Consider the following 114,127-nt stretch of genomic DNA (forward strand, 5'->3'; position numbering starts at 1 on the left):
GGCGTCCACCGGGTCGTCATCCGCGACGGCGAGAGCATCAGCGCGATGCTCACCCTGATGGGCGCGACCGCGACCGTCGCGAGCTGGGAGGAGCTGCGCCAGCGCCGCGAGGTGCGGGCGACCGCGAACCGCCTCGTCAACTTCGACGACGCGAACCTCCGCCGCTCGGCCCAGGCCGCCGTCGCGGCATGTGCCCGCGTCGAGCGCGCGATGGAGATCCTGGGCGACGACATCCCCGAGCACCTCCGCTACGCCGGGCGCCTGCGCCTCGCGCACCGCGACGCGAGCCTCGACGAGCTCGGCCACCACGCCGATCCGCCGATGACGAAGGACGCCGTCGCCGGCCGCATCCGCCGCCTCCTCGCGATGGCCGACAAGCGCGCGTCCGACCTCGACATCCCGGGCACCGACGCGAACCTCCCGGCAGAGCTGCAGGACCTGTAGGCCCGGCCGCACGGCGCGCCCCGCCCGGCGAACGCTGAGTGTCTCCTGGTCGAACAACGCAAGCCCTCCGAACGCGGAGGGCCCCCCTCGCTAGACTGATCGGGTCGCTCAGGACACTCCCGGCCCTCCTCCTCCGCCTCGCGGAGGACGCCGAGACGCCGGCGGGTCGCACGGGAGCGACGACCACGAACAGGAGATCGCACATGGCTGACTACACGCTCGCCGAACTGCCCTACGACTACTCGGCCCTCGAGCCGAACATCAGTGGGCGGATCATGGAGCTCCACCACGACAAGCACCACGCGACGTACGTGGCCGGGGCGAACACCGCCCTCGCCTCGCTGCAGGAGGCTCGCGACAGCGAGAACCTCGCGAACGTGAACAAGCTCCAGAAGGACCTCGCCTTCAACCTCGCCGGTCACGTGAACCACACCGTGTTCTGGAACAACCTCTCGCCGGACGGCGGCGACAAGCCCGTCGGCGAGCTCGCCGCGGCCATCGACGACAACTTCGGGTCGTTCGACAAGTTCCGCGCCCACTTCACCGCCTCGGCCCTCGGCATCCAGGGCTCCGGCTGGTCGATCCTCGCCTGGGACTCGCTCGGCGAGAAGCTCATCATCGAGCAGCTCTACGACCACCAGGGCAACCTCGCCGCGGCGACCGTCCCGGTCCTCCTCCTCGACATGTGGGAGCACGCCTTCTACCTCGACTACGTCAACGTGAAGGCCGACTACGTCAAGGCGTTCTGGAACATCGTGAACTGGGCCGACGTGTCCGCGCGCTTCGAGAAGGCCCGCGAGAAGACTTCGGGCCTGCTGCTACTGTCGTAGCGATCTCGGCGTCCCGGGCCCCGCGTCCGGGACGCCCTGTCGTCGGCTTCCACCCCTCCACTGCACCGTCGAGGTGCCTTTCCTCACCAGGAGATATCTGTGTCCGTCAAGATCGGCATCAACGGCTTCGGCCGTATCGGCCGTAACTTCTTCCGTGCAGCCCTCGCCAAGGGCAGCGACCTCGAGATCGTCGCGGTCAACGACCTCACCGACAACAAGGCCCTCGCGCACCTCCTGAAGTACGACTCCATCACGGGCCGCCTCGACGCGACCGTCGAGCTCGACGGCGACCGCATCGTCGTCAACGGCAAGCCGATCATCGTCCTCGAGGAGCGCGACCCCGCGAACCTCCCCTGGGGCGAGCTGGGAGTCGACGTCGTCATCGAGTCGACCGGCCGCTTCACCAAGTCGGAGGACGCGCGCAAGCACATCACCGCGGGTGCCAAGAAGGTCATCGTCTCCGCTCCCGCCACCGGCAGCGACGTCGCGACCCTGGTCCTCGGCGTGAACGAGAACACCTACGACCCCGCGACGCACGACATCATCTCGAACGCGTCCTGCACCACGAACTGCCTCGCGCCGCTCGCCAAGGTGCTGCTCGACAACTTCGGCATCGAGCGCGGCCTGATGACCACGGTCCACGCGTACACCGCCGACCAGAACCTCCAGGACGGCCCGCACAGCGACCTGCGTCGCGCCCGCGCCGCCGCCGTCAACATCATCCCGACCTCGACCGGTGCCGCCAAGGCGCTCGGCCTGGTCATCCCGGAGCTCGTCGGCAAGCTCGACGGCTACGCCCTCCGCGTCCCGGTCCCGACCGGCTCGATCACCGACCTCACCGTCGAGCTGACCAAGCCCGCCACCGTCGAGGAGATCAACGCGGCGTACAAGGCCGCCTCCGAGGGAGACCTCAAGGGCATCCTCAAGTACACCGAGGACCCGATCGTCTCGAGCGACATCGTGACCGACCCGCACTCGTCGATCTTCGACGCGGGCCTCACGAAGGTCATCGGCAGCCAGGTCAAGGTCGCCTCCTGGTACGACAACGAGTGGGGCTACTCCAACCGCCTCGTCGACGTCACCGAGTTCGTCGCCGGCAAGCTCTAAGGGCTGCGCGCAGTGACGCTCCGCACTCTGGACTCACTGGGCTCCCTCGCAGGCAAGCGCGTCGTCGTCCGCTGCGATCTGAACGTCCCCCTGAAGGACGGAACGATCACGGACGACGGCCGCGTGCGCGCGTCGGTGCCCACGCTCCAGCGTCTGGTCTCCGAGGGCGCCCGAGTCGTGGTCGTAAGCCACCTCGGGCGCCCCGAGGGGAAGCCCGAGGCGAAGTACAGCCTCGCTCCCGTCGCCGCCCGCCTCGGCGAGCTGCTCGACGCTCCGGTGGCCTTCGCTGAGGACACCGTCGGGGAGGCGGCCTCGGCCGCCGTCGACGCCCTCGAGGACGGCCAGGTCGTCGTCCTCGAGAACCTCCGGTTCAACGCCGGCGAGACGAGCAAGGACGAGGCCGAGCGCCGCACCTTCGCCGAGAAGCTGGCCGCCTACGGCGACGCCTTCGTCTCCGACGGGTTCGGCGTCGTGCACCGCAAGCAGGCGAGCGTCTATGAGCTCGCCGAGCTTCTTCCCAGCGCGGCCGGCACGCTGATCGCGGCCGAGCTCGAGGTGCTGGAGCGGCTCACCGAGAAGCCCGAGCGCCCCTACGCGGTCGTCCTCGGCGGCTCGAAGGTCTCGGACAAGCTCGGCGTGATCGAGCACCTGCTGCCGAAGGTCGACTCGATCCTCATCGGCGGCGGAATGCTCTTCACCTTCCTCAAGGCCCAGGGCCACGAGGTCGGCGCCAGCCTGCTGGAGGCCGACCAGGTCGACACCGTGCTCGGCTACCTCGCGAAGGCGAAGGAGCTGGGTGTGGAGATCGTCCTGCCGACGGACGTCGTCGTGGCGTCGGAGTTCGGCCCCGACGCCGAGCACCAGGTCGCCTCGGCCGACGCGATCGAGGGCACGCCCTTCGGTGAGAAGGGCCTCGGCCTGGACATCGGACCGGACACCGCCGCGCACTTCGCCGAGATCATCGCGGCGTCCAAGACGGTGTTCTGGAACGGCCCCATGGGCGTCTTCGAGCTCGAGCCGTTCGCGGCGGGCACCAAGACCGTCGCGCAAGCGCTCACCGAGGTCGACGGTCTCAGCGTCGTCGGCGGAGGCGACTCCGCCGCGGCCGTCCGCGCCCTCGGGTTCCGCGACGACCAGTTCGGCCACATCTCGACGGGAGGCGGAGCGAGCCTCGAATTCCTCGAGGGCAAGCGCCTCCCCGGACTGGAGGTCCTCGGATGGTAGACACCGCCGCCCGCACCCCGCTCATCGCCGGCAACTGGAAGATGAACCTGGACCACCTCCAGGCCATCGCCTTCGTGCAGAAGCTGGCGTGGAGCCTCAAGGACGCCGATCATGACTTCGACGGCGTCGAGGTCGCGGTGTTCCCGCCCTTCACGGACCTCCGGCCCGTGCAGATCCTCGTCGACTCGGACAAGCTGCCGCTCAAGTACGGCGCGCAGGACGTCTCGAAGTTCGACAGCGGCGCCTACACCGGTGAGATCTCGGGCCAGTTCCTGAAGCAGCTCGACTGCGACTATGTGATCGTCGGCCACTCGGAGCGTCGCACGCTCCACGGCGAGACGGACGCGGATATCGCCGCCAAGTCGGCTGCGGCCCTCCAGCACGGCGTCGCTCCGATCATCTGCGTCGGCGAGACCGCGGAGGACCTCGAGAAGCACGGCCCGTCGGCCGTGCCGGTCGCCCAGCTGAAGGAGGCCCTCACCGGCCTCCCCGCGGACGCCGACCTCGTCGTCGCCTACGAGCCGGTCTGGGCCATCGGCTCCGGACAGGCCGCGACGCCCGAGCAGGCCCAGCAGGTCTGCAAGGCGCTCCGCGGAGTCGTCGCCGACGTCCTCGGCGCCGACACCGCCGCGAAGACCCGCATCCTCTACGGCGGCTCCGTGAAGTCCGGCAACATCGCGGGCTTCATGCGCGAGCCCGACGTCGACGGAGCACTCGTCGGAGGCGCCAGCCTCCAGGTCGACGAGTTCGCGGCGATCGCACGATTCCGGAACCACGTCGGGGTCTGAGTTGCTGCGACGAGAGGGCGGGCCCATCGGGCCCGCCCTTTCGTCGTCCACGCCGCTCCCCGCGCGGCGTGGCGCGGTCGGCTTCGCGACGGGGCGCGGTTCCGAGAGCGGGGTGCGTCCGGCTGCGGCGATCCGCCGGGACGCGGATCGCCGGTTCGCCTCGCTTTCGCCTCGGAGATCCCACACCGGCATCACGCGTCGGCCGGTCCGGTGCCGTCGGCTCGTCGCGGGGTGCCCTCCGAGAGCGTGGCGCGTTCGGCTCGATCGATCCGAAAGTACGTGGATCACAGGCTCGCGGTCCGGCGACTGGAGAGGTTGTCGAGGGCACCACGACGAGCCACCCGCTCCGCCCCTCGACGGACTCTCGTATACATCGCCCCGAACACGGGACGACGCATTCCTCGCGGATTCGCAGGCGCCGTTATACTCGTCGGGGCGCGCAACGCGCCAGAACTTCGAAAGGTACCGCGTGGACATCCTCCAGGTCGTGCTCCAGGTCATCCTGGGCATCACGAGCCTCCTGCTCACCATGCTGATCCTGCTCCACAAGGGGCGCGGCGGCGGTCTGTCCGACATGTTCGGGGGCGGAGTCACCTCCAACCTCGGCGCGTCGGGCGTCGCCGAGCGCAACCTCAACCGCATCACCGTGATCCTGGGCGTCGTGTGGCTGGCCTGCATCGTGGTGCTCGGACTCATCACCAAGTTCACCACCGGAGCATAGGGGTACTCGCAATGGCATCAGGCGGCAGTGCAATCCGCGGTTCGCGCGTCGGCGCAGGACCCATGGGCGAGCAGGACCGGGGTTTCCACGCGGAGCGCGTCGCGGTCTCCTACTGGGACGCTCTCGGCAACGAGACGGTGCGCCACTTCTCGGCGGCCCTCCCCGAGGACGAGATCCCCGAGGTGATCGACTCCCCGCAGTCCGGTCTCCCCGCGGGCCGCGACCGGGCGAACCCGCCCCAGGTCGCGAAGACCGAGCCCTACAAGACGCACCTCGCCTACGTGAAGGAGCGCCGCACCGAGGCCGAGGCGGCTCAGCTCCTCGAGGAGGCGCTGCAGCAGCTGCGCGCCCGACGAGGCACCGCGACCCCGTCCTGATCCTCACCGGACGACGAACGACGGAAGGCCCGCCCCCCCTCGGGGGACGGGCCTTCCGTCGTTTCCGGACCGGGCTCAGTAGCTCGGAGCGATGAGCGACTCGGGGACCTCGGCCGCAGCCTCCTGGTCGACGAAGAACACCGTGCGCTTGCGACCGAACGCGCCCGACGCGGGCACCTCGTTCGTGCTGGCACCCGCGAGCGCGAGGCCCAGGGCCGAGGCCTTGTCGGCGCCGGCGAGCACCATCCAGATGCGGTCCGACTGGTTGATCAGCGGCAGGGTGAGGGTGAGGCGCTCCGGCGGCGGCTTCGGCGAGTTGCGGACGGCGAGGACGCCGGGAGTCGTGGAGCGGATCGCGGAGCGCTCGGGGAACAGCGACGCGATGTGCCCGTCCGGCCCGACACCGAGGAAGGTGATGTCGAAGCGCGGGTAGTCGCGCCCCTCGGAGGCGTGCTCGCGCAGTACCGCGTCGTAGGCAGCGGCGGCGCCGTCGAGGTCCAGACCCTCGTCCGAGGCCGGGTAGGAGTGCACGTTCGCCGCCGGCACGTCGAGGACGCTGAAGAGGTCCCCCGCCTGGACGTCGTTGCGGTCCTCGTGGCCGCGGGGCACCCAGCGCTCGTCGCCCCACCAGAAGTGCACGCGCGACCAGTCCACGTTGCCAGCGGCGGAGGAGGAGCCGATCTCCTTGAGCGTGGCGGCTCCCATCGTCCCTCCGGTGAGCACGACGTTCGCCGAACCCAGGTCGTCGAGGACGTCGATCGTCTTGGTGAGGAACCGGGCGGCGACCGAGCCGGCGAGGGTCTGCTTGTCGCGGTGGACCAGCACGCGGCGTTCGGTGGTCATCTCAGGGGACTCCTTCGGGTTCGGGTGCCGATCGGCGGGGTTCGGCTCCGTGTCGGGAAGCTCTGAGGCGTGGGCGCCCTGGACGGGCGCCCACGCCTCAGGAGGCGCTGCGGGCCTCGGCCTTCTCAGTGAGCATGTCGACCCCGCGCGAGATCACTTCACCGTACAGGTCATCCGGGTCGAGCCGGCGCAGCTCCTCCGCCAGGCAGTCCCGAAGGCTGCGGCGGGGGAGCGAGATGTCGTGGACCGGCTGATCGGGCTGCGTGAGCGTCGCGACGTTGGGCACCGAGCGCTCGAGCTCGATCACTCCGGAGTCGCGGATGAGCCGCACGCCGTGGATCCCGCTGGACCCGGTGGCGCTGATCGTGAGCTCGTGGTCGACGGGGATGTCGAGCTCGAGCTGCAGCCAGGCGGCGAGCAGGATCGTCGAGGGGGAGTCGGGCGCGCCCGAGACCTCGACGGCCGTGATCGGCTCGTAGGGCGGCTGGTCGAGCACGGCGGCGAGCTGCGCGCGCCAGAGGGTGAGGCGGGTCCAGGCGAAGTCGGTGTCGCCGGGGGCGTAGGTGGAGGCGAGGTGGTGCAGCGCCTCCGCCGGGTTCGACTGGGCCGACGCGTCGGTGATCCGCCGGGTGGCGATCCGGCCGATCGGGGACGCCGAGGCGTTGTCCGGAGCGCTGTTCGGCCACCAGGCCACGACGGGGGCGTCGGGGAGGAGCAGGCCCGTGACCAGGCTCTCCTCGTCCTCGGCCGCGTCCCCGTAGGGACGGAGCACGACGACCTCGCTCGCGCCGGCGTCGCCTCCGACCCGGATCTGCGCGTCGACGCGCGCCGTCGCGTCGACCGGGACCGTGGTGGTGCCGTCGTCCTTCGAGACCACGATGACGCGCATCGGGTGCTCGCGGGACGCGTCGTTCGCGGCCTCGATGGCCTCCTCCTCGTGACCCCGCGAGGTCGCGATGATGAGGGTGAGGACGCGGCCGAGGGCGACGGCGCCGCCCTCCTCGCGGATCTTGACGAGGGTCTTCGAGACCTCGCTCGTCGTGGTGTCGGGCAGATCGACGATCATGGACGCCTCCAGGTGCGGCCGTCGCGGGCGAGGAGCTCGTCGGCGGAATCGGGGCCCCAGGTTCCGGGGCGGTACTGCTCGGGCTGGCCCTGCGTGGCCCAGAACTCCTCGATCGGGTCGAGGATCTTCCAGGACAGCTCGACCTCCTCGTGCCGTGGGAAGAGCGGCGGCTCGCCCAGGAGGACGTCGAGGATGAGGCGCTCGTAGGCCTCGGGACTCGCTTCGGTGAACGCGTGGCCGTAGCCGAAGTCCATCGTCACGTCGCGCACCTGCATGCCGGCGCCGGGCACCTTCGAGCCGAAGCGCATGGTGACGCCCTCGTCGGGCTGGACCCGGATGACGAGCGCGTTCTGGCCCAGCGACGTGGTCTGGCTCTCGGCGAAGAGCTGCTTCGGTGCCCGCTTGAACACGACCGCGATCTCGGTGACGCGGCGGCCGAGGCGCTTGCCGGCCCGCAGGTAGAACGGCACGCCGGCCCAGCGTCGGGTGCCGATGTCCAGGCGCATGGCGGCGTAGGTCTCGGTGGTCGAGGTGGGGCTCATGCCGTCCTCCTCGAGGAAGCCGAGCACCTTCTCGCCGCCCTGCCAGCCGCCGGCGTACTGTCCGCGGGCAGTAGACGTGGAGAGGTCGGCGGGGAGGCGGACGGCCGCGAGGACCTTCTCCTTCTCCGCACGGAGGTCGGCCGCGTCGAACGAGATCGGCTCCTCCATGGCGGTCAGGGCGAGCAACTGCAGCAGGTGGTTCTGGATGACGTCGCGCGCCGCTCCGATGCCGTCGTAGTAGCCCGCGCGCCCGCCCACGCCGATGTCCTCGGCCATGGTGATCTGCACGTGGTCGACGTAGTTCGAGTTCCAGAGCGGCTCGTACATCATGTTGGCGAAGCGGAGGGCCAGGATGTTCTGGACCGTCTCCTTGCCGAGGTAGTGGTCGATCCGGAAGACGGAGTCGGGCGGGAAGACCGACTCGACGACGTCGTTCAGCTCGCGGGCCGTCTTCAGGTCGCTGCCGAACGGCTTCTCGATGACGACGCGGCGCCACTGGCCGTCCTTCTGCTCGGCGAGGCCGGAGCTGCGCAGCTGCTCGGTGACCTGCGGGAAGGACTTCGGGGGGATCGAGAGGTAGAAGGCGAAGTTGCCGTTCGTGCCGCGCTCGCGGTCGAGGTCGTCGACGGTCGTCTTCAGGCGGGCGAACGCCTCGGGGTCGTCGAACTCGCCCTGCACGAACCGGATGCCCTGCGCGAGCTGCGCCCAGACCTCCTCGTGGAACTCGGTGCGGGCGTGCTTCTTCACGGAGTCGTGGACGACCTGCTCGAAGTCCTGGTCGTCCCAGTCGCGCCGGGCGAACCCGACGAGGGCGAAGCCGGGAGGCAGGAGGCCGCGGTTGGCGAGATCGTAGACCGCGGGCATGAGCTTCTTGCGGGAGAGGTCGCCGGTCACGCCGAAGATGACGAGGCCGCTGGGCCCGGCGATCCGGTTCAACCGGCGGTCGAAGCTCAACCTCAGCGGGTTGAACTCGGGGGTGATGTCCACAGACATGTGCAGTGTCCTTCTGTGTGCCGGTGGGACCGGCGCACTGCTATCGGTGAGGGAGGGGGAGGAGCGGGCGGGCCCGGCTGCTGCCCCGGGAAGTGGTCGCGGGACGACCGCGGGCACGCCGCCGCGCGCTCGAGAGCGCAGCGGCGGCGTGCCCGTCGGATCAGGTGTTGAGGGCCTCGAAGAGCGCCTCGAGGTCGGCCTCGGGGTCGGTCAGCGTGAGGGTCAGCACCGGCCGGCCGTGCTCGGCGAGCACGCTCGCGTCACCGGCGGCCTGGGCCAGGATGAGCTGGCCGAAGGTGAACGGGCTGTCCGGGATCTCGAGGTCCACGTCGGAGCGCTCGGTGATCTGGAGGAACACGCCGGTCGGCGCCCCGCCCTTGTGGTACTGCCCGGTCGAGTGCAGGAAGCGCGGGCCCCACCCGAAGGTGACGGGGCGCTGGGCCTGCGCCGCGAGGAGGTCGCGCACGCCCTCGAGCTGCGGGAGCGCGAGGCGGTCGACGTACGCCTGGATCGAGACGTAGCCGCCGTCGCCCAGCTGGGCGAGGAGGCGGTCGACAGCGGCGGCGACGGTCGAGACGCCCTCGGTGACGCTGCTGCTGCCGGTGACCTCGATGCCCGCGTCGGTGAACGCGGGCGCCTCGGGCTCGGGGCGCTTCTCGAGCAGGGCCCGGGTCGCGACCTTCGCCGACTCGACGTCGGGCTGGTCGAACGGGTTGATGCCCAGGAGGCGACCCGCGACGGCGACGGCGTACTCCCACGTCAGCATCTGAGCGCCGAGCGAGCCGGAGAGGAGGATCTCGCCCTCATGGCGGTCGCGCGGGAACAGGTGCAGCGCCGTAGCGTCCTCGACCAGGCGGACGACCTGCACGTCGGGCAGGTCCTCCGAGAGCTCGGGGGCCAGCGTGCCGAGGACGACGGGGAGGATGCCCGTGCCGTCCTTGCCGGTGGACTCGGCGATGAGCTGCTCCGCCCAGTCGGCGAAGCCGACGATGTCGGTCCCGTCGGCGACGATCGCGAGCTTGTCGCGGCGCGGGCTGGTCGCGGCGATCGCCGCTCCGAGGATCAGGCCCGGGTTCTCGGGAGAGTCCACGGCGAGCCCGAGGGAGGCCTCGGCCGCCTCGTCGAGGAGGGCCTCGATGTCGGCTCCGGCGAGCCCGGACGGCACGAGGCCGAACGCGGAGAGCGCCGAGAAGCGCCCGCCGATGTTCGGGTCGGCGTTGAACACGCGGTAGCCGGCCTCGCGGGAGGAGGTGTCCAGGGGCGAGCCCGGGTCGGTCACGATGACGATGCGGTCGAGCGGATCGATGCCCGCCTCCGTGAACGCCTTCTCGTAGGCCTTCTTCTGGCTCGCGGTCTCGACGGTCGAACCGGACTTCGAGGAGATGACGACCGCGGTCGACGCGAGCCGGTCGTTCAGGGCGGCGAGCACCTGACCGGGCGCCGTCGAGTCGAGCACGGTGAGCTCGACGCCGGCGGTGCGGGTGATGACCTCGGGCGCGAGCGAGGAGCCGCCCATGCCGCCGAGGACGATGTGGTCGACGCCCTTGGCCTGGAACTCCTCGCGCAGGGCGAGGATCTGGGGGATCAGGGGGCGGGAGACGGTGGTCGACTCGGTCCACCCGAGGCGCTTGGCCGCCTCCTCCTCCGCCGCGGCGCCCCACAGGGTGGGGACCTGGGCGGTGATGCCGGACGCGACCTCGTCGGCGACGAGCTCCGGGACGACGCGGTCGACGGCCTTCTCGGCGTCTCCGCTGACGTGGATCTGGATGGCCATGATCAGGCCTGCGCCTTCGCGCCCTCGAGCGCCGCGGTGACGGTGTCGAGGAGCTCGTTCCAGGAGACGATGAACTTCTCCACGCCCTCCTTCTCGAGCAGCTCGGTGACGTCGGCGTACGAGACGCCCTGCGCCGCGACGGCGTCGAGGACGGCGTTCGCGTCGGCGTACGAGCCGGTGACGGTGTCGCCGGTGATGACGCCGTGGTCGAAGGTCGCCTCGAGGGTCTTCTCGGGCATCGTGTTGACCACGCCGGCCGCGACGAGCTCGGTCACGTAGAGGGTGTCGGGGAGGTCGGTCGACTTGACGCCGGTCGAGGCCCAGAGGGGGCGCTGGCGGTTGGCGCCGGACTCCTGGAGCAGCAGCGCGCGCTCGGTGGCGAACGCCTCGACGAAGACCTCGTAGGCCAGCTGCGCGTTGGCGACGCCGGACTTGCTCTTGAGGGCGCGGGCCTCGTCGGTGCCGACCGCCTCGAGGCGCTTGTCGATCTCGGTGTCGACGCGCGAGACGAAGAACGAGGCGACGGAGTGGATGGTCGACAGGTCGATGCCGGCGTCCTTGGCCTTCTCGAGGCCGGCCAGGTACGCGTTGATGACGGCGCGGTAGCGGGCGAGCGAGAAGATCAGGGTGACGTTCACCGAGATGCCGGAGCCGATGACCTCCGTGATGGCCTCGAGGCCCTCGACGGTCGCGGGGATCTTGATCATCGCGTTGGGGCGGTCGACCTTGGCCCAGAGGGCCTTGGCCTGCTCGATGGTGCCCTGGGCGTCGTGCGCCAGGCCGGGCTCGACCTCGATCGACACGCGGCCGTCGTAGCCGTTCGTCGCGTCGTAGATCGGGCGGAAGATGTCGGACGCCGCGGCCACGTCGTCGGTGGTGATCTCGAAGACGGCGTCGGTCACCGAGGTGCCGGCGGAGGCGAGCTCGCGCACCTGGGCGTCGTAGGACTCGCCGTTGGTCAGGGCCGCGGCGAAGATCGTGGGGTTCGTGGTGACTCCGACGACGTTCTTCTCCTCGATGAGCTTCTGCAGCCCTCCGGTGGAGATGCGCGAGCGGGAGAGGTCGTCGAGCCAGATGCTGACGCCGGCGGCGGAGAGCTCTGCGGTGGGGGTGTTCTCGGTCATGTCTCTTCTTCTTCTGCGTAGGTGGTGCGTGGTGTGAGGGGGAGCCGCTGCTCCGACGGCGAAGGCCGCGTCCGTGGTGGACGCGGCCTTCGGGTCAGGAGGCTGCGAGCGACTCCTTGGCGGCGGACAGTGCCGCCTCGGTGGTGATCCCGAACTCGCGGAACAGGGTCTTGTAGTCGGCCGAGGCGCCGAAGTGCTCGATCGAGACGGAGCGGCCGGCGTCGCCGACGTACTTCTGCCAGCCCAGGCTCAGGCCGGCCTCGATCGAGACGCGCGCCTTCACCGAGGAGGGCAGGACCTTCTCGCGGTACTCGGCGTCCTGCTCCTCGAACCACTCGAGGGACGGAGCCGAGACGACGCGGGCGTTGACGCCCTCGCTCCTCAGGGCCTCGCGCGCCTCGACGGCGATCTGGACCTCGGAGCCGGTCGCGATGAAGATCACGTCCGGGGTGCCGCCCGGCGCCTCGGCCAGGATGTAGGCACCACGGGCGACGTTCGCGGCGGAGGCGAAGGTGTCGCCCTCCGCGTCGCCCTCGCCGCGCTCGAACACCGGGATGTTCTGACGGGTGAGCGCGAGGCCGGCGGGGCCCTCGCGGCGCTCGAGGATGGTCTTCCAGGCGTAGGCGACCTCGTTCGCGTCACCGGGGCGGACGATGTCCAGGCCCGGGATCGCGCGGAGGGTCGACAGCTGCTCGACCGGCTGATGCGTCGGGCCGTCCTCGCCGAGCGCCACGGAGTCGTGGGTCCAGACGTAGATGGCCGGCGCCTTCATGAGCGCGGCGAGACGGACCGCCGGGCGCATGTAGTCGGAGAAGATCAGGAAGGTGCCGCCGAAGGGGCGGGTGTTGCCGTGCAGGACGATCCCGTTGAGGATCGCGCCCATGGCGTGCTCGCGGATGCCGAAGTGCAGCACGCGGCCGCCCTTCTTCCCGGTCCACTCGTGGGTCGAGAACTCCGTCGGGACGAAGGAGCCGGCTCCCTCGATCGTCGTGTTGTTCGACTCGGCGAGGTCGGCGGAGCCGCCCCACAGCTCGGGGATCACGCCGGCGAGGGCGTTGATGACCTTGCCGGACGCGGCGCGGGTCGAGACGTCCTTGCCGGGCTCGAAGACGGGGAGCGCCTCCTGGACGCCCTCGGGCAGCTCGCCCGAGAGGACCCGGTCGAGCAGCTCCTTCTTCTCCGGGTTCGCGGACGCCCAGGCGGCGAGCTGCTCGTCCCACTCGGCGTGCTGGGCCTGGCCGCGCTCGACGGCCTTGCGGGTGTGCTCGATGACCTCGTCGGCGACGTCGAAGGTCTTCTCGGGGTCGAAGCCGAGCACCTCCTTGAGTCCGCGGAGCTCGTCGGCGCCCAGGGCGGAGCCGTGGATCTTGCCGGTGTTCTGCTTCTTCGGCGACGGCCAGCCGATGATGGTGCGCAGGATGATGAGCGACGGCTTGTCGGTCTCGTCCTTCGCGGCCTCGATCGCGGCGTGCAGCTCGGCGACGTCCTCGTGGTACTCGCCGGTTTTCTTCCAGTCGACGACCTGGACCTGCCAGTCGTAGGCCTCGTAGCGCGCCTTGACGTCCTCGGTGAAGGCGATGTTGGTGTCGTCCTCGATCGAGATCTGGTTGGAGTCGTAGATGACGACCAGGTTGCCGAGCTTCTGGTGGCCGGCCAGCGAGGAGGCCTCGCTGGTGACGCCCTCCTGCAGGTCGCCGTCGCCGGCGATCACGTAGACGAAGTGGTCGAACGGGGAGGTGCCCGCGGCGGCCTCCGGGTCGAACAGGTCGCGCTCGAAGCGCGAGGCGTAGGCGAAGCCCACGGCGGAGGCGAGGCCCTGGCCGAGCGGCCCGGTGGTGATCTCGACGCCGTCGGTGTGGCCGTACTCCGGGTGGCCCGGAGTCTTCGAGCCCCAGGTGCGCAGCGCCTTGAGGTCGTCGAGCTCGAGTCCGTAGCCGCCCAGGTAGAACTGGACGTACTGCGTCAGCGAGGAGTGGCCGACCGACAGGATGAACCGGTCGCGGCCGATCCAGGTCGCGTCGGACGGATCGCGGCGCATGACCTTCTGGAACAGGAGGTAGGCGGCGGGCGCGAGGCTCATGGCGGTTCCGGGATGGCCGTTGCCGACCTTCTCGACCGCATCCGCGGCGAGAACCCTCGCCGTGTCGACTGCCTTCTCGTCAATGGATTCCCATTGCAGTTCTGACACTTGGTACTGACCCTTCTCGAGACGTGGGGCAGACGGGGACCGTCCGCCCTCTCGCATGGTGGAGCACGCCGCATGACGACTTCGACACGATGCTCCGGCGACGGCCCTCTCGGCCCCGTGCCGACGATCGTCGGGCGGGCTCGGGTGCGTGCCGGGCGCTCTGGCGAGCAGTCCCGAGTATACGGAGGGGGGTGCGCCGCCGACCGGGGGTTGCGTGGTCGCATATGTCTGCGTCCGATTGGACAAGCGTGCACGCCGGGCCCGGCTCCCGGACGGGCGCATTACACTCGTTCGGGATCATCGAATCGTTAGAGGAGCAATGGACGCAGTCGTGGAGACCACCGCCGTCGAGCGGGACGGGGCGTCGCCGACGACCCTCTCGCGCAAGGTGAAGGCCTTCGTCGCTCTGACGAAGCCGCGCGTGATCGAGCTGCTCCTCGTGGTGACCGCTCCGACGATGATCCTGGCGCAGGGCGGGATCCCGAACCTGCTGCTGGTCCTCAACGTCCTGATCGGCGGCGCCCTGAGCGCCGGGTCCGCGGGCGCGTTCAACTGCTACTTCGACCGCGACATCGACCGGATCATGAACCGGACGAAGAACCGGCCGCTCGTGACCGGGGAGATCTCGGACCGGTCCGCGCTCGTCTTCGCGACCACGATCGGCGTCCTGTCGATCGTCTGGCTCGGCCTCACGGCCAACTGGCTCTCCGCGGGGCTCTCGCTCGCCGCGATCCTGATCTACGTCGTGTTCTACACGCTCTTCCTCAAGCGCCGGACGCCGCAGAACATCGTGTGGGGCGGCATCGCGGGCTGCATGCCGGTGCTGATCGGCTGGGCGGCGGTCACCGGCTCGCTCGACTGGGCCCCCGTCATCCTCTTCTCCGTCATCTTCCTCTGGACGCCGCCGCACTACTGGCCGCTGTCGATGAAGTACCGGGACGACTATCAGGCCGCCGGCGTGCCGATGCTGGCCGTCGTGCGCGGACGCACGATCGTCGGGCTCCAGGTCATCCTCTACGCCTGGGCCACCGTCGCCTGCTCGCTCCTGTTGATCCCCGTCGCCGGCATGGGGGTGCTGTACACGGTGGTCGCGCTCGGCAGCGGAGTCTGGTTCATCGCCGAGACGCACCGCCTCTACAGCCTCGCCATTCGTCACGAGCACGTCTCGCCGATGCGGGTGTTCCACGGGTCCATCGGATACCTCACCCTGCTCTTCCTCGCCGTCGGCATCGACCCGCTGCTGCCCTTCTGATGGTGACGCCGTTCTCCCTGCTCGCCGAGCGGGTGACCCTGGGTCCGCGCGCACTGCGCTGGGGGACCACCGCGGCGCTCGTCGCGAGCATCCTGATCATCTTCTTCGGCGGCGTCGTCCGGCTGACCGGCTCGGGCCTCGGCTGCCCCACCTGGCCGGCGTGCGAGCCGGGCTCGCTCACCTCGACCCCCGAGCTCGGGATCCACGGCTTCATCGAGTTCACGAACCGCGCGTTCACCGGTGTCCTCGTGGTCGCGGTGGGCTGGGCCATCACGGCCGCGCGCCTGCAGAAGCCGCGCGACCGCACCATGACCCGGCTCGCCTGGTCGCAGTTCTGGCTCGTCGTCGCGAACGCCCTCGCGGGCGGCGCGACCGTGCACTCGGGCCTCAACCCGTACATCGTGGCCGGGCACTTCGTTCTCGCCATCGCCCTCCTCACCACCACCGCGCTGACGTGGCACCGCGCCCACCGCTCGCAGTCCGTGGCCTTCGAGCCCGACCGCGCGACGCGGGCGCTCAGCATCGGGCTCGTCGGCCTGACGCTCCTCGTGATCCTCGTGGGGACCCTCGTGACGGGGACCGGCCCGCACGCCGGCGACTCCGCGGAGGTGCCCCGCATGCAGTTCCACTGGGAGAGCGTGACCGTCGTGCACGGCGTGCTCGGCACAGCGGTGCTCGTCGTGGGCGCCGCGCTGCTCCTGCGCCTGTCGCGGGCGGCGGGCTCGGAGCTCGCCCGGCGGCGCGTGATCGCCTTCCTCGTGGTCGTCGTGCTGCAGGCGCTGGTCGGGGTCGCGCAGTCGCTCACCGCGCTGCCCGAGACGCTCGTCGCGGTGCACCTCCTCGGCTCGGCGCTCATCTGGGTCGGCGCGGTCCGCGTGCTGCTCGACGTGAACCCGAGGATGTTCACCGTGCGCGCCCAGCGCCGGGACGCCGCCCAGGAGCTCCAGCCCGCCGCCTGACCGCGGGCTCCGGCTCGGCGGAGAGCAGGTGCCGCCGGAGGCGCAGGAGCACGCGGGGGAGCGCCCGCAGCGGGAGGTCGGCCGCGATCGCGCGGGCGAGGGGGCCGAACGCCCGTGCGGGTCCGGCCGGCAGGCCGGCGCCCACCAGTGCGGTCACGAGTCGGGCGGGGATCGGGGTCGATGCGTCGCTGGTCATGGCGGAACCGAATCACGGACCACCGACACCGGTATGGCCATGCGCGTCTGGAGGTGAGCCACCGGCGCCCGGCCGACACCCAGGTGCGGAGGTTCCGCTGAACGGCGGACGCCGGTAGAATGAGAAGCTGGTCACGGTTCGACGCACCCTGCGCACGTGATCCGCACACGGCCCGATGGAGCGCCGACGCACACCTCCGGAATCCAGGGACGCACATCACCTGCTCCGCGCATCAGATCGATCGCGCGACCGGCCGGAGAGAACCCGCGGGCCACCCCCGGGGGAATGACTCCGGGACCCGACCGGTTAGCAGTGGGTAGGAAACGAGGTACACATGTCAGACATCCTGATCGACCGCCCCGAGCTCGAGAGCCTGGGCGTCTACGAGTTCGGCTGGTCCGACTCGGACTCCGCCGGAGCCTCCGCACGACGCGGCATCTCGCCCGAGGTCGTCTCCGACATCTCCGCGCTCAAGAACGAGCCCGCCTGGATGCGCGACCGCCGCATGAAGGCCCTGAAGCTCTTCGAGCGCAAGCCCATGCCGACGTGGGGCGCCGACCTGTCGGACATCGACTTCGACAACATCAAGTACTTCGTCCGCTCCACCGAGAAGCAGGCGCAGACCTGGGACGACCTCCCGGACGACATCAAGAACACGTACGAGAAGCTCGGCATCCCGGAGGCGGAGCGCCAGCGCCTCGTCGGCGGCGTCGCCGCCCAGTACGAGTCCGAGGTCGTCTACCACCAGATCCGCGAGGACCTGGAGGAGCAGGGCGTCATCTTCATGGACACCGACACGGCGCTGCGCGAGCACCCCGAGATCTTCGAGGAGTACTTCGGCACCGTCATCCCCGCGGGCGACAACAAGTTCGCGGCGCTGAACACCGCGGTCTGGTCCGGCGGCTCCTTCGTGTACGTCCCCAAGGGCGTCCACGTCGACATCCCGCTGCAGGCCTACTTCCGGATCAACACCGAGAACATGGGCCAGTTCGAGCGGACCCTGATCATTGCGGACGAGGACAGCTACGTCCACTACATCGAGGGCTGCACGGCTCCGATCTACAAGTCGGACTCGCTGCACTCGGCCGTGGTCGAGATCATCGTGAAGAAGAACGCCCGCGTGCGCTACACGACGATCCAGAACTGGTCGAACAACGTCTACAACCTCGTCACCAAGCGCGCGATCGCGCACGAGGGCGCGACGATGGAGTGGATCGACGGCAACATCGGCTCCAAGGTCACGATGAAGTACCCGTCGATCTTCCTGGTCGGCGAGCACGCCAAGGGCGAGACCCTCTCCGTCGCGTTCGCGGGCCCCGGCCAGCACCAGGACGCCGGCGCGAAGATGGTCCACATGGCGCCGTACACGCAGTCGTCGATCGTCTCGAAGTCGATCGCCCGCGGCGGCGGTCGCGCCGGATACCGCGGCGAGGTCCGAGTGGACGCGAACGCGCACCACTCGGCGAACACCGTGCGCTGCGACGCCCTCCTGGTCGACACCATCTCGCGCTCCGACACCTACCCGGCGATCGACATCCGCGTCGACGACGTGCAGCTCGGCCACGAGGCGACGGTGTCGAAGGTCAGCGAGGAGCAGCTCTTCTACCTGATGTCGCGCGGCCTGCCGGAGGACGAGGCCATGGCCATGATCGTCCGCGGCTTCATCGAGCCGATCGCGCGCGAGCTGCCCATGGAGTACGCCCTCGAGCTGAACAAGCTCATCGAGATGGGGATGGAGGGCAGCGTCGGTTGACGCCCGCCTCCCCCCTCGAAGGGGCGCCCGGACGGGGCGCCCCGCACCCATCGAAAGGAACCACCGCCAGATGACGGTCCCCACGAGCGCCGCGACCCCCGAGATCGACGGCGCGGCCGCCGCTGAGCGCCTGGGCATCAGCGCCCACTCCGACGGGGCGTTCACGCCCGTGCAGACGCGCTCCGAGCGCTTCGCGTCGGCCGACGTCGAGGCCTTCGAGGCCGTCACCGGCCGCGAGATCGCCTGGAAGCTGACGCCCGTCGCCCGCCTGGGCGATCTCATCGACGGCGTGCTCGACGGCTCGCCCGCCCCGGTCGAGCACACGGCGGTGGACGGTGTCGACGTCTCGTGGGTCGGCCGCGACGACCAGCGGATCGGCACCGCCGGCCTCCCCGAGGACCGCGCCGCCGCGAACGCCTGGTCGAGCTTCGAGAAGGCCCTCGCCGTCCGCGTGACGGGAGAGGACGAGAAGGTCGCCACCCTCGTCCGCTCGGGCCTCGGCTCCGCACCCCGCGCCGCGCACACGATCATCGAGGCGGCGCCCTACGCCCGCGCCGTCGTCGTGCTGCAGAACGAGGGGGAGGCCTCCCTCGCGGAGAACGTGGAGGTCCTCGTCGGCGAGGGCGCGCAGCTCACCGTCGTCACCGTGCAGGAGTGGGCGGACGACGCCCGGCACCTGGCCAACCACCTCGTGCGTGTCGGACGCGACGCGAAGGTGAAGCACATCGTGGTCACCCTCGGCGGCTCCATCGTCCGGGTGAACCCCTCGGCGCACCTCGTCGAGCGCGGAGCGGACGGCGAGCTCTTCGGCCTGTACTTCGCCGACGGCGGTCAGCACCTCGAGCAGCAGGTGTACGTCGACCACGACGCCCCCGACACCCGCAGCCGCGTGACCTACAAGGGCGCGCTGCAGGGCGAGGGCGCGCGCACCGTCTGGATCGGCGACGTCCTGATCCGCAACAGCGCCACCGGCACCGACAGCTACGAGCAGAACCGCAACCTCGTCCTCTCGGACGGCACGCGCGCCGACTCCATCCCGAACCTCGAGATCGAGACCGGTGACATCGCCGGAGCGGGGCACGCCTCGGCCACCGGCCGCTTCGACGACGAGCAGCTCTTCTACCTGCAGTCCCGCGGCATCCGCGAGGACGAGGCGCGACGCCTGGTCGTGCGCGGGTTCCTCAGCGAGATCGTGCAGCAGATCAAGGTCGCCGAGCTCGAGGACCGCCTGCAGCTCGCGATAGAGGCGGAGCTCGCCGGCAGCGCCGGCCAGACCGGCTCCTCCCGCGGAGCGGCGGTCACCGCATGAGCAACGCCGCGATGATCTGCTCGGTCTCCGAGCTGATCCCCAACCAGGCCATGCGGGTCGAGGTCGACGGAGTCGCGATCGCGGTCGTGCAGGACTCCGCCGGCGAGATCCACGCCATCGGCGACACCTGCACCCACGGCGAGATCTCGCTCTCCGAGGGCTTCGTCGAGGGCGACAGTCTCGAGTGCTGGGCGCACGGCTCCCAGTTCTCCCTCCGCACCGGCACCCCGCTGAACCTCCCGGCCTACGAGCCGGTCCCCGTCTTCGTCGTCGAGATCATCGACGGCGACGTCTACATCGACCCGACCGTCACGAAGGAAGTCTGAATGTCCGTTCTCCAGATCAGCGATCTCCACGTCAGTGTCGAGACCGAGCAGGGGACCAAGCAGATCCTCCGCGGTGTCGATCTCACCATCAACCAGGGTGAGATCCACGCGATCATGGGCCCCAACGGGTCCGGCAAGTCCACCCTCGCGTACACGATCGCGGGACACCCCAAGTACCACGTCGACGGCGGCTCGATCACCCTCGACGGCGTCGAGGTCCTCGACATGTCCGTCGACGAGCGCGCCCGCGCGGGCCTCTTCCTCGCCATGCAGTACCCGGTCGAGATCCCCGGTGTGACCAACACCAACTTCCTCCGCACCGCCAAGACCGCGATCGCCGGCGAGGCGCCCGCCATCCGCACGTGGACGAAGGACGTCAAGTCGGCGATGGCGAACCTCCGCATGGACCCGTCCTTCGCGGCGCGCAACGTCAACGAGGGCTTCTCGGGCGGCGAGAAGAAGCGCAACGAGATCCTCCAGCTCGAGCTCCTCGCCCCGCAGTTCGCCGTCCTCGACGAGACCGACTCCGGCCTCGACGTCGACGCGCTCAAGATCGTGTCGGAGGGAGTCAACCGCGCCCACCAGAGCACCGGTCTCGGCGTGCTGCTGATCACGCACTACACGCGGATCCTCCGCTACATCCAGCCCGACTTCGTCCACGTCTTCGTCGCCGGCCGCGTCGCCGAGCAGGGCGGCAAGGAGCTCGCCACCCGGCTCGAGGACGAGGGCTACGACCGCTTCCTGACCTCGGCGACGGTCTGATCATGGCGGTCACCACTCTCGAGCCGAAGCTCTTCGACCAGGTCGAGGAGGCCCTCAAGGACGTCATGGACCCCGAGCTCGGGGTCAACGTGGTCGACCTGGGACTCATCTACGACCTGGGCTGGGACGACGAGAACGACGCCCTCGTCATCCACATGACCCTCACCTCGGCGGGCTGCCCGCTGACCGACGTGCTCGAGGAGCAGACCGCCGAGTCGCTCGACGGCATCGTCGAGGCGTTCCGGATCAACTGGGTCTGGATGCCGCCGTGGGGTCCCGACCGGATCACCGAGGACGGGCGCGACATGATGCGCGCACTCGGCTTCTCGATCTAGCCGCTGCACACCGACGCCGAAGGGCCGGGAGGAGTCGTCCTCCCGGCCCTTCGGCGTTCCAGTCGTCTCCAGCCTGTCGCAGTCCGTCGCGGAGTCGGAACGGCCGGGCGGGCCGGCTCCGGCGTCGAGGGCCGTCGTCGCCCCTGCCGGTCGAGTCGGTGGAGGTGCCCACCGAGGTCGAGCAGGAGGACCGGGCGGACCGACCGCTGCTGAACGCCGAAGGGCCGGGAGGAATCGCCCTCCCGGCCCTTCGGCGTCCGCGCGACCGCTCAGCGCGAGCGGCGCGAGAGCATCGCCCAGGTGGTGGGGAGCAGCGCGGCGGCGACCAGCGCCTTGAGCGCGTCGCCGACCAGGAAGGGCACGAGTCCCGCGGAGAGGACGGAGCCGAGGTCGGCGGGCAGCCCAAGCGAGGCGAGGGCGGCGGCCAGCCAGGGCAGGCCGACGAGGTAGATGGTGGCGGTGCCGGCGAGGAAGGTCACCAGCGTGCCGAGGACGCGACGGTCCCACTGCCGCTGAGCGAGCCACCCGGTGACGATCGACGCGAGGACGAAGCCGACGATGTAGCCGCCGGTGGGACCCGCGAGGACCGCCCAGCCGTGCGAGCCCTCGGTGAAGACCGGGGCGCCGAGAGCGCCGACGAGCGCGTACACGAGCATGGACAGCGCGCCGCGGAGCGCGCCGAGCGTCGTGCCGACCAGGAGGACCGCGAAGGTCTGGCCCGTGAAGGGGACCGGCCACATCGGGATGAACAGCTGCGCCATCGCCGCGGTGAGGCCCGCACCCGCGAGCACCAGCAGGGCGTCGGTCGCGACGGAGCGGGTGACGAGCCGGTCGGCGAGGACCGGGCGCGGGAGGGCGGAAGAGGAAGGGGACATGGGTGATCTCCGAGAGTCCTGGTCGCCCGAGAGCGAGGAGCGAGCGCGTCCGCGGTGAGCGGACGTGGATCCGCCCCGCGGCTCAGGAAATATACTAGGGGGCTGCCGCATCGCGGCCCCTTGCCCCACTCCTCCCGAACCGAACGCCATTTCTTGGCGGGAACGGACAGCACTGTGCTCAGCGTGCACGACCTCGAACTCCGAGTCGGCGCCCGACTCCTGATGGAGAACGTCTCCTTCCGGGTGGGCGACGGCGACAAGGTCGGCCTCGTCGGCCGCAACGGGGCGGGGAAGACGACGCTGACCAAGGTCCTCGCGGGCGACCTCATCGCCTCGAAGGGCACGGTCGACCGCGGCGGCGAGATCGGCTACCTCCCCCAGGACCCGCGCTCCGGCGACCCGGAGGAGCTGGCGCGCACCCGCATCCTCGACGCCCGCGGGCTGGGGCAGCTGGTGCTCGGCATGCAGGAGGCGACGGTCGCGATGTCGAGCAGCGACACCTCCGTGAGCGAGGCCGGCATGAAGAAGTACGGCAACCTCACGGACCGCTTCCTCTCCCTGGGCGGATACGCGGCTGAGGCGGAGGCCGCCTCGATCGCGAGCAACCTCAACCTCCCCGACCGGATCCTCGACCAGCCGCTCAAGACGCTCTCCGGTGGCCAGCGGCGCCGCATCGAGCTCGCGCGCATCCTCTTCTCCGACGCGAGCACGCTGATCCTCGACGAGCCGACGAACCACCTCGACGCCGACTCCGTCGTCTGGCTCCGCGAGTTCCTCAAGAACTACCGCGGCGGCTTCATCGTGATCAGCCACGACATCGAGCTGGTCGGCGAGACCGTGAACCGCGTGTTCTACCTCGACGCCAACCGCCAGGTCATCGACGTCTACAACATGAACTGGAAGAACTACCAGCGCCAGCGCGCCGCCGACGAGGAGCGCCGCAAGAAGGAGCGGGTCAACGTCGAGAAGAAGGCCGGTGCCCTCCAGCTGCAGGCCGCCAAGTTCGGCGCGAAGGCCTCGAAGGCCGCAGCGGCGCACCAGATGGTCGCGCGTGCCGAGCGCATGCTCAGCGGGCTCGAGGAGGTCCGCGCGGTCGACCGCGTCGCGAAGCTCCGGTTCCCGACCCCGTCCGCCTGCGGTCGCACCCCTCTGCAGGCTCAGAACCTGTCGAAGAGCTACGGCTCGCTCGAGATCTTCACCGCCGTCGACCTCGCGATCGACCGCGGCTCCAAGGTCGTCATCCTGGGGCTCAACGGAGCGGGCAAGACGACGCTCCTGCGCATCCTGGGCGGCGTCGACCAGCCCGACACCGGAGTGATCGAGGCCGGGCACGGCCTCCGGATCGGCTACTACGCGCAGGAGCACGAGACGATCGACGTCAAGCGCTCGGTGCTCGAGAACATGGTCTCCTCCAGCCCGAACCTCACCGAGACCGAGGCGCGCCGGGTCCTGGGCTCGTTCCTGTTCACCGGGGACGACTCGCACAAGCCGGCGGGGGTCCTCTCCGGCGGGGAGAAGACCCGTCTCGCCCTGGCGATGATCGTGGTCTCGGGCGCGAACGTGCTCCTGCTCGACGAGCCCACCAACAACCTCGACCCCGCGAGCCGCGAGGAGATCCTCGACGCGCTCGCGCACTACGAGGGCGCGGTCGTCCTGGTCAGCCACGACGAGGGAGCCGTCGAGGCGCTGAACCCCGAGCGCGTCCTGATCATGCCGGAGGGCACCGAGGACCACTGGGCGGCCGACTACCTCGACCTGATCACGCTCGCCTAGCGGGCGTCGAGCAGCTCGTCCTCGACCTCGGAGTCGCTGCGGCCGCGGCGTCGACGGCGCTCCTCGCGCCGCTCCTCGGCCGCCACGACCTCGGGGTCGTCGGCGTTGCGGATGCGGTACTCGTGGCGGATCGCCCAGCCGAGCCCGCCGAAGCCCATGACGGCGAACAGCACCCACTGGATGGCGTAGCTGATGTGCAGGCCCTCGTCGGCGACCGGCTTGATCGCGGCCAGCGGGGGAGCGTCGACCGGCGCCGGCGCCTCGGCGACCAGCAGGCCGTACGCCGAGGTCCGCAGGGGCTCGTCCAGCTGCGCCGACAGGTCGTCGAGCTGGATCGTGGCGATCTGGCCGGCCGGTGCGGAGCGTCCGTCGATCCGTCCCTCCGCGGGCTTCAGGCGGGCGACGACGGTCACCTCCCCCTCGGGCGGCGCGGGGATCGCGTCGGGGGAGTCCTGGGTCGAGCCGACGGGGACCCAGCCGCGGTCGACGACGAAGACGCTGCCGTCGTCGAGCCGCAGCGGTGTCAGGATCTCGAAGCCGGGGTTGCCGTTGTAGGGCCGGTTGCGGACGAGGGTCTGCCCCTCCGTCTCGTAGACGCCGGTGACCTCGACCGGGCGGTACTCGAGCGCGTCGTCCCACGTGGAGTCGGCGGGGAGCAGCCCGTCGAGCGCCACCGGGTCGGCGGTCCAGTTCGCGGTGACCAGCCGGTTGGTCGAGGCGGCCTGGTCGAGCCGCGCGACCTGCCAGCGCGAGAGCAGCACGCAGGCGACGGCGAAGACGATCGCGAGCGCGAGGTAGCCGAACCAGCGTCGCGAGAAGACGAAGCGCCAGGAGGGACGGGGCGCGTCGCCGCTCATCGTTCCGCTCCGCGATCGACCGTGTAGAGCGGCTTCACCTCGAGCGGGAAGTCGCGGGCGAGGAGGAATTCGCGCAGGAACTCCAGGTGCTCGCCGCAGGCCAGCCAGGTCTTCCGACGGTCCTCCGCGTGGATCCTCGGGTTCCGCCACTCGATCGCGAACGTCGCCGTCCGCGGGCAGCCCGCTCGGGAGCAGGCGTGCGCGTCGGGGACCCGGCCGAGCGGGATCACTGCCGGTCTCCCCGCGGGTCGCCGCCCTCGGGGCCGGTCGGCGCCTCGGAGTCGGGGGCGGGGGGCGGCGGGACCGGCCGGGAGAGGACGATCGCACCCGGTCGCTCGACGTTGCCGCGCTCGCCCGCACTGCCGACGTTGGCCAGCACGACGGCGAAGTAGGGCAGGACCACGGCGCCGATGGCGAAGAACAGCAGCCACCAGCCGTGGGCGAAGAGCAGGCAGATGACGCAGAGCATCCTGATGCCCATGGCGATCGAGTACTTGATCGCGCGGGAGCGCCGCTCGGCGCTCGGCGACGGCGGTAGGGAGGTGAGTGTCTCGCGTGGTTTCACAGCCCTGCAAGCCTACGTCGCGGCGGGCGGGTGCAGGCCGGGAGGGCCTCATCCCGGAATCTGTTGCGCGACGCGCCTCTAGGATGTACGGGTCGCCCGGCGCCGCACGAGCGCCGGCAGGAGGGACACCATGACCACGCCGCGCACCGTCCTCGTCACCGGGGGCAACCGGGGGATCGGCTTCGCCATCGCCCAGGAGTTCGTGGCCGCCGGTCACCGGGTCGCCGTGACCGCGCGCTCGGGCTCCGGTCCGGAGGGCTCCCTCACCGTCGTCGCGGACGTGACCGACGCCGCCTCCATCGACGCCGCGTTCACGCAGGTCGAGGCCGAGCTGGGCCCGGTCGAGATCCTGGTGGCGAACGCGGGCATCACCCGCGACACCCTGCTGCTGCGGATGACGGAGGAGGACTTCACGTCCGTCGTCGACACGAACCTCACCGGGGCGTTCCGCGTCGTCAAGCGCGCATCGAAGGGGATGCTCAAGCAGCGCTTCGGCCGCGTCGTCCTCATCTCCAGCGTGGTCGGCCTCTACGGGTCGCCGGGCCAGATCAACTACTCCTCGTCGAAGGCCGCCCTCGTGGGCTTCGCCCGCTCGCTGACCCGCGAGCTCGGCGCCCGCAACATCACCGCCAACGTCGTCGCTCCCGGCTTCATCGAGACCGACATGACCGCGGAGCTCTCGCCGGAGCAGCAGGAGGAGTACCGGAAGAGCATCCCGCTCGCCCGCTACGGCACCGCTGCCGAGGTCGCGAAGGTCACGCGCTGGCTGGCCGGCGACGAGGCGGCGTACATCTCGGGTGCCGTGATCCCGGTCGACGGCGGCCTCGGGATGGGCCACTGACCGATAAGCCCTGGGCTTATATCCGATGGATATAAGCTCTAGGCTTATGCGATGACCTCCTCCGATGTCGTCGCCGTGCTCCTGGACCTGGTGACCTCCCGCTCCCTCGTCGACCGGGCGGGTGCTCAGCGCGAGATCGAGCGGGGCTTCGCCGAGGTGGAGGCCGCGGTCCCGGCGATCCAGCCCCTGCACCCGACGGTCGGCGACGAGTTCCAGGCGATCTACCCCTCCGTCCACGCCGCGCTCCGGGCGACGCTGCAGGCGCGCCTCTCGCTCCCGGCCGGCGTCGACTGCCGCGCCGGCATCGGCCTGGGCGAGGTGCGGGTGGTCGGGTCGGGGGTCGCCGGGGACCTCGAGGACGGGTCCGGCTGGTGGCGCGCCCGCGAGGCCATCGATCGCGCCCACGCGCTCGAGGACGGTGCCGTGCCCACGGCCCGCGGATGGTTCGTCGCCGGGGACGCCGACGGAGACTCCGGCGAGGCGGCGGTCAACGCCTACCTCCTCTCCCGCGACGCCCTGGTCGGAGCGCTCAGCGCGCGCGATCGCCGGCTCGTGCTGGGGAGCCTGCGCGGAGCGTCGCAGAAGGAGCTGGGCGAGCAGGAGTCGATCTCGCAGCCCGCCGTCTCGCAGGCGCTGCGGCGTGCGGGCGCGGGCGCCCTCCTCGCCGGCGCGCGCCTGCTGGAGGAGACGTGCTGACGGCGCTGCTGCTCGCCGTGATCGGCCTCGGCGACCTCGCGCGCACGCACCTCCGCCGCCGTGCGGCCCTCCTCGCGATCCCCGTGCTCACCGCCGCAGCCGTGACCGCAGCGCTCCTCGTCGGAGCCCCGCCGCTCGGTGCGGCGATCGTCGTCGTCCTGGCCGGAGCCTGGCTGCTGACGACCACGACCGTCGAGAACGCGCGGCCGCCCGGGGGTCTGCGTCCGGCCGTCGCCCTCGTCGCGGCGGTCCTGGTGCTGACCGCTGTCGACCGCGCCGCCGGCGTCCCGACGGGGCCGCTCGCGCCGATCACCGTCGCGAACGCGCTCCCTCCGATCGAGCAGCTCGCTCTGGCGGTCGGAGCCGGGCTCTTCCTGCTGGAGAGCGGCAACGTGATCGTGCGGGCGGCGCTGTTCCGCGAGCTCCCGCAGGCCGAGCCCGTGCCGCGTCCACGCTGGAGCGAGCGGTTCGCGCGTCGGGAGCCGGCCGACGCCCGCCTGCCGGACCTCCAGGGCGGGCGCACGATCGGACCGCTGGAGCGGCTGCTGATCGCCGGCCTCACGCTCGCCGGAGCCATCGGCCTCGCCGGTGCCGTGCTCGCGGCCAAGGGGATCGTGCGCTTCCCCGAGATCTCCCGCGACGGCGGCAGCGGGGAGAAGGCGGAGTACTTCCTGGTGGGCTCGCTCGTCAGCTGGGCGCTGGCGCTCGGCTGCGCCGGACTCGTCGCGATCGCGGGCCGCTGACGCCCCTGAAGGCGGGGGAGGCGGGCCTCAGCCGCGGAGGCCGAGGACGGGCAGCAGCTGCGACAGGTCGAGGCCGCCGACGACGAGGTCGGCGCGCTCGCGCACCAGAGGCTTGGCGTTGAAGGCGACCGCGAGGGAGGCGACCGCCATCATCTCCAGGTCGTTCGCACCGTCGCCGACGGCGATCGTGCGCTGCGGCGGAACGCCCGAGACCGCCGCCCACTCGCGAAGTGCTTCCGCCTTGGCCGCGGCGTCGATGACCGCCCCGTCGACCGCTCCGGTCAGCAGGCCGCCCCCGCAGCAGAGGCGGTTGGCCCGGACGAAGTCGAGGCCGAGCGCACCGGCGACCGGGTCGAGCACCTCGTGGAACCCTCCGGACACCACTCCGATGCGGCCGCCGGCGGCGTGGACGCCGGCCACGAGCTCGGCGGCGCCGGGCGTGACGCGGACGCCCGAGCTCACACCGGGGAGCACCGACTCCGGGACCCCGGCGAGAGTGGCGACCCGCTCGCGGAGGCTCTCGCCGAAGTCGAGCTCGCCGCGCATCGCCCGCTCCGTGACGGCGGCGACGCGCTCCTCGGAGCCGGCGTGCACCGCGAGGAGCTCGATCACCTCGTCCTGGAGGAGGGTGGAGTCCGCGTCGAGGACGACGAGGAAGCGGGCAGGCGTCGCAGGACGCTCACTCATGGGCCGGTCCGATCGGTCGGGTGGGCGCGCCGGGGCGCAGAGCTCGACCCGCGGGGGTGCTACGGGTGGACGACGACGCCCTTGCCGACGACGGTGATGCCCGACTCGGTGACGGTGAACCCGCGCTCGCGATCGCGGTCGTGGTCCACGCCGACTCGAGCACCGGGCTCGACGACGACGTCCTTGTCGAGGATAGCGCGGACGACCAGCGCGTCCGGGCCGATGCGGACCTTGTCGAAGACCACCGAATCGGTGACCGTCGCGTTCGACTCGATGACCGTCCACGGCCCGACGACGCTGCGCTCGATGTGCGCGCCCGAGATCACGGTGCCGAGCGAGACGACCGAGTCGACCGTCGATCCCATGTTGCCCTTGCCGTCGCGGACGATCTTGGCGGGAGGGGAGTTCAGCTGCGACGAGAAGATCGGCCACTGCTGGTTGTAGAGGTTGAAGACCGGCAGCGCCGAGATGAGGTCCTGGTGGGCCTCGAAGAAGGAGTCGATGGTGCCGACGTCCCGCCAGTAGTAGCGGTCGCGGTCGGTCGAGCCGGGGACGTCGTTGAGCTTGAGGTCGTAGACGCCGGCCTCACCGCGCGCGACGAAGTCGGGGATGATGTCGCCGCCCATGTCGTGGTCCGACGTGGAGGACTCGCCGTCGCGGATGACCGCGTCGATCAGGGCGTCCGCGTCGAAGACGTAGTTGCCCATGGAGGCGAGGACCTCGTGCGGGGAGTCGGCCAGGCCGACGGCGTCCTTGGGCTTCTCGAGGAACTCGGAGATCATCGTCGGGACGATGCCGTCGCCCGCCTCGTCACCGGCGAGCTGGATGACGCCGAACTGGTCCGCGAGCTCGATCGGCTGGCGGATGGCCGCGACGGTCGCCTTCGCACCGGACGTGATGTGCGCGTCGATCATCTGCGAGAAGTCCATGCGGTAGACGTGGTCGGCGCCGACCACGACGACGATGTCGGGCTTCTCGTCGCGGATCAGGTTGAGGCTCTGCAGGATCGCGTCGGCCGAGCCGCTGAACCAGCGCTTGCCCAGGCGCTGCTGCGCGGGGACCGAGGCGACGTAGGAGTTCAGGAGCCCGGAGAGGCGCCAGGTCTGCGAGACGTGGCGGTCGAGCGAGTGCGACTTGTACTGCGTCAGCACGACGATCTGGGTGAGACCGGAGTTGATCAGGTTGGACAGCGCGAAGTCGATCAGCCGGTACTGCCCGCCGAACGGCACCGCGGGCTTGGCCCGGTCCGCCGTGAGGGGCATGAGGCGCTTTCCCTCGCCGCCGGCGAGGACGATGCCGAAGATCTTCTTTGACTGCATGGCACCACAGTAGGGGCTCGGGCTTCCCCGTGGACCCCGGCTGTCGCCGGGGGAGCGCCCTGTACTACGGTTCGGGGGTGCGAGTCGATCTGCTGACCAAGGAATACCCGCCCGAGGTGTACGGGGGAGCCGGTGTCCACGTGGCCGAGCTCACCAAGGCGCTGCGCAGCGACCTGGAGGTCGTGGTGCGCTGCTTCGGCGCGCCGCGCGAGGAGGAGGGCACGTTCGCGTACTCCGTCCCCGCGGAGCTCGCCGAGGCCAACGGCGCGCTGCAGACCCTCGGGGTCGACCTGCAGATCGCGCAGGACGCGGCGGGGGCCAACCTGGTCCACTCCCACACCTGGTACGCCAACGCCGCGGGGCGTCTCGCCCAGCTCCTGCACGGCATCCCTCACGTGGTCTCGGCGCACAGCCTCGAGCCGCTGCGTCCGTGGAAGGCCGAGCAACTCGGCGGCGGCTACCGCGTCTCGAGCTGGATCGAGCGGGAGGCGTACGAGAACGCCGACGCCGTGATCGCGGTGTCCGGCGGCATGCGCGAGGACATCCTCCGCTCCTACCCGGCCCTGGACCCGGCGAAGGTCCACGTGGTCTACAACGGCATCGACCTCGACGCCTGGCACCCGGTCGAGGACGAGGCCGTCCTCGCCGAGCTGGGCATCGACCCCTCGCGCCCCTCCGTGGTCTTCGTCGGCCGCATCACCCGGCAGAAGGGCCTGCCCTACCTGCTCCGCGCCGCGGCGACCCTGCCTCCCGAGGTGCAGCTCGTGCTCTGCGCGGGCGCCCCCGACACCCCCGAGATCATGGCCGAGGTCACCTCCCTCGTCCGCAGCCTCCAGGAGGAGCGCACCGGCGTCGTCTGGATCGACCGGCACCTGCCGCGCCACCAGCTCTCCGCGGTCCTGACGAACGCGACCACGTTCGTCTGCCCCTCGATCTACGAGCCCCTCGGCATCGTCAACCTCGAGGCGATGGCCTGCGGTGCGGCGGTCGTCGGGACGGCGACCGGCGGCATCCCGGAGGTCGTCGACGACGGCGTGACCGGCCGTCTCGTCCCGATCGAGCAGGTCACCGACGGCACCGGCACCCCCGTGGACCCGGAGCGCTACGTCGCCGACCTGGCCGCCGCCCTCGCTGAGGTCGTCGCCGACCCGGAGACGGCGAAGCGGATGGGCGCCGCGGGCCGCGAGCGCGCGCAGAGCCACTTCAGCTGGACGCAGATCGCGCGGGACACCCGGGCGATCTACGACTCGCTCGTCTGAGCCTCCCGGCCGCCTCCTTTAGAATGGCTCCCATGCCCAGCGTTGTCTCGTTCGTCGATGTGTCCTTCGTCCGGAACGGCAAGCGGATCCTCGACCACGTGTCGTGGGACGTGGCCGAGGACGAGCGCTGGGTGATCCTCGGCCCCAACGGGGCGGGCAAGACCTCGATCCTGCAGATCGCCGCCGCGCAGAACTACCCCTCGACCGGTGCCGCGCACCTGCTCGAGGAGACCCTCGGCCGGGTCGACGTGTTCGAGCTGCGCCCGCGCATCGGCTACGCCTCGACCGCGATGGCGCGCCGCCTCCCGGCCGGCGAGACCGTGCTCGACGTCGTGATGACCGCCGCCTACGCCGTCACCGGCCGCTGGAACGAGAGCTACGACGCGATCGACGAGCGCCGCGCCCGCCGCGTGCTGTCCGAGTGGAAGCTCGAGCACCTCGCCGAGCGCACCTTCGGGACGCTCTCGGACGGCGAGCAGAAGCGCGTCCAGATCGCCCGCGCGATCATGACCGACCCCGAGCTGCTCCTGCTCGACGAGCCGGCCGCGAGCCTCGACCTCGGCGCCCGCGAGGAGCTCGTCCAGCTGCTGGGCGGCTTCGCGAAGGACCCGGCGTCGCCCGCGATCGTGATGGTGACCCACCACGTCGAGGAGATCCCCGACGGCTTCACCCACGCCCTGCTCCTCCGCGACGGAGCGGTGGTGGCGGCGGGCCCGCTGGCCGAGTCCCTGACCGAGGCGACGCTCGCCGAGACCTTCGGGCTCGACATCGCTCTCACCCGCGAGAACGGGCGCTTCTCGGCCCGCGCCCGCGGCTGACCCCGGCTCCGGGTCCGGGCGCGGCGCGACTTCTGCGCGCGCTGCCGGTCTGGTATTCTCGGTAGCTGGTTCGGGCCCGTTCGCGGTGCGCCCGCCCTCATCCACCCGTTCCCGTCGACGACAGGTGCGGTTCAGGACCATCGACGACAGGACACGACCATGAAGACCGACATCCACCCCGAGTACTCCGCGATCGTCTTCCGCGACCTCGCGTCCGGTGAGACCTTCCTCACCCGCTCGACCGCGAAGAGCAGCAAGACGATCGAGCTCGACGGCGTGACCTACCCCGTCATCGACGTCGAGATCTCCTCCGCCTCGCACCCGTTCTACACGGGCAAGCAGCGCATCATGGACTCGGCCGGCCGCGTCGAAAAGTTCAACAGCCGCTACAAGAACTTCGGCAAGTAGCACTCCTCGAAGGGCCCTCGACCTCACGGTCGGGGGCCCTTCGTCGTTCCCGCGGGGCGGTCCTCAGTAGCGGTAGAAGCCCTCTCCGGTGGCCGTTCCGAGGCGGCCGCGATCGAGGTACTCCGTCTTCAGGTGGGCGGCGAAGGCCTGGGAGGCCTCGTCCGGGGCCGCGGCGGCGACGTTGTAGGCGGTCCGCAGACCGACGACGTCGAAGATCTGGAAGGGTCCGAGCGGGGCGCCGGTGCCGATCCTCCAGGTCTTGTCGATGGTCTCGTGGTCGGCGTAGCCGCCCATGAGCAGCCCCGACGCGGCGTTGAGGAGCGGCACCAGCAGCGAGTTCAGGACGTAGCCGGCCTTCTCCTTCTGCAGCCTGATCGGCTCGAGGCCGCTGGAGACGGCGAACTCCACGACGGCGTCGACCACGGCGGGGTCCGTGTCCGCCGTTCCCATGATCTCGGCCGTGTTCTGCGCCCAGACGTGGTTGGCGTAGTGCAGCGCGAGGAACCGGTCGGGCCGGCCCGTCGACGCCTTCAGGTCGCTGGGGAGCAGCGTGGACGAGTTGGTCGCGAAGACCGTGCGCTCGGGAGCGAGCGCACCCAGGCGGCCGTACAGCTCCTGCTTCAGGCCCAGGTCCTCGGGGACGGCCTCGATCACGAGGTCGGCGTCGGCGACAGCCTCCGCGAGGTCGGAGGTGAGGCGGAGGGAGTCGAGCGCCTCCTGCGGTCCGCCGGCGATGCCGCCGGGCACCGTCTCGTAGACGCCCGCGAGGCCGCGGAGCCGCTGGCGCGCCGACTCGAGGACGTCGTCGGAGAGGTCGTAGACGGTGACGGCGAAGCCGTGGAAGGCCGACTGGAAGGCGATCTGGGAGCCGAGCACTCCGCTGCCGAGGACGGTGACCGTGCGGATCGTAGGCATGACTTCTCCTTGCGAGAGGGGGAGGGGGAACACGTGCTCACCCGATCCCACAGGGCCGCGGTCCGCGGAGCGAGGGCTTGCGCCGACGGGCGGTCCGTGGCCGTCGGGGAGCCGGCGCGGTAGCGTCCCGGCATGGTGTCCTTCGCCGACAAGCCGATCCTGCCGTTCACGACTCCCGAGGAGTGGGACGCCTACCTCCGCGGCGAGCCCGACCCGGACGGAGTCCGGCTGAAGCTGCGGAAGAAGGCCGCCGTGGATCCGGGGATCACCTACGCCGAGGCGCTCGACATCGCGCTCTGCCACGGCTGGATCGACGGTCAGGCGGGAGCCTTCGACGAGCAGTTCAAGCTCCAGGCCTTCACCCCGCGGCGTCGCGCGAGCCCGTGGTCGAAGGTCAACCGCGATCACGTCGCACGGCTGCTGGCGGAGGGTCGGATGCTGCCGGGCGGGCTGGCCGAGGTCGAGCGGGCGCGCGCCGACGGGCGCTGGGACGCGGCCTACCGGCAGCGCGATGCGGAGGTGCCGGACGACTTCCAGCGGGCGCTCGACGCGGATCCGCAGGCCCTGGCCTTCTTCGCGACCGTCGGCGGGCAGAAGCGCTTCGCGTTCCTCTTCCGCCTCTCGCAGCTGAAGCGGGCGGCGACGCGGGAGCGGCGGATCGCGGAGTACGTGGCGCTCCTGCGCGAGGGGCGCACGCTGATCTGAGGGGTCAGTGGCGGACCGGCCAGCCCCCGTCGGCGACGAAGGACTCGTCGCGGACGCGGCGCATGTACTCCTGGAAGGACTCGGCCTGGGTGCGGCACCAGTCGACCTGGAGCGCGTGCAGGGCCTCCGCGCCGACTCCGAGCTCGTCGGCGAAGGCGCGGCCCAGCGCCTGGGCGACGCGGCCCGCCGCGATCGCGTCCGCGCCCGCGTCGTGCGCCTCGGTGAGGGCGACGCCGTAGTGCTCGGCGGCGAGGGTCAGGGTGCGCTTGCCCTTGCGGTAGCGGTCCACCGCCTTGTCGATCACGAGCGGATCGACGACGGGGCTCGGGTCGAGCAGCACGGGTACGCCCCAGCGGCGCGCCTCGTGGGCGAGGAGCGAGAGGTCGTAGGGGGCGTTGTAGACGACGACCGGGATGCCGCGGGCGAGGAGCGAGCGCAGCGCCTCGGAGATCTCGGCCACGACCTCGCCGGCGGGGCGCCCGTGCGCGCGGGCGTGCTCGGTGCTGATCCCGTGGACGGCGGAGGCGCCCGCCGGGATCTCCACGCCGGGATCGGCGAGCCAGGTCGTGCCCTCGATCGGCTCGCCCGCCGCGTCGATCACGCCGACGTGCGCGGTGACGATGCGGCTCGTTCGGACGTCGATGCCGGTGGTCTCGAGGTCGAACACGGCCAGCAGGTCGAACCAGCGCGCCCCCTCGGAGGGGACGAGCGTCCGCTCGGCGTCGTCGAACAGCATCGGCTCGGTCTGCGTCTCGGTCGTTCCGGTGGTGCTCACGCCGACAGCCTAAAGGGGGCCTCCGACATCGGCCGGAGGCCCCTCGGCGTGCTGCCGGGTCAGCGGGCCTCGTGCGCCTTGGCGACGTGGAGCCAGAAGAAGCCCTGCGTGCCGAGCGTCATCGTCAGCGTGCCGTCGTCCGAGAATCCGGGGAAGCGGCCGCCGCCGAACAGGTCGCTCAGCGTCGATCCGGGGTTCTCGGGGTCGGTGATCGTGACCGAGACCGGGTTGTGGTTGAAGCTGAAGACGCAGAGCACCTCCTCGGGCTGGTCGCCCATCTCGGAGCCCGAGCCGGCGTAGTCCCGCACGAAGGCGAGCACCGACTCGTGGTCCGTCTCGAGGACGCGCATCGACCCGAGGCCGAACGCCGGGTGGCCGCGGCGCACGTGCAGGACGTTCCGCATCCAGTGCAGCAGGGAGCGGGACTGCGCCAGTTGCGCCTCCACGTTGACCTGGTTGTAGTGGTAGACGAGCGACTGGACGATCGGCTGCACGAGCTTGCCGGGGTCGGCGGCCGAGAAGCCGGCGTTGCGGTCGGGCGTCCACTGCATCGGCGTGCGCGACGCGTCGCGGTCGTTGAGCCAGATGTTGTCGCCCATGCCGATCTCGTCGCCGTAGTACAGGAACGGGCTGCCGGCGAGGGAGAAGAGCAGAGCGTTGATCAGCTCGAGCTCGGCGCGCGAGTTGTCCAGCAGCGGCGCGAGCCTGCGGCGGATGCCGATGTTGGAGCGCATCCGCGGGTCGTAGGCGTACCAGCCGTACATGGCCTGGCGGTACTCCTCGGACACCATCTCGAGCGTGAGCTCGTCGTGGTTGCGGAGGAACACGCCCCAGGCGGCGCCGCTGGGGATGTCGAACGTCTCGGAGAGCACCTTCTTCAGCTCGTTCGCCGTCTGCGCGCGGAGGGAGTAGAAGATGCGCGGCATGACCGGGAAGTCGAACGCCATGTGGCACTCGGGCTCCTCCTCCGTGCCGAAGAACGCGGCGACCTCCCGCGGCCACTGGTTCGCCTCGGCGATCAGGATGCGGCCGGGGTAGTCGCGGTCGACCATGGTGCGGAGGTTCTTGATGAACTCGTGGGTGGGCGGCTCGCCCTCTCCGTTGCCCTCGTCGGACTCGTAGAGGTAGGGGATCGCGTCGAGCCGGATGCCGTCGACGCCGAGGTCGAGCCAGAACTTGACCACGTCGTGGATCGCCTCGTGCACGGCGGGGTTCTCGAAGTTGAGGTCCGGCTGGTGCGAGAAGAAGCGGTGGAAGTAGAACTGGCGGCGCTCGGCGTCGAAGGCCCAGTTCGAGTCCTCGGTGTCGACGAAGATGATGCGGATGTCCGGCCACTTGTCGTCGGTGTCGTTCCAGACGTAGAAGTCGCCGTAGGGCCCCTCGGGGTCGGAGCGGGACTGCTGGAACCACTCGTGCTGGTCGCTCGTGTGGTTGAGCGGGAAGTCCATCACGATGCGCATGTTGCGCTCGTGGGCCTTCCGGACGAGGTCGCGGAAGTCCTCCATCGTGCCGAACTCGGGGAGGATCGCCTTGAAGTCGGAGACGTCGTAGCCGCCGTCGCGCAGAGGCGACATGTAGAACGGCGGGAGCCAGAGGGCGTCGATGCCGAGCCACTGCAGGTAGTCGAGCTTGGAGGCGAGCCCGTTGATGTCGCCGGCGCCGTCGCCGTTGGAGTCGTAGTACGACCGGATCATCACCTCGTAGAACACCGCCCGGCGGTACCACTGGGGGTCGAGGGCGAGTCCGGGGAGTTGGATCGGCGACGTGAAGCTCACGGTGCTCCTTCTGCTGCTGCCTGAGCGGATGACCGTCTCGCGAGACGGGTGGGCGGTGCGCCGTGTTGCGAGCGCGTGATCATGCTCCCGGCTCGGATCGAGGCCACGCAAGGCGTTGCGGCCAGATCTTCGACGGGCTTTCCCTACGATAAGGAACGCGATGACCACTCCCTCCCCCTACGCCTCCGATCTCGGCCGTGTCCCCGTCCGCGAGGCCGCGGTGGACATCGCCGGATCCCGCACCGCCTACTGGACCTACGGCGCTCCGGACGCCTCGACCGTCCTCGTGCTGGTGCACGGGTTCCGCGGCGAGCACCACGGCCTCGAGCCCGTCGTCGCCCGTCTGCTCGCCGGGGGAGCGGACGTGCGGGTCGTCGCTCCCGACCTGCCCGGCTTCGGCGCCTCGACCCCGATGACGCGCCTGCCGCACGACGTGGACGGCTACGCCTCCTGGCTCGGCTCCTTCCTCGACACGCTGGGGCTCCGCGGTGAGGCGGCCGTCCTCGGCCACTCCTTCGGCTCGATCGTCGCGGCCGCGGCCGTCGCCGACGGGCTGCCCGCTCCGCTCCTGGTGCTGGTCAACCCGATCGGGGCGCCCGCCCTGCAGGGTCCGCGCGGCGTCCTGACCAGGCTCGCCGTCCTCTACTACCGGCTCGGCGCGCTCCTGCCGGGGCCCCTCGGACGCCGCCTGCTCAGCGACCCGCTGATCGTGCGGGTGATGAGCCTGGCGATGGTGAAGACGAAGGAGCCGGCGCTGCGACGCTTCGTGCACGACCAGCACGACCGCTACTTCAGCGCCTTCGCCTCCCGCGACACGGTCCTCGAGGCGTTCCGCGCCTCCGTCTCGCACGACGTCGGCGAGTACGCCTCCCGGATCCGGGTGCCGACGCAGCTGATCGCCGCGGCGCAGGACGACATCACTCCGCTCTCGGCGCAGTACCGCCTGCTCGAGAGGCTGCCGCACGCCCGCCTGCACGTCATCGACGGAGTCGGCCACCTGATCCACTACGAGACGCCGGACGAGGCCGCCGCCGTGCTGCGGACGGCCCTCGAGGAGGGGATCGACCGATGAGGATCGTCGTCGACTGCCGGTACACCCGGCTCGAGCGGCACGATGGGATCAGCCGCTACACCGCGGAGCTCGTCCGCGAGCTCGCGAAGCTGCACGACGTGACCATGCTGATCAGCGACCGCCGCCAGCTCGCGATGCTCCCGTCGCTCCCGTGGGAGCGCGTGACCGGGCCGACCAGCCCGTTCGAGCCGTTCGTCGCGCTGCTGGTGAACCGGCTGCGGCCCGACGTGGTCTTCTCGCCGATGCAGACCATGGGCTCGCTCGGCCGACGCTACCGGCTCGTCCTGACCGTGCACGACCTCATCTACTACCGCCACCGCACTCCGCCGCGCGACCTGGCCGCTCCCGTGCGCGCGCTCTGGCGGCTCTACCACCTCGCCTGGTGGCCACAGCGGAGGCTCCTCCAGCGCGCCGACGCGGTCGTCACCGTCTCGGAGACGACCCGCGACCTGATCCGCTCCCACCGCCTCACCACCCGGCCGGTGGTCGTCGTCCCGAACGCGGCGACCGAGCCCGACGAGGCGAGCGCCGCTCTGGCGGGATCGCTGCCCGACCGGTCGGCCGCGCGCTCGCTCGTCTACATGGGCTCGTTCATGCCCTACAAGAACGTCGAGACGCTCGCGCGCGCGATGCGGCTGCTGCCCGACTACGAGCTGCACCTGATGAGCCGGGCGAGCGACGAGACCGTCGAGACGCTCCGGGCCCTGGCGCCGACCGCGAAGCTGGTGTTCCACCAGGGGGCGCCGGACGCGGAGTACCGCGCGGTGCTCGCGCGGGCGACCGCTCTCGTGACGGCGAGCAGGGACGAGGGCTTCGGGATCCCGCTGGTCGAGGCGATGGCGCTCGGGACGCCGGTCGTGGTGAGCGACATCCCGATCTTCCGCGAGATCGCCCAGGACGCCGCCGTGTACGTCGACCCGTCGAGCGCGAAGGGCATCGCGGACGGCGTGCGGTCGCTCGAGGACGGCGCCGTGTGGCGGACGCACTCGGCCCGGGCGAGGGAGCGGGCCGCGGCCTTCTCCTGGCGCGACTCCGCCCGGGTGCTCTTCGGGCTCCTGCAGGACCTCGGCCGGCGCTGACGCGGTCCGGCGACCGGACCGCCGCCGTCAGGCTCCCGGGGCCGGGCTGAGCACGTCGTCGAGGTCGACGTCCGCCACGACCACGTCGCCGGAGTCGTCGACGCCGACGATGCGCAGTGCCCCGTCGACGATCGCGAAGTCGTGCCGGGAGCCGTTGCCGACCGAGACGCCGTGCACGGGGAGGTCCTCGCTGCTGAGCGCGCGGATCAGGCTGCCGATGACCGCACCGTGCGTGGCGACGACGACGGACGCGTCGGGGAAGCGCTCGGCCACTTCGAGCAGCGCGGCGGTCGCCCGCTCGACGACCTCGTCGCGGGTCTCGCAGCCGGGGATCGGCGCGCGCTCGATGCCTCCGGGGAAGCGCTCGGCGAGCTCGGGACCGGTCATCCCCTCCGCCTCGCCGTAGGCGCGCTCGGCCAGGCCCGGCACCGCCAGCGGCTCGTCGAGTCCGAGACCGCGCGCGATGATCGCTCCGGTGTCGAAGGCGCGCTGCAGCGGACTGGCGACCACCGCGTCGAAGCGCCGGTCGGCGAGCAGCCGCGCCGCCGCCCGCGCCTGAGCGCGCCCGGTCGCGTTGAGCGGGATGTCGCTCCTGCCCTGGATGCGCCGGGCGGCGTTCCAGTCGGTCTGGCCGTGGCGGACGAGGGTGAGCTGGGTCACAGGGGCCTCTCGGGAGGTCGGGTGCGGAGCGGGCGGGAGCTCAGAGGGCGGCGGTGCGGCGCGCGGGCAGGCGCTCGGCGAGCTGGCGGAGCACCTCGCTGGTGCCGCCGTCGATCTTGATGCTCGCGCGCGAGTCGCCCTTGGTGGTGCCGCGGTTGACGATCACGATCGGCATCCGGGCGCGACGGGCGATCTCGAGGAAGCGGATGCCGGAGTTGACCACGAGCGACGAGCCGGCCACGAGCAGGGCGTCGGCGCCCGCGACGATGGCGCGCGCCTCCTCGAACCGCTCGGTCGGGATGAACTCGCCGAAGAAGACGATGTCCGGCTTCAGGATCCCGCCGCAGACCGTGCACTCGGGGACGGTCATCGCCGAGACGTCGTGGACCTCGGCGTCGCCGTCGGGGTTGAGGGAGGAGACGTCGGGGTCGTCGAGCCAGGGGTTGAGCGCCTCGATCCGCTCGGCCACCGCGTCGCGGGCGAAGTACTGGCCGCAGGTCATGCAGCGCACACGGTCCGCCGAGCCGTGCAGATCCACCACGCGGCGCGAGCCGGCCCGGACGTGCAGGCCGTCGACGTTCTGGGTGACGACGCCCGTGAGCAGGCCGCGCTCCTCGAGCCGGGCCAGGGCCCGGTGGCCGTCGTTGGGGAGCGTGCTGGTGAAGCGGCGCCAGCCGAGCTGGCTGCCGGCCCAGTACCGGCGGCGGTAGTCGGGATCGGCGACGAACTGGGAGTAGGTCATCGGGCTGCGCACCGGGGCCCCGGCTCCGCGGTAGTCGGGGATGCCCGAGTCGGTGCTCATGCCCGCGCCGGTGACGGCGGCGATGCGGCGCCCGCTGAGGAGTTCGACGGCCTGCTCGACCGCGAGCGCCTCGGGGCCCTCGGCGACCGGTGTCGGACTCGACTCCATCCGCGCCTCCTTCGAGGGCCGTTCGAGCGGCCCCTGGACGAGTTTAGTCCGCGCCGTGCCCTAGATTGCCGGGATGCCGATCGTGCACATCACCGACCTCGACCACCCGCTCCTCGCCGACTACCACCGCCTCACCGACGTGGCGCTGCGGCGGGTGCTGGAGCCGGAGGGCGGTCTGTACATCGCCGAGTCGGCCAAGGTGATCGAGCGGGCGCTCGACGCCGGGCACCGTCCCCGCTCGGTCCTGGTGCAGGAGAAGCGGCTGCCGGACGCGGCCGGGGTGCTCGAGCGTCATCCCGAGGTGCCGGTCTTCGTAGCGCCTGATCCGCTGATCGAGGAGCTGACCGGGTTCCACCTCCACCGCGGAGCGCTCGCCTCGATGCACCGTCCGCCGCTGCGGCCGATGGCCGAGCTGCTGGAGGGCGCGCGCCTCGTCGTGATCCTGGAGGACCTGGTCGACCACACCAACGTCGGCGCCGTCTTCCGCGCCGCGGCCGGCATGGGCGCGGACGCGGTGCTCGTGACGCCGCGGTGCGCGGATCCCCTGTACCGGCGCAGCGTCCGGGTGAGCATGGGAACGGTCCTGCAGGTGCCGTGGACGCGCACCCCCGAGTGGGCACCGGCTCGCCGCGCTCTGGAGGAGGCCGGGTTCTCGGTCGCCGCGCTGGCGCTCGCTCAGGACGCGGTGCCGCTCGACGAGTACGCGGCGGCTCGCCCCGAGCGCGTCGCGATCGTCCTGGGCGCCGAGGGGGACGGGCTCAGCCGCGCGGCGCTGGACGCCTCGGACACCGTCGTCACCATCCCGATGCTGCACGGCGTCGACTCGCTCAACGTGGCCTCGGCGAGCGCCGTCGCACTGTGGGCGCTGACCCGCGGGCGCTGACCGCCGGGCTCCGGCGCTCGGCGGCCCGGTGGTGACCCGCCGCTGACGCTCGCGACGCGGGATCGGGGTCGGTGCCGCGCGTCACCCGCCGCGTCCGACGACGGGGCGGCGTCCGGGACGGGGGAGAGGCCCGCCCGTACGATGACGGGGTGACCTCCCCGACCCGATCCGACGACGCCCTCGACCTGTTCGGGGAGCCCGCCGCGCCGGAGCCGCGACCGCGTCGACGGCGCGGGGCGGTCGTCGCCGGTCTCGTCGCCGCGACCGTGCTGGTCGGCGGAGGCGGTGCCTACGCGACCAACGCGGCGACCGCGGAGCTGCCGACGGCGAGCGCCGTCGCGGTGGACCCCGTCTCGAGCACCGTCGACGCGCCCGCTCCGGCCTGGCCGGCCTACGGCTCCGGCGCCGTGGCGGCCGTGGGCATCGACGGGACGGAGGAGGACGGGCTGCTCGCCCGCTACGGCTCCACCGGAACCGTGCCGACGGGGAGCATCGCCAAGGTCGTCACCGCTCTCGTCGTCCTAGCGGCGAAGCCGATCGCGGCGGGGACGGACGGGGAGACCATCACCTTCACGAGCGCGGACGTGCAGTACTACAACGACACCCTGGCCGAGAACGGCTCGAACGCTCCGGTCACCGCGGGTCTGGAGCTGACCGAGCGGGAGGCGCTGACCGCCATGATGCTCCCGTCCGCGAACAACTACGCGAAGTCCCTCGCGATCTGGGCGTACGGCTCGGAGGACGCCTTCCTCGCCGCGGCGCGCGGCTGGCTCGACGGGCAGGGGCTCGAGCGGACCTCCCTCGCCGACACCAGCGGGCTCTCGCCGGCGACCGTCAGCACGACGGCCGAGATGGTGCGCCTGGGCGAGCTGCTGATCGCGGACCCGGTGCTCGCTCCGATCGTCGCGATGCCGACCGCGGTCATCCCGGGGGTCGGCGAGGTCGACAACACCAACTCGCTCCTCGGCCGCGCGGGAGTCGACGGGATCAAGACGGGGACGACCGACGAGGCGGGCTCGTGCCTGCTGTTCTCGCTCGACGCGACCGTCGAGGGCCGGCCGATCACCCTGGTCGGCGTAGTGGTGGGCGCGCGCACGCACCCGCAGCTCGCCGCGGACGTGCTGACCCTCGTCCCGACCGTCGAGGCGGGCTTCCGGACCGTCCCGCTGACCGTCGAGGGCCAGGACTACGGCACCCTCACCAGCGCCTGGGGGGAGACGGCGACGGCCGAGACCGTGGAGGCGCGGTCCGTGCTCGTCTGGGGCGCGGTCTCGACGTCGACCACGGTCGCCCTCGATCCGCTCGAGACCGTCGCCGACGGCGAGCGAGTGGGGACCGCGACCGTCGACGTCAACGGCACCCCGTACGAGCTTCCCCTCGTCGCCGACGGATCGATAGAGGACCCGGGCTTCGCCTGGCGGCTCGGCCACCCGGCCGAGCTGTTCGGCTGAGCGCGGGGCGAGCCGCCGCCTTCCGGGAGCGGATCAGGCCGGGGGATCCGCGGCCCGGTCGCCGGCGGCCCGGTCGCCGACGATCCGCACGCCCGCGGTCGCGATGTCCTCGGCGACCTCCTCCGGCGTCGCGTTGCCCGGCACGACCGATCCCGGCTCCGAGGCCGCGGGATCGGTGCTCCAGCGCTCGGCGGAGGGCCGCTTGGCGGTGATGAAGTCGCCGGAGGACTGGTGGCGGACGCGGCGCAGCACCCACGGCACGAGGTACTCCCGCGCCCACTGGATGTCCTCCGTGCGGGCGGCACGCCAGGTGCGGGCGTGCAGCGGCTCCGGGGCCAGGGGGCGCAGGTCGTTCTCGACGTTCAGCGACTCGAGGACCATGCGCGCGACCTCGTGGTGGCCGTGCGGGTTGAGATGCAGGCGGTCCGGCGCCCACATCCGCACGTCCTGGATCTCCTGGAGGGACCACTGGTCGGCGACGATGCAGTCGTACCGCTTGGCCAGCGCCCGCAGATTCTCGTTGTAGATCGCGACCTTCCCGCGGATCCGCCCGAACACGGGGGAGAAGCCCACGTCCACTCCGGTGAAGAGGACGACGGTCGCCCCGTCGGAGCGGAGCCGGGCGAGGCCCGACTCGAAGCGGGACGCGATGTCGTCGGGGTCGGTCCCCGGGCGGATGACGTCGTTCCCGCCCGCGGAGATGGTGATGAGGTCGGGGCGCAGCTCCAGGGCGGGCTCGACCTGCTCGTCGACGATCTGCTGCAGGAGGCGGCCGCGCACCGCCAGGTTGGCGTAGGCGAAGTCCTCGTTCTGGCTGCCCAGGACCTCCGCCACGCGGTCCGCCCAGCCGCGGTGCCCGCCGGGGCTGCCGGGCTCGGGATCGCCGATCCCCTCGGTGAAGGAGTCGCCCAGGGCGACGTAGCGGGACCACGGATGACGCTGCTCGACCATCCCTCCATCATGCTCCGCACCCGGCCGCCGGTGGCACGGCGCGACACGCCGTGCGCCTCCCGGCGGGCCGCGGAGACCGAGCCGCTGTCGGAGGCGTCGGCTAGATTCGGTCCACGTGAACAGTCCCTCGAGCTTCGGTCATCAGGTCGGCACCTCCGCCGCTGAGCACCTGTCCCCGTCGTTCCCGGGCAGGGCACCGTGGGGTACCGCGAACAAGCTCCGCGCCTGGCAGGCGGAGGCGCTCGAGGCCTACTTCCAGCACGAGCCGCGCGACTTCCTGGCCGCCGCGACCCCGGGGGCGGGCAAGACCACCTTCGCGCTGCGGCTGGCCGCCGAGCTGCTGCACAACCGCACGGTCGACCGGATCACCGTGGTCGCGCCGACGGAGCACCTCAAGCGCCAGTGGGCCGAGGCCGCGCACCGCGTCGGCATCCGCCTGGACCCGACCTTCACCAACCGCATGGGCCGCCACGCCCGCCACTACCACGGCGTCGCCGTCACCTACGCGCAGGTCGCCGTCCGCGCCGAGCTCCACCGCGAGCTCACCCTGTCCGGCCGCACCCTCGTCATCCTCGACGAGGTGCACCACGCCGGCGACGCCCTCAGCTGGGGCGACGCGGTGCGCGAGGCCTTCGAGCCCGCCGTCCGCCGGCTCTCGCTGACCGGGACGCCGTTCCGCTCGGACACGGCGGCGATCCCGTTCGTCAGCTACCTGCCGGACGAGGAGGGCATCCGCACCTCGCTCACCGACTACGCCTACGGCTACGGCCGCGCGCTCGCGGACGGCGTCGTCCGGCCGGTGCTGTTCATGGTCTACGCCGGGCAGATGCGCTGGAAGTCGAAGGCCGGCGACGAGATGGAGGCGCGGCTCGGCGAGGGCAACACCAAGGACATCACCTCGCAGGCCTGGCGGACCGCGCTGGACCCGAAGGGCGACTGGATCCCCTCGGTCCTCCGCGCCGCCAACACCCGCCTCACCGAGGTGCGGCGCGCCGTGCCCGACGCCGGCGGCCTGGTCATCGCGACCGACCACTACACCGCGCGCGCCTACGCCGCGATGCTCCGCGAGATCAGCGGCGAGACCGTCACCGTCGTGCTCTCCGACGAGAAGGAGGCGAGCGACCGGATCGAGGAGTTCGCGAAGGACACCAGTCGCTGGATGGTCGCGGTCCGCATGGTCTCCGAGGGCGTCGACGTGCCGAGGCTCGCTGTCGGCGTGTACGCGACCTCCGCGTCGACTCCTCTGTTCTTCGCCCAGGCGATCGGCCGCTTCGTGCGCGCGCGGCGCCGCGGCGAGACCGCCTCGGTGTTCCTCCCGAACGTGCCCGGCCTGCTCGCGCTGGCGGGCTCGATGGAGCTGCAGCGCGATCACGCCCTCGACCGCAGGACCTCCGACGACGAGGAGTACCCCGAGGCCGACCTGATGGCCGACGCCGAGCGCAGCGACAAGGCGTCCTCCGATCTCCTGGAGGAGGGCCGCTTCGAGTCGATCGGCTCGGCCGCCACCTTCGACCGCGTCGTCTACGAGGGCGCCGAGTTCGGGATGGAGGTCGAGGTCGAGAGCGAGGAGGAGCTCGACTTCATCGGCCTGCCGGGGCTCCTCGAGCCCGACCAGGTGCGGGAGCTGCTCCAGCACCGGCAGCAGCGGCAGGCCAAGCGCGCCGGCAGCCGCGCGGGGGCGGCGGCCCCGGCCGAGCCGGCGAGCGAGATCCCGGCGCCGCTCTACCGCACGCTCAAGGAGCAGCGCAGCCTGCTCAACTCCCTGGTCGGCCTGTGGGCACGGGGGACGGGCGAGTCGCACGGCCAGGTGCACACCGAGCTGCGCCGGCTCTGCGGCGGACCCGCGGTGGCGCAGGCGAGCGTGACCCAGCTGCAGGCGCGGATCGACCTCCTGCGGCGCAGGCTCGGCTCGCACTGATCGCGGTGCGGCGCCCCGGTGCGTGGCGCCGTGCGCCCGACGACGGGGCCGATCGCTGCTCCTGCCCAGCCCGGCCCGCCCCTCCGCGTGCACCGGACAGTCCCTCCGGCGCGTTCTAGCCGATGCACCCGGCGCGGCGCCAGCCCTCCCCGGCGGACCGGGCGCGACCGTACTGTTCGATCGTGACCCACCGGAACGACCTGCCCGCTCACGCGCCCGCAGGACGAACCGGACGGCGGTTCCGGCCGCCGGTCGTGACCACCGGAGGAGGACCGCGCGATGAGCGCTGACCGTCAGGGGAATGCTCGAGACACGCTCGCTAAGCTGAGCAGTCGGTCCGTCGCGGAAGTGACGGACCATCACCCCCGACGTCGGGCATCCGCAGACCGCACATCGGCGTCTCCCGGACTGCCCGAGAACAATCCCCTGAGGAGTCTCGTGGAGACCTGGCCCGGAACCGCCTACCCGTTGGGCGCGACGTTCGACGGAAGCGGCACGAACTTCGCCCTGTTCAGCGAGATCGCCGAGCGCGTCGAGCTGTGCCTCTTCGAGGAGGACGGCACCGAGACGCGTGTCGAGATCCAGGAGTCGGACGCCTACGTCTGGCACTGCTACCTCCCGCAGGTCCAGCCGGGCCAGCGCTACGGCTTCCGCATCCACGGACCGTACGACCCCGACGCCGGCCACCGGTGCAACCCGAACAAACTGCTGCTGGACCCCTACGCGAAGGCGATCTCGGGGGAGATCGACTGGGACCAGTCCCTCTTCTCGTACACCTTCGGCGACCCGGACTCGACGAACGACGAGGACTCGGCGCCGCACATGATGATGGGCGTCGTCATCAACCCCTTCTTCGACTGGGCCGGTGACCGCCGCCCGCGCACCTCCTACGACAGCACCGTGATCTACGAGGCGCACGTGAAGGGGCTCACCAAGACGCACCCCGACGTGCCGGAGGAGCTCCGCGGCACCTACGCCGGAGTCGCCCATCCCGCGGTGATCGACCACCTCAAGCACCTGGGCGTCTCGGCGATCGAGCTCATGCCCGTGCACCAGTTCGTGAACGACTCCACGCTGATGGACAAGGGCCTCTCGAACTACTGGGGCTACAACACGATCGGCTTCTTCGCTCCGCAGAACACCTACTCCTCCACGGGCGACCAGGGCCAGCAGGTCCAGGAGTTCAAGAGCATGGTGAAGGCGCTCCACGCGGCCGGCATCGAGGTCATCCTCGACGTGGTCTACAACCACACGGCGGAGGGCAACCACCTCGGCCCCACCCTGTCGTTCCGCGGCATCGACAACGAGGCGTACTACCGCCTCGTCGACGACGACAAGCGCTACTACATGGACTACACCGGCACCGGGAACACCCTGAACGTGCGACACCCGCACTCGCTCCAGCTGATCATGGACTCGCTGCGCTACTGGGTGACGGAGATGCGCGTCGACGGCTTCCGCTTCGACCTCGCCTCGGCGCTGGCACGCGAGTTCTACGACGTCGACCGGCTCTCCACCTTCTTCGAGCTCGTCCAGCAGGACCCGGTGGTCTCGCAGGTGAAGCTGATCGCCGAGCCGTGGGACGTCGGGCCCGGCGGCTACCAGGTGGGAAACTTCCCGCCCCAGTGGACGGAGTGGAACGGCAAGTACCGCGACACGGTCCGCGACTTCTGGCGCGGCGAGCCGTCGACGTTGGGGGAGTTCGCCTCGCGCCTCACCGGCTCGGCCGACCTCTACGCGCACTCGGGCCGCTACCCGGTCGCCTCGATCAACTTCGTCACGGCGCACGACGGCTTCACCCTCCGGGACCTGGTCTCGTACAACGAGAAGCACAACGACGCCAACGGCGAGGACGGCAACGACGGGGAGTCGCACAACCGCTCCTGGAACCACGGTGTGGAGGGGCCCACGGACGACCCGCGGGTGCTCGCGCTCCGGGCACGCCAGCAGCGGAACTTCCTCGCGACGATGCTGATCTCCCAGGGTGTCCCGATGATCCTCCACGGCGACGAGCTGGGCCGGACCCAGAACGGCAACAACAACACCTACGCCCAGGACAGCGAGCTGACCTGGATCGACTGGGCGCACGCCGACCGGCCGCTGCTCGAGTTCACCGCGGCGCTCATCCGCCTGCGCGCCGAGCACCCGACCTTCCGACGCATGCGCTTCTTCGACGGCCGCCCCGTGCTGCGCGGCGACGGCGAGCCCCTGCCCGACATCGTCTGGTTCACCGCCGCCGGCACCGAGATGTCCCCGTCCGACTGGGACTCCGGCCTCGGCCGATCGGTGGGCATCTACCTCAACGGCAACGGGATCCGCGAGCGCGACCAGCGCGGGCGCCCCGTCACCGACGACAGCTTCCTCCTGTACTTCAACGCCGACGACGTCGACGTCGAGTTCGCGATCCCGAGCGACGAGTACGCGCTCGAGTGGAGCGTCCTCGTCGACACCGCCGGCGCCGAGGCGGACTCGATCCCGCGTCCGGCGGGGGCGATGCTCACCGTCCAGGCGAAGTCGCTCGTCATCCTCCAGGAGCACAGCACCCCCGAGCCCGAGGTCGACCACTCGGTCGCCGCCTCGCTCGCGTCCCTGGCCGCCACCTCGGCCATCCCGATCGTCTCCTCGACGGGACCCACCAGCCCCCACGCCGAGTCGACCGACTCCGCGACCGCACCCTCGACAGGAGCCTGACGTGCGTCTGCCCGCCTCCACCTACCGCCTCCAGATCCGGTCGGCGTTCGACCTCGACGACGCCGCCCGCGTCGCCGACTACGTGCGCGCGCTCGGAGCGGACTGGCTGTACTTCTCGCCGCTGCTGAAGGCCGAGCCCGGCTCGGACCACGGCTACGACGTGGTGGACCACACCGAGGTCGATCCCGATCGCGGTGGCGCGGCCGGCCTGGCGAACGCCTCGGCCGCGGCGCGGGCGGAGGGCCTCGGCGTCCTCATCGACATCGTCCCCAACCACATGGGCGTCGCGACCCCGAGCGAGAACTCGTGGTGGTGGGACCTGCTGAGGAACGGGAAGTCCTCCCGCTACGCCACCGCCTTCGACATCGACTGGGAGGCGGGGGGCGGGAAGCTGCGCGTGCCGATCCTCGGCGACGGTGCGAGCGAGGGAGACAGCGACAGCGAGCTCGACGCGCTCGAGGTCGTCGGCGACGAGCTGCACTACTACGAGAACCGCCTGCCGATCGCGCCCGGCACCGCCGAGCCCGGCGACTCCGGCCGCACGGTGCACGAGCGCCAGAGCTACGAGCTCGTGAACTGGCGCCGCGCCGACGCCGAGCTGAACTACCGCCGCTTCTTCGCGGTGAACACCCTCGCCGCCATCACGGTCGAGCGGCCCGAGGTGTTCGACGCCTCGCACGCCGAGATCGTCCGCTGGTTCACCGAGGGGCTCGCTGACGGCCTACGCGTCGACCACCCGGACGGCCTGGCCGACCCGGGCGGATACCTCGACGACCTGGCCCGCGCGATCGGCGGCGCCCCGGTCTGGGTCGAGAAGATCCTCGAGGGCGACGAGGAGCTCCCGCCGCACTGGGCGACCGTCGGCACCACGGGCTACGACGCCCTGGCCGACGTCGACCGCATCCTGGTCGACCCCGACGCCCGCCCCGTGCTGGAGGGCCTCGACGCCGAGCTCACGGGGAAGGGCGCCCCGCTGCAGTGGGCCGACCTCATCCACGACACCAAGCGCGGCATCGCCGACGGCATCCTCCGCTCCGAGGTCCTGCGGCTGGCCCGCCTGATTCCCGGCATCGAGGGAGCGGACGACGCGCTGGCGGAGCTCCTGGCGACCTACCCGGTCTACCGCAGCTACCTCCCTTACGGAGCGGAGCACCTCGAGCACGCCCGCGTCGACGCCGTGCGCCGCCGCCCCGAGATCCGCGCGACCATCGACGAGGTCGCCGCGGCGCTCGGCGAGACCGGCACGCCGGTGTCCGTGCGCTTCCAGCAGACCTCCGGCATGGTGATGGCGAAGGGCGTCGAGGACACGGCGTTCTACCGCTTCAGCCGCCTCACCTCGCTGAACGAGGTCGGAGCGGACCCGGACGAGTTCGCGATCGACCTGGTCGAGTTCCACCGCCGCCAGGCCGTGCGCCAGGCCTCGTTCCCCGCCTCGCTCACCACGCTCTCGACCCACGACACGAAGCGCGGCGAGGACACCCGTGCCCGGATCACCGCACTGGCCGAGGACCCGGAGGCGTGGGCGGCGACGCTCCGCGAGCTCCACGCCCTCGTCGGCTTCGGCGACGGCCCGATCGAGCACCTGCTCTGGGAGGCCGTCGTGGGGACCTGGCCCGCGAGCCGCGAGCGCCTGCACGCCTACGCCGAGAAGGCGTCGCGCGAGGCCGACGACTCGACGCACTGGACCGCTCCTGACGAGCAGTTCGAGAAGCGGATGCACGCGGCGATCGACGCGGCGTTCGACGAGCCCGCCGTCCGCCGGCTGGTCGAGCAGACCGTCGAGCGGGTGTCGGCCGCCGGCTGGTCGAACGGCCTCGCCGCGAAGCTCGTGCAGATCACCGCCCCGGGCATCCCGGACGTCTACCAGGGCAGCGAGCTCTGGGAGACCTCCCTCGTCGACCCGGACAACCGCCGCGAGGTCGACTTCGGGCAGCGTCGAGCGCTGCTGGAGCGGATCGACGGCGGCTGGAAGCCCGCGATCGACGCCGAGGGAGCCGCGAAGCTCCTCGTCACCTCACGCGCCCTCCGGCTCCGCCGCGACCGCCCCGAGCTGTTCACCCGCTACGCCGCCGTCCCCGCGATCGGGCCCGCCGCCGAGCACGCGATCGCTTTCGATCGCGGCGGCGCGCTGACCGTCGCGACCAGGCTCCCCGAGGGCCTCGCCGCTTCGGGCGGGTGGAACGGCACGGTCGTGGTCCTGCCCGGGCACCCGATGGAGGACGTCCTCACCGGCCGCACCTTCGCGGGAGGAGTGACTCCGGTCGCCGAGATCCTCGCCGACTACCCCGTGGCACTGCTCGCCCCGGTCTCCTGACCGGTTCCGCACCGCACCGCAGACCGATCCGACCCCTCCTGGAGACAGCAGTGATCAGCACGACTCCCTACCGCTACGCACTCCCGACGACCGGGCCCGAGCGGTTCGACGTCTGGGCCCCCGAGGCCTCGACGGTCGAGCTCCTTCTCGGTGACGACTCGTCGCTGACGATGACCCGCCACGGGGACGACGGATGGTGGCGGGCGCCCGCGTCGGCCCCGGCCACCGGCGAGGTCGACTACGGGTACCGGGTGGACGGCAGCGGTCCGCTGCCGGACCCCCGCTCGCGTCGCCAGCCGAAGGGCGTGCACGAGCTCTCGCGCACGTTCGACCCCTCGGCGCACGAGTGGGGCGACTCCGCCTGGACCGGGCGCGAGCTCGCCGGCGCCGTCATCTACGAGTTGCACCTCGGTACGTTCACCCCCGAGGGCACCCTGGACGCGGCGGCGGAGCGCTTCGAGCACCTGCGCTCGATCGGCGTGGACTTCATCGAGCTGCTGCCGGTCAACGCGGTGAACGGAACGCACAACTGGGGCTACGACGGCGTCCTCTGGTACGCCGTGCACGAGCCGTACGGCGGACCCGAGGCGTACCAGCGCTTCGTGGACGCCGCCCACCGTGCCGGCCTCGGCGTGGTCCAGGACGTCGTCTACAACCACCTCGGCCCGAGCGGCAACTACCTGCCGGAGTTCGGCCCGTACCTCAAGAACGAGAAGGCCAACACCTGGGGCAGCTCGATCAACCTGGACGGCGAGGGTTCGGACACCGTTCGCGGGTACATCATCGACAACGCTCTGATGTGGCTGCGCGACTACCACGTCGACGCCCTGCGCCTGGACGCGGTGCACGCCCTCTCGGACGAGCGGGCCGTGCACGTGCTCGAGGAGATGGCGAGCGAGGTGGCCGTGCTGTCGGCCCACGTCGGGCGCCCTCTGACGCTGATCGCCGAGTCCGACCTCAACGACCCGACGCTGATCACTCCGCGGGAGGCGCACGGCTACGGGCTCGACGCGCAGTGGAGCGACGACTTCCACCACGCGGTCCACGTCGCGCTGACCGGGGAGACCACGGGCTACTACGAGGACTTCGCGCCGCTCGGCGCCCTCGCGAAGGTGCTGACGCGGGGCTTCTTCCACGACGGCACCCTCTCGACGTTCCGCGGCCGCCACCACGGCCGTCCGGTGGACACCGAGCACATGCCGACCTGGCGCCTGGTGGTCTGCAGCCAGAACCACGACCAGATCGGCAACCGGGCGGTCGGCGACCGTCTGACGGCGACCCTCGACGAGGGGCGCCTCGCGATCGCCGCGGCTCTGACGCTGCTGGGCCCTTTCACTCCCATGCTGTTCATGGGCGAGGAGTGGGCGGCGTCGACCCCGTGGCAGTTCTTCACCTCGCACCCGGAGAAGGATCTGGGCGAGGCGACGGCGAAGGGCCGCATCGAGGAGTTCGCGAAGATGGGCTGGGACCCGGAGGTCGTGCCCGATCCGCAGGACCCGGAGACGTTCCTGCGCTCGCGGCTCGACTGGTCCGAGGTCGGGGAGGGGCGTCACGCCCGCACCCTCGAGGTGTACCGCGAGCTGGTGGCGATCCGCCGCCGCTACCCCGAGCTGACGGACCCGCGCTTCGGGTCGCTCCGCGTGGAGTTCGACGAGGAGGCCCGCTGGCTGACTCTCGGCCGCGGTCGGGTGACCGTGGCGATCAACGTCGGCGAGTCCGCCGCTCGCATCGCCCTGCCGGAGGTGGCGGAGACGCTGCTCGGCGTCGGGGAGTACGCGGTGCAGCCCGGGGACACCGAGGTGGATCTCGGCGGTTCCTCGCTGCTGGTGACCCTGAGCGCCTGAGCTCCGTGGCGATCGGCTGTTCAGGTGGGGGGCCGCCGCTGTCCTGAACGGCCGCCTCGGGCCCGAGCGCTCAGAGCGTGACCACGGCGTACTCCGTCGCGGTCACGACCCGCACTCCCTCGTCGTGGACGAGCAGGAGCGCGCGGAGGGGGATGGCCCGCTTGTGGCACGCCGCCGCCAGATGACGGGCGAGGACCCGGTCGGTCTCGCCGAGGAAGGCGCGCCCGGGACGTTCCAGGGCGAAGGCGAGCGAGCCCACGTCCTGGTGCGCCACGGCCTTGGCGAGGGTGGCGACGATCCGCTCGGTCTTCTCCTCGTCGGGGTGCACGGGGAGCCCGTCCACCGGGTAGAGGATCGGCAGCTGCACGCCGTCACGGTCGAGGAAGATCGGCCACAGGGCCCGGCGGTAGGCCGGCCCGATCAGCGAGGAGACGCGCTCGCGCAGCTCGCGGTCGTTCAGGAGCGGCGCATCGAGGTGCGGAGCGGGAGCGGCGTGGTCGAGAGTGGTCATGGTGTCGCTTTCTCGTGGGGCGAGCGGGCGGTGCCGCTGAGGGGTCATCGGAAGTTGCGGGAGGTGGTGCGAGCGCCGACCGTGAGGGTCTCGAACCTGTCGGCGAGGAGGTTGGTCACCCCCTCGTCGGAGCGCTCGAGGATCCCCCTGACCAGCAGGGCGGGTGCCTCTCGTGCCACGCGGCGGTAGCGGTTCCATACTCCGACGGAGCAGATCACGTTGAGGATCCCGTGCTCGTCCTCGAGGTTGAGGAAGGTCACTCCACCGGCTGTGGAGGGACGTTGGCGATGGATCACGACCCCGCCGACCTCGATCCGGGTCCCCGAGGCGATGCCGGGGAGATCGGCCGAGGAGCGGGCGCCGCGGCGAGCGAGTCCCTCGCGGAGGTGGCGCAGCGGATGGTCGTCGGGCGAGATGCCGGTGGCCCAGAAGTCGAAGACCACGCGCTCTTGAGGGGAGAGCATCGGCAGGAGCGGGGGCTGCACGACGACCGTGGAGCCGGCGAGGAACTCCTCGCGGTCGCCTGCTGCGGTGCCGGCCTCCCAGAGCGCCTGCCGGCGCTGCAGACCCAGCGAGTCGAAGGCGCCCGCGGCGCCGAGGGCCTCCAGCTGAGCCGCGGTCGTGCCGACCCGACGCGAGAGGTCGGCCATGCTCGCGTAGGGTCCGCCGCGTTCGCGCTCGGCGACGATGTGCTCGGCGAGCGCGGTGCCGATGCCCTTCACCCCGGCCAGCCCGAGCCTGATCACGAAGCCGCTGTCGCGCCTGTGGTCGTCCGTGTGGAAGTGCTCCGTGCGGTCGAACAGTCCCGTGGGCGGCTGATCGGCGCGGAGGCAGTCGTCGCTCCCGTAAGCGGCGCCGCCCCTCCGGCGTGCGGGGGCGTCCTCCTTCGCCTCGAGCCCGGGAGGCCCCAGGGAGCGGTTGACGTCGGGCGAGACGACCTCCACTCCGTGACGCCGGGCATCGGCGACCAGGGTGTGCGGGGCGTAGAAGCCCATGGGCTGCGCCCTCAGCAGCGCGGCGGTGAACGCGGCGGGGTAGTGCAGGCGCAGCCAGGCGCTCGCGTAGACCAGCAGGGCGAAGCTGATCGCATGGCTCTCGGCGAAGCCGAAGTTCGCGAAGGCCTGGATCCGGAGGTAGATGTCGTCCGCGACCTCGCCCGTGATGCCGTTGCGGGCCATTCCCTGGTAGAGCCGCTCGCGGAGGGTCTCGATCTTCTCGGTCCCGCGCTTGGACCCCATCGCCCGGCGCAGCAGGTCGGCGTCCTCCGCGTTGCAGTCGCCGACGGCCACGGCCACCTGCATGAGCTGCTCCTGGAAGAGCGGCACGCCGAGGGTGCGCTTGAGCGGCGTCACGAGGAGGGGGTGCTGGTACGTCACCGGCTCCTCGCCGAGCTTGCGGCGGATGTAGGGGTGGACCGCACCGCCCTGGATGGGGCCGGGGCGGATGAGCGCGACCTCGATCACCAGATCGTAGAAGCGGCGCGGCTGCAGCCGGGGGAGGGTGCCCATCTGCGCCCGGCTCTCGACCTGGAACACCCCGATCGAATCGGCGCGGCAGAGCTGGTCGTAGACGCCCTTCTCCTCCCGGGGAAGGGTGGAGAGGTCCCACTTCTCGCCGACGTGCTCGGCGACGAGGTCGAACGTGTACTGCAGGGCGGCGAGCATCCCGAGCCCGAGGAGGTCGAACTTGACCAGGCCCATCCAGGCGCAGTCGTCCTTGTCCCACTGCAGGACGGTGCGGTCCTCCATCCGGGCGGGCTCGATCGGGCAGACCTCGCCCACGGGCCGGTCGGTCAGCACCATGCCGCCGGAGTGGATGCCCAGGTGCCGGGGCGTGCCCAGCACCCGGGTGGTCAGGGCGACCACGTCCTCGGGGATGTCGTGGTCGGTGCTCTCGGTGACGGACCCCCACCGCTCGACCTGCTTCGACCAGCCGTCCTGCTGCCCGGCGCTGTATCCGAGGGCCTTGGCCATGTCGCGCACGGCGAACTTGGGCCGGTAGGTGATGACGTTGGCGACCTGGGCCGCGTTCAGACGTCCGTACTTCCGGTAGACGTACTGGATCACCTCCTCGCGCCGCTCCGAGTCGAAGTCGACGTCGATGTCGGGCTCCTCGTCGCGGATGCTGGAGAGGAACCGCTCGAACGGCAGGTCGTAGAAGATCGAGTCGACCGCCGTGATGCCCAGGACGTAGCAGACCGCCGAGTTGGCGGCCGAGCCGCGTCCCTGGCAGAGGATGCCGTTCCGCTTGGCGTAGTGGACGATGTCGTGGACGATCAGGAAGTAGCCCGGGAAGTCCTTCTGCTCGATCACCGCGAGCTCCTTCTCGAGGCGCGCGAGGACGTCGGCGTCGGCGCGGGGGTACTTGGCCGGCACGGCCTCGCGCACGAGCTCGCGCAGCCAGCTCATCGAGGTGTGCCCCTCGGGGACCTCCTGGCGCGGCAGCCGGGGCCGGACTCGGCCGAGCTCGAAGGCGATCTCGTCGGCGACTCGCACCGTGTTCTCCACGGAGCCGGGGTAGCGGCCGAAGCGCTCGGCCATCTCGGCGCCGGAGCGCAGGTGGGCGCCGCCCGCTGCGGGGAGCCAGCCGTCCATCTCGTCGAGGCTCCGGCGTGCTCTGACCGCGGCGAGGGCCGTCTGGAGGGGGCGCTCCTCCGGCCGGGCGTAGTGCACGTTCCCGGTGGCGACCGTCCGCAGCCGGAGCTTCTCGGCGATCGCCGCCAGCTGGTCGTTGGCGCGCGAGGCGAGGGGATCCCCATGGTCGTACAGCTCCACGAGGACGTTGGCGGGACCGAAGAGCCGGACGAGCTCGCGGACCTCCCGCTCGGCCGCGGCCACTCCTGCGGCGGCGAGCGCTTGACGGACCGCTCCCTTGCGGCAGCCCGTCAGCACGATCCAGTGGCCGTCGGCGGCGCGCGCGAGCTCCTCGAGGTCGTAGCTCGGCTTGCCCTTCTCGGCTCCGGCGAGCTGAGCGGTGGTGATCGCGCGGGCGAGGCGGTGGTAGCCCTCCTCGCGGCGCGCGAGGACGAGCAGGTGGGTCCCCTCCGGATCGGCGACCCCGTTCTGAGGCGAGGTGAGCCCGATCGAGAGCTCGGCTCCGAAGGCCGTGCGGACGGCGTGCCCCTGCGCGGCCTCGGCCATCCTCACGATGCCGTAGAGCCCGTCGTGGTCGGTGAGCGCGAGAGTGTCGATGCCGAGCCGGACCGCCTCCTCGACCAGCTGCTCCGGCTTGCTCGCCCCGTCGAGGAAGCTGAAGTGGGAGTGGGCGTGCAGCTCGGCGTAGGGCACCGGATGAGCCGGCGGCCGGACATCGTCCCCGGCCACGTAGGCGGGTCGCTTGTGCGACCAGGCCGGGCTGTCGCCGCCGTCACCCCGGACGACCGTGCCGTCGGCGCGCTTGCCGCTGGAGAGGCGGCGCTCGAACTCCGACCAGGGGATCGGCGGGTTGTTCCAGCCCATCGGGGCTCCTTCGGTGCTCGTTCGCGGTGGTGGAGGGATGCTCCGGTTCAGTCGTAGCGGGCCTCGGCGGCCCAGACCCCGTCGAGGCAGAGCAGCAGCCAGGCGACACCGGCGGCGTCGACCACCTGGAAGCGGTCGTAACGGACGGCGGTGCTCGGATCCCACCAGCGCTCGTCGATCGGCCAGGGACCCGCCCACCCGGCGAGGGGCTCCAGGCGTGCCTGAGAGGTCCCGGGGGTGAAGTAGGCGGGCACGGAGCTGAGGGCGCCGCGCTCGTCGACCGCGACGGGTTCGCCCCTCGGTCCGCGGACCAGCACGGCCGCGGGCTCCGCGAAGACCGTCGGCGGGAGGGGCGGCGGCAGGGAGCCCGGCCAGGGCAGGGTCCTCGGCCGTGCGTCGCCCGGCTCCCGGTCGCCCCAGGGGATCAGGTGCTGGCGGTCGCGGAGGGATCGCCCCCCTCTGATCGACGCGGTCATCACGGCCTCGTGCCCGAGCATGCTCTGCACGCGGCTCAGCCCGTGGTGGACGCGCTCCTCCGGAGCGGTGCCCCAGAGACCCTGCTCGTGGTTGCCGATCGCGTCGACAGCCTCGGGCTCGACGCACAGCCGCGAGATCGGCGCTCCGAGACCGGTGTCGATCTCCCCGCTGCCCTGCAGCTGCCAGCGGACCCGGTCGAGCACGTCGCCCGGGGTGAACCATCTCGGGTGCAGCCAGCTCCGGGAGGAGACCTCACCGCGCTCGCTGACGACCTCGATGCGGATGGCGGTCGCGACCAGCTGTGCGCGGGTGAGCCCGGCGACGAACTCCTCCGCGGGGACGCGGAAGGCGAAGGCGGCCTGGTCGATGCGGTCCAGAGGGGGCTCGAACTCCATCGCCCGGTCGAGGCGCTCCGGCGGGAGCCGGGGCACCACCGTCTCCGACTCCGCACCGGCGGCGAGGAGGTGCGCGTGGGCGCCCTCCGGTCCGAACCGGGCGGCGACGTCCTCGCGAGGGAGGGCGGCGAAGGCGCCGAGTGTGCGGACGCCGAGCCTGCGCAGGAGCGCCACCAGGTCGTCCCCCCGGCGGGGAGCACGGGCAGGGGCAGCGACGGACTCGGTCTCGAGGGCGTCGAGCGGGAGCGGGGCGAGGAAGCCTGCCGCTGCTCCTGGGGGCACGACGGCGACGGGGCGGCCGGAGTGCTTCGCGGCGAGCTCGGAGGCGAAGAGCCCGTCGGCGATCCCGATGCGGGCGTCGGGGAGACCCAGCTCGGCCAGCCGCTGCAGGATCGCCTCGGCCGCGCTCTGCTCGCTCCCGTAGTAGCGGCGCGGACCGCGGGCGCGGATCGCGCACAGACCGGGCCGGATCAGCTGGACGCCCGGGGTGATCTCCTCGAGCGCCTGGATGAGCGGCTCGAACGCCCGGTGGTCGAGCACCGGGTCGTACGGGAGGACGGCGAGACCCGTGCAACGGGACTGCGCCTCTCGCACGCGCATGCCCCGCCGGACCCCCTCCGCCCGAGCAGCGGGGGAGGAGGCGAAGACCAGGCTCTTCTCCGTGAGGGCCAGGGGGTGCTCGGCGCCGAGGCCGGCGTCGGTGGCGGCCGCGAGGAGGGGCCAGTCGGGGCACCAGACGAGGATCGTCCGCCGCAGCTCGGGTGCGCTCGCCATCTCAGACCGCCCGCTCGTGCAGGCGGCCGTGCTCGACCCGGGAGCCGAAGGCGCTCTCGACGCCGGGCATGCTCATCCGCACCGTGCGCACCCGGGTGCCGGCCCGGCCGACCACATCGACCATCGCCTCCCGGGAGCGCAGGTAGCCGTGGCCGTCGCCGAGCCCCTCCCAGCGGCTGCTGCGGATGCTGAGCCGCGCCTCGGCCTGGGGCCACTCGCCGAGGACCACGAGCGCGGCACCCCGCTGGCGCAGTCGTGCTCCCAGACGCGAGACGTCGGCCGAGGAGACGGAGGCGGGCGGACGGGTGAGCACGACGGTCAGCACATCGACCAGAGCGGCGGTGACGGTGAGCCAGTGCTCGGCCGGTGCGGGCACGAGCACCAGGCGCTCGAGGTCGATCCCCATGCCGGCCGCGGCCTCGGCCCCGAACTCCGGGACGCCCACCACGCCGCACCACGAGCCCTCGGCGGACGGGCCGGCGAGCAGCCCCATCGCCAGGCTCATCGAGCCCTCCACCGAGTAGGCGGCACCCTGCTTGAGCGAGCCGCCCGGGAGCACGGAGGAGAAGGCCGGCAGGGTGGCGAGGCTCCTGGTCTCGAGGGTGGTCGCCTGCATGTCCCGGATGCGGGACTGCAGCTCCTTCACCGACGCGAGCTGCCGCAGAAGGTGCTCTGCGGCCTCGGCCGTCTCCGCGGAGACGAGGGGTGAAGGGGGGCTCATCTGCCCATGTTCGAACATGTGTTCGAGTATGTCAATCGCCACCGACATCCACCGGCGAGCCGCTCGGACCCTTCCGCGACCGCCCGGCAAGGCGCACTGAGGAGGAAGTGCCAGACGTCCCGGGCAGTCTCGCATCCGCCCCCGACATCCCCGTCCTGGGGAGGTCTCCGCCGGGTCTCGGCGAGGGAGGGCCACCGCCCCCGCTCTACCATGGGAGCCATGTCCGACGCCCTGCCCGACCACGCCGACTCCGACGCCACCGACCCGGCCGCGCCGCGCAGAAGGACCCTCGTGGTCAAGATGGGGTCCAGCTCGGTCACCAAGCAGTCGGGTCCGGATCCCGTTCTCCTGGCCAGCGCGCTCGAGAGCGCCTTCGCCGCCCGCGCGCTGGGCTGGGACGTCGTGCTGGTCTCCTCCGGCGCCGTCTCCTCGGGCCGGGCGCTCTTCGCCCGCTCGCAGGAGGAGCCGATCAGCGCACGCCTGGCGGCAGCGGTGGGCCAGACCGTCCTGATGGGCTTCTACCGCTCGGTGGCCGAGCTCTCGGGCGCCCTGGTCGCGCAGATCCTCATCGGCGAGTCCGACCTCGCCTCTCCCCGGCAGATGGCGCACGTCGCCGAGGCGATCCGCCACGCCCTCGACGCCGGAGTCGTGCCCGTGGTCAACGGCAACGACACGATCGACTCCGCCGGCTCGGACAACGACGGCGTCGCCGGCGGACTGGCGATGCTCCTCGGGGCGGACCTTCTGCTGCTGCTCACCGACGTCCCCGGCGTCTTCGCCGGCAGCATCGCCGAGGGCGTGCACCTCGAGGAGCTGGGCATCTCGGAGCTGCGCCGCATCGGCGTGCAGAAAGGCGGTACCGGCCGAGGGGGCATCCGCTCCAAGCTGCGGGCCGCCGAGCTCGCCGCGCACAACGGCGTCTCGACCAGGATCGCCGGGGCGCGCACCCCCGAGGTCATCCTGGGCGCCCTGGGAGGGCCGGGCCCGGGCACCCTCGTCCGCGCCGTGCACGCGCATCCGCCCGTGGAGCAGCGCTGGATCTCCGGAGTGGCCACCGGCCGCGGCCGCGTCGAGATCAACCTCGAGGCCGAGCGGAGCATCGGAGCCGGCTCGAGCCTGTTCGCCTCGGGCATCAAGCGCGTCTCCGGCGAGTTCGGCGGCGGCGACGTGATCGAGGTGCGCGCCCTCAGCGGAGAGCTCCTCGCGCGCGGCGTCTCCCGCGTCTCCTCGCGTCTGCTGACCCTGGTCCGCGCACTCCGGGTCGACGAGATCGCCCGCGTCTTCGTGGCGGTCCTCGGCCATGCCGCCACGACGGCGCCGTCGGCGAGTCCGGAGGGGGAGGAGAGGCCGCAGCTGACCCGCGCTCTGGAGTACGCGCGCACTCTCTCCTCCGAGCACGCGCGGGCCGTCGCGATGGAGATCGTCTCCCTCTTCCCCGCCGAGAGCATCTCGGCCCTGCTGGGGCAGGGCGCGGGGGAGGGCGAGCTCGTCGAGCGCTACACCCGCCTCGTCCGCACCCTCGCCATCGTGGAGAACGAGAACCTGGCCGTCTTCCGCTCCTGACCGCCGGTGGCGCGCCACGTCTCAATGCATTTCGCGCCTTCGCGTCATGATCGCCGTTCTCCGGTGTCTTCCTGGTGATGGCGCCGCTCCTGGGCGCCCCCGACGGAACGGATCATCGATGAGCGTCCCCACTTCAACAGCCGACCACTTCCGCGAGTCCGACATCACGCCCGAGAGCTTCGAGACCGAGCGGCTCGAGCGGCGGCTCGCCCTGCTCGAGGCCTCGATCTCCCAGGGGGAGCGGGCACTGCTGGGCCGGGTCGACCCGAGCACCGGAGATCCCCTCCCGGGCGCCTGCGGGGGGCACCGAGCCCAGCTGGTCAGCAACCTGACGACGGAGCGGGCCCTCGCCGACCGCATCCGGGAGATGCTCGCCGCTCGGAGCTGACGGGGTGCGTACGGCACCATGGGGCCATGGTCACCATCACCGTCGCCGGTCTCGCCCAGCACTTCCATCCCGCCGAGCGGGGCACCGTCCGCCTCGAGATCCGGCGCGAGTCGCGATCCCGGCCCCAGGCGCTCGCCGAGGTCACCGCCCTGCACGCGCGGGTCCGTGAGGAGGCGGCCGCCGAGCAGGCGTCCGGCGCCGCCACCTGGTGGTCCTCCGATCAGATCTCGGTCTCCTCGATCCGCCGGTACATCAAGGACTCGGACGTCACGCAGCTGTTCCACGTCGCGGCCGCCGGGGTCCGGGTGAAGTACCGGGACTTCGCGGCTCTCGGGCGCTGGGTCGGCTCGATCTCGGAGGTGCCGGGCATACAGATCTCGGGGGTCGACTGGGACGTGACGGCGGCGCGACGGGCGGGCATCGAGCGCGAGGTCCGCACCGCTGCCGTGCGCGACGCGCGCGAGCGGGCCGAGGCCTATGCGGCGGCCCTCGGCCTGACCGAGGTGCGGGTGTTGACCCTCTTCGAGCCGGGACTGCGCCCGCACACGCGCATCGAGGGCGGCTCGGCGATGATGAGCCGCGCCAAGGCGTTCACCTCTCCTGAGGAGCCGCTGGCACTCAAGCCGGAGGACATCGAGGTCACCGCCTCGGTCTCCGCCGACTTCGAGGCGCACTGACGCGGAGACGCGACCGGGCGACCGGTTCCGCTGCGGACGGAGAGCGGCTGCCTGCACCTGCGACCCGCTGATCGTCTGCATGGCGACCCCGAGAGTCGCCCCGAGGCGACCGACCATCGGCTCCACGACGACCCCTCTCCGCCCCGATCAGCGGGCACGCGACCACCATACGTGTATTGAGGACTCCTCGGGAGCTCTGTCGCGGTTCGGCGTCCGCCGTGCACACCACCAGGGAATAGCGGGGGACCCCCGAGCGCTGAGGCAGGCATGGTCTCGCGCATCGGCTTCCTCTCCTTCGGCCACTACCAGTCCGTCCCCGGGTCTCAGACCCGCTCGGCCCGCGACGTCCTCCTCCAGACGATCGAGCTCGCGGAGGCGGCGGAGGAGATCGGCATCGACGGCGCCTACGTGCGCGTGCACCACTTCGCGCCGCAGCTCGCCTCGCCGTTCCCGCTGCTGGCGGCGATCGCCGCGCGCACCCGCCGCATCGAGATCGGCACCGGGGTCATCGACATGCGCTACGAGAACCCGCTCTACATGGCGGAGGAGGCGGCCGCCACCGACCTGATCTCCGACGGCCGGCTCGAGCTCGGGGTCAGCCGGGGATCGCCCGAGACGGCCCTGCGCGGGTCCGAGGCGTTCGGCTTCGTCCCCCCGGAGGGGATGACCGACGCCGACCTCGCCCGGCAGAAGGTGCGGATCCTCCGGGAGGCGCTCGCCGGGGCGCCGGTCGCGCAGTCCGATCCTGCGATGACGCGCCAGTCGCTCCCGCTCTCGATCGAGCCGCGCTCGCCCGGCCTCGAGGACCGGATCTGGTGGGGTGCCGGCAGCTTCGCGACCGCGCGCTGGGCAGCGGAGCAGGGCATGAACCTGCAGTCGTCGACCCTGCTCCTGGAGGAGGAGGGCGTGCCCTTCGACGAGCTGCAGGCCCGCCAGATCCGCGAGTACCGCGCCGCGTGGAGCGGGGCGGGCTGGGAGCGCTCCCCGCGCGTCTCCGTCTCGCGCAGCGTCCTTCCGATCACGAGCGATCTCGACCGCCTGTACTTCGGCGGCCGCGGCGAGCAGGACCAGGTCGCCACTCTCGAGGGCGTCCGCGCCCGTTTCGGCCGCAGCTACGCGGGCGAGCCGGACGCCGTCGCCGCCGAGCTCGCTGCGGACGCCGCCGTGCAGGAGGCGGACACGCTGCTGCTCACCGTTCCCAACCAGCTCGGGGTCGAGTACAACGCGCGGCTCCTGCGCACTGTCGTGGAATCGATCGCTCCGGCTCTCGGCTGGTCGCCGGCGACAGCGGGCGTCTGACACCGAGGCACGGTCCTTTCGGGAGGGCCCTGCGGTGCAGGAGCGACCGTTCTCTGCAGAAGCGCCGTCCGATGCAGGAGACGCCCCGTCTCCTCGTGAGGAGGCGGGGCGTCCGAACTCTCCTCCCAGCGCATCCCTCCTCCGACGCGAGGAGGAGACGGTGCCGGAAACGACGGAACCCCCCGCCTCTCCGAGGAGAGACGAGGGGTTCCGATCAGTGTGTCCGAGGGGGGACTTGAACCCCCACGCCCTATACGGGCACTAGCACCTCAAGCTAGCGCGTCTGCCATTTCCGCCACCCGGACGAGTGTTTCCTTCGACCTACGTTTCCGCGGCCGAAGAAGACATTAGCACGGTTCCGGGGCCTCTCACGCCACCTCCCGGCCCACCGGCCTCCGCGCGCCGTCGAGCCCGCGCCGGTACCGTTGCCCGCATGTCCGACAGCATCGACAGCGCGCCCGTGACCGACAGCACCCTCGACGAGACGGCGCTCATCGCGCGCGATCTCATCCGCTTCGACACCAGCAACTACGGCGACGGGAAGGCGGAGCCGGAGCGCCCGGCCGCGGAGTACGTCGCGGCGAAGCTGCGCGACCTCGGCCTCGAGCCGGAGCTGATCGACTCCGACCCGGGACGCACGAGCGTCGTGGCGCGGGTCGCGGGGGAGGACCGCGAGCGCGGCGCCCTCGTCGTCCACGGGCACCTCGACGTGGTGCCCGCCATCGCCGACAACTGGAGCGTCGACCCGTTCGGCGGCGAGATCAAGGACGGCATGCTCTGGGGCCGCGGCGCGGTCGACATGAAGAACATGGACGCGATGATCCTCGCCTCGCTCGGCGACATCCTCCGCGAGGGGCGGCGCCCCTCCCGCGACCTCGTCATCGCCTTCTTCGCCGACGAGGAGGCGGGCGGCGTGCGGGGATCGGGATTCCTGGCCCGTGAGCGGCCCGAGCTGTTCGCCGGAGCGACCGAGGCGATCAGCGAGGTCGGCGGCTACTCGATCGAGCTGGCCGGCAAGCGCGCCTACCTCGTGCAGACGGGCGAGAAGGCGCTGATGTGGCTGACCCTCCGCGCGCACGGCACGGCGGGGCACGGCTCGCAGATCAACTCCGAGAACGCCGTCACCCGGCTGGCGCAGGCGATCGCCCGCATCGGCAGCGAGGAGTGGCCCACCCGCCTCACCGACACCACGCGCGAGCTGCTCGACGAGGTCGCCCGCCTGCTCGGCCACGACCCTCAGCGCAGCACTCCGGAGGAGCTGGCACTCGCCACCGGCACCGCCTCGCGCTTCATCGCCGCGACGCTGCGCACCACCGCCAATCCGTCGATGCTGTCGGCCGGCTACAAGGCCAACGTCATCCCGGACACCGCGGACGCCACCATCGACGTGCGCGTCCTCCCCGGCGAGGAGGATGCGGTGCTCGAGCGCCTGAAGGTCCTCGCGGGCGAGCACGTCGAGATCCTCGTCCAGCACCGCGACATCGGACTCGAGGTGCCCTTCGCCGGCCCCCTCGTCGAAAGCATGGCCGCCTCGATCCGCCGGTTCGATCCGGGAGCCGAGGTCCTCCCGTACCTGCTCTCCGGAGGCACCGACAACAAGGCGCTCTCGACGCTCGGCATCACCGGATACGGGTTCGCGCCGCTCCAGCTGCCGTCGTCCCTGGACTTCCCGGCGCTGTTCCACGGGGTCGACGAGCGCGTTCCACTGGACGCACTAGTGTTTGGCAGGAAGGTCCTGACCGATCTCCTGCTGAGCTCCTGACGGCGCCGCGGACCGGGTCAGCACCGACCGATCCCGACCGACTGCTGGCCGACGACGCCCCAGCCCTCCTCGAAAGTGACGCATGGGCCTGCTCGACGCGCTGATCCTGGGACTCGTCCAGGGTCTGACCGAATTCCTCCCCATCTCCTCCAGCGCCCACCTCCGGATCGTCAGCGAGCTGCTGCCCGGTCTCGGCGGCCGCGACACCGGAGCCGCGTTCACCGCGATCACGCAACTGGGCACCGAGACCGCCGTCATCATCTACTTCTGGCGCGACATCGTGCGGATCGTGTCGCACTGGGCGCGCTCCCTCGTCGGCCGGATCCCGCGCTCGGACCCGGACGCCCGCATGGGCTGGCTCATCATCCTGGGCAGCCTCCCGATCATCGTCCTCGGCCTCGTCTTCCAGGACGCGATCGAGACGACCCTCCGCTCTCTGTGGGTGGTGGCCACCACCCTCATCCTCTTCGGCATCCTGCTCGGCATCGCCGACGCGGTCGGCGCGAAGAAGCGCCGCCTGCGCGATCTGGGCGTCCGCGACGGCCTGATCTTCGGAGGCGCGCAGGCGCTCGCCCTGATCCCCGGCGTCTCGCGCTCGGGAGGCACCATCACCGCCGGCCTCTTCCTCGGCTACGAGCGCAAGGCGGCGGCGCGCTACTCCTTCCTCCTCGCGATCCCCGCGGTGTTCGGCAGCGGTCTCTACCAGCTGTACAAGAGCATCAGCGACCCGGTCGTGCTCCCGAACCAGGTCCAGGTCGGCGGGCTCGAGACCCTCGTGGCGACCATTGTCGCGTTCGTGGTCGGCTTCGTCGTGATCGCGTTCTTCATGAGCTACATCTCCCGCCGCAGCTTCCTCCCGTTCGTCGTATACCGCATCGTCCTCGGCGTCGTCCTCATGGTCGCGCTCGCCACCGGCCTGATCGCCGCCTAGATGCGCGCCTGGACCGCCGCCGACGTCCCCGCCCTGCCCGGCCGGGGGAGCGCACCGCGCCTGCACGACACCGCGACCGCCGGCCCCGTCGAGCTCGACGCGCCCAGCGGAGTCGCGAGCCTCTACGTCTGCGGCATCACGCCCTACGACGCCACCCACCTCGGGCACGCGTCGACCTACCTCGCCTTCGACACGGTCCAGCGCGTCTGGCTCGACGCGGGCTACACGGTCGAGTACGCCCAGAACGTGACCGACGTCGACGACCCGCTGCTCGAGCGTGCGACGGCCACCGGTGTCGACTGGCGCGACCTCGCCGAGGAGCAGGTCGAGCTGTTCCGCGGCGACATGGCCGCCCTGCGCGTCCTGCCTCCGCAGCACTACGTCGGAGTCACCGAGACCGTGGATCCCATCGCGGAAGCGGTCGCCCGCCTGGAGCGCGACGGCGTCGCCTACCGCGTCGCTGCTCCGGACGCGGCGGAGGAGGGCGCGAGCGACCTCTACTACGACATCGCCGCGGCCGAGAGCGCCGTCTGGCACCTGGGCAGCGAGAGCCGGCTCGACGCGGAGTCGATGGCCCGCTTCTCGGCGCTGCGCGGGGGCGACCCGGAGCGCGCCGGCAAGCGCGACCCCCTCGATCCGCTGCTCTGGCGGGCCGAGCGCGCCGGCGAGCCCGCCTGGGACGCCGAGGTCGGCCGCGGCCGTCCGGGCTGGCACATCGAATGCTCGGTGATCGCCCTCGACCGGCTCGGACCCGAGTTCACCCTGCAGGGCGGCGGGAGCGACCTGGTCTTCCCGCACCACGAGTTCAGCGCCGGCCACGCCGCTTCGCTGTCCGGCCGTCCTCTGGCCCGCGCCTACGCGCACGCCGGGATGGTCGCCTACCAGGGCGAGAAGATGAGCAAATCGCTCGGGAACCTGGTGCTGGTCTCCCGTCTGCGGAGCGAGGGCGCGGACCCGCGGGCGATCCGCCTCGCGCTCCTCGCGCACCACTACCGCTCCGACTGGGAGTGGCTGCCCGAGGACCTGCCGTCGGCCGAGGCGCGCCTGGCGCGCTGGGAGTCGGCCCTCGCCGCCGTCGGACCGCGCTCGGCGCTCGAGGTGCTGGCGCAGCTGCGCGAGGCGCTGGCCGACGACCTCGGCACTCCGGCCGCCCTCGCCGTCGTCGACGCCGCACTGACCGAGGGCGTGGACGACCCGTCGCTCCTGCGCGACGCGGTCGACGCCCTGCTCGGGGTGCGCCCGGCCTGAACCCCGTCAGGCTCGAGTCCCGTAAGCTTCGAGTCCCGGACGGCTCGAGTCCCGTCAGGGGCGAGTCCCGTCAGGGGCGAGTCCCGTCAGGGCGGCCGGGAGGGTCATCGGTCGGGAACAGTCCAGTGATCGACGACCGTCCCGGACGAGCGGGCGCCGGCGGAGGCTACGGCCGCCAGGGCTCCTCGCCGGAGCGGCCGTCGCCGCGGCGGCGCAGGTAGCGCTCGAACTCCTGGGCGATCGCCTCGCCGCTCGCCTCGGGCGAGTCGACGGTGTCGCGCGCCTGCTCGAGCTGGGCGATGTACGACGCCATCTCCTCGTCCTCGGCGGCGAGGGCGTCGATGCCGCGCTCCCACTCCTCCGCCTCCTCGACGAGGTCGCCGCGGGGGATCGCCAGGCCGACGACCTCCTCGAGCTTCTCGAGCAGCGCCAGCATCGCCTTGGGCGAGGGCGCGTTGTGCACGTAGTGCGGGACGGAGGCCCAGATCGAGACGGCGGGGATGCCGACCTTCTGCGCGGCCTCGCCGATCACGCTGAGGATGCCGACCGGCCCCTCGTAGCTGGAGCGCTCGAGCTCGAAGGAGCTCCGCAGCTCCGCGTTCTCGCTCGAGGCGAAGATCGAGATCGGCCGGGTGTGCGGGACGTCAGCGAGCATCGCGCCGAGGAAGACGACGGCGGAGATGTCGATCGCGAGCATGGCGTCGACGACCTCGGCGGCGAAGCTCTTCCAGCTGCGCGAGGGCTCGGTGCCGATCATGAGGTACAGCGCGCTCTCGGCGTCGACCGAGGTGTCGGCCGGGCCGAAGATCTGGGTGCCGGGCCAGGCGAGGCTGCGGCGGCCGTCCTCGCCGATCGAGAGCATGGGGCGGGTGTACTGGAAGTCGTAGTACTGCTCGGCGTCGACGGCGAAGAGGGGCACGTACTCCCCGGCGTCCTTGACCAGCCGCAGCGCGCCGCTGGCGGCGTCCCCGGCGTCGTTCCAGCCCTCGAAGGCCACGACCAGGACGTTCCCCGTGATCACGTTCATAGGCAGGATCTCCGCGTTCGGCTCGATGTGCGGGGAGCGCACACCGCGCCTGTCCCTTCGTCCAGGATAGGACCGCCCCCGACCGCGCCCGTCCCGTCCGGCGGGATCGGCCGCGCTGTTCGCTCTCGGCCCGCGGCCGGGGAGGGGCGCGGCCCTGCCGGTACCATGGTCGCTCGTGACTCCTGAGACCTCCGCCCGGCCGCTGTCCTCCGAGCCGCTCGGAGGAGCGTCCGCCCCCGCCGCCGTCCTCTGGGACATGGACGGGACGCTCGTCGACACCGAGCCGTACTGGATGGCGTCGGAGCACGCGCTCGTCTCCTCCTTCGGCGGAGTGTGGACCCACGAGGACGCGATGGGACTCGTCGGCTCGGGCCTGCCCGCCGCCGCCCGCATCCTGCAGGGCAAGGGCGTCGACCTCTCCGTCGACGCGATCATCGACCGGATGACCGACGAGGTCGTCGACCAGCTGGCCGTGAGCATCCCGTGGCGACCGGGCGCGCTCGAGCTGCTGCGCGCGGTGTCCGAGGCGGGAGTGCCGCAGGCGCTGGTCACGATGTCGATCTCGCGGATGGCCGCGGCCGTCGTGGACCGGATCCCGTTCCCCGCCTTCGCCGCCGTCGTCAGCGGCGACATGGTCGAGCGCAGCAAGCCCCACCCCGAGGCGTACCTCCTCGCCGCGAGCACCCTCGATGTCGACATCACCGCATGCGTCGCGATCGAGGACTCCCTCACGGGCCTCGGCGCGGCCGTCGCCTCCGGAGCCGCGGCGATCGGCGTCCCGCACCAGCTGGAGCTGGATCCCGCCGCTCCCTATGCCCTCTGGCCCACTCTCGCGGGCCGCACCGTCGCGGACCTCGCGACGGTGTCCTCCGAGCACCGCGGCTCCGGCCCGGCCACGACCGAGACGGAGGCCCGCCGATGAACGGTGAGGCACTGCAGCATTCCGGCCCCTTCCGCGCGGGAGACCGCGTCCAGCTGACGGGACCCAAGGGGCGGATGAACACCATCACGCTCGTTCCCGGCAAGGTGTTCCACACGCACCGAGGCGGCATCGAGCACGACACGGTGATCGGGCTGCCCGACGGCTCGGTGGTGACCAACACCGTCGGCGTCGAGCACCTCGCGCTGCGCCCCCTCCTCGCCGACTTCGTGATGTCGATGCCCCGCGGCGCGGCGATCGTGTACCCGAAGGACGCGGCCCAGATCCTCGCCCTCGCCGACGTCTTCCCCGGCGCCCGCGTGGTCGAGGCCGGTGTCGGCTCCGGCGCGCTCTCGCTCTGGCTGCTGCGGGCGGTCGGTCCGACCGGCCGGCTGTCGTCGTTCGAGCGGCGCGAGGAGTTCGCGGATGTCGCACGGGCGAACATCGAGACCTTCCTCGGCTACACGCCCGACAACTGGAGCGTCACCGTCGGCGACCTCGTCGAGGCGCTGCCCGGCACGGTCCCGTCCGGCGAGGCCGACCGCGTCGTGCTCGACATGCTCGCGCCCTGGGAGTGCCTCGACGTCGCCGCCGAGGCACTCACGCCCGGGGGAGTGCTCCTCTGCTACGTGGCCACCGTCACGCAGCTCTCGCGGACGGCGGAGGCGATCCGCGCCTCGGGCCTGTTCACGAACCCGTCGTCGAACGAGACCATGGTCCGCGGCTGGCACGTCGAGGGCCTCGCGGTCCGGCCGGACCACCGGATGATCGGCCACACCGGCTTCCTCATCACCGCTCGCCGGCTCGCTCCGGACACCGTTCTCCCCGAGCTCAAGCGTCGCCCGTCGAAGACGGACTTCAGCGACGAGGACGTGGAGGCCTGGACCCCCGGCGCGCTCGGCGAGCGCGCCGTGAGCCCCAAGAGCCTCCGCAAGCGGGTCCGCGAGTCCGCCACCAGCGCCGAGCTCTCCCGGGCCCGCGGGTTCGGCGAGGAGACCGCGGAGCCCGACGACGAGGGCATCCTCTAAGCTGTTCCCGGCCTCCGGGCCGTCTCCACCCCGGGCGTCACCGCTCCCCTTCTCTCGAATCGAGGACCCGTGCGCAGGACCACCGCGCTCATCGCCGGCATCGGCATCGTCGCCGCTCTCACCGGATGCACCGCGTCCTCCTCGCAGGCGGACTGCGACGCTCCGTTCTCCTCCGGCGACTCCTCGGCGGCGGTCAGCGCCACGGGCGACTTCGGAGCGAAGCCGGACGTCAGCGTCCCGACGCCGCTGAAGGCGGACGGCACGCAGGTCAGCACCCTCATCGAGGGCTCGGGCGCACCGCTCGAGAAGGGCCAGCTCGTCACCATCGACTACACCCTGGTCAACGGCGCGGACGGCACGGTCCTCGAGACCTCGCCTTACGACGGGTCGAGCACCGCCCGCTTCGGCGTCGGCGGAGCCGGGCTCGTCGGCCTGAACGAGGGCCTCCTCTGCACGCAGGTCGGCTCGCGCGTCGCCATCGCGATAGCCCCCGAGGACGGCTTCGGCCAGTCCTCGTCGCAGCTCGGCATCTCGGAGGACGACACGCTCGTGCTCGTCGCGGACGTCCGCGAGGCCTCGCTGGCCCGCGCGAACGGCGCCGCCCAGCCCGCGCCCGACGGCTTCCCGACGGTGACGCTCGGCGACGACGGACGCCCGGGGCTCGCGAAGCCCTCGGGCGACGCACCGTCCGACCTCCGCATCGCCCAGCTCAAGAAGGGCGACGGCGACGTCGTCGCCGAGGGCGACCAGGTCGTCGTGGCCTACACCGGCTGGCAGTGGAGCGACGGGAAGGTGTTCGACTCCAGCTGGGAGAAGGGCGCTCCCGCCGTGTTCACGGCCGCCGACGGCTCGACCACCCAGGGCGGAGTCATCGCCGGATTCGCCGACGCCCTCATCGGCCAGCCCGTCGGATCTCAGGTCATCGCGGTCATCCCGCCGGACCAGGGCTACGGCGACCAGGGCTCCCCTCAGGGCGGGATCCCCGGCGGCGCGACGCTGATCTTCGTCGCCGACATCCTCGGAAAGGTCTGACCGGGCCCGGCCCTAGACTGGAGGGCGTGCCTTCCGACGCCCCGTCCTCGAGCCGCGTCCCGGCCGAGGAGCGTCTGTTCAACCTCGTGCTCGCGCTCGTCGCGGCCGAGAACGGACTGACGAAGGCCGATGTCCTCTCCACGGTGCAGGGCTACCGGCAGCGGGTGGGCCGGGGCGACCGGACCTCGCTCGAGCGCCAGTTCGAGCGCGACAAGGACGACCTGCGCGAGCTGGGCATCCCGATCGAGACGGTCGACGCCCCGGGCGATCCGGGCAACACCCAGACCGTCCGGTACCGCATCGCGAAGCGCAGCTACGACCTCCCGGCCGACCTGACCTTCGATCCGGAGGAGCTCGCGCTGCTCCGCCTGGCCGGGGCGGTCTGGCGCGAGGGGACGCTCTCGGCGGAGTCGCGGCGCGCGCTGATCAAGCTGCGCTCGATCGGGGTCGAGTCCGTCGACCCCGTCATCGGCATCAGCCCCTCGATCCGGGTTCGCGAGTCCTCGTTCGAGCCGCTCAACGCCGCGCTCGACCGCGGCCAGGTCGTCCGCTTCCCCTATCTGAAGCCCGGCGGCGAGGAGCCGCGCGTGCGCACCGTGCAGCCCCGCGCCCTGGTGAACCACCAGGGGCGCTGGCACCTCCACGGCTGGGACGAGGGCGCCGAGGGCACGCGGACCTTCCTCCTGTCGCGAATCGTCGGGCCGGTCGCCTCCACCGGCCGCACCGCGCCTCCCGCGGAGGGGGACCACGCGGCGACCGCTCTCGCCCAGCTCGACGAGATCCTGCAGCGCAACAGCGCGCTCCTGCGCGTCGCCCCCGACTCCGACGCCGCCCTCCGTCTCGGCGGGCGTGCCGAGGCCGAGGGCGAGGGCCAGGGCCTGCTGCGCCTGCACTACACCGACCCGGACGTGCTCGCGGACGAGCTCGCCGGTCACGGTCCCGAGGTGCGGGTGCTCGAGCCGGAGGAGCTCCGCCGCCGCGTCCTCGACCGCCTCCGCCGCACCCTGGACGACCATGGAGGGGATCCCCGTGGCTAGACCCCGCTCCCTGCAGGCGCGCGACCGACTGGCCGTCCTCCTCTCCCTCGTTCCCTATCTGCTCGACCGGGGTCGCGTCTCCGTCGCCGAGGTCGCCGCGCACTTCGAGATCCCGGAGGAGGAGGTGCGCCGCGCGGTGCGCCTCATCGCCGTCTCGGGCATCCCCGGCGAGACCGCGCAGTACCAGGCGAACGACCTCTTCGACATCGGCTGGGACGACTTCGAGGAGAACGACCACGTCGTCCTCACCCACCAGGTCGCGATCGACGACTCGCCGAGGTTCTCGGCGCGCGAGGCCGCCGCCCTCATCGCCGGCATGCAGTACCTCGCAGCGCTGCCCGAGAACCAGGGCAACGACCGGATCGCCTCGCTGATGGGGAAGCTCGCGCGCGGCGCCTCCTCGGCCCCGAGCGCGGTCGCGGTCTCGCGCGGCACGGGCGCGGACAGCGCTGTGGCGCTCCTGCGGACAGCGATGGGCTCGGCGACGCAGGTCGCTTTCGACTACCGCAGCGCCCGCGGCGAGACCGAGTCCCGGCTCGTCGACCCCTTCGTGCTCGAATCGGTCGACCGGGACTGGTACCTGCGCGGATGGGACCACCTCCGCGAGGGCGTCAGGACGTTCCGGGTCGACAGGATGCGCTCCCTCCGCGACACGGGGACGCCGATCGTCCGGCGCCGCAACGAGGTGACCCTCTCGGAACGGCTCTTCGAGGCCTCCGCCTCCGATCTCGTCGTGGACCTGCGCGTCGCCCCCAGCGCCGTCGTGCTGCTGGGCGACTACGCGGCCGACGCCGAGTTCCCCGATCCCGTGCCGGGGGAGGAGGACCACGGTGTCCTCGTCCGTCTCCGCGTCGCCCATCTGGAGGGACTGACGCGCCTGGTGGCGTCGTTGGCGGGTCTCGTCACCGTGGTGGCACCCCCCGAGGCGCGCACCGCGGTCGCGCACTGGGCGGCCTCCGCGCTCGCCGCGAACGAGGGGGAGCCGTCGTGACCTGGTGGTCGTGGATCCTGATCTGGCTCGGCCTCGCGCTGGGGGCTCTGACGATGCTGGTCCTCTTCGCCCTCTCCTACTGGCGCAAGGGGAAGGTGCTCCTCGGACAGCTGTCCGAGGTCACCGCGAAACTCGAGACACTGAGTCCTGGAGTGACGGACGACCTGCCGCCCCGGCCGTCCTCGTCGCTGTTCGCCGATCGCGACGACGTGAGGCGTGCGCACGAGGGCCGGCGTGACGCACGTCGCGACAGGATCGATCTCCGCCGGTCAGGACGGGTCGAACGGGGTAAGCTCCTCGTACACCGCAACCGACAAGTGAAGTGAGTCTGCAATGTTCGCTGGCCTCCAGGGGTGGCACCTCCTCATCATCCTCGCCGTGATCCTCCTCCTGTTCGGTGCGCCCAAGCTCCCGCAGCTGGCCCGCAGTGTCGGGCAGTCGATGCGGATCTTCAAGAGCGAGGTCAAGACCATGAAGGACGAGGACGGCACCGAGCGCCGTGAGTCGACCGAGGGGACCACCGGCACCGTCGCCGGATCCACCGGCACGACCACCGGCACCGGCACCACCACGCCGCCCGAGTCCCCGCTCAAGTAATGACGTCCGTGGCACCGAAGAAGCCACGGACGAAGCGGACGAAGAACCCCGACGGGCGCATGTCGCTCGGGGCGCACCTCGTCGAGCTTCGCAACAGGCTCTTCAAGTCGGCGATCGCGATCGTCATCGCGTGCGTCGCGGGGTGGTTCGTCTCGGAGTGGGTCTTCGAGGCCCTCAAGGCTCCGATCTCCGAGGTGGCCTCCACCCAGGGCAAGGAGGCGATCCTCAACTTCCCGACGATCGCCGGTGCCTTCGACCTGCGGCTGCAGATCGCCATCACGGTGGGCATCGTCCTGGCGAGCCCGGTCTGGCTCTACCAGATCTGGGCGTTCCTCGTCCCGGGCCTGACCCGCAAGGAGATGCGGTACGGCCTCGGCTTCATCCTCACCGCCATCCCGCTGTTCTTCGCGGGCTGCGCGGCCGGCTGGTTCGTGTTCCCGCACATCGTGGAGCTCCTGACGAGCTTCACCGGCAGCAACGCGGCGAGCTTCCTCGACGCCAAGATCTACTACGAGTTCGTTCTCAAGCTCGTGCTGGTCGTCGGCATCGCCTTCGTGCTGCCCGTCTTCCTGGTGCTCCTCAACTTCCTCGGCATCCTCCCCGGCATGCTGATCCTCAAGTCGTGGCGCATCGCGATCATGGCGATCGTGCTCTTCACGGCGATCGCGACCCCCGCGGCCGACCCGATCTCGATGTTCCTCCTGGCCATCCCGATCATCTTCCTGTTCTTCCTCGCCTGCGGGATCGCGATCCTGCACGACCGGCGCGCCGCCAAGCGCCAGCTGGTGTTCGACGGCAGCCCCTCCGACCTGCCCGCGTGACCGGACCGTCTCCCGCCGAGCGGTTCGCCGCGTTCCGGACGCGCCAGGGCCACGCGAGGGTCGAGGCGTTCCGCTCGACCCTCGCGTTCGACCTCGACCCCTTCCAGTACGAGGCCTGCAGCGCTCTCGACGACGGCCACAGCGTCCTCGTCGCCGCGCCCACCGGCGCCGGCAAGACCGCGGTGGCCGAGTTCGCGATCCACCTGGCCATGCAGGACCCGACGGCCAAAGTCTTCTACACGACGCCGATGAAGGCGCTGAGCAACCAGAAGTTCCAGGAGTTCGTCGAGGACTACGGAGCCTCCGAGGTCGGCCTGCTGACCGGCGACTCCAACGTCAACGCGCGCGCCCGCATCGTCGTGATGACGACCGAGGTGCTGCGCAACATGCTGTACGCCGACTCGGACCTCCTGCGCGACCTCGCCTACGTCGTGATGGACGAGGTGCACTACCTCGCCGACCGCTTCCGCGGCGCGGTCTGGGAGGAGGTCATCATCCACCTCCCGCAGCGCGTGCGGCTGGTCTCGCTCAGCGCGACCGTGTCGAACGCCGAGGAGTTCGGCGACTGGCTCCAGACCGTCCGCGGCGAGACCGAGGTCATCGTCTCCGAGGAGCGCCCCGTCCCGCTCGACCAGCACGTCCTGGTGGGCGGCAAGCTGGTCGACCTCTTCGACTCCTCCGGTCGGGCGGCGACGAACCGGGTGAACCCCGAGCTCGCCCGCATGGCCCAGGGCGGCTCCCGGGTCGAGCGCGGCGGCAGGGGCGGCCGCAACGGCCGAGGCGGTCGCGGCCGCTACCCGGAGCAGCGCACCGAGGAGCTCGTGCTGCGCTCGGAGGTCGTTGAGATCCTCCGCGGCAAGAACCTCCTCCCCGCGATCTTCTTCGTCTTCAGCCGTGCGGGCTGCGACCAGGCCGTGCGCCAGGTGCTGCGGTCGGGCGTGCGCCTCACCGAGCGCCACGAGCGCGACGAGATCCGCGCGATCGTCGAGGAGCGGTGCCGGACGATCCGCGACGAGGACCTCGCGGTGCTCGGCTACTGGGAGTGGCTCGACGGACTCCAGCGGGGCGTCGCCGCGCACCACGCCGGGATGCTCCCCGCCTTCAAGGAGGTCGTCGAGGAGCTGTTCCTGCGCCGGCTCGTGCGCGTGGTCTTCGCGACCGAGACGCTCGCGCTCGGTATCAACATGCCCGCCCGAACGGTCGTCCTCGAGAAGCTCGAGAAGTTCAACGGCGAGGCGCGCGTCCCGATCACACCGGGGGAGTACACCCAGCTCACCGGCCGGGCGGGCCGACGCGGCATCGACGTGGAGGGCCACTCGGTGATCCAGTGGCGCGGCGGGATGGACCCCCAGGCGGTCGCGTCCCTCGCCTCCCGGCGGACCTACCCGCTCAACTCCAGCTTCCGCCCCAGCTACAACATGGCCGCGAACCTGATCGAGCAGTTCGGGCGGGTGCGCACGCGCGAGATCCTCGAGTCGTCGTTCGCGCAGTTCCAGGCCGACCGGTCCGTCGTCGATCTCGCCCGCCGGGTCCGCCAGCAGGAGGAGTCGATGGCGGGCTACGTCACGGCGATGCAGTGCCACCTGGGCGACTTCGAGCAGTACGCGGCGATCCGCCGTGAGATCGGCGACCTCGAGCGCCGGGGCGCGGTGCGCGGCGAGTCGGCCTCCCACGCCGAGCGCGAGAAGCGCCAGGGACAGCTCACGAGCCTGCGGCGTCGGATGAAGGCGCACCCGTGCCACGCCTGCTCCGACCGCGAGCAGCACGCGCGCTGGGCCGAGCGCTGGTGGAAGCTGCGCCGCGAGACCGACGAGATCGAGCGCCAGATCCGCTCGCGCACCGGCGCCGTCGCCCGCATCTTCGACCACATCACGGACGTGCTGCTCGAGCTCGGCTACTTCCGCCGGGACGAGGTCGGCGAGCTCTCGCTGACGCCCAACGGTCGCACGCTCCGCCGGATCTACGGGGAGCGGGACCTGCTCGTCGCCGAGTGCCTCCGGAAGCAGGCGTGGACGGAGCTCGATCCGGCCGGCCTCGCGGCGATGGCGTGCTGCCTGGTCTTCGAGCCGCGACGCGAGGAGGGGACGCTCGGCGAGCAGTTCCTGCCCCGCGGCGCGTTCCCCGAGGCGCTGGAGAGGACCCAGCTTCTGTGGGCCCGGCTCGACGACGTCGAGCGGGAGCACCGCCTGCCGGGCAGCAACCCGATCTCGACGAGCCTGGCGCTGTCGATGAACATGTGGGCCAAGGGCATGCCGCTCGACATGGTGCTCCGCGAGTCCGACATGGCCGCCGGCGACTTCGTGCGCTGGGCGAAGCAGACCATCGACCTCCTCGATCAGCTCTCCGTCGTCGCCGAGGGCAAGGTCGGCCGCGCGGCCCGGACCGCCCTCGACCTGGTCCGCCGCGGCATCGTCGCGTACTCGACGGTCGCATGACGTCGATCGCTCCTCCGCCCGACGGGCGGACCGTTCCGCTGTGGGTGGCGCTGCCCCTCGCCGCCCTCGGCGGCGCCGTGCTCGACCGAGGCTTCCCCGACTCCGACGTCTGGCCGCTGGCGATCGTGGGCGCCGCGGCGATCCTGTTCGCGCTGGCGGGGCGCGGCTTCTGGAGCGGGACCCTCGTCGGCCTCGTCGGCGGAGCGGTCTTCTGGGGCGTCCACATCGAGTGGCTGACCCTCTACCTCGGCCCGGTCCCGTGGGCGGCCCTCGCCGGTCTGCAGGCGATCTTCTTCGCGCTCTCCGCGGGGCTGATGGCGGTCGTCTCCACGCGCGGCCACCGCGTCTGGACGGGACCGCTCGGCCGGATGGTCGGCCTCCCCGCCCTCCTGGCGGCGCTCTGGATCGGGCGCGAGTCGATCACCAGCGTCTGGCCCTACGGCGGCTTCGCCTGGGGCCGCCTCGCGATCTCGCAGTCCCTCGGCCCGCTCGCCGGTCTCGCGGCGTGGATCGGCTTCGCCGGCCTCGGCTTCGTGGTCGCGTTCCTCGCCGCCGTGCTCGCGCAGGCCGTCCGCGAGATGTCCGTCCCGGCCTCCGCTCGCGTCAGCGCTCTCGCGGGCTTCGCGATCATGGCGCTGGTGTTCCCCGCCTGGCCGGCACCGACGGAGGGCACGACCCGGATCGCCGCCGTCCAGGGTGACTCCGATGCGGGCCTGTTCTCGCAGAGCTACCGCGGGCAGATCCTCGAGGACCACACCTCGGCGACGCTGCCGATCCTCGACCAGGACGTCGACATGGTGGTGTGGCCCGAGAACGGCGTCGACATCGATCCGACCCGGAACGCCCAGTCGGCCGCCGTCCTCGACTACCTCAGCCGGACGATGGACGCGCCGTTCATCGTGGGCACGATCACGAACCCCTCGGACGACGTCTTCTACAACAGCTCGCTGCTCTGGAAGGCGGGGGAGGGGGCGACGCAGGTCTACGACAAGGTGCATCCCGTCCCGTTCGCCGAGTACATGCCGGACCGGGCGTTCTGGCGGATGTTCGCTCCGGATCTGGTCGACCTGGTGAGCCGCGACTACTCGATCGGCACCCGTCCCAACGTCTTCGACGTGAACGGCGTCCTCGCAGGCATCGCGATCTGCTTCGACATCTCGGACGACGCGCTGACGAACGCGATGGTCGACGGGGGAGCCCAGGTCATCCTCGGGCAGACCAACAACGCCGACTTCGGCCGGACCGACGAGAGCGTCCAGCAGCTCGCGATCGCTCGCCTGCGGGCCATCGAGACCGGGCGCAGCGTGGTCAACATCTCGACCGTCGGGACGAGTGCGATCATCGGGCCGGACGGCTCGACGATCGATTCCCTGACATGGTTCGAGCCGGGTGCCATGGTGGACGAGGTCCCCCTCAGCTCCACCACGACCCCGGCTCTGGTGTGGGCGCGAGACCTCGGCTGGTACTTCCTGGCCGCCGGTCTCATCGGCATGGTCTCGTTCGTCCGCCGGACGCGCGAGCCGCGACGCCGTCTCCGCTGACCGGCGCTACGCGCCGATCTTGTGCTCGCCGCGCCTGGCGCGCAGATAGGCGAGCCGCTCCTCGAGCAGCTCCTCCAACTCCGCGCGGGTCCGACGCTCGAGCAGCATGTCCCAGTGGGTGCGCGGAGCCTTCTGCTCGCCCTTGTCCACGACGACCGGCTTCGAGTCCACCATCAGAGTGGCCTCGTGACCGCAGGAGCGGCACTCCCAGGTCTCCGGTGCTTCCGCATCGGCCGAGAACACCATGTCGGTGTCGTGGCCGCAGTTCGCGCAGTGGTACTCGTACGTCGATCGCGGGGAGAAGACGACGCCTTCTTCGCTCTGCAGGCTCTGGGATCCGAGCCGCATTCCTCGCAAGCTTCGATCTGCCATTGTGTGGTCTCCTCTCGCTGTGCTTCCCCAGTGTCAACGTCGTACCTGGAGGTGGTCTTCCCGTCCCTGCCATTGCCAGAGAATCCTCAGGTCGGAGGCGTATTCCGCGGTTCCTGAGGGCGTGGCTGACGGGCGCTGAGGAAGGCGTCGACGGCCGCTCGGGCGAGGTCGGTGCGGTCGGTCACGAGCCCGTCGATCCCGAGCGCGAGGAGCTGCTCCATCCGCTCCGGATCGTCGATGGTCCAGAGGTGGATCTCGCAGCCGGTCACCCGCAGCCGGGCGAGGATCCGCGGCTCGGCGACGCGGAGGCCGAGCGCGCGCTCGGGCACCTGGAGCGCGTCGATGCCGCGGAGAGCGAGACGCACGGGGAGGGCGGCGCCGAGGTGGGCGGCGACCAGGGCGACGACGAAGCGGACCGCCGACGCCGAGGTCGCGGCGCCGGGAAGACGGCGGAGGGCCGCTGCTCGACGGATCTCGGAGAACGAAGTGATGAGGACGCGCTCCGCGGCGGCGGCGCCGGACACCGCCGCGACGACCGGGTCGATCGCGTCCCGCGACTTCACGTCGATGTTGAAGCGCGCGCGGGGGAGTGCGGCGAGGGCCTGCTCGAGAGAGGCGAGCCGGGCGCCGCCCGCCAGTCGGAGGTCGGCGAGCTCCTCCCACCGGGTGGCGGCGACGACGTGGCGGCGGCCGGAGCGGTCGATCACCTCGGCGTCGTGGACGAGCACGGCGACCCCGTCGAGGGAGGCGCGCGCGTCCGTCTCGAGGAGGTCCGCACCCGCGGCGAGGGCGCGCTCGAAGGCGGCGAGCGTGTTGCCCTCGGCCTGCGGGCCGAACCCGCGATGCGCGATCACCCGGGGGGTCGGCCCGCTCAGGGCGAGGGGTCGCTCAGGGGTGCACATCGCGGACCGGGTCCGTGGCTAGACGGCCGGCGGCGGGGGAGTGGGCGCCGAGCCGAGGGCTCCGTCGGTCGTCGCGGGCGCCACGGGGGCGGACGTCTCGGATCCGGGCTCGACAGGAGTGGAGCCGACGGACCCGGATGCGGTAGGCGCGGACGCCGCAGGCGCCGACGAGGGTGCCGCGTCCTGCGGGCGGACCGCCGGGGCGGACTGGCCGCGCTGGCCGAGCGCGCCTCCAATGCCCTTCAGCGCCTCGGTGAGCTCGCTCGGGATGACCCAGAGCTTGTTCGCGCTGCCCTCGGCGATCTTGGGGAGTGTCTGGAGGTACTGGTACGCGAGGAGCTCGCTGTCGGGGCGGCCCTCGTGGATGGCGTGGAAGACGGTGGTGATCGCCTTGGCCTCACCCTCGGCCCGCAGGACCGCCGCCTTCGCCTGGCCCTCCGCAGCGAGGATCGCGGCCTGGCGCTGACCCTCGGCGTTCAGGATCTGGGACTGCTTGGTGCCCTCGGCGGTGAGGATCACGGCTCGACGGTCGCGCTCGGCGCGCATCTGCTTCTCCATCGAGTCCTGGATGGAGAGGGGCGGGTCGATGGCCTTGAGCTCCACGCGTCCGACGCGGATGCCCCACTTGCCGGTGGCCTCGTCGAGGACGATGCGCAGCTGCCCGTTGATGTTGTCGCGGGAGGTCAGCGCCTCCTCGAGGTTCAGGCCGCCGACGACGTTGCGGAGCGTGGTGGTGGTCAGCTGCTCGACCGCGCCGAGGTAGTTGGCGATCTCGTAGGTCGCCGCGCGGGCGTCCGTCACCTGGAAGTAGACGACCGTGTCGATGGAGACGACGAGGTTGTCCTCCGTGATCACGGGCTGGGGCGGGAACGAGACGACCTGCTCGCGCAGATCGATCAGCGGGCGGACCCGGTCGATGAACGGCACGACGAGATTGAGGCCCGGCAGCAGGGTCTTGTGGTACTTGCCGAGGCGCTCCACGACCCCGGCGGTGGCCTGGGGGATGATGCGGACCGCTCGGAAGAGGACGACCAGGGCGAAGAGGACGACGGCGGCGACGACGACGATCGTCACGACGGAGGACGGTGTCACGGTGTGCTCCTTTCGGCGGGGACGACGACCGCGGTCGCGCCCTCGATGGCGGTGACGACGACTCTCTCGCCGACTCCGAGTGTGCGGTCCTCGACGAGCGGGGACAGGCGGACGGTCCAGGTCTCGCCGTTGGCGAGCTTGACCTGGCCGGCTCCGGGGCCGGCGAGGACGACGCTGCCGGGGAGCCCGAGGAGAGCGTCCGCTCCGCTGGGGGTGGGATCGCCGCCCCGCTTCAGCAGTCGCAGCAGGGGCGGCCGGACGGTGAACAGCAGGAGGGCGGCGAGGACGGCCGCGACGGGGACCTGGACCCAGAAGGGAGCCCCGACCAGCCCGGTCAGCAGTCCGCCGATGCTGCCGACGGCGAGCATCAGGAACGTGAACTCGAGAGTGATCATCTCGACGATCACGAAGATGAGGATCAGCGCGAGCCAGAGGATCCACGCGTACTGGGTGACAGCGTCCATGCTGTGTGCTCCTTCCCCTCGACGAGCATTCCCAGGCTATCAACGCCCCCCGGACGAGGGCTGGGAGAGGCGGTGCGCCGACGGTCTCGAGGCCCTTGGTAGACTCCTCCGTCGGGCCGTGGCCCGTCATCGTGCCCGATCCGGTCTCCGAGCCGGCGTTCTGGAGGAATACCCGTGTCCAATCCCCTCGCCCCCGGCTCCTTCGACGGCAAGCGCGCTCTCGTCACCGGGTCGTCCCGCGGCATCGGCGCCGACACGGTCCGCTACCTGGCCGAGGCCGGAGCCCGCGTCGTCGTCAACTACCGCTCGAAGGCGCCGCGCGCCGACAAGCTCGTCGCGCAGATCGTCGAGGCCGGCGGCACCGCCATCGCCGTCGGCGCCGATCTCACCGACGCCGACTCGCGCGCCGAGCTCTTCTCCCGCATCGAGAAGGAGTACGGAGGACTGGACGTGCTCGTCCTGAACGCCTCCGGCGGCATGGAGAGCAACATGGGGGAGGACTACGCGATGGTCCTCAACCGGGACTCGCAGGTCGCCGTGCTCGACGCGGCGCTGCCGCTGCTCTCCGAGGGCTCCCGTGTCGTGTTCGTCACGAGCCACCAGGCGCACTTCATCCGGACCACGCCCACGATGCCCGAGTACGAGCCCGTCGCGCTCTCCAAGCGCGCCGGCGAGGACGCCCTGCGCGAGCGGATCGGTGAGCTCGCCGAGCGCGGGATCGAGTTCGTCGTCGTCTCGGGCGACATGATCGAGGGCACCATCACCGCGACCCTGCTGGAGCGCGCGAACCCGGGCGCGATCAGCTCGCGTCGCGAGTCGGCCGGCAAGCTCTACAACGTGCAGGAGTTCGCGGCCGAGGTCGCTCTGGCGGCTGTCGAGCCGATCCCCTCGGACAACACCCGCCTCGTCGGCGACATCTCCGACTTCGCCTGATCGCCTTCGCGGAATGACCCAGGCGCGCGGGTCTGCGATCCTCGACGGATGACTCCGATGGACGGCAGCGGTCCGGCATCGGGGGAGTCCGTCCGCGCCGACGGGTTCCGCACATCAGCCTCCGGGCGGCGTGGCGACTTCGACAGGGACGGCGAGACGAGCATCCTCCTCGACGCCGTCGCGGTGATGGCGAACTGGAGGAGGCGCTCGCCCTTCCGGTGCCGCGCCTTCCGGCGGACGCCCGAGAGGACCGAGACCTACCGACTGCAGGTGCAGCCCGTCGAGGCGTCGTTCTCCTGCGTTGACGAGCGCACCGGGACGGTCGACGCGTACGACGCCCCGACCGGCCGGTACGTCTCCGGCGGCGAGGAGCGTCCGCTGGACCGATGGCAGCTGCTGCCGGAGCCGCTGGCGGCCCGCCTGGCCTTCCCGCTGAACCTGCCGGTCTGGGGACGGCCGAGCGACGGGTACCGGATCACCGGCGCGTCGATCGACGGCGCGCTCACCGTGATCCGTCTTCGACACCAGGCCGACGACGGCGTCCGCGGCACGATGACCGTCGATCCGCGGCTACGGCTGGTCACGCGCTTCGACACTCCGACCGAGACGTGCTGGTACGAGGACGTCGAGCCGTGGGTGGAGCATTCGCCGATCCGCTGATGACGTGCCGGACCGCCGGGCGGCCTCAGTCCCGGCCGGTCCGGCCCTTCCGCCGTTATCCGATAATGCACATTATGTCAGTTCGACCGAAGCCCCGGTCGGCAGGATGGCGATCGGCTCCCCTCAACGCTCCTGCGACAGGACGTCATCGATCGCCGCCGCGCTCCGAGGGCAGACCGGGCGCTTCGACGGTGAGGCCTCGGATCACCGCGGCGACGACCGTGCGCTGCGTGAGTTCGGCACTGGTGTCCACGGGCCACTGGCTCACCGACCCGACGTGCGCCGCGACGACCGCCTTCGCCAGGACGGCGAACTCGACGGCGGGGACGCGGCCGTGCACGGCGGCGAGGGCGGCGAAGCGCTCGCCCAGCTCGCGCGAGACGCGGTCGTCGTCGATCATCATCCGCTCGGCGAACTCCGGGTCCACGGCGGCGCGGGCCAGGAGCACCGACCGCAGGGAGAACCACTCGCGGCTGGACGGGAGCGCGCCGAGGAGGGAGCGGACGGCGCCGTCGAGGGTCGCCGCGCGGTGCTCCTCCTGCAGCTGGACGTCGAGGGCCTCCTGCAGGCTCCCCCACACTCTCGCGGCCTGCTCCTCGTGGAGTGCGAGGAAGAGCTGGTCGACGCCGGCGAAGTTCGAGTAGAACGCGCCGCGGGTGAAGCCCGCCTGCGCGCAGATGTCCTCGACGCGCTGGCCGATGGTGCCCGTACTCTCGAAGAGCTCGGCGGCCGCGGCGAGGAGACGTCGTCGCGTCTCGCTCCTCCGCCGGACCGGAGCCTGCTCGCCTGTGACCACGCCCCCAGCCTAGGCGGATCCTTGCGCCGAGTGGGCCTTTTCAGTACGTTTCGTTTCCAATGCATACCGTATCGAAACCTGAGATGCCCGGACCTCGACGGCGACGGTCCCGGTGGCTGCCGGCCGCGACCGTCGTGCTCATCGGGGCGGTCCTCGCCTGGCTGAACCGGGCGGAGTGGTGGGGGTGGCTCGTCGTCGCGGCGGCCGCGATCTTGATCGTGGCCGTCTCGAGGAGCTGGCGGCACCGGCACCGGATGCTGCGTACGGCGGCCTGGGTCGCGTCCGCAGGGCTCGTCGGAGCCGTCGCCCTCGCCGCGGGTCCTCTCCCGGCGACGCGGACGCTCGCCGGTCCGCACACCGCCCCGGTCACGACCCGGCAGGGCGACGTCGTCGGCGTGCACGACGCCGCCGCCGGGGTCGACGCCTTCGCGGGGATCCCCTACGCTGCTCCCCCGGTCGGCCCGCTGCGTTGGGAGGCGCCCCGCCCGGCCCCGCAGCGGTCGGCGACCCTCGTGGCCGACGACTTCGGCCCCTCCGCCGTTCAGCCGGAGCCGACGTTCCTCTCCCGAGCGGCGACCCGCGTGCTCGACCTGCCGCTGGAGGAGACGCTCCTCGGCGGGTACGCGACGGACGAGGACAGCCTCCGCCTGAACATCTGGACGCCGGCCGGCGGGGCGGGCGACTCCAGCCCGGTCCTCGTCTACCTCCACGGCGGCGCGTTCGTCTCGGGGTCCGGCGCCCTCCCCGCCTACGACGGCGCGGCGCTCGCCTCCCGGGGCGCGGTGGTCATCACCGTCGCCTACCGTCTGGGCGTCCTCGGTTTCCTCGCCGGTGATGTGCTCGGCGGCGGCACCCCGGGGAATCAGGGACTGCTCGACCAGGTCGCCGCTCTGCAGTGGGTGCAGGACAACATCGCCGCTTTCGGCGGGGACCCGGGGCGGGTGACGGTCGCCGGCCAGTCCGCCGGCTCCGGCAGCGCCTGCATCCTCGGGGCCTCGCCCCTCGCGGCCGGCCTCCTCCACGGGATCATCGGGGAGAGCGGAGGATGCCTGGGGTCGGCGGGAGACCGCGAGGACGGCGACCTCTACGACGACGCCGCCACCGCACGGGAGGCGGCTGCGCGCCTGAGCGAGGCCCTCGGCGGGGCGAGCCTGGCCGAGATGAGGGCCCTGCCGGCCGAGCGCATCGTCGCGGCCGCCGCGGGCCTCTCGCAGCACTGGTGGCCCTCGATCGACGGCGTCGTCCTCCCCGACACGCCGCTCGCCGTCTACGAGGCCGGTCGGCAGAACGACGTCCCCCTCCTGCTCGGCAGCAACTCCGACGAGACCTCGCTCGATCTGCTGGGAGGCGTCGACTCGGATCCGGACGCCTACGAGCAGGAGGTGCGCCGGGAGCACGGAGACGACGCGGACCGCTTCCTCGTGCTGTACCCGGGTGCCGTCGAGGACCAGGTCGTCGACTCCCGGCTGCGCGCCGGCAGCGACCGGACGATGACCGCCCCGATGCGGCTCTGGGCGCTGACGGCCGCCCGGACCGGGCGGGCGGGCGTCCACGCCTACATCTTCACGCGCACTCCCCCGGAGAGCGGACTCGAGCGGTTCGGCGCGTACCACGGCGCCGAGGTGATGTACGCGTACGGGAACCTCGGGGCGGACGGCGACGCCGACTACACGGACGTCGACCTCCGGCTCGAGCAGGAGATGACCGCGCGCTGGCTCGGGTTCGTCTCCCACGGCGATCCGGACGCCGCCGGCCGCGAGCGGTGGCCGGCCGTCCAGGAGGATCCGGACAGCGTGCTCGAGTTCGGCGACGTCGTCCGGGTCGCCGGGCGCCCGTCCCCCGACGCGGTCGACTTCTGGCTCACGGGGACGGGCTGACGCGGGGGCGCTCCTCGCGGCGGAACCCTCCGGTCAGCGGGGAGCCTCCGCTCAGAGCTGCCCGACGAGGTGCGCCTGCCGGCCGTCGCGCGCGAAGACCGGGATGACGGCCAGGGGCGCGTCGGCGACGATCCACTGCCCGCCCTCGTGCTCGGCGCCCGTCGAGAGCTCCGTCCAGCGCGCCCCGGCGGGCAGGTAGACCCGTCGGGAGACGGCTCCGGCGTGCGTGACCGGAGCCACCAGCAGGTCCGAGCCGAAGAGGTACTGGTCGGCCAGATCCCAGGCCTCCGGGTCCCCCGGGAACTCGTGGAACACCGCGCGCAGCACGGGCTGGCCCAGCTCGTGCGCCTCCCGCATCGCCTCGCGCGTGTACGGGCGCAGGGTCTCGCGCAGATGCAGCAGGCGGGTGAGGATCGGCGTGGCCTCCTCGCCGAAGCTCCACACCTCGTTCGCGGCTCCGGTCGCGGCGCGGCGGCTCCCGTCGGCGGCCGTGACCGGGGCCGACGGCGCGCGGTCGCCGTGGAGGCGCATCACCGGGCTGAACGCGCCGAACTGGAACCAGCGCACGAGGAGCTCACGGAACTCCGGATCCGACGGGTCTCCCCCGGCGAATCCTCCGATGTCGGTCGTGAACCACGGGATCCCCGCGACGCCCATGTGGATGCCGGCCGTGATCTGGTGGCGCAGGTCCGCGAAGGTCGAGTGGATGTCACCCGACCACACGAGCGCGCCGTAGCGCTGGCTGCCCGCCCACGCGGTGCGGACGAGGTTGACGATCGCGGTCTCCCCGCCCTCGCTCTGCCCCTCGAAGAAGCCGCGGGAGAACGCCTGCGGGTAGAGGTTGCCGACCTGGACGGCGGGGCCGGCGGCGTAGCGGTAGTTGTCGAAGTCGTAGACGCCGTACTCGGGCTCGGCCTCGTCGAGCCAGAAGAGCCGGATCCCGTGCTCGCCGTAGTTGCGCCGGCACGCCTCCCAGACGAACCTCCGGGCGGCGGGGCTCGTCGCGTCGTAGAACGCGCTCGGACCCTCGAACTGCATGTGCAGGTCCAGGCCCCGCTCGGCCTTGACGAGGAGGTTCCCCTTCTTCATCGCGATGTAGTTCTCGGACTCGACCGACACCTGCGGCCAGACCGAGACCATCAGCTCGATCCCGAGCTCGCGCAGCTCGGCGACCATGGCGGACGGATCCGGCCAGAACTCCTCCTCGAAGCGGAAGTCGCCCATGTGCGGCCAGTGGAAGAAGTCGGCCACGATCACGTCCATCGGCAGGCCGCGGCGCCGGTGCTCGCGGGCGACCTCGAGTAGCTGCTCCTGGTTCCAGTAGCGCAGCTTGCACTGCCAGAAGCCGAGGCCGTGCTCGGGCATCATCGGGACGTGCCCGGTCGCGTCGGCGTAGGCCCGGGTGATGTCGGCCGGGGTCTCCCCCGCGGTCACCCAGTAGTCGAGCTGCTGGGAGGACTCGGCGGACCACTCCGTGCGGTTGGCTGCGAAAGTCGCGCGGCCGATCGCGGGGTTGTGCCAGAGGAACCCGTAGCCGCGGCTCGACAGCACGAACGGGACGCTCGACTGGGAGTTGCGGTGCGCGAGCTCGAGCGTGCAGCCCTTCAGGTCGAGGATGTCCTGCTGATACTGCCCCATCCCGTACAGCTTCTCGTCGGGGGACGTCTCGAACAGCGCGGTCAGCCGGAAGTCGCCGCCCAGGTGCGGACGCTGCTCGCGGGCGCGCAGCTTGAGCGCTCCCCCGCTCCCGAGCTCCCGGAAGAGCAGCTCCCCCCGACGGTCGTAGAAGGAGAGGGAGCAGGAGAGCTCGTGGTAGCCGGTCTGGTACCCGTAGCCCTCCTGCTGCTCGAGGACGACGGTGATGCCGCCGGCGCGCAGCGTCGCCCGCGGTCCCTCGATCGAGACCTCCGGCGCGTGGCGCTCGGGGGCGATCAGCGCCCAGTCGGTGTCGAGGACCTCCCCGGACCGGCGGGCGCGGACCCGGACGCTGTCCCTCCCCCACGGCTCGACGACGACGGTCTCGCCGTCGCCGCGCCAGACGAGGCGGTCCCCCTCGAGCGCGAACGCGTCGGTGTCCATGTGCTCCTGCTTCCTCGAGTCGGGCACGGCGCTCAGTCCTTGACCGCGCCGGCGGTGACCCCGGCGGCGACGTAGCGCTGGGCCACGATCAGCAGCACGGCGGCCGGGAGGGAGGCGATCACGGCGGTCGCCATGATCCCGTTCCAGTTGGTGGTTGTCGATCCGATGTAGCGGTAGAGGCCGAGGGTGAACGGCACGATGCTGTTGCCCGAGGTGAGCGAGTTCGCGTTGAGGAAGTCGGCCCAGGCGAACAGGAACGAGAACAGGCCCGCGGTCACGATCGAGTTCCGGCTCAGCGGGATGACGATCGAGACGAAGGAGCGCCAGTTGCTCGCACCGTCGATCCGCGCGGCCTCGATCAGCTCGTCGGGGATGCCGAGCATGAAGGCCCGGAGGATGATCACCGCGAACGGCACGGAGGCGGTCGCGTCGGCGAGGATCAGGCCCGGATAGGTGTTGAGCAGCCCCAGCGCGTTGTAGATCGCGAACAGCGCGGTGACCAGGACGATCCCGGGGATCATCTGGGCGAGGAGGAACACGAACATCACGACGCCGGTCCCCCGCACCCGGAACTTCGCCATCGCGAAAGCGGCGGGCAGGGCGATCGCCAGCGTCAGGATCACGCAGCCGATCGAGATCACGAGGCTCGTGATGAGGTTCGGCAGCTGCGTCGAGAACGCCTGCACGTACCCGTCGAGGGTCGGGTCGCCGGGGAACAGGCTCGGCGGGGTCTGGATCAGGTTCTGCGGCTTGGTCAGCGAGACGTTGACCATCCAGTAGAGCGGGAAGAGGAGGAAGCCGCAGAGCACGATCGCGATGACCACGTCGATCCCGCGGCGCAGCCCTGTGGTGTGCCGGTTCATCCGAGGTCCTCCTTGCGCTGGGCGCGGATGTAGATCACGCCGAAGACGAGGGCGACGATCACGAGGATCTGTCCGGCCGCCGCTCCGACTCCGAACTGCAGGTCGGTGAAGGACTGCTCGTAGGCCCACGTCGCGAGGGTGTGCGAGCTGTTGGCCGGGCCTCCCTTGGTGAGGATCCAGATGACGTCGAACACCTTGATCGTGTAGACGAGGCCGAGGAGGAGCGTGACGGAGGTCACCGGTCGCAGCAGCGGCCAGGTGATGCTCCAGAAGGACCGCCAGCGCGAGGCGCCGTCCAGTGCCGCGGCCTCGTAGAGGCTCTCGGGGATGCCCTGCAGGCCTCCGTGCAGCAGCACCACGTTGAACGGGATGCCCAGCCAGATGTTGGCGATGATGACCGCCCACAGCGAGACGGACGGATCGGTCAGCCAGCCGACCGGCGTGCCGATCGCGGCGTTCAGGATGCCGAACTGCTGGTCGAAGATCCAGCGCCAGGCCGTCGCCGAGACGATCAGCGGCAGGAGCCACGGCAGCAGGATGAGGGAGCGGAACGTCGCCGAGAGCGGGAAGCGGCGGCTGAAGAACAGCGCCAGGGCCATGCCGATCGTGAACTGGCCCACCAGCGAGACCACGGTGAAGACCACGGTGTGCCAGGCGATGCTCGCGAAGATCGGGTCGGTGACGACCGTGACGTAGTTGTCGAAGCCGACGAAGGGGGCGATCCCGGTCACGAAGGACGACGGTCCGAAGTCCTGGAGGCTGAGGACGACGCCGCGGATGATCGGGTAGACGAAGAAGACGGCGAGGAAGATCACCACGGGCGCCATGAAGGCTGCGGCGGCGAGGCGGAGGTGGGAGCGGGGTCGGCGGCGGGCGGGCGGCCTGGTGGCCGCCCCGCCCGCGACCGGCGCCGTGAGCACAGCGGGGTCGGTCATGCGGCCGCTACTTCAGGCTCGCCGCGGCGTCGTCGAGGGCCGCCTGCGGCGTCTTCGAGCCGGTCAGCGACTCCTGGATCGCGGTCCAGAGCGCCTTCGAGGTGTCGGGATAGGCGACGCCGAGGTCGCTGGTGCGTCCCTGCGCGACCGAGATGGCCTCGACCCACGGCTGGAGCGCGGGGTCCTCGGTCGCCTGCTCGGCGGCCGCGTCGGCGTACGGCATGATGTACGACTGGCCGGCCGCCCAGGCCTTCAGGCTGTCGGGCTGGATGACGCACTGCGCGAACTCCGTGGCGAGCGTCTGCTTCGCGGCGTCGGAGGCGACCACCTCGACGAACTCGCCGCCGAGCGGGCTCGGTGCCGCTCCCCCGTCCTTCGCCGGGATCGGCACGACGCCGTAGTCGATGCCCGCCTCGTCGAGGGCGGAGAGCTGCCAGGTGCCGTTGACCATCATCCCGAGCTTGCCCGCGAGGAACTGGTCGCGGACGTCCTGCTGGTTGGCGTTGACGTTCGCCTGCGAGGCCGAGCCGCTCTTCACCAGGTCGGTCCAGAGTGCGAGCGCCGAGACGGCGTCGTCGGAGGAGATGTCCTCGAGGGTCGCACCGGAGCCCCAGAAGAAGGGCAGGAACTGGAAGGTGCCCTCCTCGGTGCCGATCGCGGAGAAGCCGAGCCCGGTGACGTCGCCCGCAGTGAGGGCCTTCGCGGCGGTGGTCAGCTCGTCCCAGGTCGTCGGCGGAGTGACGCCGGCGGCCTCGAAGAGCGCCTTGTTGTAGAAGAGCGCGAGGGTGTTCGAGCCGATCGACGAGCCGTAGGTCTTCCCGTCCAGCTGGCCGGCGGCGAGCACGTTCGGGAGGACGTCGCTGGTGTCGAGCCCGGAGGCGGCGTTGTCGACGAGCAGGCCGGTGTCGGCGAACTTCGCGACGTTGGGGTTGTCGAGGACGACCAGGTTCGGCGTGGTCTTCGACGCGGCCGACTGCAGGAGCTTGGTGGTGAGGTCGGGGTCGGAGGTTCGCTCGAGGGTGATCCCGGTCGAGGCCTCGCAGCCGGCCAGGAGCTGGCCGTAGGGGGAGGACGCGTCGTACTGGGTGAAGCTGTCCCAGAGAGTGAGCGACTTCGACGAGTCGTCGCCCGCTCCCTGTGCGCTGCACGCGCTGAGGGCGACTCCGGCGATGAGGACGAGGGAGGCGGCGCCTGCGGCCCGTCGGATGCTGTTCTTCACGGTATTCCTCTCTGAATACGGTCGGGACGAGCGGAGCGCTCGCGCCGGGAAGACCCTCCGGAGGCGCCCGCTGAGGCGGTCCGTCCGGAAGTCGTGGCGAGCCTAACCGAGTCGGAGAACCGGTTCAATAGATTTCGGAGAACCGGTTCACCGATCGCCCGGGGAACGCCCCGGCGACCCGGTCGACGTCAGCCGCGCGCCCGCCGCCACGAGGGGACGACGCCCCGGCTGGTGCCCGGCGAGAAGGGCGCGGTGGTGCCGAGGTCCACGACCACCGCGGGCAGCAGCTCCGTCACTCCCGGAGTCGCGGTGCCGGCGAGCTCGTCGAGCACCAGGTCGACCGCCCGCGAGACCATCTCGTCGCCGGGCAGGTCCACCACGGTGACCGGCTGGTCGGCGTGCCGCATCACCGCCTCCGGGGCGATGGTCATGATCGAGCAGTCCTCCGGGACGCGCAGGCCCAGGCCACTGAGGCGCTGCAGGAACGGCTCGAGCACGCCCGGCCCGTGCGTGACCACGGCACTCAGGCCGGGGAGCTGCTCCTGCGCCTGCTCGAACCAGTCGTCGACGTCGTCGGTGCTGGGGATGACGGCGCCCCGCACGCCGCGCAGGCGGCACTGGTCGAGGAAGCCCTCGCGGAACCGCAGGGCGAAGGCGTAGCCGCTCTCGTAGGCGTCGGGGCCCATCCCGAGGACCGCGATCTCGACGTGCCCGAGGTCGGCGAGGTGGTCGACGGCGACCCGCGCCGCGCCGTCGAAGTCGAGGTCGATCGCGCTGAACGGGCTGCCCTCGCCCGGGTAGCCGACCAGCGCGGTCGGCAGGCCGATGCTCGCGAGGACCGGCAGCCGGGGGTCGTCCCGGCGGATGTCCATCACGACGAGCGCATCGGCGAGGACGTCGCGCGCGAGCTCCCCCTCGCCCGTGCCCATCATCAGCAGGTCGAAGCCGCGGGCGCGGGCCGCGTACATCGCCGCCCGCACGAAGCGCATGAAGACGTCGACGTCGGTCTGCCGCGACTCCGGATCGACGGAGGCGAAGAAGCCGAGGATGTTCGTGCGCCGCAGCGCCAGGGCCCGCGCCATCGGGTCGGGCCGGTAGCCGAGCCGCTCCACGCTCGCGAGCACGCGCAGGCGGGTCGCCTCCGGGAGCTTCTTGTTGCCGGAGAGCACGTAGGACACCGTGCTGCGGGCCACCCCCGCATCGGCCGCGACGTCGCGAATGGTCACCATGGGCTCAGCGTAGTGAGGGCCCGGCGACGGGAGGGCCCGCCGGCGACCCCCTCGACCGGTTGGCAGCAGCGTGCACACCCGGGCGGTCCGGCCGTCCCGCCGTGGGTGGAGAGCCGTCCGCCGCGAGCCGCGCGACGGCGCCGACGGACGCAGGCCGCGGACGAGCAGGCGATCACGGTTGCGCGCGTATCGACGGGCACGTACGGTCGTCGGGTACCTCGTCGCGAGCCGCGACGTCGGTGCGGCCGCCACACCGGCCGATCCAGCGGCTCGCGGTCACGGGGGCTCCCCGCACGGAAGACGGACTCCTGCGCTCCAGCACCGGTACTGCGTCCACGACGCAGCAGCTGCTCTCGCACTGACGTCCCCCGTGCCCGCCCCTCAGGGGCGAGCCGCTGCTCCCTCGGAGCCCGGTGGTCGTCGTGCGCCGACACCGACCCCTGGAGCACCGTGCCCTCCACTTCCCGCACCACCCCGCCCGCCGTCGTCCTCCACGACTGCACGTTCGCCTGGCCCGACGGCTCCGTCGTCCTCGACCGCGTCACCACGGCGTTCGGCCGCGGGCGCACCGGTCTCGTCGGCGCGAACGGCGCCGGCAAATCGACCCTCGTCCGACTCGTCACGGGCGGCCTCTCCCCCACCGCCGGGAGCGTCTCGACGACGGGTCCCGTCGACCTGCTGCCCCAGCGCCTCCGGCGAGGGCCCGACGACACCGTCGCCGATCTCCTCGGGATCAGGCCGCGCCTGGACGCGCTGCACGCGATCCTCCGCGGCGGCGCGGATCCGCGGCACTTCGAGGTGCTCGCGGACGACTGGGACCTCGAGGCCCGGGCGCTCGCCGCACTCGGCGACGCCGGTCTCGACCTGGAGGAGGCGGACCTGCTGCGGCCGGTCGCGACCCTCTCCGGAGGGCAGGCCGTCCTCACGGCCGTGACCGGCGTCCGGCTGCGCGGCCGGCCGATCGCCGTGCTCGACGAGCCGACGAACGACCTCGACCGGCGCTCCCGAGGGCTTCTGCTCGACCTGGTCGACCGGTGGCGCGGGACGCTCGTGCTCGTCAGTCACGACCGGGAGCTGCTCGAGCACGTCGACGAGATCGCGGAGCTGCGCGACGGGGCGGTCCGCACCTCCAGCGGGACGTTCTCGGCGTTCGAGGAGCGGCTCGTCCTCGAGCAGGCGGCCGCGGAGCGCGATCTGCGCGACGCCGACCGGCTTCTCCGCGCCGAGCGGCGCCAGCGCATCGAGGCCGAGACGACCATCGCCCGCCGCGCGCGGGCGGGGGCGCGATCGGCGGAGTCGATGCCCGCGATCCTCGCGAACGCGCGGAGAGGACGAGCCGAGGCGACCGCGGGACGGCTGCGCTCCGGGCACGGCGCCGCGGAGGCGCGGGCGCGCGAGCAGGTCGACGCCGCGTCGCGGGCAGTCCGGGACGACGACCGGGTCCGCCTCGACCTGCCGGACCCCGGGGTCGCGGCCGGGCGCCGCCTGGCGGAGCTGACGGTGCGCGGCCGGACGACGGTGCTGCAGGGGCCGGAGCGGATCGCGGTGGTCGGTGCGAACGGGACGGGGAAGACCACCCTGCTCGAGCACCTCGTCGGGGCGCCGGGTGCGCGGGAGCATCCGCTCGCCGGCACCACGGCCCGAGCGCTGACGGAGCGGGTCGGCTGGCTCCCCCAGCGCCGCGAGGGACTCCTCGACGAGGAGGCCACCGTGCGGGAGCACGTCTCCCGGGCCGCGCCGGATCGTCCGGCGGTCGAGCTGCGGAACGCCCTCGCGCGGCTCCTGGTGCGCGGCGACGTGGTCGATCGGAGGATCGCGTCGCTCTCGGGCGGCGAGCGGTTCCGCGTCGCGCTCGCCGGGCTCGTGCTGGCGCAGCCCGCTCCGCAGCTGCTCGTGCTCGACGAGCCGACGAACGATCTCGATCTCGCCACGACCGACCACCTCGTCGACGTTCTCGCCGCCTGGCGGGGCGGCCTGGTCGTCGTCAGCCACGACGAGGCGTTCCTCGACCGGCTCGGACTCCACTCCCGAGTGGTGCTCGACGCGGAGTGACGGCTGGTCCCCCGGCCCCCGGCGGTTCTGGCCTCGACCGGGCCCCTGCCGCCGGGGAGACTGGCCGGGCCCCTCCCGCCCCCAGCGAACGGACCGACGTGCTCACCGGACTCAGCGCCTTCCCCCTCACTCCGCTCCGCGACGACAGCATCGACGAGCGGTCGTTCGCCGCTCTCGTCGAGCGGCTCGCGCGGGCGGGAGTCGACTCGATCGGCGCACTGGGCTCGACCGGCTCGGCTCCGTAGCTGGACCGCGGCGAGCGCCGGCGCGCCGCCGAGATCGCCGTCCGCAGCGCCGGCCCGGTGCCGGTCGTGGTCGGGATCGGGGCGCTGCGCACCTCGCAGGTGCTGGCGCTCGCCGAGGACGCGCAGAGCGCCGGGGCGAGCGCGGTGCTCCTGGCGCCGCTCGGCTACCAGCCGCTGACGGACGAGGACGTGCTCGGGCTCTACGAGGACGTGACGGCTCAGCTCTCGGTGCCGCTCGTCGTGTACGACAACCCCGGGACGACGCGCTTCTCCTTCTCCGACGACCTCTACGGGGCCGTCGCCCGGCTGCCGCAGGTCGCCTCCCTCAAGATCCCCGGCGTGCCGGAGGGACCGGGTGCCGCGGCGGCGCGCGTCCGCAAGATCCGGGCGCGGGTGCCGGAGGGGGTCACTGTCGGGGTCTCGGGGGACGCCGCGGGTGCGCGCGGGCTGCTCGGCGGCTGCGACGCCTGGTACTCGGTGATCGGCGGCCTCTTCCCGCGGACGGCGCTGTCGATCGCCCGGGCGGCGCAGTCGGGCGACGAGGCGGCGGCGATCGCGGGATCGGCGCGCCTGCAGCCCGTCTGGGACCTCTTCTCGGAGCACGGCGGCAGCTACCGCGTGGTCGCGGCGATGGCGGAGCAGCTCGGTCTCGCCGAGGCGCACTGCCTCCCGCGTCCGGTCCGCGGGCTGGATGCACGGGCGCGGGCCCGGGTCGCGGAGGTCCTGGCGGAGCTGGGGCCTGTGCTGGAGTGATGCTCGGGCGGGTCGACGGGAGGACAGGTCGGACGGCGTGGTCGTTCCGGACGGTGGTCGTTCCGGACAGCCGGAGGGGCGGGCCGGGGATGTCCCCGACCCGCCCCTCCGGCGGAGCACGCGACCTCAGCAGGCCTTGGATGCGCGGTAGGTGTTGCGTCCCGCCGCCACGAACAGCGCGTCGAGGACTCGGGCCTTGCCCGGCGCGACGGAGTAGCAGCTGCCGTCGAAGTCGGCGATGATGTCGGCCTTGCGCTCGACCGTGCTCGACCCGCAGTTGCGGAAGACGAGAGCGCGCTGGCGCAGAACGCCCTCGGGTCCGAGGGTGGCGCCGGTGGCCACCTCCTGGGCTCCGCACGCGTAGTTCGCGGCGTTCACGTACTGTCCGTTCGCGACCTCGGCCGCGGAGGCGGGCGTCGCGACAGCGACGACGCCGACGGAGGCGATGGCGCCCGTGAGGGCGAGGGTGGCAAGAGTTCGTCGAAGAGTCATGATCGTTTCTCCTTCTGCTTCTCGGTCCCTTCACGCTGGCACCGGTCCGCCGACGAGCGCGAGGAACCTGGGAGCCTTCACACCGGGGGGCCAGACCGGTGCGGGGAAGCGCTCCCGAACGGGGCGAAAGGGTCGGAACCGGCGGGGCGGGCGATCAGGAACGGGCGTCTCCTTCGCCTCCGCAGCGCCTCGATCCGCAGCCGATGCGGTCGCCGAGCCGCCGAACGTTCCGCCCGTGCGGCGTCGTCCCTCCGCCGTCCCGCGACTGGCGCGCATCGACGGGTCGTCCGGCCGGTCCTCCGGCTAGCGTTGTGGGCACACCCCCCCGCCGATCCGGACCGCTCCGCCGACCTCGTCGGCCCGCGGTCCCTGCACGAGGAGATCCCGTGTCCCCCGACGATTCCGCAGGACCACCCTCCCCAGCTCCCGGCCTCCGGCGGCGCACCGTCGTCGGCGGCGCCCTCTCGGGTGCCCTCGCTCTGGGCGCGGCGACGCTCCCGGACGCCTCAGCCGCCGCCTCCCCCGTGCCCGGCCTGCCCGGGGAGAGGACCCGCACGATCAACGTGAGGACGAAGAACCGCGGCGTGCTCTACGACGTCCTCACGGTCTCGATCGCGGGCGACCTCGCGCGGATCTTCGTGCCGCAGACGGTGAAGCCGCGGCAGGCGGCGGCGGTTCCGGTGATCTGGTTCATCCATTCCGCGCAGGCCGACCACACCTCGCTGTCCAGCGTCTTCGCGTACCCGGCCGAGCTCGCCGTCGAGCGGGGCGCCATCGCGATCTGCCAGACGCTCGGCGGCACGATCTGGACCAACGACACCGCGCAGAAGCACCAGCGGAACGGCTACGCCTACCTATCCGGTCAGTTCCCGATCGCCGCCAGCTACCTCTGGGCGATGTCGGCCGGAGGCGCGCTCGCCTGCGAGGACTACGGCGCGCGGGTCTTCCCCGGCATCAACGGCGTCTACCTGGTCAACGGCGTCTACGACCTCCGCGACACCCACGACCGCACGGCGCGGGGCCGCTTCTCGATCGGCGGTGCCTTCGGCGGCAGCACCGCTCAGATCGACTCCCACAACCCGAAGCGGCTGCCCGCCTCCGCCTGGGCCGGCGCGAACATCCGCGCGGTGGTGTCCGACACGGCCCACCCGGACCCGAGCGTGCCGCCGGCACTGCACGGGCTCGCCCTCGTGAAGAAGGCGACGGCCACGGCCAGGGAGGCGACCGTCCGGACGCACGCGCTCGGCCACAACGCGCCGTCGTGGGTGAACCAGGACGGCATCGACGCGATCTTCCGCTGGCACGCCGGACTGGCCGCCGCACCGGCGCCGTCCGCGACGCCGACCCCGACGAAGACGCCCGTCGTCCGCCCGTCCACCGCGGGCCGCTGGGACTTCGACCAGGCGGACGCCCCGTACGCGGGAGGGTCGGGATCCCCGTTCCGACCCCGCTGAGCGGTCAGGACGCGACGGCGTCCCTCGGGATGCGCTGACCGTCACGGGCCCGCGGCGGGAGCGCTCGGCCGCAGTGAGACCGGGCCTACGTCCCCTCCGCGGAGCTCCGCGGCGCCCTCTTCCGGACAGGGCCGCTAGAGGACATTGTCAGCGGCGGGACGGCCGTGCCACGGTTCGAGGACGGCCGATGAGGGCCGTCCCGATCGAAGGCAGCACATGCGCTCCAGCACCGTCCCTCGTCCGCCCGCCGTCGAGGACGGCACGTCGCAGCCGCGGGATCCAGGAGCGGCGCGGCGGCTCCGGCGGGGTCTGCTCGGGCTGATCGCGGCCGTCGCGCTCCTCGTCGGCACCGCCGTTCCTCTCGCGGCGGTCGCCGCTCCGTCCGTCCCGGTCCTCGGGGTGGCGGCCTGGGGAAGCAGCACCGATGGGAAGACCTCGGTCCCGGCCGGGGTCGGGGGCGTCCTCTCCCTCGCCGCGGGTCGGACCCACAGCCTCGCCGCGAACGGCGACGGCGGGGTCGTCGCCTGGGGCCGCGGGTCGTACGGGCAGACCAGCGTCCCCGACGGTCTCACGGGGGTCGTCGCGGTCTCCGCCGGCGACTACAGCAGCCATGCGCTGAAGAGCGACGGGACCGTCGTCTCCTGGGGCTACGACGGCGACGGGCAGGTCTCGAGGAGTGCCGCGCTGACCGGGATCGTCGCGATCTCGTCCTCCCGCGACAACAGCCTCGCGCTCGGCAGCGACGGCACCGTCACGTCGTGGGGCAGCAACGGGCTGGGCGAGGGCCTGGTCCCGGCCGGCCTCGGAGGCGTCACGGCCATCGCCGCGGGCCAGCGCCACAGCCTCGCCGTGTCCGGCGGGAGGGTGGTCGCCTGGGGCTGGGACCTCTACGGGCAGACCGACGTCCCCGCGGGGCTCGAGGGCGTGGTGGCCGTCGCGGCGGGAGAGACCCACAGCCTCGCGCTGAAGGAGGACGGCACTGTCGTCGCCTGGGGCGCGAGCTCCGACTCGGTCGTCGTCGACTACGGCCAGACCACGGTGCCGGAAGGCCTGTCCGGGGTCGTAGCGATCGCCGCCGCGTCCGACTACAGCCTCGCGCTGAAGGGCGACGGCACGATCGTCGGCTGGGGCCGGAGCTCGGCCGGGCAGCTGCAGTTCCCCGCCGGCCTCGTCGGCACGACGGCTCTCGCGGCCGGACCCGATCACGTGCTCGCCCGGGGCCCGCGTCCGGTCCTGACGGCGGACGCTCCTCCCGCGTCCGGGCCGCTCGGAGCGGCCGCTTCGTACACCTTCGCGGCCGACCGCCCCGCCTCGTTCGCGGTCGCCTCCGGCTCCCTCCCCGACGGCCTGACCCTCAGCGCGTCCGGACTCCTCTCCGGCACGCCGACGACCGCGGGGACATACGCCTTCGCCGTCTCCGCGCGGAACCCCTTCGGCGCCACCGTCGGGGCCCCGCACACGTTCGCCGTGGCGGAGACGACGGTCGCGCCGACCCTGGCCGGCGACCCGCCCGCCGCGACGGTGGGCACCCCGTACGACTTCGACTACAGCGTGACGGGCACACCGGCGCCGACGGTCTCGCTTGTCTCCGGAACGCTCCCCGCCGGCCTGAGCCTCGATGATCGTGGCGGCCTGACCGGGACGCCGACGACCGCCGGACGCTCCACCTTCACCCTGCGGGCCTCGAGCGCTGCGGGGAGCGCGGAGACCACCAGCACCGTCGTCGTCTCCCCCGCCGCCGCTGCACCGGGGATCTCCGGTACCCCCGGGCCGGGCGTCGTCGGCACCCCCTACGACTTCGGCTACACCGTCTCGGGCTTCCCCGCGCCGTCGGTGGCCGTCTCCTCCGGTGCGCTCCCGTCCGGCCTCACCCTGACTCCGGCCGGGCGCCTGACCGGGACTCCGTCCGCGCCGGGCACCTTCACGTTCACGCTGGCGGCCCGCGCCGGCACCGCCTCCGCGGAGACCACCAGCACCGTCACCGTCTCGTCGCCGACGGTCGCGCCGACCCTCTCCGGGACGGTCGCGGCCGGCGTCGTCGGCTCGGCCTACGACTTCCGCTACGCGGTGAGCGGCACGCCCGCTCCGTCGGTCTCCCTGGTCTCCGGCGCACTGCCCGCCGGGCTCACCCTCGACGCGACCGGGCGCCTCTCCGGGACGCCGACCACGGCCGGGACCACCACCTTCGGCATCCAGGCCGCGAACTCGGCGGGCACGGCTCGGGCGACGAGCACGCTGACGGTCTCGCCGAAGCAGGTCGCGACGAAGGCCGATCTGCGCGTCGACCTCTCCGGGCCGGCCTCGGCGGTGAAGGGGAGGACCCTCACCTACACCCTCATCACGACGAACGCCGGTCCGGCTGCGTCGGCGTCGGTCGTCTCGCAGGTCGTCCTGCCCGCGGGTGTGCAGTTCGTCTCGGCGACAGGCTCGTACACCAGGGTCGGGAACGTCGTGGTGTTCCAGCGGGCCGGCCTGGCGGACGGGCGGACCGTGTCGGAGAAGATCACGGTGAGGGCGGCCGTCTCGGGCACGGCGACCGCGCTGGCGGCGGCGTTCTCGACGAAGACGCCCGACCCGTCCATCCGCAGCAACGCGGACACGGCGAGCACGACGATCCGCTGACCGCGGGAGCGTGACGGCGGGCGGTCCCTCGCGGGCCGCCCGCCGTTCTCGGTGCGGGAGCGTCGAGGTCCGCCGCGTCCGCGCCTCGTCTTCGACCGCTAGCCGGCCCGAGGGCGGTAGAAGCGCACGACCGGGAGGGCAGCCGTCGGAGCCTCGCGCACGACGATCTCGAGGCGCTGGATCAGGGCCGGGACGGTCGGCGTGGTCTCGAGCCGGCACTCGAGCTCTCCGTCGCGGCCCGGCAGGAGGAAGGCCGCCTGCGCCGCGGAGGCGCTCCAGAGCAGCCGCTCCACCAGCGGCCTCGCGGTCGGGTCCTCGGCGAGCCCGCCGATCTCCGCGATCGCCGTGGCGAGGCGGCGGGCGCGCACGTCGGCCGGCACATCGCTCAGCAGGTTGGGGCTGAACAGGGCGCCGCTGCCCGGCTCCCCCGCCCGGGTGAGGTCTCCCGCGACGATCGCGGCCTCGACGGCGGCGGCCGCGGCGAGCGTCGACGGGAGGAGGGTGATGGTCCGCGCCGGAGGAGCGGTGTCCTCGAGGGCGGCGCGGAGCAGTCCCGTCGCGGCGGCGGCGAGCTTCGCCCCGTTCGCGGTCGCGAAGACCACGGCCCCCAGGCCCGACTCCAGATGCCACCGCATGTTCGACGACCAGCCCGGCAGGCCGCCGGAGTGGTGGGCGATCCCGCCGAAGCGGACGTCGTGCTCGACGACGAGGCCGAACCCGTACGCGGAGCCGTCGAGCGTGCTCTCGACGGCTCGAGGGCTCAGCGCGGGGACCGGCGTCCAGCCGCGCTGCATCTCGCGGCGGGAGGCACGGCTCAGCACCGGGTCGTCGTCCGCGCCGTCCTCGCCCTCGAACGCGGAGGAGAGCCAGGCGCTCCAGCGGGCGATGTCGCCGACCGTGCTGAACATGCTCGCGGCGCAGGCGCCCGCTCCGGTGCCGGTGACGGGGCGGGGCACCCAGGTCGCTCCGTCGTCGAAGGTGCTGAAGCCGGCCGCGAGGTCGGTGCCGTCGGGGTAGTCGCCGCTGTCGTAGCGGGTGTCGTGGAGGCCGAGCGGCTCGAGGATCGTCCGCGTCGCGAAGGACGGGAAGTCCTCCCCGGTCACGTTCTCGACGAGCACGCCGAGCAGCCAGAAGCCGATGTTGGAGTACTGGTAGACCTCACCCGGCCGCTCCGTGAAGGTCAGCCCGCGGCTGACGACCTCGAGGAACTCCTCCCGCGTCAGAGCCATGACGTCGTCGGCCCAGCCGTTGTCCTCCGGGAGCCCCGAGCAGTTGCTGAGGAGCATCCTGACCGTCACGGGCAGCGGCCGGCCCGCGGTGTCGAGCGGGTCGGTGAACTCCGGCACGTGGTCGGCGACGCGGTCGTCGAGGCGGAGCAGCCCGCGGTCGCGCAGGATCAGCACCGCCACCGCCTCGAAGCTCTTCGACATGGAGGCGATGCGGTGCACGGTCCCGGGCCCGGGAGCGTCGCCGTCGAGGCGGTGCTCCCCGCGGCCGTGGTGGACGAGCAGCCCGCTGCGGTCGAACAGGGCCCAGCTCACCGAGGGGGCCGGCGGCGCCTCCTCGTCGAACCACCGGGCCAGCCGGTCCTGGAGCGGCGGGGAGAGGAGCGTCGGCCGAGGGAGCGTCATGCCCTCATCCTCCCGCACGCGGCACAGGCCGCCGCGGTCCCGCGGGTCACCGCGGGAGGACGCCGTCGGGGCTCAGCCAGTCCGGGCGGCTCCCCTCGACCGCGTCCAGGACATCCTCCTGCGGGCCGGTCGCCGATCTCCGCGGCGACGATGATCCGGTCGTCGACGGGAGCGGAAGGACCCGCCGTGCATCCGGCGAGCATCCCGATCAGCAGCACTCCCCCGGTGATGCGCGCCTCCCTCGAACCCGTCCGCCCACCGTCGAGCGTCGCGGCGACGGCTGCTCCGGCGGGCTGACGAGTCCCGGCGAGAGCCCGAGCGACCGCCGGCACCTGCGAGCCGGACGAGGAACTTCTCAGGTCCTCTTGCGTGTCGCAGGCGCGGAACCTAGTTTTGTCGAACCGGTTCGAAGCACTGTTGCTCCGACCCCGGACCGACGCCCGCCGTCGTCCGACCGGCTGTCCCCACAGAAAGTGACCAGCGTGACAACGATGTCCTCCCCGAGGCGCGGCACCCGCTCCCTCGCCCTCGCGCTGAGTGCCGCGACACTCGCCGCCCTCGCCGTCGCTCTCCCGAGCGCCGAGTCCGCCTCCGCGGCCGACACCTCCGTCCCCGCCGACGCGCTCATCCTCCAGTACGACTTCGAGCAGGGGCAGGTGTCCGGATCCACGGTCGCCGACCTCTCGTCGAAGAAGCTCGACGGCACCGTCGTCAACAGCGCGAGAGCGACGTACGTCGCGGGTCGGAAGGCCGGTACGACCGCGATCGACCTTCCCGGGGGCGCGGCGGACTCGACCTCCGCGCCGTACCTGACCGTGCCGAACGGGCTCTTCCAGGGCGTGACGCAGACCACCGTCTCCGCCTGGACGAAGTGGTCCGGCACCGGAGGCTTCCAGTGGCTGTGGTGCCTGGGCATCAGCCCCGACGCCGCGTCGGCCTTCGCTCCGTCGTTCGACGGCGGCAGCGCCCGCGCGATCATCAAGCAGCTGAAGGACGGCGGCGAGACCGGAGTCTCCAGCTCCTCGCCGCTGCAGAAGGACCAGTGGGTCAACGTCACCGCGACGATGGACGGCACGACCGTGACCCTGTACCTCAACGGTCTGCAGGTCGCGACGGCTCCCGCCTCCGTCGACCTCGCGAAGCAGCTCTACTCCGCCTCCGCCTCCAAGAGCGGCAACATCGGCCGGGCGCTCTGGAACGTGCACCCCTACTTCGACGGAGCGATCGACGACTTCCGCGTCTACAACCGGGCTCTGACCGCCGCTCAGGTCCGGGGTCTGGCGGGCGACGCCGCGCCGGCCGTCACCGGCGTTCTCTCGACGAGCGTCGCGGTCACCACCGGCATCGGCGTCGCTCCGGCCCTGCCGGGGGTCCCCGCCACCTACTCCGACGGCGTGAACCGCGACGCCCCGGTCACCTGGGAGAGCGTCCCCGCCTCCGCCTACGCGAAGCGCGGCACCTTCACCGTGAAGGGCACCGTCACCGGCCTCGGCACCGCGGTCACGGCGACCGTCACGGTGCGCGCCCTCGACGAGATGACCATCGACCTCGGCACGAGCACCGGCGAGTTCATGGGCGGCGCGTCCGGCACCCTCTACGGGGTCTACGGCGAGGGCCTCCCCTCCGACAACCTCCTCGAGGGGATCGACCTGCGCACGGTCTCGACCAAGGCGCAGGACGGGCCGCAGCATCCGGGCGCGGACGCGCTGAGCGTCGCGAAGGCCGTCGCCGACACCTCGGACGGCGACACCTACATCTACATGACGGACATCTACCGCGGCTTCCCCTACGAGTGGCCGGGCAGCACTCCCCAGGAGAAGCTGGCCGACTACCAGGCGAAGATCGCCACGCAGGTCGACCAGGTGCTCGCGCTCCCGGAGGAGTACCAGGACAACATCGTGTTCGTGCCGTTCAACGAGCCCGAGGGCAACATGTTCGGCAACGGGAAGTGGAGCTACGACGGGAAGAGCTGGCTGGAGGACCCGACCGCGTTCTTCGCGGCCTGGGACAGCACCTACGCGCTGATCCGCGACCGGATGCCCGACGCCCGCATCGCCGGACCGAACACCAGCGTCCTCTACGACCAGGTCCGCGGGTTCATGACCCACACGCTCGAGCAGGACACCGTCCCCGACGTGATGACCTGGCACGAGCTGAGCGCCCCGGGTGAGATCCGCACCAACGTCGACCGCTTCCGGGCCTGGGAGGACGAGCTGTACGCGGGCACGTCCTACGCCGGGAAGCACCTGCCGGTGAACCTCAACGAGTACGCCTTCAACTACCACACCTCCGTGCCCGGCCAGATGGTCCAGTGGATCAGCGCGCTCGAGGACAAGAAGGTCGACGGCGACATCGCCTACTGGAACATCGACGGCAACCTCTCCGACTCCGCGGTGCAGGCCAACCGCGCCAACGGCCAGTGGTGGCTCCTCAACGCCTACGCCTCGATGACCGGCGACACCGTCGCGGTCACGCCGCCCAAGCCCGGCCAGAGCTACACCCTCCAGGGCGTCGCGACCCTCGACACCGCGGCCAAGCAGGCGAGAGCCCTCTTCGGAGGCGTCGGCGGCTCGCAGAAGGTCGCGTTCGAGCGCATCCCGGCCGCCACCTTCGGCTCGAAGGTCCACGTGGAGGTCAGCGAGATCCGCTGGACCGGCCAGGTCGGCGACTCGGGAGCCCCGCAGACGGTGAAGGAATTCGACGCGTCCGTCGTGGACGGCGCCCTCTCGCTGGACTTCGGCGGATCCCTCCCCGCGCTCGACGTCGACTCCGCCTACGAGGTCGTCCTGACCCCGGGCGCCAACGCGTCGTCGCCGTCCGCCTCGCCCGTCGACTTCCGCCAGAAGTACGAGGCCGAGGACGCCCGCTACACCGGATCGCGGAACCTCAACGGACCCGAGGGCTCGCCGACCAACGTCGGCGGCTTCTACACCTCGGGCGGACGCAACGTCGGCGGGATCCGCACCGGCGGCGACCTGAAGCTCGACTTCGCGGTCACCGTCCCGAAGGACGGCGAGTACGACCTCAGCGTCTTCGCCAACTCCCTCAACACCTACGCCGCCAACGCCCAGCAGGGTCCGATCAACGCGTTCCTGAGCGTCGACGGCGCTGCGGAGCAGGAGATCCTCCTTCCGCTGGCCTACAAGTTCGTGGTCTGGGACCACGCGGACACGAAGGTGAAGCTGACCGCCGGTACCCACACGATCTCGCTCGCCGCGAAGAACCTCGCCGGCACGAAGTCGACCGTGGGCGACGCGATCGTCGACAAGATCGAGCTCTCCCTCCCCAGCGCGGCCGCCGCGACCTCGATCTACGAGGCCGAGACCGGCACGCTCGACAACGGAGCGACGGCCGACTACTCCCGCGCCGGCGTCTCCGGCTCGGGCACGGCGACGCTCACCAGCGGTGCCTCCACCACCGTCTGGGGCTACTCCGCGAAGGACGCGCCGTCTTCCGTGACCGTGGACACCCTGGGCGGCGGCACCGGCGACCTCTACGTGAACGATGTGAAGGTCGGGCCGGTGGGCGCGAGCTCGACCCGTCAGGTCTTCCTCTCGGGCGGCGTGAACAAGATCGAGGTCGTCGGCACGAGCGGCACGCTCCTCGTCGATCGGATCGTCATCGGAGCGAGCACGAACCCGCCCGCGACGACGAAGTATGAGGCGGAGGCGGCCACGATCACCGGCCCCGCCACGGTCCGCGACCTGTCCTTCGCGTCGGGCGGCAAGGCCGTCGGGAACATCGGGGGCGGACGCGACGGCGACTCGACCCTGACCTTCGGCGACGTGAAGGCCGAGCAGGACGGGACGTACGCGCTCACGCTGCGCTACTCCAACGAGGAGCAGTCCCCCGCGACGCACTACAACCCCGACCCGCTCGCCCGCCACGCGGACATCACGGTCAACGGAGTGACGCAGCGCGTGCTCTTCCCGCACACGTTCCACCAGAACCAGCTGTGGGACCTGAGCGTGCCGGTCACGCTCAGGAAGGGCTCGAACACCATCGCAATCACCTCGAAGGAGCTCCCGGGGTTCGACGGGACGACCTACCTCTCCGACACCTTCCCCGGCGTCCTGCTCACCTCGCAGTACGCGCCCAACATCGACAAGATCTCGGTCACGCCCTTCTTCGGGCGGACCACGAGCCTGACGGTGACCGGCACGGCGGCCTCGCGCTGCACCGCGGGGAAGGTCACGATCACGGGGACGGCGACCAACACCAGCGCGGTCGCCGCTGACATCACGATCGGCTCGGCCTGGGGCACGAAGACCTTCACCGGGGTCGCTCCCGGCAAGACGGTCTCGGCCGCCTTCAGCACCCGCGCTGCGAGCGTCGGAGCCGGCGCTCTCGACGTGCGGATCGCGGGGACGGTCGACGGCGCTGCGGCGAGCGGATCCACGGCACCGGCCTACGGTGCGGCGCGCTGCGGCTGATCCGTCCAGAACGCCCTGACGCGGCCGGGCACCTCGTGCGCCCGGCCGCGTCGGCGTGTCGTCGGGACCGGACGGACCGCGACGGGGACGAGCGCGCCGTGGACGAGCAGAGCGCCGGAGCCGCAGCGTCCGGCCTCGGGCCGGGGACGCGGCGCCCGAGTTGCGTGCGCCGCGCCGCACTGCCACTCTCGACACGGTTCGAGCGGGGGTGGAGATGGCCACGATCGGAGACGTCGCGAAAGCGGCAGGGGTCTCGCGCAGCACGGTGTCGTACGTCCTCTCCGGCAAGCGCAGCATCTCCCCCGAGACGCGCAAGCGCATCGAGGACGCGATCGCCGAGCTCGACTTCACGGTCAACGCCGGAGCACGGGCGCTCGCGACGCGCCGCACCATGGCGCTCGGCCTGCTCGTCCACTTCGACCCGGACGAGTTCGCGCCCGCGATGGTCGAGTACGTGCTCCCCATCACGGCCCGCGCCCGCGAGCTCGGCTACGACGTGCTGCTGGCCACCGAGGCCGACGGGGCGGCTGCCGTCCGCCGGCTCACGCGCTCCGGTCAGGTCGATGGACTGATCCTCCTGAGCGTCGCGGACGACGACGACCGGCTGCCCGTCCTGCGCGCCTCGCGGCGGCCCGGTGCCGCCCTCGGCGTGCCCGCGGACGCCTCCGGGGTGGACGTCTTCGACCTCGACTTCGGCGACGCGGCCCGCCTGCTGATCGAGCACCTGGGCGCCCTCGGGCATCGGAGCATCGGTCTCGTCACCCCTCCTGAGCGCGTCTTCGACCGCGGAGGGACCTACGGGCTCCGGTTCCGCGAGTCGGCTCTCGAGACCGCCGGTCGGCTCGGGATCGAGCTGGTGCAGCGCCCGGCCGCCACCGCCGCCGACGCCGTCGAGCCGATGGTCACGGCGTTCCTCGACGACAACCCCGGTGTCACGGCGCTGGTCGTCCACAGCGACCGGACCATCGCGATGCTTCCCGCGATCCTGGGCCGACGCGCTGTCGCCGTGCCCGGGCAGCTGTCCGTCGTGAGCCTGTACTCGGCCGAGTTCGCCCGCGACTTCTCGCTCCCCTACAGCTACGTCGAGACGGGTGCCGCCGAGCTCGGCGCGCACCTGGTCGACACGCTCGTCGAGCGGATCGAGCAGCCGTCCCGCGGCGAGGAGCCGTCGATCCGCCTCCTGCCCGCGCGTCTCGTCGACCGCGGGAGCGCCCGCGCGGTCTGATGACCGCTCCGGAGCCCCCGAGGCCCGGTCAGAATCGCGAGGCGACCTCGTAGAGGACCTCGTCGTCGCCCGCGTAGACGCCGTCGCGCCGCGGCCAGTGCGCGATCACGTCCGTGAAGCCGAGCTCCTCCGCCCGGCCGGCCATGTCCTCGAACCGGGCGACGCTCTCGAGGGAGTAATCGCTCCCGGAGTCGAGCGAGAGGTGGCGCTCGACGGTGCGCCGGTCGCGCCCGGCCGCCTCGAGCGCCGCGTCGAGCCGCCGGGAGAGGGACGCGACCGCCCGCCACCACTCCTCGCTCGACACTCCCTCCGGGCCGGTGGTGACCCAGCCCTGCCCGCGCTCGGCGACGAGCGCGAGGCCCTTCGGCCCGTTCGCGGCGAGGACGAACGGGACGCGGGGGCGCTGCACGGGCTCGCCCACCATGCGCGCGGAGCGGGCGGTGAACCACTCCCCCTCGAGGTCCACGCCGCCCGAGCCGGGCTCCTCGAAGCGCAGCAGCGCGTCGAGGGCCGTGACGAACTGGCTGAAGCGCTCGTGCCGCTGCCGGGGCGAGTACTCGGGCTGCCCGAGCACGCGGGCGTCGAAGCCCGTGCCGCCCGAGCCGACCCCGAGGATCGTCCGACCGCCCGAGATCTCGTCCAGCGTCGCGATCTCCTTCGCGAACGGCACCGGGTGGCGGAAGTTCGGGGAGGTCACGAACGTGCCCAGGCGGAGCGTCTCGGTCACCATCGCGGCAGCGGTGAGGGTGGGGACGGTCGCGTGCCACGGCTCGTCGGCGAGGGAGCGCCAGGAGAGGTGGTCGTAGGTCCACGCGTGGTCGAAGCCCAGGCCCTCGGCCGACTGCCACTTCCGGCGGGCCTCGGCCCACGGGTCCTGCGGGAGGATGACGATGCCGTGTCGCATCGTCCGAGTGTACGAGCGCCGTCGGGTCAGAGCGCGGCGGGCGGCACCGGGGGCGGATCGGGCACCTCGACCACGACCGAGCGCGGGACCATCAGGGTCGGCATCCGCACGCGCAGGCGCAGCGGTTCCCGCTCCGACGCGCCGAGCAGCTCGCGGGCGGCGCTCCGCACCTGCCGGGCCAGCGCCGGGTGCACGGCCCCGGGATCCTCGAACGCGGCGACCAGCTCGCGCAGCACTCGGGTGGTGCTCCGCGGGTCGCCGTCCTGCCTGGGCATCGGATCGGCCCCTCACTCTCGGCACGGCCGTCAGGGTCCCGGCGGTGCAGCGGATGTCTCGCGCCGACGGTAGGGCCGGGGACGGCGCCGTGGCACTGAGGTCGACAACGGGAGGACCCGGCGGATCGCGGTGCGCGGGGTGCGATCCGCGGCGAGGGCGGTCCTGGCGGGGAACGACGGCCACCGCCGGGAGAGCCCGCTTCCACGGTCGCGCCCGTCCGGTCGCGGCTACTCTCGGGGCGTGATCACGACGACGGAGCGGGTGGACGACTGGGTCGAGGGCTGGTGCCGGGCACGCGGCGTGCAGCGCGTCCGCGAGGACGGGGCATGGCTGGTCGATGTCGGAGCGGAGTCGCGCACGCGGGAGCGGATCCTGGTCGATCCGTCGCCCTCCGCGCTGCAGGCGGGCGCCGAGCAGACGGCCGGGCCCCGGGAGTGGCTGACGGTCATCGGCCTGGGCGACGACGCCCGCCTCGCGCCCGCCGCCGGGCTGGAGCTCGTGTCGGGCGACGAGAGCCTGATGGCGGCGCTCCTCGGCCCGGGCCGCACCGCCGAGGGTGCCCTGCTCGCGGGAGCCGTGCTCGAGGCCGCCGACGGAGTGGCGAGCGTCCGGCTGCTGGTCGATGGAGTCGTCGCCGCTCAGGGCACCGCCGCCGTGCACGGGACGGTCGCGGTCCTGGACCGGATCGAGACCGATGCGCGGTTCCGCCGACGCGGGCTGGGACGGCGGGTCGTCGACGCCCTCATCGCCTGGGCCCGGTCCGAGGGTGCACGGAGCGGTCTCCTCGTCGCCAGCACGGACGGCCGCGCCCTCTACCTCACCCTCGGCTGGGAGGTGGTCGCGCCGGTGCGCATCTGGCGCGGGGCCGCACTCCGAGATCCGGGACAGGGCTGCGCGGCCGCCGGGCGATGAATTCCCGGTCCGCCCCTCCGGGAGAGCACGTCCGCGTGAGCGCGGAATCCCGCGCAGCGGACACAGGCGGCGGAGAACGGCGGAGCAGCAGTGGAGCGGCCGCCCGCAGATCCGAATGCAGCCGATAAAATCATCCTCGAAAGAGGGACACCGGCTATTGCTCACACGGCCTTGTCCGAGAAGCGGATCATCCGCTTCTCGGACTCGTGTCACCGCCCTCGGGTCGTCAGCCGAGAGCGCCCTTCTCGGCCGAGTAGAGCTGCTTCACCTGCTCCGCGGTCAGCGCCCGGTCCCACACCCGCAGTCGGGCGAGGGAGCCGGCGAAGCGGTTGATCATCGTGCCGTCCCGGCCGACCGCTCCAACCACGAAGTCGCCCTGAGCCGCGTTGAGGCCGTCGGGGTAGACGTAGGGGTTCTTGGCGTAGGTCGCGCCGAGCTTGTCGGTGTACACCGGGTACGCGGTGGCGGCGCCGTCGAGGTACGAGACCGCGACTGCGCCGTCGTACGTCCCGACGTGCAGCTGCCACACGCCGCGCGTGATCCGGCGGGGCTCCACCGAGTAGTCGCGCGAGTACGGGTAGCCGGGCGTCGGCCCGCCGAGCTTCGAGACGTGCATGCACACGCGCTCCCAGCCGCCGTACTCGGGGAGGTTGTTGAACAGCGCATAGGAGCGCAGCGGCCCGACCGTCGACTCCTCCCAGACGCCCGCGATGCAGGCGCCGTCCGCGTCGGAGTTGAGCACCCACACCGCGATCGTCACCTGGCCGGTCGAGCCGCCCAGGTTGAGCGGGCCGACCTCGTCCTTGGGGACGACCAGGTGGTCCGTCGTCCCGTTGAGGGCGACTCCGGTGCCGAACGGCGTGGCGACGGCGCGGGCGGAAGAGCCCGCGCCCTGCCGGAGCGCCGGAGCGCCCGCGACGGCCGAGGCGAAGGGGGCGGCGCTCTCGGCGAAGGACCACTCCGCGATCGGCGTGGGCACGGTGACCGTGGGGACCGGAGCGGCGTCGCCGACCACGAACGCGTCGAGGATCAGGTTGGTGCCGCTCGAGGCCGGGTTGCGCCCGCTCCCGCGGCGGATGGTCACCGTGTGCGGCCCGGCCGCGAGCTGTCCGCTGCTCCAGACCGTCTGCTTCGACCGCGTCGCGGCGCTGTATCGGTCGACGGACGCGACCTTGACTCCGTCGAGCTCGACGTCGTTGATGCCGGACGAGCCGGTGAGGCGGCTGATCCAGCTCACACTGGTACCGGTGAAGGCGAGGGTGGCGGAGGCGCCCGCGGTGGTCGAGTAGGCGATGCTGCCGCCGCTGTCCGTGCTCGCCTTCAGCGTCGACCAGGTGCCGGTCGTGACGATCGGGGCGGCGCCGTTCTCGTAGGTGCCCGCTCCGGGCAGGGTCGTCGCCGGCGGAGGCGTCGCGTCGCCGACCACGAAGGAGTCGAGCAGCAGGTTGCTGCCGGTCGAGGCCGGATTGCGGCTGCTCCCCCGGCGGATCGTCAGCGTGTGCGGCCCGGCCGCGAGCTGTCCGCTGCTCCACACCGTCTGCTTCGAGCGGGTGGACGCGCTGTAGCGGTCGACGGAGGCGACCTTCACGCCGTCGAGCTCGACGTCGTTGATCCCGGAGGACGACGTGAGTCGGCTGATCCAGGCGATGCTCGTGCCGGTGAAGGCGAGTGTCGCGGAGGCGCCGGAGCTGGTCGAGTAGGCGATGCTCCCGCCGCTGTCCGCGGTGGCCTTCAGCGTCGTCCAGGTGCCGGTGGTGACGATCTGCGCGGCGCCGTTCTCGTAGGTGCCCGCGCCGGGCAGCGTGGACACGGGCGGCGTCTCGGGCTCGGGCTCCGTCTGCGGCACGGGGCCCTCGGCGATCCAGCGCTGGAAGGTGTCGATCATCTCCTTGTTCGTGAAGCTCGGGACCTTGTGGCCGTCGGCGCCCTCCCCCGGGTGGGTGCGCAGCGTCACCTCCTTCGCCAGGGGCAGAGCCGCGGCGTGCAGGGCGGCGCCGTGCAGGGCGAGCGGCACCATGACGTCGTCGGGAGATCCGGTGATCCTCAGCCGGGCGCCGCGCCACACCGACGCGGGCAGCCGCGCCGGGTTGGTGGCGGCGATCGCCGCGGCGTCCGCGTACTCGGGGCCGATCTTGTCCGGCTCGCTCGCCGCGCGCTCCTCCATGTCGTAGGAGCTGCTGCAGAGGTACGCTCCCCGGATGTTCGGCACCAGCCGCTTCCCGTAGGCCCAGGCCAGGAGCGGCCCGCCCCCGGAATCGGACCGCAGGAGGCTCGCGTCGATCCGCCACACCGACGAGGCCCAGGCGGCGACCGCGGCCTGGATCTCGATCGCCCGCGGGCTCGACCAGATGCTGCCGCCGTAGGTCGGGCAGATGCTGACGATGCCGCGGTCCACGGCGAGGTCGGCGGAGTAGGCGAAGGCGCTCGAGAGCGCCGTGTGGGTGCCGTTGCGGGCGTGGTAGTACCAGAGCATCGATGCACCGCTGGTCTGCGACGGAGGCGTCGCGTGCGGCACGAACAGGCGCGCCCGGTCCCCCGCGACGACGACGTCGATGATCTCGTAGCGCTTCCCGCCCGTCTTCGACGTGGCGGTGGACAGGCGCGAGACCTCGCCGGGCAGTCGGGGCACCGCGGTGAGGTCGCCGCCCGCGAGGGCCGGCGTCGCGAACGCGATCGCGCCCACGCCGGCGACGGATCCGGCGAGGATCGTGCGGCGCGAGAGAGCGGAGAGGGCCTTGACGCCCGATCGGGAGCCAGTGCGGGAGGAGTCGGCGGAGTCGCCGACGGCAGTGTCCTGAGGAGTCACGGAAGAGATCGCCTTTCCGATCGTCACCGTTCCGGGTACACCGATCGAAAGAGGAGGAGAAGGCGTTCGGTGAAGGAGCGGCATTGCTCGCGCGACCGATTCGGATCACCTTCTCCTCGAAGAAGACAGGGAAGCCGGATCAGGCTAACAGAGGGGATGAGAAGCGGTCCGATATTTTTTCCCCGGCTTTATCCGTGGAGAAGAGAATCGGCGGGGAATTCGCTTATCCGCTCGATTGTCGTCCCTTTTCCGGTGACACGACGCGTGCCGGACACCGCCGTCTGGCAGGATGCCCCCTGTGTCGGAGACGGGTCGGCTGCAGCGGGGCGGCACCCTCTCCGTGCTCCTCGTGTTCCTCCGCCTCGGGCTGACCTCGTTCGGCGGGCCGATCGCGCACCTCGGCTACTTCCGCGAGGAGTTCGTGGTGCGCCGCGGCTGGCTGACCGATCGCGCGTACGCCGACCTCGTCGCGCTCTGCCAGTTCCTCCCCGGACCCGCGTCCAGCCAGGTCGGGATGGCGGTCGGCCTGCAGCGCGCGGGACTCGCCGGACTCGTCGCCGCGTGGTGCGGATTCACGCTCCCCTCGGCGATCGCCCTTGTGCTCGTCGCCGGGCTCGTCGCCGGTGCGGGCGATGTCGCCTCCGCCGGCTGGCTCCTGGGCCTCCAGGCGGCGGCGGCCGCGGTCGTCGCGCAGGCCGTGCTCGGGATGGCGCGCTCGCTCGCACCGGACCGCCGCCGCGCGACGATCGCCGGCGCAGCGGCTGTCGCCGTCCTCCTCGCCCCGGAGCCCGCGCTGCAGGTGGCGGTGATCGCGGCTGCGGGCCTGGCCGGCGTCCTGTGGCTCCGCCGCGAGGAGGCGGCTCCGGACGAGGGCCCGGGGTTCGCGGTCCGGATCCCGACGGCGCTCGCGGTCTCGGCCCTCGCCCTCTGGGGGCTCCTCCTGGTCGGCCTCCCCCTGCTCGCCGCGCTCACCGGCGAGGGAGCGGCGGGTCTCGCCTCCGTCTTCTACCGGTCGGGCGCTCTGGTGTTCGGGGGCGGCCACGTCGTGCTGCCTCTGCTGGAGGCGCAGACGGTCGGCGCCGGCACGGTCGGGCAGAGCGAGTTCCTGGCCGGCTACGGCGCGGCGCAGGCGGTGCCGGGCCCGCTCTTCACCTTCTCCGCGTTCCTCGGCGCGGTGGGCGCGGGGCCGCCGGACGGCGTCGCGGGGGCGGCGATCGCGCTGGTCGCGATCTTCCTGCCGGGCGCTCTGCTCGTGGTCGGCGTGCTCCCGTTCTGGCAGCGGCTGCGGCACCTGCCGGTCGCGCAGAGGGCGCTGGCCGGCGTGAACGCCGGCGTGGTGGGACTGCTCGGCGGCGCCCTCTACGACCCGGTGCTGACCGAGGGCATCGGGTCGACCGGCGCTCTGGCGCTCGCGATCGGCGCCTTCGTGGCGCTGACGCGCTGGACCGTGCCCCCGTGGATCGTCGTCCTCGCCGCCGCGGGCCTCGGCGCCCTGCTCCTCTGACTCCCTCCGGGGACGACGATCCGGACCAGCCCTGGCAGTCTGGACGCATGAGGGCTCGGGGGACGACAGCGGCAGTGGCGACGACGGCAGCGGCGGGGCTCCTGCTGCTGGGCGGGTGCACCGCCGGCGGCGGGGCCGAGGCGGGCGCCACGGCGTCCGCGCCCGCCTCGCGGACGCCGAGACCCGCCATCACCGACCTGATCACTCCGAGCCCGACCCCCTCCGCTCCTGCGACCGCCGAGCCGGTCGGAACCGTCGTCGACGCCGGGCCGGTCGGCGAGGGAGTCCCCGCCACCGTCTCGGGCACCGGCCCGGCCGACGTGTCGTTCCAGCGGCAGGGCGAGTTCGCGGTCGTCCTGAGCCTGGACTGCTCGGCCTGCACCGGCACGGCGATCGTCACCGCCGCGGGCCGGATGACGCCCTTCGGCGAGGCCGCCGCCCCGATGACGGGGTCGTTCCTGACCGGGATCTTCCGCGACGACCCCGTCGAGCAGCAGGTGATCGTCCGAGCCGACGGGCCGTGGACGCTCGGCCTGCAGAGCTGGAACGACCTCGCGACGGTGAGCGGTGCGCAGTCCGGCACCGGCCCGGCCGTTCTGTTCTTCTCCGACGACGTCCCGCGCGTGACGGTCGACTACACGCCCGCGGGTCCGGACGACTCGTTCTCCGGCCGCGTGTTCACGACCTCCGATCAGCCGCAGCTGTTCGGCGACTCCGTCGCCTTCTCCGAGGTGTTCGAGGCCGACCTGCCCGGCGTCATGGCCGTCCAGACCGAGGGGACCTGGACCGTCACGCCGACGCCCTGACCCGGGTCGCGCCGGCCGCGGAGTCGGGGAACGGGCGCCCCTCGGCCCAGACCCGCTGCACGCGGAGCGATGCGTCGAGCAGGACGACGTCGGCGCGGTACCCGGGGGCCAGCAGGCCGAGGTCGCCACGGCCGAGCACGCGGGCGGGAACGGCGGTGAGGGCGGCGACGGACGCCTCCAGCCCGAGCCGGCCGGGCCCGACGGCCCGCCGCAGGGCCTCCTCCTGCGTGAGCGTGGATCCGGCGAGCACAGCGGTGCCCGCGAGCCGGGCGACTCCGCCGAGCACCTCGACGTCGAGCGGGCCGAGGCGGTGCGCTCCGTCGCCCGCCCCGGCCGCCGCCATCGCGTCGGTGACGAGCGCGATCCGCCCGGGAGCAGCCGCGAACGCGAGCCGCACCACCTCGATGTCCACGTGCCGGCCGTCGAGGATCAGCTCGAGCGCGACCCTCTCGTCTCCCAGGGCCACCGGGATCGGGCCCGGGGAGCGGTGGCCGATCCCGGGCATGGCGTTGAACGCGTGCGTGACCAGCCGGGCTCCGCGGTCGAACGCGGCCCGCGCCTGGTCGGCGTCCGCCTCGGTGTGGCCCACCGCGACCACCGTGCCGGCGCCGGCGAGCCGCTCCACCGCGGCGAGGGCTCCCGGCAGCTCGGGCGCGAGCGTGATCTGCGAGAGGCGTCCGCGGGCGGCGTCCAGCAGCCGGCCGACCGCGCCGGAGGAGGGGTGCACGAGAGCCGCGGGGTCGTGCGCTCCCCTGCGCGAGGGCGCGAGGAACGGGCCCTCGAGGTGCGCGCCGAGCACGAGCGGGTCGGCGGCCGCGAGGGCCGAGACCGCGTCCAGAGAGGACTCCAGCTGCTTCAGCGGCGCCGAGACCAGGCTGACCAGCGAGCGCGTGGTGCCGCGGGAGCGGTGCAGCGCGAGGCCCGCGCGGATCGCCTCCGCTCCTCCGTCGAAGCCGTGACCGCCCCCTCCGTGCACGTGGAGGTCGAGGAAGCCCGGGACAGCGGTGAGGCCCCGCGCGTCGTGCAGCTCCGCCCCCTCCGCCTGCGCCTGCCAGCCGGTGCCGGTGCCGGTCGCCGTGATCGCGCCGTCCCGCGCGAGGAGCCAGTGGTCCTCCACGGTCCCGGCCGCGTCGACCTTCCGTGCGCTGTGGATGATCAGCGCGGCGTGCGCCATGCGGTCGTCTCCTGGGTGTCGGTTCCGGATCGGCGGGGACTCCGCCCCCTCCCGACGATGGCACAGCCCTCGCCGGTCGCGCCGGTCC

99 protein-coding genes and 1 tRNA gene (1 of these 100 running past the window's edge) are annotated in these 114,127 nt (G+C 72.0%); 60 read left to right on the forward strand and 40 right to left on the reverse strand.

Annotated elements, in window-relative coordinates; all coding sequences use genetic code 11:
• The 7 genes from whiA to C5C59_RS03210 all read left to right on the forward strand — a co-directional run.
• Positions 1–444, forward strand: the 3' portion of a protein-coding gene (gene whiA / locus C5C59_RS03180; RefSeq protein WP_104237489.1) for a DNA-binding protein WhiA. 537 nt of this gene lie to the left of the window's left edge; 444 of the gene's 981 nt are visible here — the last part of the coding sequence; its start codon lies off the left edge, out of view; the stop codon is at positions 442–444.
• 203 nt (positions 445–647) lie between these two features.
• Positions 648–1,274 (forward strand): superoxide dismutase, encoded by a 627-nt coding sequence (locus C5C59_RS03185; RefSeq protein WP_104221907.1) that lies wholly within the window; start codon positions 648–650, stop codon positions 1,272–1,274.
• 99 nt (positions 1,275–1,373) lie between these two features.
• Positions 1,374–2,381, forward strand: a complete 1,008-nt coding sequence (gene gap, locus C5C59_RS03190) for a type I glyceraldehyde-3-phosphate dehydrogenase (RefSeq protein WP_104221909.1) — start codon at positions 1,374–1,376, stop codon at positions 2,379–2,381.
• A gap of 12 nt (positions 2,382–2,393) precedes the next feature.
• Positions 2,394–3,605: a phosphoglycerate kinase gene (locus C5C59_RS03195; protein ID WP_104237488.1), complete on the forward strand. Its 1,212-nt coding sequence runs from the start codon at positions 2,394–2,396 to the stop codon at positions 3,603–3,605.
• A complete protein-coding gene (gene tpiA, locus C5C59_RS03200; RefSeq protein ID WP_104237487.1) occupies positions 3,599–4,393 on the forward strand; it encodes a triose-phosphate isomerase in 795 nt (264 codons plus the stop codon). Before C5C59_RS03195 ends, tpiA begins: the two co-directional genes overlap by 7 nt.
• Before the next feature lie 469 nt (positions 4,394–4,862).
• Positions 4,863–5,114, forward strand: coding sequence for a preprotein translocase subunit SecG (gene secG / locus C5C59_RS03205; RefSeq protein WP_104221915.1), 252 nt, complete (start codon positions 4,863–4,865; stop codon positions 5,112–5,114).
• An 11-nt stretch (positions 5,115–5,125) separates the two neighbouring features.
• Entirely contained in the window at positions 5,126–5,491 is a 366-nt protein-coding gene (locus C5C59_RS03210) for an RNA polymerase-binding protein RbpA (protein WP_055791968.1), read from the forward strand.
• 75 nt (positions 5,492–5,566) lie between these two features.
• On the opposite strand, the gene pgl is transcribed toward C5C59_RS03210, so the two are convergent.
• The 6 genes from pgl to tkt form a co-directional block, all read right to left on the reverse strand.
• Positions 5,567–6,334, reverse strand: coding sequence for a 6-phosphogluconolactonase (gene pgl / locus C5C59_RS03215; RefSeq protein ID WP_104237486.1), 768 nt, complete (start codon positions 6,332–6,334; stop codon positions 5,567–5,569).
• Positions 6,335–6,431: 97 nt separating this feature from the next.
• Complete coding sequence (locus C5C59_RS03220; protein ID WP_104232638.1) at positions 6,432–7,400, reverse strand: glucose-6-phosphate dehydrogenase assembly protein OpcA; 969 nt, start codon at positions 7,398–7,400, stop codon at positions 6,432–6,434.
• The gene (gene zwf / locus C5C59_RS03225) at positions 7,397–8,935 is read right to left on the reverse strand and encodes a glucose-6-phosphate dehydrogenase (protein WP_104225293.1); all 1,539 of its coding nucleotides are present in this window, start codon (positions 8,933–8,935) and stop codon (positions 7,397–7,399) included. The genes C5C59_RS03220 and zwf overlap by 4 nt, the downstream gene beginning before the upstream one ends.
• Before the next feature lie 160 nt (positions 8,936–9,095).
• Complete coding sequence (locus tag C5C59_RS03230) at positions 9,096–10,709, reverse strand: glucose-6-phosphate isomerase (RefSeq protein WP_104221922.1); 1,614 nt, start codon at positions 10,707–10,709, stop codon at positions 9,096–9,098.
• Positions 10,710–10,711: 2 nt separating this feature from the next.
• On the reverse strand, positions 10,712–11,833 hold the full coding sequence (gene tal, locus C5C59_RS03235; protein ID WP_104221924.1) for a transaldolase: 1,122 nt from the start codon (positions 11,831–11,833) through the stop codon (positions 10,712–10,714).
• Positions 11,834–11,927: 94 nt separating this feature from the next.
• Positions 11,928–14,021, reverse strand: coding sequence for a transketolase (gene tkt, locus C5C59_RS03240; protein ID WP_104237485.1), 2,094 nt, complete (start codon positions 14,019–14,021; stop codon positions 11,928–11,930).
• Positions 14,022–14,340: 319 nt separating this feature from the next.
• On the opposite strand from tkt, the gene C5C59_RS03245 reads away from it, so the two are divergent.
• The 7 genes from C5C59_RS03245 (at position 14,341) to C5C59_RS03275 (ending at position 20,913) form a co-directional block, all read left to right on the forward strand.
• Complete coding sequence (locus C5C59_RS03245; RefSeq protein ID WP_104232635.1) at positions 14,341–15,273, forward strand: heme o synthase; 933 nt, start codon at positions 14,341–14,343, stop codon at positions 15,271–15,273.
• Positions 15,273–16,232, forward strand: a complete 960-nt coding sequence (locus C5C59_RS03250; RefSeq protein WP_104237484.1) for a heme A synthase — start codon at positions 15,273–15,275, stop codon at positions 16,230–16,232. The genes C5C59_RS03245 and C5C59_RS03250 overlap by 1 nt, the downstream gene beginning before the upstream one ends.
• Positions 16,233–16,762: 530 nt before the next feature.
• On the forward strand, positions 16,763–18,181 hold the full coding sequence (sufB, locus tag C5C59_RS03255) for a Fe-S cluster assembly protein SufB (protein ID WP_104221933.1): 1,419 nt from the start codon (positions 16,763–16,765) through the stop codon (positions 18,179–18,181).
• A 70-nt stretch (positions 18,182–18,251) separates the two neighbouring features.
• On the forward strand, positions 18,252–19,490 hold the full coding sequence (gene sufD, locus C5C59_RS03260; protein WP_104237483.1) for a Fe-S cluster assembly protein SufD: 1,239 nt from the start codon (positions 18,252–18,254) through the stop codon (positions 19,488–19,490).
• Positions 19,487–19,816: a non-heme iron oxygenase ferredoxin subunit gene (locus tag C5C59_RS03265; RefSeq protein WP_077222834.1), complete on the forward strand. Its 330-nt coding sequence runs from the start codon at positions 19,487–19,489 to the stop codon at positions 19,814–19,816. The genes sufD and C5C59_RS03265 overlap by 4 nt, the downstream gene beginning before the upstream one ends.
• Positions 19,817–20,578 carry a Fe-S cluster assembly ATPase SufC gene (gene sufC / locus C5C59_RS03270; RefSeq protein ID WP_104237482.1) on the forward strand — a complete coding sequence of 254 codons (762 nt, stop codon included), beginning with the start codon at positions 19,817–19,819 and terminating at the stop codon, positions 20,576–20,578.
• A gap of 2 nt (positions 20,579–20,580) precedes the next feature.
• On the forward strand, positions 20,581–20,913 hold the full coding sequence (locus C5C59_RS03275; RefSeq protein ID WP_104221939.1) for a metal-sulfur cluster assembly factor: 333 nt from the start codon (positions 20,581–20,583) through the stop codon (positions 20,911–20,913).
• A 269-nt stretch (positions 20,914–21,182) separates the two neighbouring features.
• Here C5C59_RS03275 and C5C59_RS03280 read toward each other — a convergent pair whose 3' ends face one another.
• The gene (locus C5C59_RS03280; RefSeq protein WP_104232632.1) at positions 21,183–21,788 is read right to left on the reverse strand and encodes a biotin transporter BioY; all 606 of its coding nucleotides are present in this window, start codon (positions 21,786–21,788) and stop codon (positions 21,183–21,185) included.
• Between the two features lie 174 nt (positions 21,789–21,962).
• Between C5C59_RS03280 and C5C59_RS03285 the strand changes: the two genes are divergently transcribed.
• Entirely contained in the window at positions 21,963–23,561 is a 1,599-nt protein-coding gene (locus tag C5C59_RS03285; protein ID WP_104221943.1) for an ABC-F family ATP-binding cassette domain-containing protein, read from the forward strand.
• Here C5C59_RS03285 and C5C59_RS03290 read toward each other — a convergent pair.
• The 3 genes from C5C59_RS03290 to C5C59_RS03300 are packed head-to-tail and all read right to left on the reverse strand — an operon-like array spanning position 23,558 to position 24,983.
• Positions 23,558–24,418 (reverse strand): SURF1 family protein, encoded by an 861-nt coding sequence (locus C5C59_RS03290; protein WP_104237481.1) that lies wholly within the window; start codon positions 24,416–24,418, stop codon positions 23,558–23,560. The two genes, C5C59_RS03285 and C5C59_RS03290, sit on opposite strands and share 4 nt — an antisense overlap.
• Complete coding sequence (locus C5C59_RS03295) at positions 24,415–24,648, reverse strand: hypothetical protein (protein WP_104225286.1); 234 nt, start codon at positions 24,646–24,648, stop codon at positions 24,415–24,417. The genes C5C59_RS03290 and C5C59_RS03295 overlap by 4 nt, the downstream gene beginning before the upstream one ends.
• Positions 24,645–24,983 carry a DUF3099 domain-containing protein gene (locus tag C5C59_RS03300; RefSeq protein WP_104237480.1) on the reverse strand — a complete coding sequence of 113 codons (339 nt, stop codon included), beginning with the start codon at positions 24,981–24,983 and terminating at the stop codon, positions 24,645–24,647. Before C5C59_RS03300 ends, C5C59_RS03295 begins: the two co-directional genes overlap by 4 nt.
• A 130-nt stretch (positions 24,984–25,113) precedes the next feature.
• Here C5C59_RS03300 and C5C59_RS03305 point away from each other — a divergent pair, with 130 nt between their 5' ends.
• Genes C5C59_RS03305 through C5C59_RS03315 form a run of 3 tightly spaced genes read left to right on the forward strand, consistent with a single transcriptional unit; the run spans position 25,114 to position 27,263 of the window.
• Positions 25,114–25,824: a beta-ketoacyl-ACP reductase gene (locus C5C59_RS03305; protein ID WP_104237479.1), complete on the forward strand. Its 711-nt coding sequence runs from the start codon at positions 25,114–25,116 to the stop codon at positions 25,822–25,824.
• 51 nt (positions 25,825–25,875) lie between these two features.
• Complete coding sequence (locus C5C59_RS03310) at positions 25,876–26,520, forward strand: SatD family protein (protein ID WP_104237478.1); 645 nt, start codon at positions 25,876–25,878, stop codon at positions 26,518–26,520.
• Positions 26,514–27,263 carry a hypothetical protein gene (locus C5C59_RS03315; protein ID WP_104237477.1) on the forward strand — a complete coding sequence of 250 codons (750 nt, stop codon included), beginning with the start codon at positions 26,514–26,516 and terminating at the stop codon, positions 27,261–27,263. Before C5C59_RS03310 ends, C5C59_RS03315 begins: the two co-directional genes overlap by 7 nt.
• 27 nt (positions 27,264–27,290) lie before the next feature.
• Here the strand turns inward: C5C59_RS03315 and serB are convergent, their stop codons facing one another.
• Positions 27,291–27,950 (reverse strand): phosphoserine phosphatase SerB, encoded by a 660-nt coding sequence (gene serB, locus C5C59_RS03320; protein WP_104225283.1) that lies wholly within the window; start codon positions 27,948–27,950, stop codon positions 27,291–27,293.
• Positions 27,951–28,009: 59 nt separating this feature from the next.
• A complete protein-coding gene (locus C5C59_RS03325; RefSeq protein WP_104221960.1) occupies positions 28,010–29,269 on the reverse strand; it encodes a glucose-1-phosphate adenylyltransferase in 1,260 nt (419 codons plus the stop codon).
• Between the two features lie 77 nt (positions 29,270–29,346).
• Here C5C59_RS03325 and glgA point away from each other — a divergent pair, with 77 nt between their 5' ends.
• From glgA to C5C59_RS03340, 3 genes are all read left to right on the forward strand, one after another.
• The gene (gene glgA, locus C5C59_RS03330; protein ID WP_104237476.1) at positions 29,347–30,528 is read left to right on the forward strand and encodes a glycogen synthase; all 1,182 of its coding nucleotides are present in this window, start codon (positions 29,347–29,349) and stop codon (positions 30,526–30,528) included.
• Between the two features lie 32 nt (positions 30,529–30,560).
• Positions 30,561–31,346, forward strand: coding sequence for an ABC transporter ATP-binding protein (locus C5C59_RS03335; RefSeq protein ID WP_104237475.1), 786 nt, complete (start codon positions 30,561–30,563; stop codon positions 31,344–31,346).
• A gap of 159 nt (positions 31,347–31,505) precedes the next feature.
• A complete protein-coding gene (locus tag C5C59_RS03340; RefSeq protein ID WP_068253003.1) occupies positions 31,506–31,754 on the forward strand; it encodes a type B 50S ribosomal protein L31 in 249 nt (82 codons plus the stop codon).
• Between the two features lie 63 nt (positions 31,755–31,817).
• Here C5C59_RS03340 and C5C59_RS03345 read toward each other — a convergent pair whose 3' ends face one another.
• Positions 31,818–32,669: a 3-hydroxyacyl-CoA dehydrogenase gene (locus C5C59_RS03345; protein WP_104237474.1), complete on the reverse strand. Its 852-nt coding sequence runs from the start codon at positions 32,667–32,669 to the stop codon at positions 31,818–31,820.
• A gap of 132 nt (positions 32,670–32,801) precedes the next feature.
• Between C5C59_RS03345 and C5C59_RS03350 the strand changes: the two genes are divergently transcribed.
• Entirely contained in the window at positions 32,802–33,374 is a 573-nt protein-coding gene (locus C5C59_RS03350) for a YdeI family protein (protein ID WP_104237473.1), read from the forward strand.
• Between the two features lie 4 nt (positions 33,375–33,378).
• Here C5C59_RS03350 and C5C59_RS03355 read toward each other — a convergent pair whose 3' ends face one another.
• Together C5C59_RS03355 and treS are read right to left on the reverse strand one after the other, a co-directional pair.
• Positions 33,379–34,110 (reverse strand): 3'-5' exonuclease, encoded by a 732-nt coding sequence (locus C5C59_RS03355; protein ID WP_104237516.1) that lies wholly within the window; start codon positions 34,108–34,110, stop codon positions 33,379–33,381.
• 98 nt (positions 34,111–34,208) lie between these two features.
• Positions 34,209–35,924: a maltose alpha-D-glucosyltransferase gene (treS, locus tag C5C59_RS03360; RefSeq protein WP_104221970.1), complete on the reverse strand. Its 1,716-nt coding sequence runs from the start codon at positions 35,922–35,924 to the stop codon at positions 34,209–34,211.
• A 160-nt stretch (positions 35,925–36,084) separates the two neighbouring features.
• On the opposite strand from treS, the gene C5C59_RS03365 reads away from it, so the two are divergent.
• Both C5C59_RS03365 and C5C59_RS03370 read left to right on the forward strand, forming a co-directional pair.
• Complete coding sequence (locus C5C59_RS03365; protein ID WP_104237472.1) at positions 36,085–36,996, forward strand: alpha/beta fold hydrolase; 912 nt, start codon at positions 36,085–36,087, stop codon at positions 36,994–36,996.
• Positions 36,993–38,075 carry a glycosyltransferase family 1 protein gene (locus C5C59_RS03370; protein WP_104225279.1) on the forward strand — a complete coding sequence of 361 codons (1,083 nt, stop codon included), beginning with the start codon at positions 36,993–36,995 and terminating at the stop codon, positions 38,073–38,075. Before C5C59_RS03365 ends, C5C59_RS03370 begins: the two co-directional genes overlap by 4 nt.
• A 27-nt stretch (positions 38,076–38,102) precedes the next feature.
• Here the strand turns inward: C5C59_RS03370 and C5C59_RS03375 are convergent, their stop codons facing one another.
• Together C5C59_RS03375 and C5C59_RS03380 are read right to left on the reverse strand one after the other, a co-directional pair.
• Positions 38,103–38,735 carry a histidine phosphatase family protein gene (locus C5C59_RS03375; protein WP_104237471.1) on the reverse strand — a complete coding sequence of 211 codons (633 nt, stop codon included), beginning with the start codon at positions 38,733–38,735 and terminating at the stop codon, positions 38,103–38,105.
• Positions 38,736–38,775: 40 nt separating this feature from the next.
• Entirely contained in the window at positions 38,776–39,645 is an 870-nt protein-coding gene (locus tag C5C59_RS03380; RefSeq protein ID WP_104237470.1) for a Sir2 family NAD-dependent protein deacetylase, read from the reverse strand.
• 73 nt (positions 39,646–39,718) lie between these two features.
• Here C5C59_RS03380 and C5C59_RS03385 point away from each other — a divergent pair, with 73 nt between their 5' ends.
• Together C5C59_RS03385 and C5C59_RS03390 are read left to right on the forward strand one after the other, a co-directional pair.
• Positions 39,719–40,528 (forward strand): RNA methyltransferase, encoded by an 810-nt coding sequence (locus tag C5C59_RS03385; protein WP_104237469.1) that lies wholly within the window; start codon positions 39,719–39,721, stop codon positions 40,526–40,528.
• A 149-nt stretch (positions 40,529–40,677) separates the two neighbouring features.
• On the forward strand, positions 40,678–41,979 hold the full coding sequence (locus tag C5C59_RS03390) for a D-alanyl-D-alanine carboxypeptidase family protein (RefSeq protein WP_104237468.1): 1,302 nt from the start codon (positions 40,678–40,680) through the stop codon (positions 41,977–41,979).
• A 33-nt stretch (positions 41,980–42,012) separates the two neighbouring features.
• On the opposite strand, the gene C5C59_RS03395 is transcribed toward C5C59_RS03390, so the two are convergent.
• Positions 42,013–42,930 (reverse strand): SGNH/GDSL hydrolase family protein, encoded by a 918-nt coding sequence (locus C5C59_RS03395; protein WP_104237467.1) that lies wholly within the window; start codon positions 42,928–42,930, stop codon positions 42,013–42,015.
• 115 nt (positions 42,931–43,045) lie between these two features.
• Between C5C59_RS03395 and C5C59_RS03400 the strand changes: the two genes are divergently transcribed.
• The 4 genes from C5C59_RS03400 to treZ all read left to right on the forward strand — a co-directional run bounded on the left by C5C59_RS03400 (position 43,046) and on the right by treZ (position 51,697).
• A complete protein-coding gene (locus C5C59_RS03400) occupies positions 43,046–44,848 on the forward strand; it encodes a DEAD/DEAH box helicase (protein ID WP_104237466.1) in 1,803 nt (600 codons plus the stop codon).
• A gap of 438 nt (positions 44,849–45,286) precedes the next feature.
• Complete coding sequence (glgX, locus tag C5C59_RS03405; RefSeq protein ID WP_104237465.1) at positions 45,287–47,539, forward strand: glycogen debranching protein GlgX; 2,253 nt, start codon at positions 45,287–45,289, stop codon at positions 47,537–47,539.
• A 1-nt stretch (position 47,540) separates the two neighbouring features.
• On the forward strand, positions 47,541–49,853 hold the full coding sequence (gene treY / locus C5C59_RS03410; protein WP_104237464.1) for a malto-oligosyltrehalose synthase: 2,313 nt from the start codon (positions 47,541–47,543) through the stop codon (positions 49,851–49,853).
• Positions 49,854–49,903: 50 nt separating this feature from the next.
• Positions 49,904–51,697 (forward strand): malto-oligosyltrehalose trehalohydrolase, encoded by a 1,794-nt coding sequence (gene treZ, locus C5C59_RS03415; protein WP_258062558.1) that lies wholly within the window; start codon positions 49,904–49,906, stop codon positions 51,695–51,697.
• A gap of 70 nt (positions 51,698–51,767) precedes the next feature.
• Here treZ and C5C59_RS03420 read toward each other — a convergent pair whose 3' ends face one another.
• The 4 genes from C5C59_RS03420 to C5C59_RS03435 are packed head-to-tail and all read right to left on the reverse strand — an operon-like array spanning position 51,768 to position 58,033.
• Complete coding sequence (locus tag C5C59_RS03420) at positions 51,768–52,208, reverse strand: hypothetical protein (protein WP_104237463.1); 441 nt, start codon at positions 52,206–52,208, stop codon at positions 51,768–51,770.
• Between the two features lie 44 nt (positions 52,209–52,252).
• On the reverse strand, positions 52,253–55,666 hold the full coding sequence (locus C5C59_RS03425; RefSeq protein WP_104237462.1) for an error-prone DNA polymerase: 3,414 nt from the start codon (positions 55,664–55,666) through the stop codon (positions 52,253–52,255).
• A 47-nt stretch (positions 55,667–55,713) separates the two neighbouring features.
• Positions 55,714–57,312, reverse strand: a complete 1,599-nt coding sequence (locus C5C59_RS03430; protein ID WP_104237461.1) for a DNA polymerase Y family protein — start codon at positions 57,310–57,312, stop codon at positions 55,714–55,716.
• A 1-nt stretch (position 57,313) separates the two neighbouring features.
• Positions 57,314–58,033 carry a hypothetical protein gene (locus C5C59_RS03435; RefSeq protein ID WP_258062559.1) on the reverse strand — a complete coding sequence of 240 codons (720 nt, stop codon included), beginning with the start codon at positions 58,031–58,033 and terminating at the stop codon, positions 57,314–57,316.
• Positions 58,034–58,252: 219 nt separating this feature from the next.
• On the opposite strand from C5C59_RS03435, the gene proB reads away from it, so the two are divergent.
• The 4 genes from proB to C5C59_RS03455 all read left to right on the forward strand — a co-directional run bounded on the left by proB (position 58,253) and on the right by C5C59_RS03455 (position 61,960).
• A complete protein-coding gene (proB, locus tag C5C59_RS03440; RefSeq protein ID WP_181127028.1) occupies positions 58,253–59,596 on the forward strand; it encodes a glutamate 5-kinase in 1,344 nt (447 codons plus the stop codon).
• 118 nt (positions 59,597–59,714) lie between these two features.
• Complete coding sequence (locus tag C5C59_RS03445) at positions 59,715–59,984, forward strand: hypothetical protein (protein WP_104237459.1); 270 nt, start codon at positions 59,715–59,717, stop codon at positions 59,982–59,984.
• 26 nt (positions 59,985–60,010) lie between these two features.
• The gene (locus C5C59_RS03450; RefSeq protein WP_104237458.1) at positions 60,011–60,661 is read left to right on the forward strand and encodes an SIMPL domain-containing protein; all 651 of its coding nucleotides are present in this window, start codon (positions 60,011–60,013) and stop codon (positions 60,659–60,661) included.
• Positions 60,662–60,928: 267 nt separating this feature from the next.
• On the forward strand, positions 60,929–61,960 hold the full coding sequence (locus C5C59_RS03455) for an LLM class flavin-dependent oxidoreductase (protein ID WP_104237457.1): 1,032 nt from the start codon (positions 60,929–60,931) through the stop codon (positions 61,958–61,960).
• 220 nt (positions 61,961–62,180) lie between these two features.
• Here C5C59_RS03455 and C5C59_RS03460 read toward each other — a convergent pair.
• A tRNA-Leu gene (locus tag C5C59_RS03460) sits at positions 62,181–62,265 on the reverse strand.
• Between the two features lie 128 nt (positions 62,266–62,393).
• Here C5C59_RS03460 and C5C59_RS03465 point away from each other — a divergent pair.
• From C5C59_RS03465 to mshC, 3 genes are all read left to right on the forward strand, one after another.
• A complete protein-coding gene (locus tag C5C59_RS03465; protein ID WP_181068004.1) occupies positions 62,394–63,722 on the forward strand; it encodes a M20/M25/M40 family metallo-hydrolase in 1,329 nt (442 codons plus the stop codon).
• Between the two features lie 82 nt (positions 63,723–63,804).
• On the forward strand, positions 63,805–64,653 hold the full coding sequence (locus C5C59_RS03470) for an undecaprenyl-diphosphate phosphatase (protein WP_104222008.1): 849 nt from the start codon (positions 63,805–63,807) through the stop codon (positions 64,651–64,653).
• Complete coding sequence (mshC, locus tag C5C59_RS03475) at positions 64,654–65,901, forward strand: cysteine--1-D-myo-inosityl 2-amino-2-deoxy-alpha-D-glucopyranoside ligase (RefSeq protein WP_104222010.1); 1,248 nt, start codon at positions 64,654–64,656, stop codon at positions 65,899–65,901.
• Positions 65,902–66,067: 166 nt separating this feature from the next.
• On the opposite strand, the gene C5C59_RS03480 is transcribed toward mshC, so the two are convergent.
• Positions 66,068–66,928, reverse strand: coding sequence for a proteasome assembly chaperone family protein (locus tag C5C59_RS03480; RefSeq protein WP_104222142.1), 861 nt, complete (start codon positions 66,926–66,928; stop codon positions 66,068–66,070).
• A gap of 175 nt (positions 66,929–67,103) precedes the next feature.
• Between C5C59_RS03480 and C5C59_RS03485 the strand changes: the two genes are divergently transcribed.
• From C5C59_RS03485 to lnt, 10 genes are all read left to right on the forward strand, one after another.
• Positions 67,104–67,850 (forward strand): HAD family phosphatase, encoded by a 747-nt coding sequence (locus tag C5C59_RS03485; protein ID WP_258062561.1) that lies wholly within the window; start codon positions 67,104–67,106, stop codon positions 67,848–67,850.
• Positions 67,847–68,875: a tRNA (adenine-N1)-methyltransferase gene (locus tag C5C59_RS03490; RefSeq protein WP_104237456.1), complete on the forward strand. Its 1,029-nt coding sequence runs from the start codon at positions 67,847–67,849 to the stop codon at positions 68,873–68,875. Before C5C59_RS03485 ends, C5C59_RS03490 begins: the two co-directional genes overlap by 4 nt.
• 69 nt (positions 68,876–68,944) lie before the next feature.
• Entirely contained in the window at positions 68,945–69,907 is a 963-nt protein-coding gene (locus C5C59_RS03495; RefSeq protein ID WP_104237455.1) for an FKBP-type peptidyl-prolyl cis-trans isomerase, read from the forward strand.
• Between the two features lie 26 nt (positions 69,908–69,933).
• A complete protein-coding gene (locus tag C5C59_RS03500) occupies positions 69,934–70,944 on the forward strand; it encodes a YafY family protein (protein ID WP_104237454.1) in 1,011 nt (336 codons plus the stop codon).
• Entirely contained in the window at positions 70,937–71,935 is a 999-nt protein-coding gene (locus C5C59_RS03505; RefSeq protein WP_104283651.1) for a YafY family protein, read from the forward strand. The genes C5C59_RS03500 and C5C59_RS03505 overlap by 8 nt, the downstream gene beginning before the upstream one ends.
• Positions 71,932–72,261, forward strand: coding sequence for a hypothetical protein (locus tag C5C59_RS03510; RefSeq protein ID WP_104237452.1), 330 nt, complete (start codon positions 71,932–71,934; stop codon positions 72,259–72,261). Before C5C59_RS03505 ends, C5C59_RS03510 begins: the two co-directional genes overlap by 4 nt.
• A gap of 7 nt (positions 72,262–72,268) precedes the next feature.
• A complete protein-coding gene (gene tatA, locus C5C59_RS03515; protein ID WP_104222022.1) occupies positions 72,269–72,532 on the forward strand; it encodes a Sec-independent protein translocase subunit TatA in 264 nt (87 codons plus the stop codon).
• Positions 72,532–73,353, forward strand: coding sequence for a twin-arginine translocase subunit TatC (gene tatC / locus C5C59_RS03520; protein ID WP_374952911.1), 822 nt, complete (start codon positions 72,532–72,534; stop codon positions 73,351–73,353). Before tatA ends, tatC begins: the two co-directional genes overlap by 1 nt.
• The gene (locus C5C59_RS03525) at positions 73,350–75,788 is read left to right on the forward strand and encodes an RNA helicase (protein ID WP_104222026.1); all 2,439 of its coding nucleotides are present in this window, start codon (positions 73,350–73,352) and stop codon (positions 75,786–75,788) included. The genes tatC and C5C59_RS03525 overlap by 4 nt, the downstream gene beginning before the upstream one ends.
• Positions 75,785–77,329 (forward strand): apolipoprotein N-acyltransferase, encoded by a 1,545-nt coding sequence (gene lnt / locus C5C59_RS03530; RefSeq protein ID WP_104237451.1) that lies wholly within the window; start codon positions 75,785–75,787, stop codon positions 77,327–77,329. Before C5C59_RS03525 ends, lnt begins: the two co-directional genes overlap by 4 nt.
• Before the next feature lie 6 nt (positions 77,330–77,335).
• On the opposite strand, the gene C5C59_RS03535 is transcribed toward lnt, so the two are convergent.
• From C5C59_RS03535 to C5C59_RS03550, 4 genes are all read right to left on the reverse strand, one after another.
• The gene (locus C5C59_RS03535) at positions 77,336–77,701 is read right to left on the reverse strand and encodes an RNA polymerase-binding protein RbpA (protein WP_068207052.1); all 366 of its coding nucleotides are present in this window, start codon (positions 77,699–77,701) and stop codon (positions 77,336–77,338) included.
• An 86-nt stretch (positions 77,702–77,787) separates the two neighbouring features.
• Positions 77,788–78,555 carry a glycerophosphodiester phosphodiesterase family protein gene (locus C5C59_RS03540; RefSeq protein ID WP_258062562.1) on the reverse strand — a complete coding sequence of 256 codons (768 nt, stop codon included), beginning with the start codon at positions 78,553–78,555 and terminating at the stop codon, positions 77,788–77,790.
• A 66-nt stretch (positions 78,556–78,621) separates the two neighbouring features.
• Entirely contained in the window at positions 78,622–79,677 is a 1,056-nt protein-coding gene (locus C5C59_RS03545; RefSeq protein WP_374953879.1) for an SPFH domain-containing protein, read from the reverse strand.
• A gap of 14 nt (positions 79,678–79,691) precedes the next feature.
• Complete coding sequence (locus tag C5C59_RS03550; RefSeq protein ID WP_104237448.1) at positions 79,692–80,159, reverse strand: NfeD family protein; 468 nt, start codon at positions 80,157–80,159, stop codon at positions 79,692–79,694.
• Positions 80,160–80,333: 174 nt separating this feature from the next.
• On the opposite strand from C5C59_RS03550, the gene C5C59_RS03555 reads away from it, so the two are divergent.
• The gene (locus C5C59_RS03555) at positions 80,334–81,092 is read left to right on the forward strand and encodes an SDR family oxidoreductase (RefSeq protein ID WP_104237447.1); all 759 of its coding nucleotides are present in this window, start codon (positions 80,334–80,336) and stop codon (positions 81,090–81,092) included.
• Between the two features lie 48 nt (positions 81,093–81,140).
• Positions 81,141–81,752: a hypothetical protein gene (locus tag C5C59_RS03560; protein WP_146082795.1), complete on the forward strand. Its 612-nt coding sequence runs from the start codon at positions 81,141–81,143 to the stop codon at positions 81,750–81,752.
• A gap of 145 nt (positions 81,753–81,897) precedes the next feature.
• On the opposite strand, the gene C5C59_RS03565 is transcribed toward C5C59_RS03560, so the two are convergent.
• Complete coding sequence (locus C5C59_RS03565) at positions 81,898–82,548, reverse strand: TetR/AcrR family transcriptional regulator (RefSeq protein ID WP_104237445.1); 651 nt, start codon at positions 82,546–82,548, stop codon at positions 81,898–81,900.
• An 83-nt stretch (positions 82,549–82,631) separates the two neighbouring features.
• Between C5C59_RS03565 and C5C59_RS03570 the strand changes: the two genes are divergently transcribed.
• A complete protein-coding gene (locus C5C59_RS03570; RefSeq protein WP_219812417.1) occupies positions 82,632–84,425 on the forward strand; it encodes a carboxylesterase/lipase family protein in 1,794 nt (597 codons plus the stop codon).
• A 51-nt stretch (positions 84,426–84,476) separates the two neighbouring features.
• On the opposite strand, the gene C5C59_RS03575 is transcribed toward C5C59_RS03570, so the two are convergent.
• The 5 genes from C5C59_RS03575 to C5C59_RS03595 form a co-directional block, all read right to left on the reverse strand.
• Positions 84,477–86,504, reverse strand: a complete 2,028-nt coding sequence (locus C5C59_RS03575; RefSeq protein ID WP_104237511.1) for a TIM-barrel domain-containing protein — start codon at positions 86,502–86,504, stop codon at positions 84,477–84,479.
• A 32-nt stretch (positions 86,505–86,536) separates the two neighbouring features.
• Positions 86,537–87,367 (reverse strand): carbohydrate ABC transporter permease, encoded by an 831-nt coding sequence (locus C5C59_RS03580; RefSeq protein ID WP_104237443.1) that lies wholly within the window; start codon positions 87,365–87,367, stop codon positions 86,537–86,539.
• On the reverse strand, positions 87,364–88,302 hold the full coding sequence (locus C5C59_RS03585; protein ID WP_104237442.1) for a carbohydrate ABC transporter permease: 939 nt from the start codon (positions 88,300–88,302) through the stop codon (positions 87,364–87,366). Before C5C59_RS03585 ends, C5C59_RS03580 begins: the two co-directional genes overlap by 4 nt.
• 7 nt (positions 88,303–88,309) lie before the next feature.
• Complete coding sequence (locus C5C59_RS03590) at positions 88,310–89,521, reverse strand: extracellular solute-binding protein (protein ID WP_104222048.1); 1,212 nt, start codon at positions 89,519–89,521, stop codon at positions 88,310–88,312.
• A gap of 188 nt (positions 89,522–89,709) precedes the next feature.
• Positions 89,710–90,750: a LacI family DNA-binding transcriptional regulator gene (locus C5C59_RS03595; RefSeq protein ID WP_104222050.1), complete on the reverse strand. Its 1,041-nt coding sequence runs from the start codon at positions 90,748–90,750 to the stop codon at positions 89,710–89,712.
• 450 nt (positions 90,751–91,200) lie between these two features.
• On the opposite strand from C5C59_RS03595, the gene C5C59_RS03600 reads away from it, so the two are divergent.
• The 3 genes from C5C59_RS03600 (at position 91,201) to C5C59_RS03605 (ending at position 93,800) form a co-directional block, all read left to right on the forward strand.
• Entirely contained in the window at positions 91,201–92,802 is a 1,602-nt protein-coding gene (locus C5C59_RS03600) for an ABC-F family ATP-binding cassette domain-containing protein (RefSeq protein WP_104237441.1), read from the forward strand.
• A gap of 98 nt (positions 92,803–92,900) precedes the next feature.
• Entirely contained in the window at positions 92,901–93,047 is a 147-nt protein-coding gene (locus C5C59_RS17685; protein ID WP_308470687.1) for a hypothetical protein, read from the forward strand.
• Complete coding sequence (locus C5C59_RS03605) at positions 93,048–93,800, forward strand: dihydrodipicolinate synthase family protein (protein WP_308470692.1); 753 nt, start codon at positions 93,048–93,050, stop codon at positions 93,798–93,800.
• A 126-nt stretch (positions 93,801–93,926) separates the two neighbouring features.
• On the opposite strand, the gene C5C59_RS03610 is transcribed toward C5C59_RS03605, so the two are convergent.
• Positions 93,927–94,292, reverse strand: coding sequence for a hypothetical protein (locus C5C59_RS03610; RefSeq protein ID WP_104237440.1), 366 nt, complete (start codon positions 94,290–94,292; stop codon positions 93,927–93,929).
• Between the two features lie 386 nt (positions 94,293–94,678).
• On the opposite strand from C5C59_RS03610, the gene C5C59_RS03615 reads away from it, so the two are divergent.
• Together C5C59_RS03615 and C5C59_RS03620 are read left to right on the forward strand one after the other, a co-directional pair.
• Entirely contained in the window at positions 94,679–95,746 is a 1,068-nt protein-coding gene (locus tag C5C59_RS03615; protein WP_104237439.1) for a hypothetical protein, read from the forward strand.
• Positions 95,747–95,962: 216 nt separating this feature from the next.
• Positions 95,963–98,368 (forward strand): putative Ig domain-containing protein, encoded by a 2,406-nt coding sequence (locus C5C59_RS03620; protein ID WP_104237438.1) that lies wholly within the window; start codon positions 95,963–95,965, stop codon positions 98,366–98,368.
• A 98-nt stretch (positions 98,369–98,466) separates the two neighbouring features.
• On the opposite strand, the gene C5C59_RS03625 is transcribed toward C5C59_RS03620, so the two are convergent.
• Positions 98,467–99,999 carry a serine hydrolase gene (locus C5C59_RS03625; RefSeq protein WP_104237437.1) on the reverse strand — a complete coding sequence of 511 codons (1,533 nt, stop codon included), beginning with the start codon at positions 99,997–99,999 and terminating at the stop codon, positions 98,467–98,469.
• A gap of 491 nt (positions 100,000–100,490) precedes the next feature.
• On the opposite strand from C5C59_RS03625, the gene C5C59_RS03630 reads away from it, so the two are divergent.
• Positions 100,491–104,432, forward strand: a complete 3,942-nt coding sequence (locus tag C5C59_RS03630) for a LamG-like jellyroll fold domain-containing protein (RefSeq protein ID WP_104237436.1) — start codon at positions 100,491–100,493, stop codon at positions 104,430–104,432.
• Between the two features lie 214 nt (positions 104,433–104,646).
• The gene (locus C5C59_RS03635) at positions 104,647–105,657 is read left to right on the forward strand and encodes a LacI family DNA-binding transcriptional regulator (RefSeq protein WP_104237510.1); all 1,011 of its coding nucleotides are present in this window, start codon (positions 104,647–104,649) and stop codon (positions 105,655–105,657) included.
• 28 nt (positions 105,658–105,685) lie between these two features.
• Here the strand turns inward: C5C59_RS03635 and C5C59_RS03640 are convergent, their stop codons facing one another.
• Complete coding sequence (locus tag C5C59_RS03640) at positions 105,686–106,561, reverse strand: LLM class flavin-dependent oxidoreductase (protein ID WP_104237435.1); 876 nt, start codon at positions 106,559–106,561, stop codon at positions 105,686–105,688.
• 26 nt (positions 106,562–106,587) lie between these two features.
• Positions 106,588–106,836, reverse strand: a complete 249-nt coding sequence (locus tag C5C59_RS03645; protein ID WP_146082794.1) for a hypothetical protein — start codon at positions 106,834–106,836, stop codon at positions 106,588–106,590.
• 241 nt (positions 106,837–107,077) lie between these two features.
• On the opposite strand from C5C59_RS03645, the gene C5C59_RS17440 reads away from it, so the two are divergent.
• Positions 107,078–107,749, forward strand: coding sequence for a GNAT family N-acetyltransferase (locus tag C5C59_RS17440; protein WP_219812416.1), 672 nt, complete (start codon positions 107,078–107,080; stop codon positions 107,747–107,749).
• A 226-nt stretch (positions 107,750–107,975) separates the two neighbouring features.
• Here C5C59_RS17440 and C5C59_RS03655 read toward each other — a convergent pair whose 3' ends face one another.
• On the reverse strand, positions 107,976–110,555 hold the full coding sequence (locus tag C5C59_RS03655; protein WP_146082793.1) for a LamG-like jellyroll fold domain-containing protein: 2,580 nt from the start codon (positions 110,553–110,555) through the stop codon (positions 107,976–107,978).
• A 289-nt stretch (positions 110,556–110,844) separates the two neighbouring features.
• Here C5C59_RS03655 and chrA point away from each other — a divergent pair, with 289 nt between their 5' ends.
• Positions 110,845–112,059, forward strand: a complete 1,215-nt coding sequence (gene chrA / locus C5C59_RS03660; RefSeq protein ID WP_104237432.1) for a chromate efflux transporter — start codon at positions 110,845–110,847, stop codon at positions 112,057–112,059.
• A gap of 74 nt (positions 112,060–112,133) precedes the next feature.
• A complete protein-coding gene (locus C5C59_RS03665) occupies positions 112,134–112,865 on the forward strand; it encodes a hypothetical protein (RefSeq protein ID WP_104225243.1) in 732 nt (243 codons plus the stop codon).
• Here the strand turns inward: C5C59_RS03665 and C5C59_RS03670 are convergent.
• The gene (locus tag C5C59_RS03670; protein ID WP_104237431.1) at positions 112,849–114,039 is read right to left on the reverse strand and encodes an N-acetylglucosamine-6-phosphate deacetylase; all 1,191 of its coding nucleotides are present in this window, start codon (positions 114,037–114,039) and stop codon (positions 112,849–112,851) included. The genes C5C59_RS03665 and C5C59_RS03670 overlap by 17 nt on opposite strands.
• Positions 114,040–114,127: the final 88 nt, after the last annotated feature.

Source organism: Rathayibacter sp. AY1F4 (assembly GCF_002931775.1).
GTDB lineage: Bacteria > Actinomycetota > Actinomycetes > Actinomycetales > Microbacteriaceae > Rathayibacter.

What these genes read in the sequence shown, in the direction of transcription:
- C5C59_RS03185 (WP_104221907.1), top strand. Translation starts at nt 648, where the DNA reads ATGGCTGACTACACGCTCGCCGAACTGCCCTACGACTACTCGGCCCTC.
- tpiA (WP_104237487.1), top strand. Translation starts at nt 3,599, where the DNA reads ATGGTAGACACCGCCGCCCGCACCCCGCTCATCGCCGGCAACTGGAAG.
- C5C59_RS03210 (WP_055791968.1), top strand. Translation starts at nt 5,126, where the DNA reads ATGGCATCAGGCGGCAGTGCAATCCGCGGTTCGCGCGTCGGCGCAGGA.
- pgl (WP_104237486.1), bottom strand. Translation starts at nt 6,334, where the DNA reads ATGACCACCGAACGCCGCGTGCTGGTCCACCGCGACAAGCAGACCCTC.
- C5C59_RS03220 (WP_104232638.1), bottom strand. Translation starts at nt 7,400, where the DNA reads ATGATCGTCGATCTGCCCGACACCACGACGAGCGAGGTCTCGAAGACC.
- zwf (WP_104225293.1), bottom strand. Translation starts at nt 8,935, where the DNA reads ATGTCTGTGGACATCACCCCCGAGTTCAACCCGCTGAGGTTGAGCTTC.
- C5C59_RS03230 (WP_104221922.1), bottom strand. Translation starts at nt 10,709, where the DNA reads ATGGCCATCCAGATCCACGTCAGCGGAGACGCCGAGAAGGCCGTCGAC.
- tal (WP_104221924.1), bottom strand. Translation starts at nt 11,833, where the DNA reads ATGACCGAGAACACCCCCACCGCAGAGCTCTCCGCCGCCGGCGTCAGC.
- C5C59_RS03245 (WP_104232635.1), top strand. Translation starts at nt 14,341, where the DNA reads ATGGACGCAGTCGTGGAGACCACCGCCGTCGAGCGGGACGGGGCGTCG.
- C5C59_RS03250 (WP_104237484.1), top strand. Translation starts at nt 15,273, where the DNA reads ATGGTGACGCCGTTCTCCCTGCTCGCCGAGCGGGTGACCCTGGGTCCG.
- sufB (WP_104221933.1), top strand. Translation starts at nt 16,763, where the DNA reads ATGTCAGACATCCTGATCGACCGCCCCGAGCTCGAGAGCCTGGGCGTC.
- sufD (WP_104237483.1), top strand. Translation starts at nt 18,252, where the DNA reads ATGACGGTCCCCACGAGCGCCGCGACCCCCGAGATCGACGGCGCGGCC.
- C5C59_RS03265 (WP_077222834.1), top strand. Translation starts at nt 19,487, where the DNA reads ATGAGCAACGCCGCGATGATCTGCTCGGTCTCCGAGCTGATCCCCAAC.
- sufC (WP_104237482.1), top strand. Translation starts at nt 19,817, where the DNA reads ATGTCCGTTCTCCAGATCAGCGATCTCCACGTCAGTGTCGAGACCGAG.
- C5C59_RS03275 (WP_104221939.1), top strand. Translation starts at nt 20,581, where the DNA reads ATGGCGGTCACCACTCTCGAGCCGAAGCTCTTCGACCAGGTCGAGGAG.
- C5C59_RS03280 (WP_104232632.1), bottom strand. Translation starts at nt 21,788, where the DNA reads ATGTCCCCTTCCTCTTCCGCCCTCCCGCGCCCGGTCCTCGCCGACCGG.
- C5C59_RS03290 (WP_104237481.1), bottom strand. Translation starts at nt 24,418, where the DNA reads ATGAGCGGCGACGCGCCCCGTCCCTCCTGGCGCTTCGTCTTCTCGCGA.
- C5C59_RS03305 (WP_104237479.1), top strand. Translation starts at nt 25,114, where the DNA reads ATGACCACGCCGCGCACCGTCCTCGTCACCGGGGGCAACCGGGGGATC.
- C5C59_RS03310 (WP_104237478.1), top strand. Translation starts at nt 25,876, where the DNA reads ATGACCTCCTCCGATGTCGTCGCCGTGCTCCTGGACCTGGTGACCTCC.
- serB (WP_104225283.1), bottom strand. Translation starts at nt 27,950, where the DNA reads ATGAGTGAGCGTCCTGCGACGCCTGCCCGCTTCCTCGTCGTCCTCGAC.
- C5C59_RS03325 (WP_104221960.1), bottom strand. Translation starts at nt 29,269, where the DNA reads ATGCAGTCAAAGAAGATCTTCGGCATCGTCCTCGCCGGCGGCGAGGGA.
- C5C59_RS03335 (WP_104237475.1), top strand. Translation starts at nt 30,561, where the DNA reads ATGCCCAGCGTTGTCTCGTTCGTCGATGTGTCCTTCGTCCGGAACGGC.
- C5C59_RS03340 (WP_068253003.1), top strand. Translation starts at nt 31,506, where the DNA reads ATGAAGACCGACATCCACCCCGAGTACTCCGCGATCGTCTTCCGCGAC.
- C5C59_RS03345 (WP_104237474.1), bottom strand. Translation starts at nt 32,669, where the DNA reads ATGCCTACGATCCGCACGGTCACCGTCCTCGGCAGCGGAGTGCTCGGC.
- C5C59_RS03350 (WP_104237473.1), top strand. Translation starts at nt 32,802, where the DNA reads ATGGTGTCCTTCGCCGACAAGCCGATCCTGCCGTTCACGACTCCCGAG.
- C5C59_RS03355 (WP_104237516.1), bottom strand. Translation starts at nt 34,110, where the DNA reads ATGCTGTTCGACGACGCCGAGCGGACGCTCGTCCCCTCCGAGGGGGCG.
- C5C59_RS03365 (WP_104237472.1), top strand. Translation starts at nt 36,085, where the DNA reads ATGACCACTCCCTCCCCCTACGCCTCCGATCTCGGCCGTGTCCCCGTC.
- C5C59_RS03370 (WP_104225279.1), top strand. Translation starts at nt 36,993, where the DNA reads ATGAGGATCGTCGTCGACTGCCGGTACACCCGGCTCGAGCGGCACGAT.
- C5C59_RS03380 (WP_104237470.1), bottom strand. Translation starts at nt 39,645, where the DNA reads ATGGAGTCGAGTCCGACACCGGTCGCCGAGGGCCCCGAGGCGCTCGCG.
- C5C59_RS03385 (WP_104237469.1), top strand. Translation starts at nt 39,719, where the DNA reads ATGCCGATCGTGCACATCACCGACCTCGACCACCCGCTCCTCGCCGAC.
- C5C59_RS03395 (WP_104237467.1), bottom strand. Translation starts at nt 42,930, where the DNA reads ATGGTCGAGCAGCGTCATCCGTGGTCCCGCTACGTCGCCCTGGGCGAC.
- C5C59_RS03420 (WP_104237463.1), bottom strand. Translation starts at nt 52,208, where the DNA reads ATGACCACTCTCGACCACGCCGCTCCCGCTCCGCACCTCGATGCGCCG.
- C5C59_RS03425 (WP_104237462.1), bottom strand. Translation starts at nt 55,666, where the DNA reads ATGGGCTGGAACAACCCGCCGATCCCCTGGTCGGAGTTCGAGCGCCGC.
- C5C59_RS03430 (WP_104237461.1), bottom strand. Translation starts at nt 57,312, where the DNA reads ATGGCGAGCGCACCCGAGCTGCGGCGGACGATCCTCGTCTGGTGCCCC.
- C5C59_RS03435 (WP_258062559.1), bottom strand. Translation starts at nt 58,033, where the DNA reads ATGAGCCCCCCTTCACCCCTCGTCTCCGCGGAGACGGCCGAGGCCGCA.
- proB (WP_181127028.1), top strand. Translation starts at nt 58,253, where the DNA reads ATGTCCGACGCCCTGCCCGACCACGCCGACTCCGACGCCACCGACCCG.
- C5C59_RS03445 (WP_104237459.1), top strand. Translation starts at nt 59,715, where the DNA reads ATGAGCGTCCCCACTTCAACAGCCGACCACTTCCGCGAGTCCGACATC.
- C5C59_RS03450 (WP_104237458.1), top strand. Translation starts at nt 60,011, where the DNA reads ATGGTCACCATCACCGTCGCCGGTCTCGCCCAGCACTTCCATCCCGCC.
- C5C59_RS03455 (WP_104237457.1), top strand. Translation starts at nt 60,929, where the DNA reads ATGGTCTCGCGCATCGGCTTCCTCTCCTTCGGCCACTACCAGTCCGTC.
- C5C59_RS03465 (WP_181068004.1), top strand. Translation starts at nt 62,394, where the DNA reads ATGTCCGACAGCATCGACAGCGCGCCCGTGACCGACAGCACCCTCGAC.
- C5C59_RS03470 (WP_104222008.1), top strand. Translation starts at nt 63,805, where the DNA reads ATGGGCCTGCTCGACGCGCTGATCCTGGGACTCGTCCAGGGTCTGACC.
- mshC (WP_104222010.1), top strand. Translation starts at nt 64,654, where the DNA reads ATGCGCGCCTGGACCGCCGCCGACGTCCCCGCCCTGCCCGGCCGGGGG.
- C5C59_RS03480 (WP_104222142.1), bottom strand. Translation starts at nt 66,928, where the DNA reads ATGAACGTGATCACGGGGAACGTCCTGGTCGTGGCCTTCGAGGGCTGG.
- C5C59_RS03490 (WP_104237456.1), top strand. Translation starts at nt 67,847, where the DNA reads ATGAACGGTGAGGCACTGCAGCATTCCGGCCCCTTCCGCGCGGGAGAC.
- tatA (WP_104222022.1), top strand. Translation starts at nt 72,269, where the DNA reads ATGTTCGCTGGCCTCCAGGGGTGGCACCTCCTCATCATCCTCGCCGTG.
- tatC (WP_374952911.1), top strand. Translation starts at nt 72,532, where the DNA reads ATGACGTCCGTGGCACCGAAGAAGCCACGGACGAAGCGGACGAAGAAC.
- lnt (WP_104237451.1), top strand. Translation starts at nt 75,785, where the DNA reads ATGACGTCGATCGCTCCTCCGCCCGACGGGCGGACCGTTCCGCTGTGG.
- C5C59_RS03535 (WP_068207052.1), bottom strand. Translation starts at nt 77,701, where the DNA reads ATGGCAGATCGAAGCTTGCGAGGAATGCGGCTCGGATCCCAGAGCCTG.
- C5C59_RS03550 (WP_104237448.1), bottom strand. Translation starts at nt 80,159, where the DNA reads ATGGACGCTGTCACCCAGTACGCGTGGATCCTCTGGCTCGCGCTGATC.
- C5C59_RS03560 (WP_146082795.1), top strand. Translation starts at nt 81,141, where the DNA reads ATGACTCCGATGGACGGCAGCGGTCCGGCATCGGGGGAGTCCGTCCGC.
- C5C59_RS03570 (WP_219812417.1), top strand. Translation starts at nt 82,632, where the DNA reads ATGCCCGGACCTCGACGGCGACGGTCCCGGTGGCTGCCGGCCGCGACC.
- C5C59_RS03575 (WP_104237511.1), bottom strand. Translation starts at nt 86,504, where the DNA reads ATGGACACCGACGCGTTCGCGCTCGAGGGGGACCGCCTCGTCTGGCGC.
- C5C59_RS03580 (WP_104237443.1), bottom strand. Translation starts at nt 87,367, where the DNA reads ATGAACCGGCACACCACAGGGCTGCGCCGCGGGATCGACGTGGTCATC.
- C5C59_RS03585 (WP_104237442.1), bottom strand. Translation starts at nt 88,302, where the DNA reads ATGACCGACCCCGCTGTGCTCACGGCGCCGGTCGCGGGCGGGGCGGCC.
- C5C59_RS03595 (WP_104222050.1), bottom strand. Translation starts at nt 90,750, where the DNA reads ATGGTGACCATTCGCGACGTCGCGGCCGATGCGGGGGTGGCCCGCAGC.
- C5C59_RS03610 (WP_104237440.1), bottom strand. Translation starts at nt 94,292, where the DNA reads ATGACTCTTCGACGAACTCTTGCCACCCTCGCCCTCACGGGCGCCATC.
- C5C59_RS03620 (WP_104237438.1), top strand. Translation starts at nt 95,963, where the DNA reads ATGCGCTCCAGCACCGTCCCTCGTCCGCCCGCCGTCGAGGACGGCACG.
- C5C59_RS03625 (WP_104237437.1), bottom strand. Translation starts at nt 99,999, where the DNA reads ATGACGCTCCCTCGGCCGACGCTCCTCTCCCCGCCGCTCCAGGACCGG.
- C5C59_RS03630 (WP_104237436.1), top strand. Translation starts at nt 100,491, where the DNA reads ATGTCCTCCCCGAGGCGCGGCACCCGCTCCCTCGCCCTCGCGCTGAGT.
- C5C59_RS03635 (WP_104237510.1), top strand. Translation starts at nt 104,647, where the DNA reads ATGGCCACGATCGGAGACGTCGCGAAAGCGGCAGGGGTCTCGCGCAGC.
- C5C59_RS03640 (WP_104237435.1), bottom strand. Translation starts at nt 106,561, where the DNA reads ATGCGACACGGCATCGTCATCCTCCCGCAGGACCCGTGGGCCGAGGCC.
- C5C59_RS03645 (WP_146082794.1), bottom strand. Translation starts at nt 106,836, where the DNA reads ATGCCCAGGCAGGACGGCGACCCGCGGAGCACCACCCGAGTGCTGCGC.
- chrA (WP_104237432.1), top strand. Translation starts at nt 110,845, where the DNA reads ATGCCCCCTGTGTCGGAGACGGGTCGGCTGCAGCGGGGCGGCACCCTC.
- C5C59_RS03670 (WP_104237431.1), bottom strand. Translation starts at nt 114,039, where the DNA reads ATGGCGCACGCCGCGCTGATCATCCACAGCGCACGGAAGGTCGACGCG.